Source organism: Pseudomonas extremaustralis (assembly GCF_900102035.1).
Classification (GTDB): domain Bacteria; phylum Pseudomonadota; class Gammaproteobacteria; order Pseudomonadales; family Pseudomonadaceae; genus Aquipseudomonas; species Aquipseudomonas extremaustralis.
In genome coordinates, this window is sequence record NZ_LT629689.1 from 2,270,393 (window position 1) to 2,384,993 (window position 114,601).

General features: G+C 63.3%; 103 protein-coding genes and 3 pseudogenes (2 of these 106 cut by a window edge). 52 read left to right on the forward strand and 54 right to left on the reverse strand.

What is annotated here, in order from left to right; genetic code table 11:
• Positions 1-1,301 carry the 3' portion of an aldehyde dehydrogenase family protein gene (locus tag BLR63_RS10340; RefSeq protein ID WP_010564225.1) on the forward strand. Its footprint begins 172 nt before the window's first position, so 1,301 of the gene's 1,473 nt are visible here — the last part of the coding sequence; the start codon falls outside the window, past its left edge; the stop codon is at positions 1,299-1,301.
• 191 nt (positions 1,302-1,492) lie between these two features.
• Here the strand turns inward: BLR63_RS10340 and BLR63_RS10345 are convergent, their stop codons facing one another.
• On the reverse strand, positions 1,493-2,560 hold the full coding sequence (locus BLR63_RS10345; protein WP_010564224.1) for an NAD(P)-dependent alcohol dehydrogenase: 1,068 nt from the start codon (positions 2,558-2,560) through the stop codon (positions 1,493-1,495).
• A 148-nt stretch (positions 2,561-2,708) separates the two neighbouring features.
• On the opposite strand from BLR63_RS10345, the gene BLR63_RS10350 reads away from it, so the two are divergent.
• On the forward strand, positions 2,709-3,527 hold the full coding sequence (locus BLR63_RS10350; protein WP_010564223.1) for an alpha/beta fold hydrolase: 819 nt from the start codon (positions 2,709-2,711) through the stop codon (positions 3,525-3,527).
• 45 nt (positions 3,528-3,572) lie between these two features.
• On the opposite strand, the gene BLR63_RS10355 is transcribed toward BLR63_RS10350, so the two are convergent.
• Both BLR63_RS10355 and BLR63_RS10360 read right to left on the reverse strand, forming a co-directional pair.
• On the reverse strand, positions 3,573-3,947 hold the full coding sequence (locus BLR63_RS10355) for a DoxX family protein (RefSeq protein ID WP_010564222.1): 375 nt from the start codon (positions 3,945-3,947) through the stop codon (positions 3,573-3,575).
• A gap of 76 nt (positions 3,948-4,023) precedes the next feature.
• A complete protein-coding gene (locus BLR63_RS10360; RefSeq protein WP_010564221.1) occupies positions 4,024-4,899 on the reverse strand; it encodes a LysR family transcriptional regulator in 876 nt (291 codons plus the stop codon).
• A gap of 111 nt (positions 4,900-5,010) precedes the next feature.
• Here BLR63_RS10360 and BLR63_RS10365 point away from each other — a divergent pair, with 111 nt between their 5' ends.
• Together BLR63_RS10365 and BLR63_RS10370 are read left to right on the forward strand one after the other, a co-directional pair.
• Complete coding sequence (locus BLR63_RS10365) at positions 5,011-6,252, forward strand: YbfB/YjiJ family MFS transporter (RefSeq protein ID WP_010564220.1); 1,242 nt, start codon at positions 5,011-5,013, stop codon at positions 6,250-6,252.
• Positions 6,239-7,237, forward strand: a complete 999-nt coding sequence (locus tag BLR63_RS10370) for an NAD(P)H-quinone oxidoreductase (RefSeq protein ID WP_042946621.1) — start codon at positions 6,239-6,241, stop codon at positions 7,235-7,237. Before BLR63_RS10365 ends, BLR63_RS10370 begins: the two co-directional genes overlap by 14 nt.
• Positions 7,238-7,368: 131 nt before the next feature.
• Here BLR63_RS10370 and BLR63_RS10375 read toward each other — a convergent pair whose 3' ends face one another.
• From BLR63_RS10375 to BLR63_RS10385, 3 genes are all read right to left on the reverse strand, one after another.
• On the reverse strand, positions 7,369-8,493 hold the full coding sequence (locus BLR63_RS10375) for an alkene reductase (RefSeq protein WP_010564218.1): 1,125 nt from the start codon (positions 8,491-8,493) through the stop codon (positions 7,369-7,371).
• 79 nt (positions 8,494-8,572) lie between these two features.
• Positions 8,573-9,250 (reverse strand): type 1 glutamine amidotransferase domain-containing protein, encoded by a 678-nt coding sequence (locus BLR63_RS10380; protein ID WP_010564217.1) that lies wholly within the window; start codon positions 9,248-9,250, stop codon positions 8,573-8,575.
• Entirely contained in the window at positions 9,247-9,876 is a 630-nt protein-coding gene (locus BLR63_RS10385) for a TetR/AcrR family transcriptional regulator (RefSeq protein WP_010564216.1), read from the reverse strand. The genes BLR63_RS10380 and BLR63_RS10385 overlap by 4 nt, the downstream gene beginning before the upstream one ends.
• Positions 9,877-10,047: 171 nt before the next feature.
• Between BLR63_RS10385 and BLR63_RS10390 the strand changes: the two genes are divergently transcribed.
• Complete coding sequence (locus BLR63_RS10390; RefSeq protein ID WP_010564215.1) at positions 10,048-10,992, forward strand: GlxA family transcriptional regulator; 945 nt, start codon at positions 10,048-10,050, stop codon at positions 10,990-10,992.
• Here BLR63_RS10390 and BLR63_RS10395 read toward each other — a convergent pair.
• The gene (locus BLR63_RS10395; RefSeq protein ID WP_042946620.1) at positions 10,989-11,495 is read right to left on the reverse strand and encodes a GNAT family N-acetyltransferase; all 507 of its coding nucleotides are present in this window, start codon (positions 11,493-11,495) and stop codon (positions 10,989-10,991) included. The genes BLR63_RS10390 and BLR63_RS10395 overlap by 4 nt on opposite strands.
• Positions 11,496-11,673: 178 nt before the next feature.
• Between BLR63_RS10395 and BLR63_RS10400 the strand changes: the two genes are divergently transcribed.
• Positions 11,674-12,543: an undecaprenyl-diphosphate phosphatase gene (locus BLR63_RS10400; protein WP_010564213.1), complete on the forward strand. Its 870-nt coding sequence runs from the start codon at positions 11,674-11,676 to the stop codon at positions 12,541-12,543.
• Positions 12,544-12,583: 40 nt separating this feature from the next.
• On the opposite strand, the gene yghU is transcribed toward BLR63_RS10400, so the two are convergent.
• Positions 12,584-13,411: a glutathione-dependent disulfide-bond oxidoreductase gene (yghU, locus tag BLR63_RS10405; RefSeq protein ID WP_010564212.1), complete on the reverse strand. Its 828-nt coding sequence runs from the start codon at positions 13,409-13,411 to the stop codon at positions 12,584-12,586.
• A gap of 76 nt (positions 13,412-13,487) precedes the next feature.
• Positions 13,488-14,387, reverse strand: a complete 900-nt coding sequence (locus tag BLR63_RS10410; RefSeq protein WP_010564211.1) for a LysR substrate-binding domain-containing protein — start codon at positions 14,385-14,387, stop codon at positions 13,488-13,490.
• Between the two features lie 175 nt (positions 14,388-14,562).
• On the opposite strand from BLR63_RS10410, the gene BLR63_RS10415 reads away from it, so the two are divergent.
• Positions 14,563-15,165, forward strand: a complete 603-nt coding sequence (locus BLR63_RS10415) for a glutathione S-transferase family protein (RefSeq protein WP_010564210.1) — start codon at positions 14,563-14,565, stop codon at positions 15,163-15,165.
• Between the two features lie 6 nt (positions 15,166-15,171).
• Here the strand turns inward: BLR63_RS10415 and BLR63_RS10420 are convergent, their stop codons facing one another.
• A complete protein-coding gene (locus tag BLR63_RS10420) occupies positions 15,172-15,939 on the reverse strand; it encodes an SDR family NAD(P)-dependent oxidoreductase (RefSeq protein ID WP_010564209.1) in 768 nt (255 codons plus the stop codon).
• 137 nt (positions 15,940-16,076) lie between these two features.
• Here BLR63_RS10420 and BLR63_RS10425 point away from each other — a divergent pair, with 137 nt between their 5' ends.
• Positions 16,077-17,225, forward strand: a complete 1,149-nt coding sequence (locus tag BLR63_RS10425; RefSeq protein WP_010564208.1) for an aldose epimerase family protein — start codon at positions 16,077-16,079, stop codon at positions 17,223-17,225.
• 57 nt (positions 17,226-17,282) lie between these two features.
• On the opposite strand, the gene araH is transcribed toward BLR63_RS10425, so the two are convergent.
• The 7 genes from araH to BLR63_RS10460 all read right to left on the reverse strand — a co-directional run bounded on the left by araH (position 17,283) and on the right by BLR63_RS10460 (position 25,730).
• Positions 17,283-18,251 (reverse strand): L-arabinose ABC transporter permease AraH, encoded by a 969-nt coding sequence (gene araH / locus BLR63_RS10430; protein ID WP_078834509.1) that lies wholly within the window; start codon positions 18,249-18,251, stop codon positions 17,283-17,285.
• A gap of 9 nt (positions 18,252-18,260) precedes the next feature.
• The gene (gene araG, locus BLR63_RS10435; protein WP_010568124.1) at positions 18,261-19,763 is read right to left on the reverse strand and encodes an L-arabinose ABC transporter ATP-binding protein AraG; all 1,503 of its coding nucleotides are present in this window, start codon (positions 19,761-19,763) and stop codon (positions 18,261-18,263) included.
• Positions 19,760-20,764, reverse strand: coding sequence for a substrate-binding domain-containing protein (locus tag BLR63_RS10440; RefSeq protein ID WP_010568123.1), 1,005 nt, complete (start codon positions 20,762-20,764; stop codon positions 19,760-19,762). Before BLR63_RS10440 ends, araG begins: the two co-directional genes overlap by 4 nt.
• A gap of 146 nt (positions 20,765-20,910) precedes the next feature.
• Positions 20,911-21,774, reverse strand: a complete 864-nt coding sequence (locus tag BLR63_RS10445) for an SMP-30/gluconolactonase/LRE family protein (RefSeq protein ID WP_010567325.1) — start codon at positions 21,772-21,774, stop codon at positions 20,911-20,913.
• A gap of 36 nt (positions 21,775-21,810) precedes the next feature.
• A complete protein-coding gene (locus BLR63_RS10450) occupies positions 21,811-23,391 on the reverse strand; it encodes an aldehyde dehydrogenase (NADP(+)) (RefSeq protein WP_010567326.1) in 1,581 nt (526 codons plus the stop codon).
• Between the two features lie 11 nt (positions 23,392-23,402).
• On the reverse strand, positions 23,403-24,392 hold the full coding sequence (araD1, locus tag BLR63_RS10455) for an AraD1 family protein (RefSeq protein WP_010567327.1): 990 nt from the start codon (positions 24,390-24,392) through the stop codon (positions 23,403-23,405).
• 15 nt (positions 24,393-24,407) lie between these two features.
• Positions 24,408-25,730 (reverse strand): MFS transporter, encoded by a 1,323-nt coding sequence (locus BLR63_RS10460; protein WP_010567328.1) that lies wholly within the window; start codon positions 25,728-25,730, stop codon positions 24,408-24,410.
• Between the two features lie 193 nt (positions 25,731-25,923).
• Between BLR63_RS10460 and BLR63_RS10465 the strand changes: the two genes are divergently transcribed.
• Complete coding sequence (locus BLR63_RS10465) at positions 25,924-27,660, forward strand: IlvD/Edd family dehydratase (protein ID WP_010567329.1); 1,737 nt, start codon at positions 25,924-25,926, stop codon at positions 27,658-27,660.
• A 47-nt stretch (positions 27,661-27,707) separates the two neighbouring features.
• Entirely contained in the window at positions 27,708-28,430 is a 723-nt protein-coding gene (locus tag BLR63_RS10470; protein ID WP_010567330.1) for a FadR/GntR family transcriptional regulator, read from the forward strand.
• 45 nt (positions 28,431-28,475) lie between these two features.
• On the opposite strand, the gene BLR63_RS10475 is transcribed toward BLR63_RS10470, so the two are convergent.
• Both BLR63_RS10475 and BLR63_RS10480 read right to left on the reverse strand, forming a co-directional pair.
• Positions 28,476-30,602 carry a TonB-dependent siderophore receptor gene (locus tag BLR63_RS10475; protein WP_010567331.1) on the reverse strand — a complete coding sequence of 709 codons (2,127 nt, stop codon included), beginning with the start codon at positions 30,600-30,602 and terminating at the stop codon, positions 28,476-28,478.
• A 196-nt stretch (positions 30,603-30,798) separates the two neighbouring features.
• A complete protein-coding gene (locus BLR63_RS10480) occupies positions 30,799-31,890 on the reverse strand; it encodes an NADH:flavin oxidoreductase/NADH oxidase (RefSeq protein ID WP_010567332.1) in 1,092 nt (363 codons plus the stop codon).
• 92 nt (positions 31,891-31,982) lie between these two features.
• Between BLR63_RS10480 and BLR63_RS10485 the strand changes: the two genes are divergently transcribed.
• Positions 31,983-32,282 (forward strand): ArsR/SmtB family transcription factor, encoded by a 300-nt coding sequence (locus BLR63_RS10485; RefSeq protein WP_042947557.1) that lies wholly within the window; start codon positions 31,983-31,985, stop codon positions 32,280-32,282.
• A gap of 16 nt (positions 32,283-32,298) precedes the next feature.
• Here BLR63_RS10485 and BLR63_RS10490 read toward each other — a convergent pair whose 3' ends face one another.
• Both BLR63_RS10490 and BLR63_RS10495 read right to left on the reverse strand, forming a co-directional pair.
• Positions 32,299-33,054, reverse strand: coding sequence for a Fic family protein (locus tag BLR63_RS10490; RefSeq protein ID WP_010567334.1), 756 nt, complete (start codon positions 33,052-33,054; stop codon positions 32,299-32,301).
• A complete protein-coding gene (locus tag BLR63_RS10495; RefSeq protein ID WP_010567335.1) occupies positions 33,051-33,314 on the reverse strand; it encodes a hypothetical protein in 264 nt (87 codons plus the stop codon). The genes BLR63_RS10490 and BLR63_RS10495 overlap by 4 nt, the downstream gene beginning before the upstream one ends.
• A gap of 590 nt (positions 33,315-33,904) precedes the next feature.
• On the opposite strand from BLR63_RS10495, the pseudogene BLR63_RS32320 reads away from it, so the two are divergent.
• The 9 genes and pseudogenes from BLR63_RS32320 to BLR63_RS10535 form a co-directional block, all read left to right on the forward strand.
• A pseudogene (locus tag BLR63_RS32320) lies at positions 33,905-34,783 on the forward strand (cache domain-containing protein); the annotation flags it as partial.
• 366 nt (positions 34,784-35,149) lie between these two features.
• A pseudogene (locus BLR63_RS32325) lies at positions 35,150-35,692 on the forward strand (methyl-accepting chemotaxis protein); the annotation flags it as partial.
• A 266-nt stretch (positions 35,693-35,958) separates the two neighbouring features.
• Complete coding sequence (locus tag BLR63_RS10505) at positions 35,959-36,549, forward strand: amino acid synthesis family protein (RefSeq protein ID WP_010567337.1); 591 nt, start codon at positions 35,959-35,961, stop codon at positions 36,547-36,549.
• Between the two features lie 46 nt (positions 36,550-36,595).
• On the forward strand, positions 36,596-37,429 hold the full coding sequence (locus BLR63_RS10510; RefSeq protein WP_010567338.1) for an alpha/beta fold hydrolase: 834 nt from the start codon (positions 36,596-36,598) through the stop codon (positions 37,427-37,429).
• Positions 37,426-38,907, forward strand: coding sequence for an aldehyde dehydrogenase (locus BLR63_RS10515; protein ID WP_010567339.1), 1,482 nt, complete (start codon positions 37,426-37,428; stop codon positions 38,905-38,907). Before BLR63_RS10510 ends, BLR63_RS10515 begins: the two co-directional genes overlap by 4 nt.
• 12 nt (positions 38,908-38,919) lie before the next feature.
• Positions 38,920-39,405, forward strand: coding sequence for a flavin reductase family protein (locus BLR63_RS10520; protein ID WP_010567340.1), 486 nt, complete (start codon positions 38,920-38,922; stop codon positions 39,403-39,405).
• A 13-nt stretch (positions 39,406-39,418) separates the two neighbouring features.
• A complete protein-coding gene (locus BLR63_RS10525) occupies positions 39,419-39,808 on the forward strand; it encodes a carboxymuconolactone decarboxylase family protein (RefSeq protein WP_010567341.1) in 390 nt (129 codons plus the stop codon).
• 23 nt (positions 39,809-39,831) lie between these two features.
• The gene (locus BLR63_RS10530; RefSeq protein ID WP_010567342.1) at positions 39,832-40,584 is read left to right on the forward strand and encodes a GntR family transcriptional regulator; all 753 of its coding nucleotides are present in this window, start codon (positions 39,832-39,834) and stop codon (positions 40,582-40,584) included.
• 2 nt (positions 40,585-40,586) lie between these two features.
• Positions 40,587-41,150, forward strand: a complete 564-nt coding sequence (locus tag BLR63_RS10535) for an NUDIX hydrolase (protein ID WP_010567343.1) — start codon at positions 40,587-40,589, stop codon at positions 41,148-41,150.
• 66 nt (positions 41,151-41,216) lie between these two features.
• Here the strand turns inward: BLR63_RS10535 and BLR63_RS10540 are convergent, their stop codons facing one another.
• On the reverse strand, positions 41,217-41,510 hold the full coding sequence (locus tag BLR63_RS10540) for a DUF1330 domain-containing protein (RefSeq protein ID WP_010567344.1): 294 nt from the start codon (positions 41,508-41,510) through the stop codon (positions 41,217-41,219).
• A gap of 69 nt (positions 41,511-41,579) precedes the next feature.
• Between BLR63_RS10540 and ribBA the strand changes: the two genes are divergently transcribed.
• The 5 genes from ribBA (at position 41,580) to BLR63_RS10565 (ending at position 46,844) form a co-directional block, all read left to right on the forward strand.
• Positions 41,580-42,689 carry a bifunctional 3,4-dihydroxy-2-butanone-4-phosphate synthase/GTP cyclohydrolase II gene (gene ribBA / locus BLR63_RS10545; RefSeq protein WP_010567345.1) on the forward strand — a complete coding sequence of 370 codons (1,110 nt, stop codon included), beginning with the start codon at positions 41,580-41,582 and terminating at the stop codon, positions 42,687-42,689.
• 227 nt (positions 42,690-42,916) lie between these two features.
• A complete protein-coding gene (locus BLR63_RS10550; protein ID WP_010567346.1) occupies positions 42,917-43,942 on the forward strand; it encodes an ABC transporter substrate-binding protein in 1,026 nt (341 codons plus the stop codon).
• Positions 43,939-44,856, forward strand: a complete 918-nt coding sequence (locus BLR63_RS10555) for an ABC transporter permease (protein WP_010567347.1) — start codon at positions 43,939-43,941, stop codon at positions 44,854-44,856. Before BLR63_RS10550 ends, BLR63_RS10555 begins: the two co-directional genes overlap by 4 nt.
• Before the next feature lie 6 nt (positions 44,857-44,862).
• Entirely contained in the window at positions 44,863-45,672 is an 810-nt protein-coding gene (locus tag BLR63_RS10560) for an ABC transporter permease (protein ID WP_010567348.1), read from the forward strand.
• A gap of 17 nt (positions 45,673-45,689) precedes the next feature.
• Entirely contained in the window at positions 45,690-46,844 is a 1,155-nt protein-coding gene (locus BLR63_RS10565; RefSeq protein ID WP_010567349.1) for an ABC transporter ATP-binding protein, read from the forward strand.
• 64 nt (positions 46,845-46,908) lie between these two features.
• On the opposite strand, the gene BLR63_RS10570 is transcribed toward BLR63_RS10565, so the two are convergent.
• Positions 46,909-47,496 carry an NUDIX domain-containing protein gene (locus BLR63_RS10570; RefSeq protein WP_010567350.1) on the reverse strand — a complete coding sequence of 196 codons (588 nt, stop codon included), beginning with the start codon at positions 47,494-47,496 and terminating at the stop codon, positions 46,909-46,911.
• A gap of 117 nt (positions 47,497-47,613) precedes the next feature.
• On the opposite strand from BLR63_RS10570, the gene BLR63_RS10575 reads away from it, so the two are divergent.
• On the forward strand, positions 47,614-48,765 hold the full coding sequence (locus BLR63_RS10575) for a GGDEF domain-containing protein (RefSeq protein ID WP_010567351.1): 1,152 nt from the start codon (positions 47,614-47,616) through the stop codon (positions 48,763-48,765).
• A gap of 122 nt (positions 48,766-48,887) precedes the next feature.
• Positions 48,888-49,814, forward strand: coding sequence for an alpha/beta hydrolase (locus BLR63_RS10580; protein WP_010567352.1), 927 nt, complete (start codon positions 48,888-48,890; stop codon positions 49,812-49,814).
• Between the two features lie 192 nt (positions 49,815-50,006).
• Here the strand turns inward: BLR63_RS10580 and BLR63_RS10585 are convergent, their stop codons facing one another.
• Both BLR63_RS10585 and BLR63_RS10590 read right to left on the reverse strand, forming a co-directional pair.
• On the reverse strand, positions 50,007-51,167 hold the full coding sequence (locus BLR63_RS10585) for an alpha-hydroxy acid oxidase (RefSeq protein WP_010567353.1): 1,161 nt from the start codon (positions 51,165-51,167) through the stop codon (positions 50,007-50,009).
• 72 nt (positions 51,168-51,239) lie between these two features.
• Entirely contained in the window at positions 51,240-51,449 is a 210-nt protein-coding gene (locus BLR63_RS10590) for a DUF3079 domain-containing protein (protein WP_010567354.1), read from the reverse strand.
• 178 nt (positions 51,450-51,627) lie between these two features.
• Here BLR63_RS10590 and BLR63_RS10595 point away from each other — a divergent pair, with 178 nt between their 5' ends.
• From BLR63_RS10595 to BLR63_RS31630, 5 genes are all read left to right on the forward strand, one after another.
• On the forward strand, positions 51,628-52,158 hold the full coding sequence (locus BLR63_RS10595; protein WP_010567355.1) for an iron transporter: 531 nt from the start codon (positions 51,628-51,630) through the stop codon (positions 52,156-52,158).
• Positions 52,158-52,481, forward strand: a complete 324-nt coding sequence (locus tag BLR63_RS10600; protein WP_010567356.1) for a cupredoxin domain-containing protein — start codon at positions 52,158-52,160, stop codon at positions 52,479-52,481. The genes BLR63_RS10595 and BLR63_RS10600 overlap by 1 nt, the downstream gene beginning before the upstream one ends.
• Before the next feature lie 15 nt (positions 52,482-52,496).
• The gene (locus BLR63_RS10605; protein ID WP_010567357.1) at positions 52,497-53,336 is read left to right on the forward strand and encodes an FTR1 family iron permease; all 840 of its coding nucleotides are present in this window, start codon (positions 52,497-52,499) and stop codon (positions 53,334-53,336) included.
• On the forward strand, positions 53,333-54,685 hold the full coding sequence (locus BLR63_RS10610) for a 4Fe-4S binding protein (RefSeq protein ID WP_010567358.1): 1,353 nt from the start codon (positions 53,333-53,335) through the stop codon (positions 54,683-54,685). The genes BLR63_RS10605 and BLR63_RS10610 overlap by 4 nt, the downstream gene beginning before the upstream one ends.
• Before the next feature lie 272 nt (positions 54,686-54,957).
• On the forward strand, positions 54,958-55,152 hold the full coding sequence (locus tag BLR63_RS31630; RefSeq protein ID WP_197676798.1) for a hypothetical protein: 195 nt from the start codon (positions 54,958-54,960) through the stop codon (positions 55,150-55,152).
• Between the two features lie 350 nt (positions 55,153-55,502).
• Here BLR63_RS31630 and BLR63_RS10620 read toward each other — a convergent pair whose 3' ends face one another.
• The 12 genes from BLR63_RS10620 to BLR63_RS10675 all read right to left on the reverse strand — a co-directional run bounded on the left by BLR63_RS10620 (position 55,503) and on the right by BLR63_RS10675 (position 71,600).
• Positions 55,503-57,122 (reverse strand): methyl-accepting chemotaxis protein, encoded by a 1,620-nt coding sequence (locus BLR63_RS10620; protein WP_010567359.1) that lies wholly within the window; start codon positions 57,120-57,122, stop codon positions 55,503-55,505.
• A 71-nt stretch (positions 57,123-57,193) separates the two neighbouring features.
• Entirely contained in the window at positions 57,194-57,889 is a 696-nt protein-coding gene (locus BLR63_RS10625; RefSeq protein ID WP_042947558.1) for an anaerobic ribonucleoside-triphosphate reductase activating protein, read from the reverse strand.
• Positions 57,886-58,041: an anaerobic ribonucleoside-triphosphate reductase gene (gene nrdD / locus BLR63_RS32120; protein WP_010567361.1), complete on the reverse strand. Its 156-nt coding sequence runs from the start codon at positions 58,039-58,041 to the stop codon at positions 57,886-57,888. Before nrdD ends, BLR63_RS10625 begins: the two co-directional genes overlap by 4 nt.
• A 31-nt stretch (positions 58,042-58,072) precedes the next feature.
• Positions 58,073-60,073, reverse strand: a complete 2,001-nt coding sequence (locus BLR63_RS10635; protein ID WP_010567362.1) for a ribonucleoside triphosphate reductase — start codon at positions 60,071-60,073, stop codon at positions 58,073-58,075.
• A 143-nt stretch (positions 60,074-60,216) separates the two neighbouring features.
• Positions 60,217-61,203, reverse strand: a complete 987-nt coding sequence (moaA, locus tag BLR63_RS10640) for a GTP 3',8-cyclase MoaA (RefSeq protein WP_010567363.1) — start codon at positions 61,201-61,203, stop codon at positions 60,217-60,219.
• Position 61,204: 1 nt separating this feature from the next.
• The gene (locus tag BLR63_RS10645) at positions 61,205-62,131 is read right to left on the reverse strand and encodes a peptidylprolyl isomerase (protein ID WP_010567364.1); all 927 of its coding nucleotides are present in this window, start codon (positions 62,129-62,131) and stop codon (positions 61,205-61,207) included.
• A gap of 10 nt (positions 62,132-62,141) precedes the next feature.
• Positions 62,142-62,822 (reverse strand): respiratory nitrate reductase subunit gamma, encoded by a 681-nt coding sequence (gene narI, locus BLR63_RS10650; protein ID WP_010567365.1) that lies wholly within the window; start codon positions 62,820-62,822, stop codon positions 62,142-62,144.
• A complete protein-coding gene (narJ, locus tag BLR63_RS10655; protein ID WP_010567366.1) occupies positions 62,815-63,570 on the reverse strand; it encodes a nitrate reductase molybdenum cofactor assembly chaperone in 756 nt (251 codons plus the stop codon). The genes narI and narJ overlap by 8 nt, the downstream gene beginning before the upstream one ends.
• A 2-nt stretch (positions 63,571-63,572) precedes the next feature.
• On the reverse strand, positions 63,573-65,111 hold the full coding sequence (narH, locus tag BLR63_RS10660) for a nitrate reductase subunit beta (RefSeq protein ID WP_010567367.1): 1,539 nt from the start codon (positions 65,109-65,111) through the stop codon (positions 63,573-63,575).
• Between the two features lies 1 nt (position 65,112).
• Positions 65,113-68,886 (reverse strand): nitrate reductase subunit alpha, encoded by a 3,774-nt coding sequence (locus BLR63_RS10665; protein WP_010567368.1) that lies wholly within the window; start codon positions 68,884-68,886, stop codon positions 65,113-65,115.
• Positions 68,887-68,943: 57 nt separating this feature from the next.
• Entirely contained in the window at positions 68,944-70,341 is a 1,398-nt protein-coding gene (locus BLR63_RS10670) for a NarK family nitrate/nitrite MFS transporter (protein ID WP_042947560.1), read from the reverse strand.
• A gap of 2 nt (positions 70,342-70,343) precedes the next feature.
• Entirely contained in the window at positions 70,344-71,600 is a 1,257-nt protein-coding gene (locus tag BLR63_RS10675) for an MFS transporter (RefSeq protein WP_086008203.1), read from the reverse strand.
• Between the two features lie 311 nt (positions 71,601-71,911).
• Between BLR63_RS10675 and BLR63_RS10680 the strand changes: the two genes are divergently transcribed.
• From BLR63_RS10680 to BLR63_RS10690, 3 genes are all read left to right on the forward strand, one after another.
• Positions 71,912-73,714: a HAMP domain-containing protein gene (locus tag BLR63_RS10680; RefSeq protein WP_010567371.1), complete on the forward strand. Its 1,803-nt coding sequence runs from the start codon at positions 71,912-71,914 to the stop codon at positions 73,712-73,714.
• A complete protein-coding gene (gene narL, locus BLR63_RS10685) occupies positions 73,711-74,358 on the forward strand; it encodes a two-component system response regulator NarL (RefSeq protein ID WP_010567372.1) in 648 nt (215 codons plus the stop codon). Before BLR63_RS10680 ends, narL begins: the two co-directional genes overlap by 4 nt.
• 825 nt (positions 74,359-75,183) lie before the next feature.
• Positions 75,184-75,864: a Crp/Fnr family transcriptional regulator gene (locus BLR63_RS10690; protein ID WP_010566680.1), complete on the forward strand. Its 681-nt coding sequence runs from the start codon at positions 75,184-75,186 to the stop codon at positions 75,862-75,864.
• A gap of 1 nt (position 75,865) precedes the next feature.
• Here the strand turns inward: BLR63_RS10690 and BLR63_RS10695 are convergent, their stop codons facing one another.
• The 9 genes from BLR63_RS10695 to BLR63_RS10735 all read right to left on the reverse strand — a co-directional run bounded on the left by BLR63_RS10695 (position 75,866) and on the right by BLR63_RS10735 (position 86,148).
• Complete coding sequence (locus BLR63_RS10695) at positions 75,866-76,381, reverse strand: nitrous oxide reductase accessory protein NosL (protein WP_010566679.1); 516 nt, start codon at positions 76,379-76,381, stop codon at positions 75,866-75,868.
• Between the two features lie 30 nt (positions 76,382-76,411).
• Positions 76,412-77,242 (reverse strand): ABC transporter permease, encoded by an 831-nt coding sequence (locus BLR63_RS10700; RefSeq protein WP_010566678.1) that lies wholly within the window; start codon positions 77,240-77,242, stop codon positions 76,412-76,414.
• Positions 77,239-78,162, reverse strand: coding sequence for an ABC transporter ATP-binding protein (locus BLR63_RS10705; RefSeq protein WP_010566677.1), 924 nt, complete (start codon positions 78,160-78,162; stop codon positions 77,239-77,241). Before BLR63_RS10705 ends, BLR63_RS10700 begins: the two co-directional genes overlap by 4 nt.
• Positions 78,162-79,427: a nitrous oxide reductase family maturation protein NosD gene (locus tag BLR63_RS10710; protein ID WP_373419583.1), complete on the reverse strand. Its 1,266-nt coding sequence runs from the start codon at positions 79,425-79,427 to the stop codon at positions 78,162-78,164. Before BLR63_RS10710 ends, BLR63_RS10705 begins: the two co-directional genes overlap by 1 nt.
• A gap of 58 nt (positions 79,428-79,485) precedes the next feature.
• On the reverse strand, positions 79,486-81,387 hold the full coding sequence (nosZ, locus tag BLR63_RS10715; RefSeq protein ID WP_010566675.1) for a TAT-dependent nitrous-oxide reductase: 1,902 nt from the start codon (positions 81,385-81,387) through the stop codon (positions 79,486-79,488).
• An 11-nt stretch (positions 81,388-81,398) separates the two neighbouring features.
• A complete protein-coding gene (nosR, locus tag BLR63_RS10720; RefSeq protein WP_010566674.1) occupies positions 81,399-83,528 on the reverse strand; it encodes a transcriptional regulator NosR in 2,130 nt (709 codons plus the stop codon).
• 174 nt (positions 83,529-83,702) lie between these two features.
• A complete protein-coding gene (locus BLR63_RS10725; RefSeq protein ID WP_010566673.1) occupies positions 83,703-84,449 on the reverse strand; it encodes a PAS domain-containing protein in 747 nt (248 codons plus the stop codon).
• Positions 84,450-85,109 (reverse strand): response regulator, encoded by a 660-nt coding sequence (locus BLR63_RS10730; RefSeq protein WP_042947310.1) that lies wholly within the window; start codon positions 85,107-85,109, stop codon positions 84,450-84,452.
• Positions 85,078-86,148, reverse strand: a complete 1,071-nt coding sequence (locus BLR63_RS10735; protein ID WP_231998158.1) for an ATP-binding protein — start codon at positions 86,146-86,148, stop codon at positions 85,078-85,080. The genes BLR63_RS10730 and BLR63_RS10735 overlap by 32 nt, the downstream gene beginning before the upstream one ends.
• A 224-nt stretch (positions 86,149-86,372) precedes the next feature.
• Between BLR63_RS10735 and BLR63_RS10740 the strand changes: the two genes are divergently transcribed.
• From BLR63_RS10740 to folD (BLR63_RS10780), 9 genes are all read left to right on the forward strand, one after another.
• Complete coding sequence (locus BLR63_RS10740; RefSeq protein ID WP_010566670.1) at positions 86,373-86,819, forward strand: dimethylamine monooxygenase subunit DmmA family protein; 447 nt, start codon at positions 86,373-86,375, stop codon at positions 86,817-86,819.
• Positions 86,816-87,745 carry a PDR/VanB family oxidoreductase gene (locus BLR63_RS10745; RefSeq protein WP_010566669.1) on the forward strand — a complete coding sequence of 310 codons (930 nt, stop codon included), beginning with the start codon at positions 86,816-86,818 and terminating at the stop codon, positions 87,743-87,745. Before BLR63_RS10740 ends, BLR63_RS10745 begins: the two co-directional genes overlap by 4 nt.
• Positions 87,746-87,756: 11 nt before the next feature.
• Positions 87,757-88,773: a heme-dependent oxidative N-demethylase family protein gene (locus BLR63_RS10750; RefSeq protein WP_010566668.1), complete on the forward strand. Its 1,017-nt coding sequence runs from the start codon at positions 87,757-87,759 to the stop codon at positions 88,771-88,773.
• A gap of 27 nt (positions 88,774-88,800) precedes the next feature.
• Positions 88,801-89,931 (forward strand): aminomethyltransferase family protein, encoded by a 1,131-nt coding sequence (locus BLR63_RS10755; RefSeq protein WP_010566667.1) that lies wholly within the window; start codon positions 88,801-88,803, stop codon positions 89,929-89,931.
• Positions 89,932-89,962: 31 nt separating this feature from the next.
• A complete protein-coding gene (gene purU, locus BLR63_RS10760) occupies positions 89,963-90,829 on the forward strand; it encodes a formyltetrahydrofolate deformylase (protein WP_010566666.1) in 867 nt (288 codons plus the stop codon).
• 20 nt (positions 90,830-90,849) lie between these two features.
• Positions 90,850-92,217, forward strand: coding sequence for an NAD(P)-binding domain-containing protein (locus tag BLR63_RS10765; protein WP_010566665.1), 1,368 nt, complete (start codon positions 90,850-90,852; stop codon positions 92,215-92,217).
• Between the two features lie 13 nt (positions 92,218-92,230).
• Positions 92,231-94,540, forward strand: a complete 2,310-nt coding sequence (locus BLR63_RS10770; protein WP_042947316.1) for a DUF1989 domain-containing protein — start codon at positions 92,231-92,233, stop codon at positions 94,538-94,540.
• Between the two features lie 92 nt (positions 94,541-94,632).
• A complete protein-coding gene (locus BLR63_RS10775) occupies positions 94,633-96,312 on the forward strand; it encodes an APC family permease (RefSeq protein ID WP_010566663.1) in 1,680 nt (559 codons plus the stop codon).
• Between the two features lie 63 nt (positions 96,313-96,375).
• Positions 96,376-97,320 carry a bifunctional methylenetetrahydrofolate dehydrogenase/methenyltetrahydrofolate cyclohydrolase FolD gene (folD, locus tag BLR63_RS10780; protein WP_081480387.1) on the forward strand — a complete coding sequence of 315 codons (945 nt, stop codon included), beginning with the start codon at positions 96,376-96,378 and terminating at the stop codon, positions 97,318-97,320.
• A gap of 66 nt (positions 97,321-97,386) precedes the next feature.
• On the opposite strand, the gene BLR63_RS10785 is transcribed toward folD (BLR63_RS10780), so the two are convergent.
• The 5 genes from BLR63_RS10785 to glnT form a co-directional block, all read right to left on the reverse strand.
• On the reverse strand, positions 97,387-98,712 hold the full coding sequence (locus BLR63_RS10785) for an ammonium transporter (protein WP_010566661.1): 1,326 nt from the start codon (positions 98,710-98,712) through the stop codon (positions 97,387-97,389).
• A 188-nt stretch (positions 98,713-98,900) separates the two neighbouring features.
• Complete coding sequence (locus BLR63_RS10790; protein ID WP_010566660.1) at positions 98,901-100,223, reverse strand: FMN-binding glutamate synthase family protein; 1,323 nt, start codon at positions 100,221-100,223, stop codon at positions 98,901-98,903.
• 15 nt (positions 100,224-100,238) lie between these two features.
• Positions 100,239-100,913 (reverse strand): GltB/FmdC/FwdC-like GXGXG domain-containing protein, encoded by a 675-nt coding sequence (locus BLR63_RS10795; RefSeq protein WP_010566659.1) that lies wholly within the window; start codon positions 100,911-100,913, stop codon positions 100,239-100,241.
• A gap of 11 nt (positions 100,914-100,924) precedes the next feature.
• A complete protein-coding gene (locus tag BLR63_RS10800) occupies positions 100,925-101,830 on the reverse strand; it encodes a class II glutamine amidotransferase (RefSeq protein ID WP_010566658.1) in 906 nt (301 codons plus the stop codon).
• A gap of 22 nt (positions 101,831-101,852) precedes the next feature.
• Entirely contained in the window at positions 101,853-103,187 is a 1,335-nt protein-coding gene (gene glnT, locus BLR63_RS10805) for a type III glutamate--ammonia ligase (RefSeq protein WP_010566657.1), read from the reverse strand.
• Between the two features lie 282 nt (positions 103,188-103,469).
• On the opposite strand from glnT, the gene BLR63_RS10810 reads away from it, so the two are divergent.
• The 7 genes from BLR63_RS10810 to BLR63_RS10840 all read left to right on the forward strand — a co-directional run bounded on the left by BLR63_RS10810 (position 103,470) and on the right by BLR63_RS10840 (position 111,143).
• A complete protein-coding gene (locus BLR63_RS10810; RefSeq protein WP_010566656.1) occupies positions 103,470-104,072 on the forward strand; it encodes a helix-turn-helix domain-containing protein in 603 nt (200 codons plus the stop codon).
• Positions 104,073-104,377: 305 nt separating this feature from the next.
• Positions 104,378-105,244: a formyltetrahydrofolate deformylase gene (gene purU, locus BLR63_RS10815; RefSeq protein ID WP_010566655.1), complete on the forward strand. Its 867-nt coding sequence runs from the start codon at positions 104,378-104,380 to the stop codon at positions 105,242-105,244.
• Positions 105,241-106,146 (forward strand): bifunctional methylenetetrahydrofolate dehydrogenase/methenyltetrahydrofolate cyclohydrolase FolD, encoded by a 906-nt coding sequence (gene folD / locus BLR63_RS10820; protein ID WP_010566654.1) that lies wholly within the window; start codon positions 105,241-105,243, stop codon positions 106,144-106,146. The genes purU (BLR63_RS10815) and folD (BLR63_RS10820) overlap by 4 nt, the downstream gene beginning before the upstream one ends.
• Positions 106,128-107,369: an FAD-dependent oxidoreductase gene (locus tag BLR63_RS10825; protein ID WP_010566653.1), complete on the forward strand. Its 1,242-nt coding sequence runs from the start codon at positions 106,128-106,130 to the stop codon at positions 107,367-107,369. The genes folD (BLR63_RS10820) and BLR63_RS10825 overlap by 19 nt, the downstream gene beginning before the upstream one ends.
• A 13-nt stretch (positions 107,370-107,382) precedes the next feature.
• Positions 107,383-107,682 (forward strand): sarcosine oxidase subunit delta, encoded by a 300-nt coding sequence (locus BLR63_RS10830; RefSeq protein WP_010566652.1) that lies wholly within the window; start codon positions 107,383-107,385, stop codon positions 107,680-107,682.
• Entirely contained in the window at positions 107,679-110,576 is a 2,898-nt protein-coding gene (locus BLR63_RS10835; protein WP_010566651.1) for a 2Fe-2S iron-sulfur cluster-binding protein, read from the forward strand. The genes BLR63_RS10830 and BLR63_RS10835 overlap by 4 nt, the downstream gene beginning before the upstream one ends.
• A 3-nt stretch (positions 110,577-110,579) precedes the next feature.
• A complete protein-coding gene (locus BLR63_RS10840; protein ID WP_010566650.1) occupies positions 110,580-111,143 on the forward strand; it encodes an aminomethyltransferase family protein in 564 nt (187 codons plus the stop codon).
• 154 nt (positions 111,144-111,297) lie between these two features.
• Here the strand turns inward: BLR63_RS10840 and BLR63_RS10845 are convergent, their stop codons facing one another.
• Positions 111,298-112,704 (reverse strand): purine-cytosine permease family protein, encoded by a 1,407-nt coding sequence (locus BLR63_RS10845; protein ID WP_010566649.1) that lies wholly within the window; start codon positions 112,702-112,704, stop codon positions 111,298-111,300.
• A 325-nt stretch (positions 112,705-113,029) separates the two neighbouring features.
• On the opposite strand from BLR63_RS10845, the gene BLR63_RS10850 reads away from it, so the two are divergent.
• Entirely contained in the window at positions 113,030-113,515 is a 486-nt protein-coding gene (locus tag BLR63_RS10850; RefSeq protein WP_010566648.1) for a flavin reductase family protein, read from the forward strand.
• Between the two features lie 47 nt (positions 113,516-113,562).
• Here BLR63_RS10850 and BLR63_RS32330 read toward each other — a convergent pair whose 3' ends face one another.
• Both BLR63_RS32330 and BLR63_RS32335 read right to left on the reverse strand, forming a co-directional pair.
• Positions 113,563-114,330: a methyl-accepting chemotaxis protein gene (locus BLR63_RS32330; RefSeq protein ID WP_374048343.1), complete on the reverse strand. Its 768-nt coding sequence runs from the start codon at positions 114,328-114,330 to the stop codon at positions 113,563-113,565.
• A gap of 138 nt (positions 114,331-114,468) precedes the next feature.
• Positions 114,469-114,601, reverse strand: a pseudogene (locus BLR63_RS32335) (cache domain-containing protein) (its annotated part continues 974 nt past the right edge of the window); the annotation flags it as partial.

Below are 114,601 nucleotides of genomic sequence, written 5' to 3' on the forward strand. Positions count from 1 at the left end.
GCCAGACCCGTGGCCAGGAACGCGGGCAATGGCTCGACGCCCTCGCTGACGAACTGGAACGCAGCCAGCCGGCGCTGGCCGAACTGGAAGTGCGCGACAACGGCAAGCCGCTGCCCGAAGCATTGTGGGACGTGGGCGATGCCATCGGCTGTTTCCGTTACTACGCCGGCCTGGCCAGGGAGCTGGACGCGCGCCAGGACCAGCCGCTGGCCTTGCCCGATGCGCGGTTTCGCTGCCGCATCCGCCATGAGCCGATCGGCGTGGCCGGGCAGATCATCCCCTGGAACTACCCGCTGCTGATGGCTGCGTGGAAGGTCGCCCCCGCCTTGGCCGCCGGTGCCACGGTGGTGTTGAAACCTTCGGAACTGACCCCCCTCACCGCCCTGGAGCTGGCGGGCGCCGCTGACCGTATCGGCTTGCCGCCCGGCGTGTTGAACGTAGTCACCGGCCTGGGCGCCGAGGCCGGCAGCCCGCTGACCGAGCACCCCGGCGTCGACAAACTGGCCTTTACCGGCAGCGTGCCCACCGGGGCGAAGATCATGTCGGCGGCGGCGCGGGACATCAAGAACATCAGCCTGGAACTGGGTGGCAAATCCGCATTTATCGTGTTCGACGACGCCGATGTCGAAGCCGCGGTGGAATGGATTCTGTTCGGGATTTTCTGGAACCAGGGCCAGGTGTGCAGCGCCACCTCGCGCCTGTTGGTGCAGGACGGCATCGCCCCGCGTCTGATCGAGCGGCTGGTGGATGAAACCCGCAAAATCACCCTCGGCCCGGGATTGGAACCCGGTGTGCTGCTCGGGCCGCTGGTCAGCCAGGGGCAATACGACAAGGTGCTCGGGTTTGTCGACCAGGGCCTGGCCAGCGGCGCCCGCCTGCTCACCGGCGGCAAACGCCCTGCCCACTTGGACAAGGGTTATTTCATGGAGCCTGCGATCTTCGACGAACCAGCGCACAACAGCATCCTCTGGCGCGAAGAAGTGTTCGGCCCGCTGCTGTGTGTGAAGCGTTTCAAGACTGAGGAACAGGCGCTGCAGATGGCCAATGCCAGCCGCTTCGGCCTGGCGGCGGCGGTGATGAGTGCCGACCCGCAACGCAGTACGCGGGTGGCCAACCAACTGCGGGCCGGGATTGTCTGGGTCAATTGCTCCCAACCCACTTTCGTCGAGGCCCCGTGGGGCGGCATGAAACACAGTGGCATCGGCCGCGAACTGGGGGAATGGGGCTTGCACAACTACCTGGAGGTCAAGCAGGTCACCGAGTACGTCAGCGAGGAGCCGTGGGGCTGGTATTTGAAATAGACGTTTTGACCGGGTTTTCACCGCCCCCGACGACGCGGCCGGGGGCGACGATTCCTTTCAACCCCCCCTCCTACAACTGCCGCCCATGGTAGGAGCGAGCTTGCTCGCGAAGAACCCAAGCGCGCCGCGTTTATCCAGGATGAACGCGTTATCGTTGGCGACTTTCGCGGGCAAGCCCGCTCCTACCAGGGTCAAGCGGCGTGGCTTTGTTTTTTCAGGCTGTCCATGTCGATCACGAACCGATACTTCACATCGCCCTTGAGCATGCGCTCATAGGCCTCGTTGATGCCCTGGATATCGATCATTTCGATGTCGGAGACGATCCCGTGCCTGGCGCAGAAATCCAGCATGTCCTGGGTTTCCTGGATACCGCCGATCAACGAACCGGCCAGGCTGCGGCGCTTGAAGATCAGGTTGAACACCGTCGGCGACGGGTGCGGGCTGTCGGGGGCGCCGACCAGGGTCATGGTGCCGTCGCGCTTGAGCAGGTTGAGGAACGCATCCAGGTTGTGCGGCGCGGCCACGGTGTTGAGGATGAAGTCCAGGCTGTTGGCGACCTTGGCCATTTCGTCCGGGTTCTTCGACACCACCACCCGGTCGGCGCCCAGGCGCAGGCCGTCTTCGCGTTTGTTCGGTGAGGTGGTGAACAACGTGACATGGGCACCCATGGCGTGGGCGATCTTCACCGCCATATGGCCCAGGCCTCCCAGGCCGACCACGCCGACCTGGGTACCGGGGCCGACCTTCCAGTGGTGCAGCGGCGAATAGGTGGTGATGCCCGCGCACAACAGCGGCGCCACGGCGGCCAGGTTACTGTCGTCGTGGGAGATGCGCAGTACGAACTTCTCCTTGACCACGATGTTGTCCGAATAGCCGCCGAAGGTATTTTCACCGCCGAACACCGGGCCGTTGTAGGTGCCGGTGAAGCCGTTCTCGCAGTATTGCTCCTCGCCTTCGGCGCAGGACGCGCAATGTTGGCAACTGTCGACCATGCACCCGACACCGGCCAGGTCGCCGACCTTGAACTTCGTCACATCGGCGCCCACCGCCGTCACGCGGCCGACAATCTCATGGCCCGGCACCGATGGGTACAGGGTGTTGTTCCACTCGTTGCGCACGGTGTGCAGGTCGGAGTGGCAGACGCCGCAGTAAAGAATGTCGATCTGGACATCTTCGGCCCCCGGCGCGCGGCGCTCGAAGGTGAAGGGCTTGAGTGAGTCCTTGGCGTTCTGGGCAGCGTAGCTGTAAGTCTTGGCCATTTCGTTCACCTGTGTGATCTGACGGTAGAGGTCAGTGGACCAGCATAGACCCGGAACCGTTCAACCGAGCACACCCGTACAAGCCCTTCGTCCGGTTTGCGGCAATAGTCAGCTGGAGCATTTCCGCCCCTCAACCAGGAGTTTTTGCATGAGCACATTTGTGGCAAAAGACGGTACCCAGCTCTATTTCAAGGACTGGGGCAGCGGCAAGCCCGTGCTGTTCAGCCATGGCTGGCCACTGGACGCCGACATGTGGGAATACCAGATGGAATACCTGAGCAGCCGCGGCTTTCGCACCATTGCGTTCGACCGCCGTGGTTTTGGCCGCTCGGACCAGCCGTGGACCGGCAACGACTACAACACCTTCGCCGACGACATCGCCCAGTTGATCGAACACCTGGACCTCAAGGACGTGACCCTGGTGGGCTTCTCCATGGGTGGCGGCGACGTGACCCGCTACATCGCCCGCCACGGCAGTGCCCGGGTGGCCGGCCTGGTGCTGCTGGGCGCGGTCACGCCGGCGTTCGGCCAGAAACCGGACTACCCGCAAGGCGTCCCGGCCGAAGTGTTCGAGGGTATCAAGGCCGGGCTGCTCAAGGATCGCGCGCAATTTATCGCGGACTTCAACACGCCCTTCTTCGGCATTAACAAAGGCCAGAAGGTCTCCCAGGGCGTGCTGACCCAGACCCTGCAAATCGCCTTGCTGGCGTCGCTCAAATCCACCGTGGATTGCGTCACCGCCTTTGCCGATACCGACTTCCGCCCGGACATGGCCAAGATCGACGTACCGACCCTGGTGATCCACGGCGACGGCGACCAGATCGTGCCGTTCGAGACCACCGGCAAAGTGGCCGCCGCGTCGATCAAGGGCGCCGAGCTGAAAGTCTACAAGGACGCGCCCCACGGCTTTGCGGTGACCCACACCCAACAGCTCAACGAAGACCTGTTGGCGTTCCTGACCCGCTGATACACCCTCTCCTTATTTGGCCGGGCTTGCCCGGCTTTTTTTATCTCAAGCCAGGCGCAAACGCCTCGGCCCCGCGATCAGAATGCTGGTGAAGATGATCAGCAACAGCCAGCCGAACTGGCCCTCGAACACGCTCCACTCAGGGTGTACCACCACCATCGCGATCAGCAGCACCGCCAGGATCGGCAGGCACGCCAGGCGCACCAGCAGCCCGGCGACGATCAGCAGCGGGCACAGCACTTCGGCGAAAATCGCCAGCAACAGCGTTACATGCGCCCCCAGGTGGAAAGGGTCTTCGATGAGCTTCAACTGCTCGCTGTAGTTGAGCACTTTAGGCAGACCATGCACCCCCAGCAGGAACAACGCGCCGCTGATCCGCAGGAACAACAGGCCCAGGTCCTGAGCTTTTGACTCGTTCATACGCACTCCCCCGTTCGTTAACCGACCGGCATTCTGTCGCCTGGGCCGTGCGTACGCTTGCAACCGTGTGCTGACCTCACTCCCCCGTCGCAGCGAACCCGGCGACGATTTCATCGATCACCGCACGCACCCGCGCGGTATGCCGCAGATCGGCGTGGGTCACCAGCCAGATATCGTAGGGCAGCGGGCGGGTCCGCTGGGGCCACAGGCGGACCAGCCCATCCCGTTCGCCGGTGTTCACCGGGATTTCGCCGATGCCGATCCCGGCGGCAATGGAGCGCCGCACCAGCAGGCTGGAGCTCAAGGCCGCGACGATACGCCCGCGCCCCAGAGGCTCCGAAACCAGCGTCATATCCTTGTGGGTTTGCAGGTAGGGTTGATAGACCACCAGGTCGTGGCCCTCGAACAGGCTGCCCGGTTCCGGCACGCCGTGTTGCTCGATATAGCCCTGGGAGGCAAACAGGCCCACCGGCCAACGGGCGAGGCGCCGGGCGATCAGGTCCGGGTTGTCTGGACGGGTGTTGCGCACGGCGATATCGGCTTCACGCTTGGCCAGGCTCAGGACCCGGGTGGAGGCGTCAAGTTGCACGTGTACGTCGGGGTGCTTGTGGTGCAGGCGGGCGATGGCGGGGATCAGGAAGTCGATGGCCAGGGAGTCGGTGGTGCTGACCCTGACGGTACCGGTCAGGCGGTCATCCAGGCCCTGGATCTGGCGCTCCAGGTCGAGCGCCGAGCGTTCCATTTTTTCCACCGACAGCAACGCGGCTTCGCCGACGGCGGTCAATACGTAACCCTCGGAGGTGCGCAGGAACAAGGTCGCGCTGAGGGATTTTTCCAGGGCATTGATCCGCCGGCCGACGGTGGCCTGGTCGACGCCCAGTACCCGTGCGGCACCGCGCAGCGTCGACTCGCGGCATACCGCCAGGAACACCCGCGCATCGTCCCAATTCATGCTGCCTCCCGATGATGCATATATGCATCGCTGTGACGTATATTCGCCGCATTATTGCATCGACAAACCTGGATATGCTGGACGCCAGCAAAAAAACCCAGGACCGCCATCATGCCTGACACTCACACCCCACCCCGCCGCTCAGTGTGGTTGCCGATCTTCGCCGGCCTGTGCGCCAGCCTGGTCGGCATCGGCCTGGCGCGCTTTGCGTATACGCCATTGCTGCCGACGCTGATCCAGGCCCGCTGGTTTGATGCCAATGACGTGGTGTACCTCGGCGCCGCCAACCTGGTGGGCTACCTGATCGGCGCACTGATCGGTCGCCCCATCGCCCGGCGCACCTCCCACCAGACCGCCCTGCGCAGCATGATGGTCGCCGTGACCCTGGCATTTTTCGCCTGTGGCTTCCCGTTGTCGGTGATGTGGTTCTTCGCCTGGCGCCTGCTGTCGGGGATCGCCGGTGGCGCGATCATGGTGCTGGTGGCGGCGACTGTGCTGCCCCATGTACCCGCTGAACGCCGGGGCCTGGCCAGCGGCGCGATCTTTTTGGGCATCGGCCTGGGCATTGCCGGCTCCGGCACGCTGGTGCCGCCGCTGCTGAGCCTTGGATTGCAGCAGACCTGGTTCGGTCTGGGCCTGTTGGCGCTGGTACTGACCGCCGCCAGTTGGTTCGCCTGGCCCGCCAGCACGTCCCACGAAACCGCAGCCCACGCGGGCAAACCGGCGCCAACGCCGGCCGGTGTGTACCTGTTGTTCGCCCAGTACGCCTTCATGGCAGCGGGCCTGGTGCCGGCCATGGTGTTCCTGGTGGATTACGTGGCGCGCGGATTGGGTGACGGGCCACAGGTGGGCGCGCTGATCTGGGTAATGTATGGCCTGGGCGCGATTGTCGGGCCGGTCACTTATGGGTTCCTGGCCGACAAGCTCGGCGCGCGCGTGAGTATTCGTGCGGTTCTGGTGGTGCAAGCGATCGCCGTTGGCGCGTTGCCCTTTGCCGGCTCGTTTACCACCCTCGCGATGCTGGCCGTGATCCTCGGTTCGTTTCCGCCTGGCATCGTGCCGCTGGCCCTGGCGCGCGTGCATGAATTGTTGCCCGAGCCCCATCGTCAGCACGTGGCCTGGAGCCGCGCGACGGTGTCCTTCGCGTCATTCCAGGCGCTGTCGGGTTTTGCCTACTCGGCCCTGTTCAACAGCAGCGGCGGCCAGCATGCGCTGTTGTTCATGCTCGCGGCCGGGGCCATAGTGGTCGCATTGTCGCTGGAGCTGGGCATGATCGTGCTGAACCGCCGCCCCTCACTACAGTCCCAACCCCTATGTTCACCGCTACAGGTACTCTCAAATGACGCTTCCTAAAGAAATGACCCTGATCGAAATCACCACCCCCGGTGGCCCCGAGGTGCTGCAACCGCGCCGCGCGGACGTACCGGTGGCCGGTCCCGGCGAGATCCTGATTCGCGTGCACGCTGCCGGGGTCAATCGCCCCGACGCCTTGCAACGTGCCGGCAAGTACCCGATGCGACCCGGCATGAACCCGCTCCCCGGTCTGGAAGTGGCCGGCGAAGTGGTGGCGCTGGGTGACGGCGTCACGGCGTACACCCTCGGCGACAAGGTCTGCGCCCTGACCAATGGTGGCGGCTATGCGCAATTTTGCAGCGTGCCGGCGAGCCAGGCGCTGCCGATCCCCGAGGGCATGGACTGGATTCAAGCCGCCGCGATACCGGAAACCTTCTTCACCGTGTGGGCCAACCTGTTCGGCCTGGGCGATGCGCACCACGGCCAGCGCGTGTTGATCCACGGCGGTACGAGTGGCATCGGCACCACCGCCTTGATGCTTTGCCACGAGTTCGGCATCCAAGCCTTCGCCACCGCCGGCAGTGCCGACAAATGCGCAGCCATCGCCAAGCTGGGCGCCGAGCCGATCAATTACCGCGAGCAGGACTTTGCCCAAGTCATCGCCGAACACACCGACGGCCAGGGCGTGAACGTGATCCTCGACATCATGGGAGCCTCGTACCTGAACAACAACCTCAAGGCCCTGGCCATGGACGGTCACCTGGTGATGCTCGGCTTCCTCGGCGGCGGCAAGGCCCACGACGTCGACCTGTTGACCATCCTCGCCAAGCGCGCGGTGATTACCGGCTCGCTGTTACGCCCGCGCAGCAAGGATGAAAAAGCCGCGATTGCCGAGCAACTGCGCGAATACGTGTGGCCGGTGCTGGCCGCCGGGCGCTGCCTGCCGATCATCGACAAAGTGTACGAATACACCGACGCCGCCCAGGCCCATGCGCGGATGGAAGGCGGGGACCACATCGGCAAGATCGTGTTGCGCGTGAACTGATCTGGAACTCACCACAAAACACCTGTGGGAGGGGGCTTGCTCCCGATAGCGATCCTCCAGATACAGATCATCTGACTGATACACCGCCATCGGGAGCAAGCCCCCTCCCACATCGATCGGTGGCGCCATGCTTATGCGGGGTAGGTGGGGTAATCGATGTACCCTGCCTCCGTTCCGCCATACAACCCTTCTGCCTTCAGCGGATTCAACGGCCAGCCATTGAAAATCCGCTGCGGCAGATCCGGGTTGGCAATGAACGGCCGCCCGAACGCAATCAGGTCCGCCAAGCCCGCTTGCACCAAGCCCGCGCCACGCTCAGCGGTGTAGCGGCCGGCATAGATGATGCGACCGCTGAAGGTGCTGCGCACGGCGGCGCGGAACGTGTCCGGCAACACCGGGGCGTTATCCCAGTCGGCTTCGGCGATGGAGACGTAGGCAATGCCCGATGCCTCCAACACCTTGATCGCTTCGATATAGGTGTGGTGCGGGTCTTCTTCCACCAAACCGATGTACACGCGGTCCTCATCGGTGCCGCTGAACAGCGGCGAAAAACGCACGCCCAAACGTTCCGGCCCCACCACCTTGCACACGGCCTCAACGATCTCCCGCAGAAAACGCAGGCGGTTGTGCAGCGAACCGCCGTATTCGTCGTCACGCTGGTTGGAATGGGCGGAGATGAACTGGTTGACCAGGTAACCGTTGGCCGAGTGGATCTCCACGCCGTCGAACCCTGCGTCCAAGGCATTGCGCGCCGCCTGTGCGTACTGCGCGACCAACCCCTCGATCTCAAGCACGCTCAGTGCGCGCGGCACCGGCGGTTGCATCAGTTCACCGACGCCCGGCCCGGTTTCGATAAAGGCTTTGGCCTGCACCGCCTGGATCGCCGACGGCGCCACCGGGGCTGCGCCGCCGGGCTGCAAGGCGTTATGGGACACGCGCCCCACATGCCACAGCTGGGCAAAGATCACCCCGCCTTCGGCATGCACGGCGTCAGTGACCTTGCGCCAGCCGTCGATCTGCGCCGCCGAATAGATCCCCGGCGTCCACGCGTAACCCTGGCCACGGGGTTCGATCTGCGTGCCTTCGCTGACCATGAAACCGGCACCGGCGCGCTGGCGGTAATACTCGGCCATCAGGTCGGTGGCGATATCGCCGGGTTGCGCGCTGCGCTGACGGGTCAGGGGCGGCAGGACCACCCGGTTGGTTAACGTGTGATGCCCCAGTTTGATCGGGGTACTTAATACATGAGCAGTCATCGGCAATATTCCAAATTCAGGACGAACTAAAGCCTTGGCGACTCTTGCGAGTCGCCAATCCATCGAGCGGTTGATTAATTTAAGCGGTGAGTTTCAGCAGGGCTTTTGCGACGTCGCTGGAACTTGCAGGATTCTGGCCGGTGACCAACAACCCATCTTCCAGGACAAAGGACTGCCAATCGGCGCCCTTCTCGTACTTGCCGCCCAGGGCCTTGAATTCATTTTCGATCAAGAACGGCACCACATCCGTCAGGCCCACCGCCGCTTCTTCGGCGTTGGAAAAGCCGGTAACGCGACACCCCTTGACCAGCGGTTCGCCATTGACCGCCTTGACGTGACGCAAGGCGCCCGGCGCATGGCAGACAAAACCGATGGGCTTGCCGGCGCGTTCGAACGACTCGATCAGCGCGATGGACACCGGCGATTCCGCCAGGTCCCACAGTGGCCCGTGACCGCCTGGGTAGAACACCGTGTCGAAATCGGCGGTGTTGACCGTGTCCAGCTTGACGGTAGTGGCCAGGGCCTGTTGCGCGGCCGGGTCGGCGGCGAAGCGGCGGGTCTGTTCGGTTTGTGCATCCGCCTGGTCGCTCACTGGGTCCAGCGGCGGCTGGCCACCGGCCGGGGACGCCAGCACCACGTCGGCGCCGGCATCCTTGAACACGTAATAGGGGGCGGCGAATTCTTCCAGCCAGAAGCCGGTCTTGCGACCGGTGTCGCCCAGTTGGTCGTGAGAGGTCAGTACCATTAATACTTTCATGTTCCAGTGCCTCGGTCGGTGTGAATGTCGGTGTGTTCAGGGCAGCCCAACACCTGTCGGGTCAGCCGCAACGCCTCGTCGAACGGCGTTGAGGTTCGGGTGATCTTGCCCATGACGCTGGCCCCCAGCCATAACGCGTATAGCTGGCGGGCCAGGTCCTGTGGGCTGTGTTGCAGCACCAGGGAACCGTCGGCAACGCCGCGCGCCATGGCTACGGCGAGCAGTTCGATGGTGCGTGAGGTGCCGCGTTGCAGCGCCAGGCGCATGGGTTCTGAAAGGTCAGACACCTCGGCGCCGAGTTTGACGGCAAGGCATTTGCCCGCATCGGTGCAGCCGGTCTGATTGTCGATCCAGCATTGCCAATACCGCATCAACTTGGCGGGCTGGGACACGCCCGGCTGGTCGAACAGTTGCTGCATGCCCTGCACATAGTTATCGAAGTAGGTGTCGAGCAAGACCACGCCAAACGCGTCTTTAGAGCTGAAGTAGTGATAGAACGAACCCTTGGGCACATCGGCGGCTTGAAGTATTTCGTTCAACCCCACCGCAGAAAATCCTTTACGGCCCACAATCGACTGCGCCGTGTCCAGAATCGTCTGCCGTGCACTTTTAGTTTCGCTGCTCATGCTTCACTCCGCCCGATTAGACCAGTCGTCTAGTTCGTGGCGTGAATGTTAGGAGTCGGGGCTGATGCCCACAATGTCATATCCGCAAGGATTCCGGACACGCCATGAAGTCGGTTGCCGTTTTCCCGGCAGCCACCGACAATCCCCTCCCCCACGCCCCGGAGACAGACGATGCACAGCGTTGCGCTGATGGTTTACCCGAACTTTCAATCCCTGAGCCTCAGCCTGGGCTCGGTGTTCGAGTGCGCGAACCTGCTGCGCGGTGAGCCGGCCTATGAGTTTCACCTGGTGTCGGAGAACGGCGGCGCGGTGATGACGTCCCAGGGCTTCTCGGTGAACACCACGCCGATCCGCGCCCAAGGCTATGACACGCTGATCGTCAGCGGCTACCTGGAATTTCGCCTGCCGGAAGCCAACCTGCTGGAGTTGGTCAAGGCGGCCTCGGCGCAATCGCGGCGGATCGCCTCGCTGTGCACCGGGATTTTCGTATTGGCCGAAGCGGGTCTACTGGCCGGCAAGCGCGCCACCACCCACTGGATTCATGCCCCGGCGTTTCGCAAGCGTTACCCGGATATTCCGCTGGAAGACGACAAGCTGTTCATCGTCGACGGCCAGATCTGGACCGGCGCCGGCATGAGCGCCGGGGTCGACCTGGCGCTGGCCATGGTGGAGAACGACCTGGGCAGCGACCTTGCCCGGCGCATCGCGCGCAAGCTGGTGATCGCCCAGCGCCGCGGCAGCGAGCAGTCGCAGCTGTCGGCCCTGCTGGAACTGGACCCCAAGTCCGACCGCGTGCAACTGGCCCTGGCCTATGCCCGCGAGAACCTGACCCACGACCTGTCGGTGGAAGCCCTGGCGGATGTGGCGCGGTTGAGTCCCCGCCAGTTCAGCCGGGTGTTTCGCGAAGAAACCGGGCAAACCCCGGCCAAGGCTATCGAGTCCCTGCGGGTGGAAGCCGCGCGGGCGATGATGGAAACCAGTCGCCATCCGGTGGAAGTGGTGGCCCGCGAAACCGGCTTCGGCGATCGCGAGCGCATGCGCCAGGCGTTTCTGCGTGCCTTCGGCCAGCCGCCCCAGGCCATGCAGCAGGCGTTTTTCGGCGACCGCAACGCTTAGTGCAGCGCCGCCCGGGTAATCAGGTAACTCACCAATTGCGGCTCGTCGTCCAACTCGATGGTGTTCACCGGGCGCGGCAGGTTATCCAGCACCGTGCGCCAGAACGCCTGGGACACTTCGTCCTGATCGTAAAACCGCACCAGCCAATTGGCCTCGCCGCTGCACAGCACCTGGGTGGCGATGGCGCTGCCGATGCCTTTGCGGCGGTAGCGCTTGAGGATGAATAGGTCGGCCAGTTCCAGGGCATCGATGCCCGGCAACTCACTGCCTTCGATCAGCAGGAACCCGGCGATATAGCCATCGACCAGCAGCAGGTTGGCGCTCCACTGCGGGTCGTGCCAGTAACGGTTCAGGTGCTCGTCATGGATGTAGAAGCGGCCATCGGTCTCGACATCTTCCTGCTCCCAGTCCGACGACTCATAGGCGTAGTACTGGTAGAGATTGCGGATCAGCTCGGCATGCTCCGGGCCGGTCTGGATCAGTTCGACGGTGGTTTCAGGCATGGAATTCTCAGTCAAAAAATGCAGGGCGCCATTGTTCACAAAAGTGCCGGACAAGCCAATGGACGGCCGAACCTTTCTACTTGCTGAACCGATTGCAGATAGCAATTGCCTTAGCCAAAACCTTGAAACATTTCGAATAAACTTCGCCGGTTCGCCTCTTTTCTCAAGGACACGCACCGTGACCAACGTCTGTACCGCCGGCCTGGATGTAGGCTTCGCTTCCCTGGACTACCTGCAGATCTTCATCCTGGGCGTGATCCAGGGCATTACCGAGCTGTTGCCGGTGTCGTCCACCGCCCACATGCGGGTGGTCCCCGCCCTGCTCGGCTGGCAGGACCCAGGCTCGGCGTTTTCGGCGGCGATGCAATTGGCCGCGCTGGCGGCGGTGGTCAGTTACTTCTGGCGCGATGTGCGCCAGGTGGTCAGCGGCAGCATCGGCGCGGTGCGCCAGGGCGACTACAACAACCAATGGTTCAAGCTGGCGGTGGCGATTGTGCTGGCGACCGTGCCGATCGGCATCGCCGGCCTGGCCTTGTCTTCGACCCTGAACGCCTGCAACTCGCCGTTGCGCGGGCTGATGGTGATTGGCATTTCCTGCGTGGTGATGGCGGTGCTGTTGGCGGCGGCCGAGTTGCGCGCCCGGCATACCCGGGACATGGGCCAGATGCGCCTGCGCGATGCCTTGATCGTCGGTGTTGCGCAGATCGGCGCCCTGATTCCAGGCGTGTCGCGCTCCGGCTCGACGCTGACGGCGGCGCTGTTCCTCAACTTCAAACGCGAAGAGGCCGCGCGCTTTTCCTTCCTGCTGGGCCTGCCGGCCATCGCCCTCGCCGGGCTGAAAGAGCTGTGGGTGCTGCTGCACGCGGACATGCCCGCCCATGCCTGGCCCCATCTGTTGTTTGGCCTGGTGGTGGCAAGCGTCTCGGCGTTCTTTGCGATCTGGGGCCTGATGAAGTTCCTGGAGCGTTTCTCCACCTGGCCGTTCGTGATCTACCGCGCGCTGCTGGGGGTGTTCCTGATCGTCGCCGTCAGCACCGGCTGGCTGTAGGAACGAGCTTGCTCGCTCCTACCGGTTTATAGGGGCGCGGTCAGTCCAGATCGCTGGCGTCATGCCGTTCGGGCAACTGATCGTCGCCGGAAACACGATTGACCCGCCGCCCACGCTGCACCGCCGGCCGTGCGTCAATCGCATCGGCCCAGCGCAGTACGTGTTTGTACTCATGCACCGACAGAAATTCTGCCGCGCCATACAAGCGGCCTTTGACCAGCCCGCCGTACCAGGGCCAGATGGCGATATCGGCAATGGTGTAGGCGTCGCCGGCGATGTATTCGCTCACGGCCAGGCGCTTGTCCAGCACATCGAGTTGACGCTTGGTTTCCATGGCGAAGCGGTTGATCGGGTATTCCATCTTGCTCGGCGCGTAGGCATAGAAATGCCCGAAGCCACCGCCCAGGTAAGGCGCGCTGCCCATCTGCCAGAACAGCCACGACAAGCACTCCGCGCGGGCCGCAGGCTCAGTGGGGAAGAACGCGCCGAACTTCTCGGCCAGGTACTGCAAGATCGCGCCGGACTCGAACACACGAATCGGCTGGGCGCCGCTGTGGTCCATCAACGCGGGAATCTTCGAGTTCGGGTTGACCGCGACGAAACCGCTGCCGAACTGGTCGCCATCGCCGATCTTGATCAGCCAGGCGTCGTATTCCGCCCCGGTATGCCCGAGAGCCAGCAGCTCTTCGAGCAGGATGGTGACCTTCTGCCCGTTGGGCGTGGCCAGGGAATACAGTTGCAGCGGGTGCTTGCCGACCGGCAGTTCCTTTTCATGGGTCGCGCCGGCAATCGGGCGGTTGATGCTGGCGAAGGTGCCACCGCTTTCGGTGTCCCAGGTCCAGATTTTCGGAGGTACGTAATCGGTCATGCTCAGTGCTCCAGGGGCGCTTGCGCTTAACGAAGCGCTCCAGACTAAACGAAAGGTTGATGGGGGCAAACCTCTTTCAAGTGGGTGCTTTCAACTGCCCAAGGTAGCGTTCGACTTCCCCGGACAACCATTGGGAAAACTCCCGTTGCTTGCCTTCCGAACGTTCCCGCGGTGGCCAGACCAGCCAATAGGGATAGGCATAGGGCGCGCTGACATCGCTCAACTGCACCAGCTCTCCCCGCTCGATGGCGTCGTGCACCAGGCTGCGGCGTTCCAGGGCGATGCCCTGCCCCAGACGAACCGCTTCCAGTACCAGGTTCGAATCGTTACTGCACAGGCCCTTGCGCTCACGCCCCATCTCGACGCCCGCGGCCTCGCACCAGGGCAGCCAGGACTCGGTGTTGTAGATGATCGGGCTGTCGACAATCTGCTGCGGCGTCTGCGGCAGGCGCCCACGATTGAAATGCGGGGCGGCGACCACCACCACGTCATCGTGAAACAACAGCTGCTGCTCGACCCCCTCCCAATCGCCCTTGCCCATGCGGATGCCGATATCCACCGACTCTTGATGCAGGTTGGAGACCGTCAGGCTCGCTTGCAGGCGAATGCTGATATGCGGGTAGAGCCGCTGGAAACCCGGTAGCCGCGGCAACAGCCAGGAACGACCGAACGAGGGCAATACCGCCACCACCAGCTCATCGATCTTGGGTTGTGCCTGGAGTAATCGCGTGGCCTCGGCGATATCCCCCAGGGCCTTGCGGATCTGCAATGCGTAGAGGCGCCCATCCTCGCTGACCCGCAAGCCACGGCCTTCCCGCACGAACAGGGTCAACCCGACAATCTCCTCCAATACCTTGATTTGCTGGCTGATCGCCGAGTGCGTGACGTGCAATTCCTTGGCCGCCAGGGTGACGCTTCCTAACCTGGAAGTGGCTTCGAAACTGCGCAGGCAGGTCAACGGAGGAAATGCACTCATGTAAGCTCAACTAACCTTTTCGAATAAAAATTATCAATATTGTCAGGGGATGACTCGCTATAAAGTAACCTCAATTTAACAATCCTGCCTCTGGACTATGCTTCGATCCCTGCAAGTCCTTCAAGCACCTACACCGAACTTTGAACATAACCCTGACGTAAAAAATGGAGGCTTCATGAAACTGGTCGGCATGCTGGACTCGCCCTATGTGCGCCGCGTCGCAATTTCCCTGGACCTGTATGGGGTGGATTTTGTGCATGAACCCTTGTCGGTGTTCAGATCGTTCACCGAGTTTTCCCGGATCAACCCGGTGGTCAAGGCGCCGACCCTGGTGCTGGACGATGGCACGGTGTTGATGGATTCCAGCCTGATCCTCGACTACCTGGAGGCCCTGGCCCCGGCCGACAAAAAGCTGCTGCCCCAACGCCCCACCGCTCGCGCCCGTGATTTGCAGATACTCGGGCTCGCCCTGGCCGCCTGCGAGAAAAGTGTGCAGATCGTCTACGAACACAACCTGCGGCCGGCAGAGAAGCAGCATGCGCCCTGGATCGAACGCGTGACCGGCCAGTTGCTGGCCGCCTATACGCTGCTCGACAAACACCTGGCCCCGGCCGACAGCGAAGCGCTGACCCAGGCGTCGTTGACGGCAGCGGTGGCCTGGTCCTTCAGCCAGTTCACCGTGGCATCGGTGGTGAAGGCCGCTGCGTTCCCCCACCTGCAACGCCACGCCGAGCGGCTGGAGCAGCACCCGGCGTTCAAGCGCTACCCCATCGAATGACGCGGCCTACACCCAACCGCCGTCCACGATAAAGTTCTGCGCCGAACACATCGCCGACACATCGGAGGCAAGAAACAACGCCATGTTGGCGATGTGTTCCGGCAACACACTCCCCGGCAGGCACTGGCTGCGGCTGATCAGTTCCTTGGCGGCGTCATCCACCCACAGGGCCAGTTGTTTTTCCGTCATCACCCAGCCCGGTACCAGGGTGTTGACACGGATACCGTTCGGCCCCAGCTCGCGTGCCAGGGCACGGGTCATGCCATGGGCGGCGGCCTTGCTGGCGGCGTACACCGGGTAGCCGGCGGAGGCCATCATCCAGCCGACCGAGCCGAGGTTGATGATCGAACCAAAGCCTGCGTTTTTCATCATCGGCACCACGGCCTTGGCGGCGAAGAAGGCGTGCTTGAGGTTGACGGCGATCAGCCTGTCGAATGTTTCCGAATCGATTTCCTCCAGGGTGTGACGCACGTCATTGGCGGCGTTGTTCACCAGCACGGTGATCGGCCCCAGTGAGTGTTCAAAACGCGCGATGGCTGCCTTGTAGGCGATCTCATCGGTGATGTCGCAACAGACAAACTCGACGGTATGCCCCTGGGAACTCAACAGCGCCGCCAGGCGTTCGCCCTGGCTTTGAGCGCGGTCCACAAACCCCACCTTGGCCCCCTGCGCAGCAAAGGCCCGCACCATGAATTCGCCAATCCCCGAGGCGCCGCCGGAAATCAACACAGCCTTGCCTTTGAGGTCGGGATAAACCGCGTGTTCAGTGCTCATAAAAGAATGCCTCGTCCAATTAGTCTTATTTTATTTTACGAAATCGGGGTTAACGGCTATAAATTCGCTGTCGCATCGACAACATATCGCAAATTAGTAGAACTATTCCAACCAAAACAACAAAAGGAAGTTCGACCATGAAGCACCCTCGACACCTGCTTTCCGGCCTGGCGCTCTCCATGCTGATCGCCAGCGGCGGCGCCCAGGCTGGCGGCTTGTCCAGCGAGCAAAAACCCTTCGGCAAAACCAACGACGGCACCGCCGTCGAACAGTACATCCTGCGCAACAGCCACGGCATGCAAGCCACGGTGATCACCTACGGCGGCGTGTTGCAGTCGCTGAAGGTGCCGGATAAACACGGCAAGCTCGACGACGTGGTCCTGGGGTTTGACGACGTGCAGGGCTATCAACGCGGCACGGCGTTTTTCGGCGCGACCATCGGGCGCTTCGGCAATCGCCTGGCTGGCGGCGCCTTTGAACTCGACGGCAAACGTTACCAGGTACCGCTCAACGATGGCCCCAACGCACTGCATGGCGGCGCCCAGGGTTTCGACAAGCGCGTGTGGAAAGCCGAACCGGTCAAGGACAAAGACTCGGTCGGGGTGAAGCTGAGCTATCTGTCCAAGGACGGTGAAATGGGCTTCCCCGGCAACCTGAACACCGAGGTCACCTACCGCCTGAACGACAACAACGAACTGCACATCGATTACACGGCCACCACCGACACACCCACGGTGCTCAACCTCACCAACCACAGCTACTTCAACCTGGCCGGCGCGGGGAACGGCGACATTCTCAAGCACGTCGCCAGCTTGCACGCCAGCCACTACACACCGGTGAATGCCACCTTGATCCCCACCGGCGAACTGGCTCCGGTCAAGGGCACGCCGATGGACTTCCTCAAGCCCACCGCCATCGGCCAGCACATCAAGGACGACCACCCGCAACTCAAATTCGCCGAGCCGAAACAGGGCGGGTTTGACTTCAACTGGGCACTGGACACCCAAGGCGACGTCAAGCAACTGGCCGCCGAAGTGCATGACCCTGCCTCGGGCCGACGCTTGCAGCTCTACACCAGCGAGCCGGGCGTGCAGTTCTATACCAGCAACTTCCTGGATGGTTCGGTGAAGGGCAAGGGCGGCAAAACCTATCGGCACTGGAGTGGTTTCACCTTGGAGACCCAGCACTTCCCGGATGCGCCTAACCAGCCGAACTTCGCCTCCACCCGCTTGAACCCAGGGCAGACCTATACCCAGCACACCATTTTCAAATTCTCCGCTGACTGACGGCTGTAGGGGCCGGCTTGTGGTGGTGAGGGGGCTTGCTGTGGCAAGCCCACTCAATCAGCGTTGTTTCATGCGGTCGATCACCACTGCCAGCAACAGGATCGAACCGCGGATCACATACTGGTAAAACGTGTCGATGTTCTTCAGGTTCATCGCGTTCTCGATGATCGCCAGGATCAATACTCCGGCAATCACATGGCGGATCATCCCTACCCCGCCGCTCAGCGACACCCCGCCCAGCACGCACGCCGAAATCACCGTCAGCTCGAAGCCCTGGCCGATCATCGGTTGGCCCGAGGTCATGCGCGAGGCGAGGATCACCCCGGCCAACGCGCCGATCAAGCCGTGCACGGCGAAGATCAGGATCTTGGTGCGGTCGACATTCACCCCGGCGAGCAATGCCGCTTCCGGGTTGCCGCCGATGGCCATGGTGTTGCGTCCGTAGGTGGTGTAGTTGAGCAGCCAGCCGAAAAATACAAAGCACACAATCGTGATCAGGATCGGCACCGGCACGCCCAGCAACTGGCCGTTACCAAAGATAAAGAACTGTTCCTGGGACACCCCCACCGCCTTGCCGTCGGCAAAGATGTACGCCAGGCCGCGTACGATCTGCATGGTCGCCAGGGTGGTGATCAGCGCGTTGACCCGCAGCTTGGCGATCACGATGCCGTTGATCAGCCCGACGATCAGGCCCATCAGCAGCGCCGCGCCGATGCCCAGCAGGACGCTGTCGGTGTCGCGCATTACGATCGCCGCCACCACCCCGGCGCAGGCGATCACCGAGCCCACCGACAAGTCGAAGTGCCCTGACGCCAGGCAGAACAACATGGTGCACGCGGCGATGCCCACGGTGGAAATCGCCAGGCCCAACCCGCGCATGTTCAGCGGCGAGAGGAAGTTGTCGATCAGTAAGGCGCACAGCAGAAAAATCCCCAGCGCCGCCAGCAGCATCGCCCAATTGTCCAGCAGCGCACGCGTATCGAGGGGTTTGCGGGCCGTCGCCAGCAGCTTGTGTTGAGTGGTCATGGTCATCTCTCAGTTCGCCAGGCCGCGCGGCAACGCCAGCTGCAGCAGGTTGGATTCAGTGGCGTGGGCGCGGGTCTGTTCGCCGCGCATCGCGCCTTCGCACAGCACCAGGATGCGGTCGGCAATGCCCATCACTTCCATCAGGTCGCTGGACACCACGATCACCGCAATGCCGCTGGCCGCCAGGTTATGGATGATCTGGTAGATCTCGGCCTTGGCGCCGATGTCGATGCCGCGCGTGGGTTCGTCGAGCAGCAACACTTTCATCGGCATCGATAGCCAACGGCCCAAGATGGCCTTCTGCTGATTGCCGCCGGACAGGTAGAGGATTTTCTGCTCGGCGTTCGGCGTCTTGACCTTCATCGCAGTGATTTGCCGCTCGGCGTTGCCCTTTTCCCAGCCGTCGCGCAGCAGCCAGCCGAAGCGCGAATGGGCGCCGCGCGCGCTGATGTTGATGTTCTCCGCGACGCTGGACAGCGGAATGATGCCCTCCTTCTTGCGGTCCTCCGGGCACAGCAGCACGCCGGCGGCGATGGCGTCGCGGGGCGAGCGCAGTTGCAGCGGCTGACCACACAGCTCCAGGCTGCCGGCGCTGGCGCGCTCCAAGCCGCTGAGCAGGCGAAACAGCTCCGTGCGCCCGGCCCCCACCAGCCCGAACAGGCCAAGAATCTCGCCCTTGCGCACCTCAAAACTGACCGGCTCGCGCAACCCCGGGCCGAGCAAACCGTCGACCTTGAGCGCCACGTCACCGTGCTCGCGCGGGCGGTAATCGTAGATGTCCTGGATATCGCGGCCGACCATGCACGTCACCAACTGGTCGTGGCTCAGCGTGCTCATGTCGTCAAACGTGCGCACGTAGCGCCCGTCCTTGAACACCGTGACCGCGTCGCAGATGCGGAACACTTCTTCCATGCGATGGGACACATAGAGCACCACTTTGCCCTCGTCGCGCAGGCGCGTGATGATCGCCATCAAGCGCTCGATCTCCCGCGCCGACAGGCTGCTGGTGGGTTCGTCGAAGGCGATTACATGGGCACCACGGGACAAGGCCTTGGCGATTTCCACCAGTTGCCGCTGGCCGAGGGACAGGCGTCCGAGTTTTTCATCCGGATCGATTTCATCGGCCAGGCCCTTGAGGCACGCCAGCGCCTGTTGGCGCAGCAGCCGGCGGTTGACCACGCCGAAACGCGTCGGCAAGTGCCCGAGGAACAGGTTCTCGGCGACGCTCATTTCCGGCACCAGGTGCAGCTCCTGGTGGATCACCGCGACGCCGCTGGCGATGCTGTCGGCGGCGCATTTGAACGCCATGGTCTGTGCGCCGATCTGCACGCTGCCGCTGCTCGGAATGTAGGCGCCGCCGAGGATCTTCAGCAGCGTCGACTTACCCGCGCCGTTCTCGCCCATCAACGCGTGCACCTGCCCCGGCTGGGCGCTGAAGCTGATGCCGTCCAGCGCCTTGACCCCGGGGAAGGTTTTGCCGATGCCGTCAAAACGCAGTGCCGCTGCACTCATTTCCACAACCCGATCTTGGTCAGTTCTTCCTGGAAGTTGGCGCGGGTGATCAGCGTCACTTCGTCCATGGCCGTGTACTTCGGCGGCTCCTTACCGGTGGTGACCCACTCGTACATCATCAGCGCAGTGTTGTAGCCCTCGATGTGCGGGCTGGGCAGCATCGAGCCGAAGAAGCCGCTGTTGGCCTTCTTCAATTCGCCGATGGCGTCGGTGCCATTGATGCCGATGCCGATCACGTTGGCGGCGGCAAACCCGGCGCTTTCGGTGGCGCGCACGCCGCCGAGCACGGTGTTGTCGTTCATGCCGCCGATGATCAGGTTTTTCGCGCCACTGGGCAGCTTGACCAGGGCCGAGTTGGTGGCGTCCATGCTGCCCGGCACGTCGAGGGTTTTGAGCGCGGCGGTGAGGATGTGGTCCTTGGGAATCCCGGCTTCTTCGAGGGATTTGATCGAACCGTCGGTGCGTTTCTTGCCGGTGTCGAGTTCGTTGAAGGTGTTGATCACCGCGTAGGTGTCCTTCCAGTCCCAGCCACGTTTTTTCGCCTCGGCGGCCATCGCCGCGCCCTGCTTCTGACCGACTTCGAAGGCGGCCATGCCCAGGTACGGCACGTCTTCCATGAAGTTGCCCTTGGCATCGACGAAGCGATCATCCACGGCCATGACCTTCAGGCCATTGACCTTGGCCTTGGCGACAATCGCCGGGCCGAGGGACACATCCGGCGGGCAGATCACAAAGCCCTTGGCACCGTTGGCGGCCAGGCTGTCGATGGCCGACAGCGTCTTCTCGCCATCGGGCACGGCGATCTTGATCACGGTGAAACCATGTTCCTTGCCGGCTTTTTCGGCGAAGGCCCATTCGGTCTGGAACCAGGGTTCTTCGGCTTGCTTGACCAGGAAACCGATTTTCACGGCTTCGGCGGCCAGCGACAGCCCACTCAAGCCGATGGCCGAGACCGCCACGGCGGCGCAGCACAAGGAACGGATAGCACGACGACGATTCATACGGTTGACTCCTTATTGTTGTTGTTTTTTGTAGGAGCGAGCTTGCTCGCGAAAAACCTGAGGGCGCCGCGTGCATTCAGGAGGCGCGCGTCATCGTTAACGTTTTTCGCGAGCAAGCTCGCTCCTACAGTGAAGCGGTGCAGCGTTTAGCCGGCGAAGCGGTGACAGGGTTTGCCTGGCACATCGACCTCGATGGCCAATACCGCGCCGTCCAGCGGGTGATCCAAAGGGCTGGCGGCGCTGGTGATGTACAGCGTGGTGAGGTTGGGGCCACCGAACACGCAACTGGTGGGGCGGCTGATGGGCAATTCGAGGATGCGGTCCACCGCACCGTCGGGTGTCAAGCGCAGCAGGCAACTGCCGTCCCAGCGCGCGTTCCAGATGTAGCCTTCGACGTCCATCGCCGAGCCGTCCGGCCCGCCGCGCGTGTGCGGGCCGAACCACGCCTGGGCCGGTGCCAACTGGCCGTCCGCCTGGATTGCATGGCGGTACAGCGTGCCGTCCAGGCTGTCGCCGAAGTGCACGTGCGCGCCGTCATCACTCCACAGCAAGGTATTGGGAATGCCCAGGCCGTGGAGCAACGGCGTGACCTGGCCATCGGTATCGATGCGAAACAGGCCGCCGGAGCGCCGGGTGATGGGCAAGTCTTCGCCCTGCGCGCCGATGTTGTTCTGCATGGTGCCCAGCCACAGCCGGCCATTGGCATCGCAGCGCGCTTCATTGCCACGGTTGCCCGGTTGCGGGTCGGCCACGCACAGCAGGGTCAAGGCTTCGGTGACCAGGTCCAGCCGATACACGCCGCTGCTCAAGGTCACCAGCGCATCGCCGCGCTCACAGGGGATGAACGCCGAGACGGGCTCGGGCAACTGCCACACCCGCAGCCGCCCGCCCATCAGGCGCAGCGCCTGTTTGCCGGCGATGTTGACCCAATACAACGCCTGGGTATCCACGTCCCAGAACGGCCCCTCTCCCAGTTGCGCACGATGCGCGGTGACGGCGTGAAACGGCATGTTGCCTCCTGGATTGTTGTTGTTCTCAGGTGTGCGTTACAGCGAATCGCGTGACGGTGTGCCATCCACCAGGCGCTGGATACGCAACGGGTTGGCGTTCTTCAACGCGTCCGGCAGCAGGCTGTCGGGGTAATTCTGGAAGCACACCGGGCGCAGGAAGCGGTCGATGGCCAGACTGCCCACCGAGGTGCCACGGGCATCGGACGTCGCCGGGTACGGCCCGCCATGCACCATCGCATCGCAGACTTCCACACCGGTCGGATAGCCGTTGAGCAGGATGCGCCCGACTTTCTGTTCCAGCAGCGGCGTGAGTTCGGCGAACTGTTGCAGGTCGGCCGGCTCGCCGATGATCGTCGCCGTGAGTTGGCCGTGCAGGCCGTGCAAGGCAGCGCTGAGCTGGGCTTGATCGGCGACTTCGACAAACACGGTGGTGGGGCCGAACACTTCCTCTTGCAGCACTTCGTCGCCGTCGATCAGCAGGCGCACATCGGCCTTGAACAGTTGCGGCCGCGCCTGATTGCCCGCCTGGGCGTCGCCGGCCCGATGCTGGATGCCAGCGTGCGCGCGCAGTTTGTCCAGGCCTTTGGCGTAGCTGCTCAAGGTGCCGGCGTTGAGCATGGTTTGCGCCGCTTGCTCGCTGATCAGGCGGGCCACCTGCTGGGTGAACGCGGTAAAGGCCGGTGAGGCGATGCCGATCACCAGGCCGGGGTTGGTGCAGAACTGACCGCAGCCTTGCACCACCGAAGCGGTCAGGTCGCGGGCCACGCTGTCGGCGCGGGTTTGCAGGGCCTCGGGCAAGACGATCACCGGGTTGATGCTCGACATCTCGGCAAACACCGGGATCGGCTGCGGGCGCGCCGCCGCCATATCGCACAAGGCGCGACCGCCCTTGAGCGAGCCGGTAAAGCCCACCGCCTGGATCGCCGGGTGCTTGACCAGCGCCTCACCAACGCCGCCGCCAAAGATCATATTGAACACGCCCGCCGGCATTTCAGTGGCCTCGGCCGCGCGGATGATCGCATCGGCGACGCGCTCGGCCGTGGCCATGTGTCCGCTGTGGGCCTTGAACACCACCGGGCAGCCGGCCGCCAACGCGGCAGCGGTATCACCGCCCGCGGTGGAAAACGCCAGGGGGAAGTTGCTCGCGCCAAACACTGCCACAGGCCCCAGGCCGATGCGGTATTGGCGCAGGTCCGGACGCGGCAGCGGTTGGCGATCCGGCAGCGCCTTGTCGATACGCGCGCCGTAGAAATCGCCGCGACGCAGTACGTTGGCGAACAAGCGCATCTGGCCGCTGGTGCGCCCGCGCTCGCCCTTGATGCGTGCGGCGGGCAGCGCGGTTTCGCGGCACACCAGGTCGATGAAGTGATCGCTCAGGGCATCCAGCTCGTCGGCAATCGCGTCGAGGAATTGCGCCCGGCGCGCCGCACTCAAGGCGCGGTAGGCCGGGTAAGCGGCGGCGGCAGCCTGGGCGGCGGCGTCGACTTCCTGCGCGGTCGCCTGATAGAACGCCTGGGGCAAGGCTTCGCCGGTCGCCGCGTCAATGCTCTGCAACGTGATGCTGCCAGTGGCGCTGCGCTGGCCGCCGATGTAGTTGTGGCCGAGGAACTGGGTCATGTGGATCTCCGTTAAAGGGTGATGACGTCGCCGGGTTCGAAAGCCGCGTCGGCACTGCCGACCCGATTGACCAGCGGCGCGCCGAACTCGGCCTGGCTGATCTCGAACACATCCCCCGGTTGGGTACGTATACCGTCGGCGAATGACAGGGTGGCGGTGCCGAAGAAATGGATGTGCACATCACCCGGCTTGAGGAACTGGCTGTATTTGAAGTGGTGGTATTCGAGGTTTTCCAGGCTGTGGCACATATTGGCCTCGCCACTCAAGAATTCGTTCCGCCAGATCTCCTCGCCATTGCGCAGGATACGGCTGGTGCCGGCCAGATGCTGGGGCAATTCGCCCACGCGCAACTCCGGGCCGTAGCTGCAACTGCGCAGTTTGGAATGGGCCAGGTACAGGTAGTTCTTGCGTTCCATCACGTGGTCGGAAAACTCGTTGCCCACCGCAAAGCCCAGGCGATAGGGCTTGCGGTCGTGGCCGATCACATACAGGCCGCCGATTTCCGGCTCTTCGCCGGCGTCTTCGGCAAAGGGCGGCACCGGGAACGCCGCGCCGGGGCGCACGACGATGCTGCCGTCGCCCTTGTAGAACCATTCCGGTTGCACCCCTGCCTCGCCCGCCGCGGGCTTACCGCCCTCCACGCCCCACTTGAAGATGCGCATGGTGTCGGTCAGGGCGCTGTCGTCGCCGGCCTGGTGCATCTTGTCCCGCGCCGAGGCGCTGCCCAGGTGGGTCAGGCCGGTGCCGCTGATCAGCATATGGGCCGGGTCGGGATGGTCCAGCGGCGGCAGGATCCTCAGGTCAGCCAGCAGGGCCGCGTAGTCATGGCTGTCGCCCAGGCCCAGGCTGTCGACCTGCTGCGCCAGGCCGACGCCCGCTTCGATGGCGGCCAGCGCAAGTTCGCGCACGCTGCGGGCGCTCTGCACCTCACGCAGCGTGGAGCCTTCCACCACACCCACCCGGCGCTCGCCGTTGCCCAACTCGAACTGAACTAAACGCATGAAACTTCTCCTCGATTAAGTACGGGTGGCGCCACGGGCGCTGGCAGCGAATTGGTCGGCGGGCAGCACATGCTTGCGTTCCAGCACGCGGTAGACCACGCCGGTCAAGACCAGCCCGAACACCATCACCGCTGCCAGGAAGTACAAGCCCGAAGCCAGGTTGCCGGTGTATTCCTTGAGCGCGCCGATCACGAACGGGCCGATATAGCCGCCGAGATTGCCCACCGAATTGATCAGGGCAATGCCCGCCGCCGCGCTGGCGCCAGCGAAAAACCGCCCCGGCAAGGTCCAGAACACCGCCGTGCAGGAAAACAGCGCGAACGCCGCCAGGCACAGCGCCGCCATTTGCAACACCGGCAGACTCAGCCAGGCACTGCAGAACAGGCCGATGGCGCCCAGCACATAGAGCACGGCGAGGTGGCCGTAGCGGTCATTCAAACGGTCGGAACTGCGCGGGATGATCAGCAGGCCGATGATGCCGAAGATATACGGCACCGCCGAGATAAAGCCGGTGGTCAGGTCGCTGCCGCCGAACTGCTTGATCAGAGTCGGCAGCCACAGGCCCAGGCCATAGATGCTCAGGGTCACCGGCAGGTAGAACAGCGCCAGCAGCAACACGCGCTTGTCCTTGAGGGCGTGCAACGGGTTGCCGTGGCGGGTCTGGCCGTAGGCTTGCAGGTCCTTGGCCAGTTCGCCGGTAAGCCAGGCTTTTTCGTCCTCGCTCATCCACTTGACCTGTTTGGGGCCGTCCGGCAGGTAGCGCAGCACCGGCCAGGTGAGCAGGATCGCCGGGGTGCCGATCACGATGAACAGCCATTGCCAGCCGTGCAGGCCAAGGATGCCGTCCATGCCCAGCAGCCCACCGGACACGGGACCGGTGATCATCATCGCAATCGGCTGGGACAGGATGAACAGCCCGAGGATCTTGCCGCGATGGCGCACCGGGAACCATTGGGTGATGTAGTACAGCACGCCGGGGAAGAACCCCGCCTCCGCCGCGCCGAGCAGAAAGCGCATCACATAGAAGCTGTGGGGCCCCTGCACAAAAGCCATGCCGATGGTGATGGTGCCCCAGGTGATCATGATCCGCGCAAACCAGCGCCGCGCACCAAAGCGATCGAGCATCAGGTTGCTGGGGATCTCGAACAGGAAGTAGCCGATAAAGAACAAGCCTGCGCCCAAGCCGTAGGCCGCATCACCGATGCCGACGTCGGCGCCCATGTGCAGCTTGGCGAAGCCCACGGCGGAACGGTCCACGTAGGCGATCAGGTACAGCAGGATCAGAAAGGGAATCAGTTTCAGCGTGATGCGCCGAATAAGCCGCAGTTCCTGGCTCATGGGGGTCGATCTCCGATTGTTGTTTTTATAGAAGCTCGGGGGACGCCTCTCGCGAACATCCGCCAGGGCCATACCTCAGTTAAGCCAGACTATATAGTAGGACTATTTGCAAAACAACTCTTCCAAAGCAGCGATTTTGCGCTTATGTTTAACCACGCATAGAACATATAGTCATACAATAAGAGAAACCATCATGCCTGATAAAAAGCCCGGCCTACGCTCCGCCCAGTGGTTCGGTACTGCCGACAAAAACGGCTTCATGTACCGCAGCTGGATGAAGAACCAGGGCATCGCCGACCATCAGTTCCATGGCAAACCGATCATCGGTATCTGCAACACCTGGTCGGAATTGACCCCGTGCAACGCGCATTTCCGCCAGATCGCCGAGCACGTCAAGCGCGGCGTGATCGAAGCCGGCGGCTTTCCGGTGGAATTCCCGGTGTTTTCCAACGGCGAATCCAACCTGCGCCCCACCGCCATGCTGACCCGCAACCTGGCGAGCATGGATGTGGAAGAAGCCATTCGCGGCAACCCGATTGACGGCGTGGTGCTGCTCACCGGCTGCGACAAGACCACCCCCGCGCTGCTGATGGGCGCCGCCAGTTGCGACGTGCCGGCCATCGTGGTCACCGGCGGGCCGATGCTCAACGGCAAGCACAAGGGCCAGGACATCGGTTCGGGCACCGTGGTGTGGCAGCTCAGCGAACAGGTCAAGGCTGGCACCATCACCCTGGATGATTTCCTTGCGGCCGAGGGCGGCATGTCGCGTTCGGCGGGCACCTGCAACACCATGGGCACCGCCTCGACCATGGCCTGCATGGCCGAAGCACTGGGCACCTCCCTGCCCCACAACGCGGCGATCCCGGCGGTGGATGCGCGGCGCTATGTGCTGGCGCATATGTCCGGCATGCGCGCAGTGGAGATGGTGCGCGAAGACTTGAAGCTGTCGAAGATCCTCACCAAGGAGGCGTTTGAAAATGCAATCCGCGTGAATGCGGCCATCGGCGGTTCGACCAACGCAGTGATTCACTTGAAAGCCATCGCCGGACGCATCGGCGTGGAGTTGGACCTGGACGACTGGACCCGCATCGGGCGCGGCATGCCGACCATCGTCGACCTGCAACCGTCCGGGCGCTTCCTGATGGAAGAGTTCTACTACGCCGGCGGCCTGCCCGCGGTGCTGCGCCGTCTCGGCGAAGCCAACCTGATCCCGCACCCGAATGCCCTGACCGTCAACGGCAAGTCCCTGGGCGAGAACACCAAGGACTCGCCGATCTATGGCCAGGACGAAGTGATCCGCACCCTCGACAACCCGATCCGCGCCGATGGCGGTATCTGCGTACTGCGCGGCAACCTGGCGCCTTTGGGCGCGGTGCTCAAGCCGTCGGCCGCCAGCGCGGAGCTGATGCAGCACCGTGGACGTGCAGTGGTGTTCGACAACTTCGACATCTATAAGGCACGCATCAACGACCCCGAACTGGACGTGGACGCCAACTCGATCCTGGTCATGAAAAACTGCGGGCCCAAGGGTTATCCGGGCATGGCCGAAGTCGGCAACATGGGCCTGCCGGCCAAGCTGCTGGCCCAGGGCGTGACCGACATGGTGCGCATCTCCGACGCACGCATGAGCGGCACGGCGTACGGCACGGTGGTCTTGCATGTGGCACCGGAAGCGGCCGCCGGCGGGCCGTTGGCTGCGGTGCAGGAAGGTGACTGGATCGAACTCGATTGCGCCAACGGACGCCTGCACCTGGACATCTCCGATGCCGAGCTGGCGGCGCGCATGGCTGACCTGAAGCCGCCGCAGAACCTGATCGTCGGCGGTTACCGCCAGCTGTATATCGACCATGTGCTGCAGGCCGACCAGGGCTGCGACTTCGATTTCCTGGTTGGTTGCCGAGGCGCGGAAGTCCCCCGTCATTCCCACTAATTGGGATGCTATGATGCCGCCTATTTAGCCAGAGCATCCCTGTCGTTATGGATCACCAGCCGTCCAAGCCGCGCAAGAGCATGCATGCCCAGATCGTCCAGGACTTGGGCATGCACATCGTTTCCGGTCGCTTCAAGCCCGAAGAACGACTGCCCATGGAAGCCACGCTGTGCGAGGAGTACAAGGTCAGCCGCTCGGTTCTGCGCGAGGCGACCCGGGTGCTCAGCGCCAAGGGCCTGGTGTATTCCAAGCCACGGGTCGGCGCAGTGGTGCGGCCTCGGGCGAAGTGGCACCTGCTCGACCCGGACGTGCTGTCCTGGTTGATGCAGTCCACGCCCCATAGTGAGTTCTTCAATACCCTGGCCGGTGTTCGGCGCATCCTCGAACCGGAAATCGCCGCCATGGCCGCGACCACGGCCACCGCCGAAGACATCGCCACCATCGAAAAAGCCTACCTCGGCATGGAAACCGCGCAGACCCACGAACAGCTGCTGCAGGCCGACCTGGACTTCCACCGCGCCATCGCCGACGCCACGCGCAACGACCTGCTCGCCTACATGTGCAACATGCTGTCGCTGCCACTGCGCGAGTCAATCAACATCACCAACCGCCGCCCGGATATCCAGGGCCTGAGCCTGCCCCGGCACAAGGCGATCCTCACCGCCATCCAGAACCGCGACGCCCTCGGCGCCCGGCATGCATCGCTGGTGCAACTGGACGACACGCGGGTGGCGCTGGATACGGTGATGAATGTACTGACGCCGCTTTAATAATGTGGGAGCAAGCCCCTCCCACATTTGAAGCGGTGTACGCCGTTACAGGGTGTAGGCGATGCCGACTTGCACGGTGCGCGGCTCGCCTGGGTAGGCATACACGTTACCGAACGCACCTTCTTCATAGTCGCGATTGAACAGGTTCTTCACATCCAGGTTCAGCCGCACCTTGTCGTTGACCTTGTAGTAGCCGAGCAGATCCACCACGGTGTAGGCGCCCATTGAAAACGGCGTGTTGGAGGTCTGGCCAACCCGTTCGGCGACGTACTTGCCTCCCGCGCCGAGCCCCAGGCCCTTGAGGGCGCCGTCCTGGAACTCATAGACGTTGAGCAGGCTGAAGCTGTTGCGCGGAATGTTGGCCAAACGGGAACCGACACGAATGGTGTTGTCCTTGGTGACCTCGGCATCCACATAGGCATAACCGCCAATCACCCGCCACTCGGGGGTGATATTACCCGCCACGTTCAGGTCGAACCCACGGCTGCGCACCTGGCCTGCGGCGACGCTGAAGGTCGAGTCCAGCGGATCGGTGGTCAGCACGTTTTTCTTCTCGATCTGGTAGATCGCCGCATCGACACTCAGCTGTCGCTCCAGGGCTTCCCACTTGATACCCATCTCGTAGGACTTGCCTTTCTCCGGCTCAAAACCACCGCCCTCGCGGGCCGCGCCGGTGTTGGGCTTGAACGAACGCGCAGCGTCGGCGTAGACCGCGACGGTCTCGGTGAGGTCGTAGATCACGCCAACACGCGGGGTGACAGCGTTGTCGGCGGCGTTCCAGGGCTTCACGCCGGTGACGTAGCTTTCATAGTCATGCTCGAAGCGCTCGAAACGAGCCCCGGCGAGCACTTTCAGGCGCTCGGTCAGGGCCACCTGGTCCTGGACGAACGCGGCGTAGGTCTTGAGGTTTTCCTTGTCGTGGGTCGGCGTGCGCGTCAGGGCCGGGCGTGGCTGACCGTAGACAGGGTCGAAGATGTCGATGGGGTAGCTGCCCGCCAAGCCGCTGGAACGCTGGATGATCGACTTGTAGTCGTAGTCTTCGAATTCGACGCCCGTCAGCAAGGTGTGATCGAAACCGCCGGTGGAGAAGTGCCCGGTGAGGTTGAGCTGGGTGTCCTTGTCGGTCCACTCCAGCTTGCGGTAGTTGAAGTTGCGGCTGAGGGTGCGCCCATCGGCGGCCAGGCTGTTGGCTTCGATGGCATTGCCTTGCAAGGTGCCGTCCAGCCATTGGAAGCCACCGCCCAGGGTCCAATTGTCGTTGAGCAGGTGCTCGAAACGCAGTTGGGCCATGTTGTTGTCGTTGTGCAGTTTGCCGATGTCTTTTTCGCCCCAGAACGTGTCACGCGACGGCGTGCCTTTTTGATTGGCATAACGCGTCAGGCCGCGGTCCAGCGGGTGGTTGTTGCGCATGAAATCACCCTCGAAGATCACCTTGGTGTCATCGGTGGCTTGCCAGGTGACCACCGGAGTCACGCCATAACGCTCGGTTTCGACATGGTCGCGGAAGGTGTCGCCGCCCTCGCCCACCACATTCAGGCGATAAGCCAGTCGACCTTGTTCGTCCAGCGGGCCGGAGGCATCGAGGGTGGCGCGCTGCATGCCCTGGTCATCCAGTTGGCTGCCCAGGGTCACTTTCGGTTCGGCCAGCGGTTGCTTGGAGACCACGTTGAAGGTGCCGCCGGGATCGCCACGGCCATAAAGCATGGTGGCTGGCCCGCGCAGCACTTCCAGGCGTTCGATGCTGTTGGCGTCGGGCATGTTCGGATAGCCACGGTTGATCGGGAACCCGTTGCGATAGAACTCGCCGGTGGTAAAGCCGCGCACGGTGAAGGTGGTCAGCCCCTGCCCGCCGAAGTTGTTGGCGCGGCCGACGCCGCCGGCATAGTCGAGGGCATCCTGCAGGCGAGTGGCGCCGATATCCTCGACCACGTCCTTGGATACGACACTGATGGACTGCGGTGTTTCATGAATCGAGGTGTCGGTGCGCGTCGCACTGGCCGAACGTGTGGCGTGGTACCCCTGCACCGGCCCCTGGGCGGTCTCATAGTCCGCTGCGCCGGTGATGTTGGTCGCTTGCAGTTCGACGCGGGTTGTTTCGGTGGAGGCAACCTCGGCCCAGGTGAAAGGGGAAAACGCCTGAAGCACACAGATTGAAATCAGGGTACGCCGCATGGATGTTGAACCTAATGAATGAGCCAAATGAAATGGCAGATCTGCCAAGAACTCCGGCGCGGATGGTATACCAAATCATTATTGTTTGACACACGTTCTCATTCACTGTTTTTTAGGTATCCACTGTGTATCCGAGTCAAATCCGCGGCGAAAAAAAGCCACTCGATTGAGTGGCTCATCCCATCAGAAGCGCGCCTCAGCGATAGCGTTCCAACCAATGTGCGTAAGGCGCGGGCAAGGTCCAGGAGGCCTTCTCGATGCCCAGCTCCTTGGCGGCAAAGTACGCCCAATGCGGATCGGCCAAGTGCGCACGGCCCACCGAGACCAAATCCAACTGGCCGGCCTGCAACGCGCCTTCGGCCAGTTGCGGTGTACCAAAGCCCCAGGCCGACGTGACCGGGATACCGGCTTCGCGACGCACGCGCTCAGCGACAGGACCCAGAAACGCCGGGCCCCACGGGATGTTGGTGTCCGGGATGGTAAAGCCGACGCTGACGCTCAGCAGGTCGAGGCCGCCGGCCTTGAAACGACGAGCCAGTTCGATGGACTCGGTGAGGGTCTGCTCGTCACGGCCGTCGTATTCGATCACGCCGAAACGCGCGGTCAGCGGCAGGTTTTCCGGCCAGACTTCACGCACGGCGGCCAGGGTTTCCAGAAGGAAGCGGCTGCGGTTGTCGAAGCTGCCACCGTAGGCATCGGTGCGCTGGTTGGAATGCTCGGAGAAAAAGCTCTGGGCCAGGTAGCCGTGGGCGAAGTGCAGTTCGATCCACTCAAAGCCGGCGTCACGGGCACGGCGGGCGGCATCGACAAAATCCTGCTTGACGCGAGCGATGTCATCCAGGGTCATGGCGCGCGGCACCTGGGGCAGATTGGCCCCGAATGCGATCGCCGACGGTGCGATGGTTTCCCACGCACGGGCGTCGGAGGCAGGCATATGATCGTCGCCTTCCCATGGACGATTGGCGCTGGCCTTGCGCCCGGCATGGGCGATCTGGATGCCCGGCACCGAACCGGCCGCCTTGATGGCCTTGACCATCGGCACGAACGCTTGGGCATGGGCATCGCTCCAGATACCGGCGCAACCTGGAGTGATACGGCCTTCAGGCGCGACGGCGGTGGCTTCGACCACCACCAGACCGGCACCACCACGGGCCATGCCGGCCAGGTGCACGTGGTGCCAGTCGTTGACGATGCCGTCTTCGGCCATGTATTGGCACATTGGCGGGACGGCGATGCGATTGCGCAGGGTGACGTCTTTGAGCTTGAACGGTTCGAACAATGCAGACATGAGAGCGCTCCGGGGAGTGGGTGGCTGATTCGATAGTTCGATGGTAATCGAACTATAGTCTTCTACGATACCCCCCTGTTATGATTCGTTCCATGCGAGCCCTCAAACACCCCCCTGTTCAAGACCTGACCCTCGAGCGTCTGCTGTATGCCTTGAGCGATCCAGTGCGCCTGGAAATCGTACGCTGCCTGGCCAATGTGCCCGAGGCCACCTGCGGCGAACTGGACGGCGGGCGGCCCAAGTCGAGCATGTCCCATCACTTTCGCGTATTGCGCGACGCCGGCCTGGTGCAAACCCGCAATGTCGGCACCACCCATATGAACTCGCTGCGTGGCGATGTGCTTGAGGCGCGCTTTCCGGGGTTGTTGGCGAGCATTCTGGCTCAGCGGTAAACCCCGGATCGCGGCCCTATTTTTCGGATGTAGGGAGACGGGGCAATTGGGCTCTGTAGGCGTTATAAATCTGTTGAACCTCAGGGTTGTCCAGATTTTCGTAGGTGATTCCTTCCTTATCGAGCCCATCCAATCCCTTGATGCCACCTATCATTCCTGGCCATTCATCGCGATGTGCAATATCGACCACGAAAGGTTTCAAGTAATCATTCAGATGCCCTTTGAACGGTTCTCTGATTTCCGCACTGAGTGTTCGAAGATAATCATCCTTGTTCGTCCTTGACCACTCGATAGCGAACTTGGCTCGATAACACAGCTCCATGAAAACAAGCAGAATCGTGCGCCCATTACCGTCAAGAAAAGGATGCGCAAACGCCAACTGCCCCATCACATCGCCAGGACGATCTCTAAAGCGTTTCTTATTCGAAGCCAGATTGAGTGCATAGTCGACGCAAAGCTTGATCGACGCCGGATGCTCGAACGGAGTATGACGGGGATCGTCCTGAGAGCCTTTGAACACGGCAAGATGGGGCACAAGTTCGGCTCTGTCTTTCCCTGCCCAGGGATAAAAGCCAGAGAACAGGATCTCGTGCACTTTGAGTATGGACGAGTAAACAATCGGTTTTTTCTTGGCCAAATAGCCGAGCGCATCTTCCATGCTCAGTTCAAACGACAGATGCTCGGACTCTTTTACTTCGACGGGATCTTTAAGCTGAAGTGCGTTTTGAAGATACCCAGCGGTTTCAAAATCACCGAAGGGATCGAAACTCATACGCTAAGTGGCTTCTTGGAGCGCCGCTTCTCCTGAAGGTAACTCCCCTGAAGCGCCAGGGTTTCCGACTTGCTCAGAACGCCCTTCCTCTTGAGATTGACCAACAACTGCTCAACACCATCCAGCTCGACCCTGTCACCAGCCAGACTGGTAATCGCAGCGGCCATTCGGCTTATGTCGTCACGCTCAGCGGTGACATGATGAGCTTTAGCCATCCGGCGCACATGGCTGGCAATACTGACATCGGCTGTATTAGTCATCTGAAATCCCTCAATTAGCCCTCAGAGCATAGCATGGCGCCCCGCCTCCCTCTCAACCGCAGCGAGGGCTGCCTTAAACGTTTCAGGCGTCATGACGAACCTTTCACGGCAAACCACCATCCGAGTTCAGGCTCTGTCGCTTACCGCTCCTCGCGACGTCTGCGTTTGAAAGCCCCTATCCCCAAGAAATCCCGCCTGGTCATCCAGACCATGGGCTACGTGGGCTGGTCGTTGTTTCGGCTGTTGCCGGGGGGTTGGTTTGCAGCGTGATGCGCTGGGTGGCGAGCGCATCGGTTAAATATCCTTTTGCACCTCAAGTGCTGGCCCCCACGGTCGATATACAAAGGTGAGCATGCCCCCTCATAACAACGCATGCGACGCTCGACGCTACCGTTTTCTCCTTGCCAAAACTATAAATACCCGCGGGTGAAGTCATGAATATCAAGCAGAAGCTGACCTGGGCATTTGCGGCCATCGCGTGCCTACCGGTCATCCTCGTCGCCATTCTGGTGGTGCTGAACGTCCGCGAGGGGGCCCAGAGCAACTTCCTCGACAGTAGCGGTCGCGAGATCCGCCAGATCGACAATGGCATGAAGCAGTTCTTCGACGGCATCAGCCAGAACGTCGAATACGTCGCCAAGGACCCGCGCGTTGTCGCCGCCAAGGACGTCAAGAACTATTCCGGCGCCGATGCCGCGCAAATCCCCCTCACCCCGACCAATAAAGAGCTGCTGGCGATTTTCGACCAGTTCGCCAAAAGCCATCCCAGCACCGCCTACCTGTCCCTGGGCCTCGCCGACGGCGGCTATGCCAGCTGGCCCGACGACGCCAAGCTGAACAACTACGATCCGCGCGTACGCCCCTGGTACAAAGCCGCCATCGCCGCCCCCGGTACCACCGTGCGTACCGGCGCCTATTACTGGGCCCCGGATGACGTGGTGCTGATCGGCACCGTGCACACCGTCGCCGATGCCACCGGCAACATCCTCGGCGTAGTCGGCCTGGACGTGTCGCTCAAACAGCTCACCGAACTGGTGCGCAACATCAAGCTCGGCGACAGCGGCTACCTGATGTTGGTGGAAGGCAACGGTAACGTGCTGGTGGACCCCAGCGACGCCAAGCATAACTTCAAACCCCTCGCCGACCTGGGCGCCAACTATGCCGAACTGGCCAAGCGCAGCGACGGCGTGACCCAAATCGAGATCGACGGCGTGCCGTACATGGCCAACGTGGTCAGTTCCAAAGACCTGGGCTGGCGCTTCATCGGCCTGATCAAACGCGACGAAGTGATGGCCGACGCCACGCGCCTCACCTGGTTGATCGCCGCCATCGCAGCGGCATTGGCCGTGGTGTTCGCGATTGTCGGTGCCAGCTTCGCCAGCATGATCGTGCGCCCCATCCGCGGCGTCGCCAACGGCCTGCAAGAAATCGCCGAAGGCGAAGGTGACCTGACCCGCCAACTCAGCGTGCAGGGCAAGGATGAAACCGCCAGCCTGGCCGGCTGGTTCAACCAGTTCCTGGGCATGATCGCCCAACTGGTGCAACGCATCGGTAGCGCCTCCTCCGACCTGCAGACCGCGGCCGCCGACACCAGCGAAGTCGCCCACAACCTGCACCAGGCTGCCGGTCGCCAGCGCGAAGCGGTGGAACTGGTGAGCACTGCATTCAACGAAATGGTGGCCACCGCCAATGAAGTCGCACGCTCCTGCGGCGCCGCCGCGTCGAGTGCCGATGAGGGCTACCGCGATGTGCACGACGGCCAGCAACATATCGGCGAAGCCACCGGCAGCGTGCTCAAGCTCAGCGACGACCTGCAAAAGTCGACCCAGACCATGCAGCAGTTGGAGCAGGACAGCAAAAACATCAACACCATCCTCGACACCATCCGTTCGATCGCCGAGCAGACCAACCTGCTGGCCCTCAACGCAGCGATCGAAGCCGCGCGCGCCGGTGACCAGGGCCGTGGCTTTGCCGTGGTCGCCGATGAAGTCCGCGCCCTGGCCCGTCGCACCGCCGACTCCACCGGCGAGATCGACAGCCTGCTCGGCAACCTCGCCCGCCGCACCCAGGAAGTCACCCTGCAGATGCAAGGCAGCCTGCAGGTCTCGCACACCAGCGTCGAACGCATCCAACAGGCCCGCGACAGTTTCAACAAAATCCAGGGCTCGGTGGACTCGATTCGCGACCAGAACACCCAGATCGCCACGGCCGCCGAGGAGCAGCACCAAGTGGCCGAAGAGATCAACCGCCACATCGCGCAGATCCATGCCGATGCGCAACTGGTCGAAGGGTTTGCCCAGTCTGCACAGACTGGCTCAGGCCGCTTGACCGATATTTCCGGGCAACTCAAAGGCCTGGTAGGCCGCTTCAAGTTCTAATCCCCCCCCCGCAAGGCGGCGAGCCCCTCGCCGCCTCTGCTGCTGACGCCCCCCCTGCACCTTGAACCCGTTCGCGCCTGTGGTCGCCTGACGAAATCGGCATCGCGCGCGCCTGCACACTCCCACTGACCTTCATGTCGCTGTCCGCATCCGAGGATGAGGCTGGCGCACAACCGTCGATCATTCGAACTCGCTGACGTCTATTGCGATTCTCGTATTATGGTATACCATCATACGCAGACCCCTCACATCAGACGGAGCAGCCCATGAGTTTCGAAATCCGCAAGATCGTCAGTTATGTCGAAGAAACCTTTATCGAAGGCGGCAAAGCCTCGGACAAGCCCGTAACCATGGTCGGCTTGGCCGTGGTCCTGAAAAACCCGTGGCTGGGTCGCGGTTTCGTCGAAGACCTGAAGCCTGAAATCCGCGCCAACTGTTCCGACCTCGGTGCGCTGATGGTCGAGCGCCTCGTGGGCATCATCGGCGGCGCCGAGAAAATCGAAGCCTACGGCAAGGCCGCCGTGGTGGGCGCCGATGGCGAGATCGAACACGCCAGCGCGATCATCCACACCCTGCGCTTCGGCAACCACTACCGTGAAGCGGTCAAGGCCAAGAGCTACCTGAGCTTCACCAACAAGCGCGGCGGCCCGGGCACGTCGATCCAGATCCCGATGATGCACAAGGACGACGAAGGCCTGCGTTCGCACTACATCACCCTGGAAATGCAGATCGAAGACGCGCCGCGCGCCGACGAAATCGTCGTGGTCCTGGGCTGCGCCGATGGCGGCCGCCTGCACCCACGGATCGGCAATCGTTACATCGACCTGGAAGAACTGGCCGCCGAAAAGGCCCAGTAATCCCGGCGGGTAACGCCTCTAACAAAAAGGTATGCAGGAGCGCTCCATGATTCGGCTCACCGCTGAACGCACCCCGGCTGGCACCAGTTATCTGGCGACCGGCCAAGGCCAGCCTGTGGTTTTGATCCACGGCGTGGGCCTGAATAAAGAAATGTGGGGCGGGCAAGTCGTTGGCCTGGCCACGAACTACCGCGTGATCACCTATGACATGCTCGGCCATGGCGCCAGCCCGCGCCCGGCCGCCGGCACGCCGCTGCTTGGCTATGCCGACCAGTTGCTGGAACTGCTCGACCACCTGCAACTGCCCCAGGCCACGGTGATCGGGTTTTCCATGGGCGGCCTGGTCGCTCGCGCGTTTGCCCTGCATTACCCCGAACGCCTGCGTAGCCTGGTGGTGCTCAACAGTGTGTTCGACCGCAGCCCTGAACAGCGTGCCGGGGTGATCGCACGCACCGCCCAGGCCGCCGAACATGGCCCGGACGCGAACGCCGAAGCGGCCCTGTCGCGCTGGTTCAGCCGCGAGTATCAGGCGGCCAACCCGGCGCAGATCGCCGCGCTGCGCCAGACCCTGGCCGGCAACGATCCCCAGGGCTACCTGACCACCTATGAATTGTTCGCGACCCAAGACATGTACCGCGCCGACGACCTGGGCAGCATCCAGGCGCCGACGCTGGTCGCCACCGGCGAGCTCGATCCAGGCTCGACACCGCAGATGGCCCGGCAATTGGCCGAGCGTATTCCCGGCGCGACCGTCGCCATCTTGCCCGAGCAACGGCATATGATGCCGGTCGAATCGCCGCGCCTGGTCAACCAGCTGCTGCTGGACTTTCTCGACACGGCACACTCCCAACAGCACCCGATAAAGGGGATCGTGGCATGACACTTGAACGCTTCCAGATGTGCATCGGCGGAGAATGGGTCGATGCCCTGTCCGGCAAGACCTTCGACAGCCTGAACCCGGCCCTCGCCGAGCCTTGGGCGCAACTGCCCGACGCCGACGCAGCCGACGTGGAGCGCGCCGTGCAGGCCGCGCAAAGCGCCTTCGACAGCCCGGCCTGGCGCGGCCTGACCGCCACCGCGCGAGGCAAACTGCTGCGCCGCCTGGGCGATCTGATCGCCGAGAACAAAGAACACCTGGCCCAGCTGGAAAGCCGCGACAACGGCAAGCTGATCCGCGAAACCCGTGGCCAGGTCAGCTACCTGCCGGAGTTCTTCCACTACACCGCCGGCCTGGCCGACAAACTCGAAGGCGGCACCCTGCCGCTGGACAAGCCCGACCTGTTCGCCTACACGGTGCACGAAGCCATGGGCGTGGTCGCCGCGATCATTCCGTGGAACAGCCCGCTGTACCTGACCGCGATCAAACTCGCGCCGGCCCTGGCGGCGGGCAATACCATCGTGATCAAACCGTCGGAACACGCCTCGGCGACCATCCTGGAACTCGCGCGCCTGGCCCTCGAAGCCGGGATTCCGCCGGGCGTTGTCAACGTGGTCACCGGCTACGGCCCGAGCACCGGCGCCGCCCTCACCCGCCACCCGCTGGTGCGCAAGATCGCCTTTACCGGCGGTGCGGCCACGGCGCGGCATGTGGTGCGCAGCAGCGCGGAGAACTTCGCCAAACTGTCCCTGGAACTGGGTGGCAAGTCGCCGAACATCATTTTTGCCGACGCCGACCTCGACAGCGCCATCAACGGCGCGATCGCCGGTATCTACGCGGCGTCCGGCCAGAGTTGCGTCTCCGGTTCGCGCCTGCTGGTGCAGGATGAAATCTACGACGAATTCGTCGCGCGCCTGGTGGAACGCGCCCAGCGCATCCACATCGGCAACCCCCAGGACGACGCCAGCGAAATGGGCCCCATGGCCACCGCGCAGCAACTGGCCGTGGTCGAAGGGCTGGTGGCCGATGCCATCGCCGAAGGCGCACGCCTGCGCACCGGCGGCAAGCGCCCGCAGAACCTCGGCGAAGGCTGGTTCTATGAGCCGACACTGTTCGAGTGCGACCGCAACTCGATGAAGATCATGCAGGAAGAAGTATTCGGCCCGGTGGCCTCGGTCATCCGCTTCAAGGACGAAGCCGAAGCACTGGCCATCGCCAACGACTCGCAGTTCGGCCTCGCCGCCGGCATCTGGACCCGTGACCTGGGCCGCGCCCATCGCCTGGCGCGGGATGTGCGCTCGGGGATCATCTGGGTCAATACCTACCGTGCGGTGTCGGCCATGGCGCCCATCGGCGGCTTCAAGAACAGTGGCTACGGGCGCGAAAGCGGCATCGATTCGGTGCTGGCCTACACCGAACTGAAGACGGTGTGGATCAACCTCTCCCAGGCGCCCATGCCTGACCCATTTGTGATGCGTTAAGAGACCACGACCATGATCGAACCCGGCATATATAAAGACGTCATGAGCTCCTTCCCCTCCGGCGTCACGGTGGTCACCACCCTCGACCCGGACGGCGGCATCGTCGGTATCACCGCCAGTGCGTTCAGCGCGCTGTCGATCGACCCGGCGCTGGTGCTGTTCTGCCCCAACTACGCGTCGGACACCTACCCGATCCTGCGCGACAGCAAGCGCTTTGCGATTCACCTGCTATCCGCCGACCAGACCGCCGAAGCCTATGCCTTCGCCAGCAAAGGCAAGGAAAAAGCCAAGGGCATCGAGTGGCACCTGAGCGAACTGGGCAATCCGCTGCTGGCCAAGGCCACGGCGATCATCGAGTGCGAGCTGTGGCGCGAATACGACGGCGGCGATCACGCAATCATCGTCGGCGCGGTGAAGAACCTGATCCTGCCCGAGCAACCGGTCACGCCGATGATCTATCACAAAGGCAAGCTGGGCCCGCTGCCCACCCTGGCCTGAGGAGCAGTGTGCAATGAACAACGGAAAGTATGAGCAGGGGCTGAAGATCCGCACTCAGGTGCTGGGCGAAGCCTACGTGCAGCGCTCGATCGAGAACGCCGACGACTTCACCCGGCCGCTGCAGGAACTGGTCACCGAGTACTGCTGGGGCCATGTGTGGGGCCGGGAGGGTTTGTCGCTTAAAGAACGCAGCATGATAAACTTGGCAATGATTTCGGCCCTCAATCGGCCCCACGAGCTCAAGCTGCATGTACGCGGCGCCTTGCGTAACGGGCTGAGTCGTGAACAAATACGCGAAATTCTGCTTCAGGTCGGCATCTATTGCGGGGTTCCCGCCGCCGTGGACAGCTTCCGGCTGGCCCGGGAGGCCTTCGCCGAAGCCGATGCCGAGGCCTCCCGTTAACCGCCCCATTCAGAGCAGCCCCCATGAAACGCCTGCCCCTCGACGACAGCTTCAAGGTCAATCACAACCCAGTCACCCTGCGCGAAATCGTGCTGGAGAAACTGCGCAGCGCCATCATGAACTTCCAGCTGCTGCCCGGTGACCGCCTGGTGGAGCGCGACCTGTGCGACCGCCTCGGCGTCAGCCGCACCTCGGTACGCGAAGCCTTGCGTCACCTGGAGTCCGAAGGCCTGGTGGAATTCGCCGATGCCAAGGGCCCGCAAGTGGCGATCATCACCCTGGCCGACGCCGTCGACATCTATGAACTGCGCTGCGTGCTCGAAGGCCTGATCGTGCAGCTGTTCACCCTGCGCGCCAAGGCCAAGGACATCAAGGCCCTGGAGAAAGCCCTGGAGGAAAACCGCAAGGCCCTCAAGGACGGCGAACTGCAACAGGTCATCGATTCGGTGCAGGGCTTCTACGACGTGTTGCTCGAAGGTTCGGGCAACCACGTGGCCGCCACCCAGTTGCGTCAGTTGCAGGCGCGCATCAGCTACTTGCGCGCTACGTCGGTGTCCCAGGAAAACCGTCGCGGCACCAGCAATCAGGAAATGGAACGCATGGTCCAGGCGATCAAGAGCGGCGACCCCCTCGCCGCCCACCAGGCCTGCGTCGATCACGTGCGCGCCGCGGCGGCCGTGGCCCTGGATTACCTCAAGCGCAAACAGGAAGAGACCGGCAAGATCCCCGAGATCACCCTGCCCATCGCCCTCAAAGAACCGCGCATAGGCCACTGACCGTGTCCAGCCCACGCTTTTGCCCGCAATGCGGCGGCAGTGACCTCGGTTACCAGCGGCCAGCGGGCGATACCCATGAGCGCCTGATGTGCCGCGGTTGCGGCTACATCCACTACGTCAATCCCAAGATCATCGCCGGCTGCATCATCGAGCAGGACGGCAAGTACCTGCTGTGCCAACGGGCCATCCCTCCGCGCCCCGGCACCTGGACGTTGCCCGCCGGCTTCATGGAAGGCGGCGAGACCACCGAGCAGGCCGCGTTGCGCGAAGTCTGGGAAGAAAGCGGCGTACGCGCCGAGATCCTCTCGCCCTACTCGATCTTCAGCGTGCCGAGGATCAGCGAGGTGTACATCATCTTCCGCGCCATCGCGCTGGAAATTACCGGCCAGTTCGGGCCGGAAACCCTCGACTACAAATTCTTCGCGCCCGAGGACATTCCCTGGGACAGCATCTACTACCCGGCGATCCGCCAGATCCTCGAACGCTATATCGCGGAACGCCAGGCCGGGGTGTACGGGATTTACATCGGCAATGACGACAGCGGCAAGGTGCATTTCATCCGCTGATCGTCAGGCCAAAGCGAGTCGAATGTGGGAGGCAGCAAGCCCCCACATTTGGACCGCGCCCGCCTGTCAGGGCGCCAGCCCTTCCACAATGATGATCTGCGCCTCCCCCACCCCCTCGCGATGCGCCTTCGCCGCCTGATATTCGGCGGATTGGTAACACGCCACCGCCTGCTCATAGCTGTCGAACTCAATCACCACATTGCGCTGCCTTGCCGGCCCGCCTTCCATCGCTTCGCTGCGTCCGCCCCTGGCCAGGAACCGCGCACCGAACTTCGCAAACGCCGCGGGCGCGCGCTGGGTGTATTGCGTGTACTGCTCTGCATCGGACACATCCACATGGGCAATCCAGTAGGCCTTCATCACGACATCCTCTTGCTTGGTTTTTGTGGTATACCATAATACATACAACCAACAAAACGAGCATTTCACATGGCCTTCAACAGCATCGCAGACATCATCGAAGACTACCGCCAAGGCAAGATGGTGCTGCTGGTCGACGACGAAGACCGGGAAAACGAGGGCGATCTGTTGCTGCCCGCCGCTTGCTGCACCGCCGAGACTATCAGCTTCATGGCCCGCGAAGCCCGTGGCCTGATCTGCCTGACCCTCACCGACGAACACTGCCAGCGCCTGGGCCTGGAGCAGATGGTGCCGAGCAATGGCAGCGCGTTCAGCACCGCGTTCACCGTGTCCATCGAAGCCGCCAGCGGCGTGACCACCGGCATCTCCGCCGCCGACCGCGCACGCACGGTGGCGGCCGCCGTGGACGTCAATGCCGGCCCGGCCGACATCGTGCAGCCGGGGCATATCTTCCCGCTGCGCGCCAAGGACGGCGGTGTATTGACCCGCGCCGGCCATACCGAAGCCGGCTGCGACCTGGCGCGCCTGGCCGGACATACGCCGGCCTCGGTGATCGTCGAAGTGATGAACGACGACGGCACCATGGCCCGCCGCCCCGACCTGGAAATCTTCGCGCGCAAGCACGGCATCAAGATCGGCACCATCGCCGACCTGATTCACTACCGCCTCAGCACCGAGCGCACCGTGGTGCGCATTGGCGAACGCGACCTGCCCACGGTGCATGGCACGTTCCGCCTGATCACCTTTGAAGACCGCATCGACGGCGGCGTGCACATGGCGATGGTCATGGGCCACTTACGCCGCGACGAGCCGACACTGGTGCGCGTGCATGTAATCGACCCACTGCGCGACCTGGTCGGTGCCGAGTACAGCGGCCCGTCCAACTGGACGTTGTGGGCGGCCCTGCAGCGCGTGGCGGCCGAAGGCAGCGGCGTGGTGGTGGTACTGGCCAACCATGAATCGTCCCAGGCATTGCTCGAGCGCGTGCCGCAGTTGACCCAGACGCAGCGCCCGTTCAACCGCTCGCAATCGCGGATTTATTCGGAGGTGGGAACCGGGGCGCAGATATTGCAGGACTTGGGCGTCGGCAAGCTGCGTCACCTCGGCCCGCCCCTGAAATACGCCGGGCTGACCGGCTACGACCTGGAGGTGGTCGAGAGCATTCCCTTTACCGAATGACAGATAACCGGTAAGGCAAAATGCTTGCACAAAGTTTGGAATACCATAATATGATATTCCATAGACCGAACGCTTTCGCCAAGTGCGCCCGCCAGGGACAGCACCAATAACAGCCCTTGGCACGGTCGTCTTTTGAGGCCCCCGATAGGGGTCTCGATGAACCTACTGCTCCCGATAGGCGGGCATTACCAAGCCCGCTCAAAAACACAACAAATGAGGGCGTGAAAATGGTGTTGAACAAACGTGTAACTGCGGTTCTGTTCGCAGGTTTACTGGCCACGGCCACTCACGCGGCCCTGGCGGCCGAAAGCGTGAACTTCGTGAGCTGGGGCGGTAGCACCCAGGACGCGCAGAAACAGGCATGGGCCGATCCTTTCAGCAAGGCCAGCGGCATCACCGTTGTACAGGATGGCCCGACCGACTACGGCAAACTCAAAGCCATGGTCGAAAGCGGCAACGTGCAGTGGGACGTGGTGGATGTCGAGGCCGACTTCGCCTTGCGCGCCGCCGCCGAAGGCCTGCTCGAACCGCTGGACTTCTCGGTGATCCAGCGCGACAAGATCGACCCGCGCTTCGTCTCCGACCATGGCGTCGGTTCGTTCTTCTTCTCCTTCGTACTCGGCTACAACGAAGGCAAGCTCGGCGCCGCCAAGCCCCAGGACTGGACCGCGCTGTTCGACACCAAGACCTACCCCGGCAAACGCGCCCTCTACAAATGGCCAAGCCCTGGCGTACTCGAACTGGCCCTGCTCGCCGATGGCGTGCCCGCCGACAAGCTCTACCCCCTGGACCTGGACCGCGCCTTCAAGAAACTCGACACCATCAAGAAAGACATCGTCTGGTGGGGCGGCGGTGCGCAGTCGCAGCAACTGCTGGCCTCAGGCGAAGTCAGCATGGGCCAGTTCTGGAACGGCCGTATCCACGCCCTGCAGGAAGACGGCGCGCCAGTGGGCGTGAGCTGGAAGCAGAACCTGGTCATGGCCGACATCCTCGTCGTGCCTAAAGGCAGCAAAAACAAAGCCGCCGCGATGAAATTCCTGGCCAGTGCCAGCAGCGCCAAGGGCCAGGCCGATTTCTCCAACCTGACCGCTTATGCACCGGTGAACATCGACAGCGTGCAGCGCCTGGATTCGGTCCTTGCGCCCAACCTGCCGACGGCGTATGCCAAGGACCAGATCACCCTCGATTTCGCCTACTGGGCCAAGAACGGTCCGGCCATTGCGACACGGTGGAATGAATGGCTAGTCAAATGAAAATGACGGCAACCACGCCGACCGGGAGCGCCCTCGGCGCTGCCGGCGCGGTATCCCGCAACGCCGGGGCGCCGTCCCTGGCCCAGCGCTGGCGGGGGGCGGGCAACCTGATCCCGGCCCTGCTGTTCCTCGGCCTGTTCTTCCTCGCACCGCTGATCGGCCTGTTGCTGCGCGGCGTGCTGGAACCGGTGCCGGGCCTGGGCAACTATGAGCAATTGTTCGCCAACTCGGCCTACGCCCGCGTGCTGCTCAATACCTTTTCGGTAGCGGGCCTGGTGACCCTGTTCAGCCTGTTGCTGGGCTTCCCGCTGGCCTGGGCGATTACCCTGGTGCCACGGGGCTGGGGCCGCTGGATACTGAATATCGTGCTGCTGTCGATGTGGACCAGCCTGCTGGCCCGCACCTATTCCTGGCTGGTCTTGCTGCAAGCCTCCGGGGTGATCAACAAAGCGCTGATGGCCATGGGCATCATCGATCAACCGCTGGAGATGGTGCATAACCTCACCGGCGTGGTGATCGGCATGAGCTACATCATGATCCCGTTCATCGTGCTGCCGTTGCAGGCGACCATGCAGGCCATCGACCCGATGATCCTGCAGGCCGGGTCTATCTGCGGCGCAAGCCCCTGGACCAACTTCTTCCGGGTATTCCTGCCACTGTGCCGGCCGGGGTTGTTTTCCGGCGGTTTGATGGTGTTCGTGATGTCCCTCGGTTACTACGTCACCCCGGCGCTGCTCGGCGGTGCGCAGAACATGATGCTGCCCGAGTTCATCATTCAGCAGGTGCAATCGTTCCTCAATTGGGGCCTGGCCAGTGCCGGTGCCGCGTTGCTGATCTTCATCACGCTGGTGCTGTTCTACTTCTACCTGAAGCTTCAGCCGGAATCCCCGGTTGGCGCCAGTAACGCGAGGTAAGCCGTCATGCTGCTGACTCCGAATGCCATGAGCCGCAGGATGCGCCTGGGCCTCTATACCACCACCGGCTTGATTGGTTTGTTCCTGCTGCTGCCGATCGTGTTTATCGTGTTGCTATCGTTCGGTTCGTCCCAATGGCTGGTGTTCCCGCCACCGGGCTGGACGCTGAAATGGTACGGCCAGTTCTTCTCCAACGCCGACTGGATGAACGCGGCGATGGCCAGCCTCAAGGTCGCGGTGCTGACCACCGTGTTTGCCGTGGCGCTGGGCCTGCCCACCGCGTTTGCCCTGGTGCGTGGGCGTTTCCCTGGCCGCGAGTTGCTCTACGGTCTGTTCACCCTGCCGATGATCGTGCCGTTGGTGATCATCGCCGTGGCGGTCTACGCGCTGTTCCTCAAGCTCGGCTATACCGGCACGATGTTCGCGTTTGTGGTCAGCCATGTGATCGTCGCGCTGCCGTTCACCATCATCTCGATCATCAACTCGCTGAAGCTGTTCGATCAGTCGATTGAAGACGCGGCGGTGATCTGCGGCGCCTCGCGCCTGCAGGCGGTGTTCAAGGTGACCTTCCCGGCGATCCGCCCGGGGATGGTGGCCGGTGCGCTGTTCGCCTTTCTCGTCTCGTGGGACGAAGTGGTGCTCAGCGTGATGATGGCCAGCCCGACCCTGCAAACCCTTCCCGTGAAAATGTGGACCACCCTGCGCCAGGACCTGACGCCTGTGATCGCCGTCGCCTCGACGCTGCTGATCGGCCTGTCGGTACTGGTCATGGTGATTGCCGCCGCCGTTCGCCGGCGCACAGAAACCCGCGCTTGAGCGCCGAGGAGCAAGACATGAGTGCAGTGATCCAAGATGCCGTGCAGAACCCTGGCCAGACCCTGGTCAGCCTGCGCAACCTGAACAAGTTCTACGGCGAATTCGCTGCCGTGGACAATATCTCGCTGGACATCAAGGACGGCGAGTTCCTCACCTTCCTCGGCTCCAGCGGCTCGGGCAAAAGCACCACCCTGTCGATGCTCGCCGGCTTCGAGACACCCAGCAGCGGCGAGATCCTGGTGGGCGGCCAGTCGCTGGTCAACGTACCGCCGCACAAGCGCGACATCGGCATGGTGTTCCAGCGCTACTCGCTGTTCCCGCACCTGTCGGTCCGCGACAACATCGCCTTTCCCCTGGCGATCCGCAAACTGGCCAGCGCCGAACGCGAGAAGCGTGTCGACGCCATGCTCAAGCTGGTGCAGCTGGAACAATTCGCCCATCGCCGCCCGTCGCAACTGTCCGGCGGCCAGCAACAGCGCGTCGCCATCGCCAGGGCGTTGGTGTATGAGCCACGCATCCTGCTGATGGACGAACCCCTCGGCGCCCTCGACAAGAAACTGCGTGAAGACTTGCAGGACGAACTGCGCCAACTGCATCGGCGCCTGGGCATCACCATCGTCTATGTGACCCACGACCAGGAAGAAGCCATGCGCCTGTCCCAGCGCATCGCGATTTTCAGCCACGGCAAGATCGTCGGCCTGGGCAGCGGTTTCGACCTGTACCAGAACCCGCCGAACGCGTTTGTCGCCTCGTTCCTGGGCAACTCCAACTTCCTCAAGCTCAAGGCCCAGGGCAATGCAGCGGCGGCGTTCGAGGGGCAATCGCTGTCGATCCGCCTGACCAGTGGGCTGCGCAGCGAGCAGGATGTGCTGCTGATGGTCCGCCCGGAAAAAGCCCTGGCGCTGAGCGTCGAACAAGCCGCCGAACAGCCATTGGCGGCCGGTTGGAATGAAGTGTCGGCGATTGTCGGCGAAGTGCTGTTCCTCGGCGAAAGCCAGACCTGCAGCGTGAAAACCCTGGGCGGCACCTCGATGACGGTCAAGGCGCTGTCCGCCGCCGGCATGCCGCTCAAGACCGGCGACCCGGTGCGCGTGCGCTGGGCCACGGCGGATGCCTGCGTGTACACCGAATGGGCCGAAAGCGACCTGAACAAAGCCGCCGGTGCCCACTAAACCAAACAAAAAGCTGAACTACAGATGGAGCCGTAGGTGAGAGAGGGATGTGTACACGCCCTCCTCACCACCCCTCTTTCAACATCCGCAACTCCAGATGCTGCAACAACATGATGGTCTTGCCATCCACAATCTCCCCGCTCTGCACCATCGCCAGCGCCTGTTCGAAGCCCAGTTCCAGCACTTCGATATCCTCGCCCTCCTCCTCCAGCCCGCCACCGGCGCCAACCCGGTCACCCGGCTGGTATTCACCGAGAAAGAAGTGAATGCGCTCGGTCACCGACCCCGGGCTCATGAACGCCGCGTAGACTTTCTCCACCTGCCCCACGCGATAGCCGGTCTCTTCCTCGGCTTCCAGGCGGATGCGCTCCTCGGGGCTGGCGTTGTCCAGCAAGCCCGCCGCGGTCTCGATCAGGTAGCCGGGGTAATCGTTGACGAAGGTGGGCATGCGGAACTGACGGATCAGCAGCACGGTGCGCTGCTCACGGTTGTACAACAGGATGGTCGCGCCGTTGCCCCGGTCGTACACTTCGCGGGTCTGGGCTTGCCAGCGACCGTCGCGGCGGCGCAGCTCGAAGCTGTATTTTTTCAGCAGGTACCAATTGTCCGAGAGCGTTTCTTCAGCGGTGATGCGAATGGGGCTGTTGTCCATGGTCGGGCCTTTGCGCAAAGAAGCGCGAGCATGTCGCGCTGCCAAGGCCAGCGTCAAGCGCGCGACATGCGGCTACAATCGCGCTCCACAACAAGCTCTCTGTCCAGGTCCGAGCCAATGATGCTGCACATCCCGACGCTACTGATAGTGGCCGTGTTCGTGTTCTGCCTGATGGGCCTGCTCACGGTGCATGCCTGGAGCCGTGGCCGCGAGCCGACCCTGGGTTACCTGGGCATCATGTTGCTGTTCGCGTCCCTGGGCACCGGGTTGATCGTGGTGCGTGGCGCGGGCATGGATTTCGTCGCGCTGATCATCGGCAATCTGGTCCTGCTGCTCAGTGCCGCGATGAACTGGACCGCCATGCGCGCCTTCGTGCATCGCGGCCCCAACATGCCGGGGATCTTTGCCGGGTGCGGACTGTGGCTGGTGATGTGCCTGGTGCCGCAGTTCTACAACTCGCTGTCGGCGCGGGTCATGTTGTATTCGCTGCTGGCGGCCGCTTATGGCGTGTTGTCGGCCCTGGAGTTATGGCGCAAGCGCGCCAGCCTTGAAGTGGCCTACGCCCCCGCCCTGGTACTGACCCTGTGGCACACGGGCTTTTACGCGATTCGTGCGTTCCTCGACCCCGGCCTGCCGCTCAAGAGTGCGCAGACATCCGCCGGTGACGGCGTGCCGTTTTTCTCATTCATGCTGTTCGAGTCCATGCTGTATGCCATCGGCATCGCCTACGTCACCCTGGCAATGGTCAAGGAGCGCGCCGAACTGCGCTTCAAGGCCGCCGCGTTCAGTGACGCGCTGACCGGTGCCGGCAACCGCCGCGCCTTTATGCAAAAAGGCGAACAACTGCTGGCGGACAGTGCCCGTCGCCAGCAGACCGTGGCCCTGCTGCTGTGCGACCTGGACAACTTCAAGCGCCTGAATGACAGCTTCGGCCACCCCATGGGCGACCAAGCGCTGATCGCGTTCAGCCAAGTGACCCGGGCCACGTTGCGCAAGGGTGATTTGTTCGCGCGGATCGGCGGCGAGGAGTTCGCCTGCCTGCTGGCCGACAGCGACGAAGCCGTGGCCTTCGAAGTGGCCGAGCGCATTCGCCAGGCCTTTGCCCACCTGGACCTGCTGGCGCCGGGGTTCCTCAGCGTGAGCATCGGTATCGTCAGCACCGACCGGGCGGGCTACGACCTGTCGCACTTGCTGTCCCAGGCCGACCAGGCGCTGTATCTGGCCAAGGCCCAGGGACGTAACCGGGTGCAGAGGATGGCGACCGCCTGAGTGGGCAATGCTTGGATATTGAAATACGTTGCAAGCAATCGTCGTGCACGGCCGTCGAATTAATGCCTGCCGGCCTGAAGCATCTGGTACAACCCCCGCTTCACTTTTGCCCAGGAACCTTCATGTCTTCTCGTTTTCTGTCTCGCCTGAGACTGCGCTGGCTTCCACTGCTGTGCATGGCACTGTTGATCGTCGGCCTGCCCGTGGGTTGCGCCGTGCTGCAACACACGGAGCGCGAGCTGGTTTTCCGCATAGAACCGGGCATCGCCGGTTGGTACAGCGGCTTGCCCAAGACCGTGCAGGAGTTCGAACTCACGCCCGCCCGTTTCAAATCGGGGCAGAACATTCATGGCTGGTGGTACCCGGCGGCCAGGCCGGACGCGCCGGCCATCCTCTACCTGCACGGCGTGCGCTGGAACCTCACCGGGCAGTTGTTTCGTATCGAGCAATTGCACGCCCTGGGCTACTCGGTGTTCGCCATCGACTACCGTGGGTTCGGCCAGAGCCAGGGCGAGTTGCCATCGGAAACCAGCGTCTACGAAGACGCGCGCATCGCCTGGGAACGCTTCCAACAGCTGCAACCTGACCCGGACAAACGCCTGATCTACGGCCACTCCCTGGGCGGTGCGGTGGCCATCGACCTGGCCGTGGAGCTGGGCAGGCAAACGCCGCTGCCGGTGCGTGGGCTGGTGATCGAATCCACCTTCACCTCCCTGGCGGATGTGGCCACGGCGGTGGCCAACACCTCGCTACCGGTGCGCTGGTTGCTGTCGCAGAAGTTCGACTCCATCGACAAGATCGCCGACATCCACATGCCATTGCTGTTGGTGCATGGCCTCGACGACAACTACGTGCCGCCGCGTTTCAGCGAGCAATTATTCGACGCCGCCCAGGAGCCCAAGCAGCTGCTCCTGGTGCCCGGCGCCAGCCATAACAACAGCATGAGCCTGGCCGGACGCAATTATGGCCAGGCGCTGGACACCCTGATGCAAACCAAGATGCCAGCACCGATGGTGGCACGCTCCACAGGGCGCAACGGCGACTCCTGAAAACGCTTTTCGGCACTGGGTCCGCGCTTGGCTGTCAAGCGCAAACCCTGCCCATACTGGCCCGCGCGGGCAATTGATCAAATATTGACCTCTGGTTAAATCGCCATACCCGCCGGGGCCTCACAAAGTTATCCACAGAGATACCCACGGTTTTCGTGGACAACTCTTTTTATTTTTTTACGATTTTTTTGCTCAAAAAACGTTTTCGGGAAATGTACCGGGCAACAGAATCTCGCGATTCACATCGCGTATATCGTTATACCCACACAGCGCCATCGACACGTCCAACTCACGGGCAATGATGTCAAGCGCCTTGGTCACACCCGCCTCGCCCAACGCCCCCAGGCCATACAAATGCGGCCGGCCGATCAGGGTGCCTTTGGCGCCCAGCGCCATGGCCTTGAGCACGTCCTGGCCGGAACGGATACCGCCGTCGAGCCACACTTCGATGCGTTCGCCCACCGCGTCGACAATCGCCGGCAGTTGACTGATGCTCGACGGCGCACCATCGAGCTGACGTCCGCCGTGGTTGCTCACCACCAACGCATCGGCACCGGAATCGGCGGCCAAGCGTGCGTCCTCCACATCGAGGATGCCCTTGATGATCAACTTGCCGCCCCAGCACTTCTTGATCCACTCCACATCGTCCCAGCTCAGGCGCGGGTCGAATTGCTGGGCAGTCCACGCCGACAGCGAACTCATGTCCGCCACGCCCTTCACATGCCCGACGATATTGCCGAAGCCGTGGCGCCGGGTGCCGAGCATGCCCATCGCCCAGCGCGGCTTGGTTGCCATATTGAGGATATTCGCCAGGGTCAGCTTGGGCGGCGCCGACAGGCCGTTGATCAGATCCTTGTGCCGTTGGCCGAGGATCTGCAAGTCCAGGGTCAACACCAACGCATCCACACCGGCGGCCTTGGCGCGCTCGATCAATCGCTCGATGAAGCCGCGGTCACGCATCACATACAGCTGGAACCAGAACGGCTGGCCGACATGCTCGGCGATGTCTTCCAGGGAACAGATGCTCATGGTCGACAAGGTGTAGCGCAGGCCGAATGCGGCGGCGGCGCGGGCGGTGAGAATCTCGCCATCGGCGTGTTGCATGCCGGCCAGGCCGGTGGGTGCCAGGGCCACCGGCATGGCCATGTCCTGGCCGATCATGGTGGCGCGGATCGAGCGCTCATCGATATTGCGCGCCACCCGCTGGCGGAATTTGATCCGGGCAAAATCGCTTTCGTTGGCCCGGTAGGTGCTCTCAGTCCAGGAACCGGAATCGGCGTAATCGTAGAACATCCGTGGCACACGTTTTTGCGCCAGCTTGCGTAAATCTTCGATGGTTGTGATCAACGGCATCTAGGTCACCTCTCCCTGAACTGAGCGCAGAGAGTAACCGGCCATGGGCTGGGCAGCCAGCCCGCGCTTGGCTCAAACCGTTGAAGGCTCATCCTTGCCGGCGGGCTCGGCAAGAAGCCCCCAGTCGCCGTGCTCGTACCAGTCGTCACCGATCATTTCGGCTGGATGCATGGTGCGGTCGGCCCCATTGCCGCAGGCCAGGTCGGTCGCGGCACAGTAGCGATCGCAGCCCCAGCAGATGCGCTCGGGGTGCTTGGGGTGCAGCGGAAAAGGCTTGGCCATGGGACGTTCCCTCCCTTCAAACGATAGCCACAGCCTAGGCGTGCCTGGCGCGCCCGGCCTTGACCGGCGTCAAGTCTGTCAATCATGAAACTTTCTCAAAACTTGACAAGAATCATTATTATTCACTCCCAACCTTCCTAGACTCGTGCTCTCTCCCCTCACCCGTCAGGAAGCTCCCATGCGTACCCCTTCTTTACTGCCTTTTCTGCTGCTGTTGTCCACCTGCGCGGCCTTTGCCAAGGAGTACCCCATCGGCGAACCGCAAAGCTGCCCGGGGCTGGAAATCGGTGCCGTGTATTTGCAGCCGATCGAGATGGCGCCCGCCGGCATGATGCGCGCCACGGCCGATTCCGACGTGCACCTGGAAGCCGACGTACGCGCCACGGCAGATAACGCCCAAGGCTTTCAGGAAGGCAGTTTCGTGCCCTATCTGAACCTGTCGTTCGTGCTGAAAAAGCAAGGCAGCGACACGCCGATCAGCGGTGATTTCCACGCCATGGTCGCCAACGACGGGCCGCACTACGGCGACAACGTCAAGCTGCAAGGCCCGGGCAAATACACCCTGACCTTCAGCGTATTGCCGCCCAGCGGCCACGCGTCCCTGGGTCGCCATACCGATAAGGAAACCGGGGTAGCGCCGTGGTTCGAACGTTGCGAGGTGCACTACGAATTCGTCTATGCCGGCATCGGCAAGAAAGGCGGCTACTGATGCGCCGTGCCCTGTCGCTGAGCGGCCTGCTGCTCAGTGGCGCGGCCCTGGCGGCGCCGTTGCCCACCTATGAACTGAGCCTGCAGGAAGGCCACTTCATCCCGCCGCAACTCACGGTCAAGGCCGGCGAGCGCTTCAAGATCGTGCTCCGCAACGTCGGCCAAGGCCCGGCCGAATTCGAGAGCACACCGCTGCGCGTGGAGAAAGTGTTGTCCCCCGGCGTGACCACCTTTGTGGTGATCCACCCGCTCACACCGGGACGCTATCCGTTCTTTGACGAATTCAATCCACAGTTGCCCGAAGGCAGCATCCTCGCCGAATAGGCTCGGGAGCCGTTGATGAATCAATCGATGTTTATTGTCTGGCGCGAGAGCGTCGAGGCGCTGTTGGTGATCGGCATTCTGCAAGTGTGGATCAGCCGCCAGGCCGAGCACTCGCGCCTGGGGCGTTTTCTGTGGGCCGGGGTGGTCCTGGGGTTGCTCTGCTCTGCCGGTCTGGCCGGCTTGATGCTATGGGCCGGCGAGGCCATGACCGGTCCCCAGGGCGAATGGCTGCAAGCGGCGCTGACATTATTGGCCAGCGGCCTGATGGTGCAGATGGTGTTCTGGATGCATCGCCACGCGGCCACCCTCAAACACACCCTGGTGCGCGAAGCCGATGAACGCCTGGCGCGCCAGGGCGGTTGGGGCGTGTTGCTACTGACGCTGTTGGCGGTGAGCCGCGAAGGCAGTGAAACCGTGGTGTTTCTATACGGTGCCGGCGCGCGTCTACAGGGCCCGGCGCTGAGCCTGTTCGCCATCGGCGGCGTGCTGGGCCTGGTGTTGGCGGGACTCACCGTGCTGCTGTTGCGCAGTACACGGCGCTTTATTTCCTGGTCGTTGTTTTTCACCCTCAGCGAAGCGTTGTTGCTGCTGCTCGGCGGGGCTTTGCTGGTGGCGGCGGTGGACCGTATCAGCGGGCAGTTGCTGGCGATGGACATGCCCGAGTGGGTCTATTCCAGCTTTGGTGAAAGCCGCTGGGACAGCAGCGCCCTGCTCAGCGACAGTCACGGCCTGGGCGCGCTGCTGGCTGACTTTGTCGGCTACCGCGCCACGCCGAGCCTCATCACCGTGGCGGTACTGCTCGGCTACTGGCTCCTGGTCGGCAACGGCCTGCGCCGGTCACGGCAAGCGCCATGAGCCGACTCGCGCAACTGGGCGATGGCATGCGCCGCCACGCGCGACTGATCCGCGCCGTGCAATGGGCGGTGGTGCTGGTCTATGCGGTGCTGCTGGTGTTGCCGGTGCTGCTGCCGTTGCCGGACAGCCAGGCGCGCGTGGTGAACAACCTGACGCTGCTCGCGCAATTTATCTTCTGGGGCCTGTGGTGGCCGTTCGTGTTGCTGTCGATGGTGCTGTTCGGGCGCCTGTGGTGCGGCGTGCTCTGCCCGGAAGGTTCCCTGAGCGAATGGGCCAGCCGCTACGGCCCAGGCCTGGGCATTCCGCGCTGGCTGCGCTGGGGCGGTTGGCCGACGCTGGGCTTTTGCCTGACCACGCTCTACGGCCAGTTGATCAGTGTGTACGACTATGCCCAGGCCGCCCTGCTGATCCTCGGCGGCTCGACCGTGGCCGCGGTGATCGTCGGCCTGCTGTTCGTGCGTGGCAAGCGTGTGTGGTGTCGTTACCTGTGCCCGGTCAGCGGTGTCTTCGCCCTGCTCGCCCGTCTGGCGCCGGTGCATTTCGCGGTGGATGAACAACGTTGGAAAGCCAACGACGCGCCCCGCCTGCCATTGCCCAACTGCGCGCCGCTGCTGGATATCCGCCGCCTGCAAGGGGCCAGCGACTGCCACGCCTGCGGTCGCTGCAGCGGGCAACGCGGCGCGGTGCGGTTGATCGCCCGCTCGTGCAATCAGGAAATTCTCCAGGCACCCCGTCAACCCGGTTCGGCGTGGGACGCACGCCTGTTGCTGTTTGGTGTGATCGGCCTGGCGATGGGGGCGTTTCAATGGACCGTCAGTCCATGGTTTATCGCGCTCAAACAAACCCTGGCGATGTGGCTGGTCGACCATGACTGGCTGTGGCCGCTGCAAGCCAACGCACCGTGGTGGTTGCTAACCCATTATCCGCAGCTCAATGACAGCTTCAGTTGGTTGGATGGGGTGTGCATTGTGTTGTATCTGGGGGGGAGTTCGTTGGTGTTGGGGGGTGGCTGCTGGCTGCTGCTGCGATTGGCTACGTGGGTGGCGGGGGATCGTGCACTGTTTCGGCCGTTGGCGCTGACGCTGACGCCCTTGGGTGGTGCGGGGTTGTTCCTCGGGTTGTCGGCGACCACGGTGAAGTTGTTGCGGTATGAGGGGTTGGGGTTGGCTTGGGTGCAATCGGCGCGGGCGGGGTTGTTGATGGCGGCGGTTGGGTGGTGTTTGTGGTTGGGGTGGCGGCAGCTTCGGGGGGTTGGACGCTGGTCGCGTTGCCTTGCGGGGTTGTGCGTGTTGCTGAGTACGGGGTTGGTAGGGTTTGGGTGGTGGTTGCAGTTTTGGGGGTGGGGTTGATTGTCGTTTTTTCGGTGATTGCGGCTGAGTGCATCGCCGTTATGTTGGTAACGGCGACTGTTGAGTACATATCCGTTATTTAGGTCACGGCGGCTTAGGGTTCCGCTCTTACAGCGGGTCACTTTGGAAAAGCCCCAAAGTAACCAAAGGGCTCTTGCCCCACCACTCGGCACCTCGCCTAGGCTCGGTGTGCCCTCACTCCGGCTTGAATCCGTGGGCCGCCGTCATGGGCCATCCCTGGCCCAGGACGGCTAACCCGGCGTCCTGCCGGGTTGCCCACGGATTCAAGCCTGCGTTCGGCCAGCGTGGTTAACGGGGCGCCTAAGATCAAGATCAAGATCAAAAGCCAGAGCCAGAGCCAGAGCCAGAGCCAGAGCCAGAGCCAGAGCCAGAGCCAGAGCCAGAGCCAGAGCCAGAGCCAGAGCCAGAGCCAGAGCCAGAGCCAGAGCATAATGAGGTCTATCTGATCCATGGAGATCGGAATGTGGGAGGGGGCTTGCTCCCGATAGCGGTGGATCAGTCATGCATGTAGTGGCTGCTGCCCTCCATCGGGGGCAAGCCCCCTCCCACATTTCTGACCGAGTTCGGCTTCCAATGTCAGGTCGGCTATAAGGCCGCCTCGCTTTGCTTTGGCTTTTGATCTGGGGCACACCGAGCCTAGGCGAGGTGCCGAGTGGTGGGGCAAAGACCTTTTGGTTACTTTTGGGGCGTTTGCCAAAGGTGACCCGCTGTAAGAGCGGAACCCTAAGCCGCCGTGACCTAAATAACGGATATGTACTCCACAACCGCCGTTACCCAACTAACAAACACACACCGCCTAAACCTTAAACCGCGCCACCGTCTGATGCAGCTCCCCTGCCATCCCCGCCAGGTCATGCCCCGCCGTCTCCGTATGCAAGGCCCCCTGCAACACCTGCTGCGACAGGTTGCGAATCCCCACCAGGTTGCGATCCACTTCCCGCGCCACGAGTGCCTGTTCTTCGGTCGCACTGGCAATCATCAAATTGCGCTCGTTGATCTGCGAAATCGACCGGGTGATTTCATCCAGCGCCTCCCCCGAGCGTTGCGCCACGCCCAGGGTCGCCTGCACCCGATCACTGCTGGTGTGCATGGCGGCCACGGCGTGTTCGCTGTCCTGGCGGATGTTGCCGATCATCTGCTCGATTTCCTGGGTCGAGGTCTGGGTACGATGGGCCAGTGCGCGCACTTCATCGGCGACCACCGCAAAACCACGCCCGGCATCGCCGGCCCGGGCCGCTTCGATGGCGGCGTTGAGGGCCAGCAGGTTGGTCTGGTCGGCGATGCTGCGGATCACGTCCAGCACGCCGCTGATGTCTTGCACCCGGCCAGCGAGTTGCTGGATACGTTCCGAGGTTTCCACCACACCGGTGGCCAGGGTGTTGATCGAGGCCACGGTTTCCTGGACCTGCGCGCGTCCGCGCTGGGCGGTCTGTTCCGACAGGCGTGACGCTTCGCTGGTGCTCACTGCGTTACGCGCCACTTCGTCGACGGCGGCGGTCATTTCATTCACCGCCGTGGCGGCCTGTTCGATTTCCTGGCCCTGCGACTGCAAACTGCTGCTGGTCTGGCTGCTGACCGCGCTCAACTCTTCCGACGAACTGGCCACGCCGTCCACCGAGGCGGCGATCTGCCGGACCATCTGGTTGAGGTTCTGCCGCATCTGGTGCAGGTTGCGCATCACGCTGCCCTCGGCACTGTTGCCCAGTGGCACGTCGATGGTCAGGTCGCCCTGGGCGATGTGGCTGAGCACCCGCGCCACCTCGTCCGGCTCGCCACCCAACGGACGGGTGACGCTGCGGGTGACGATCACGGCGGCCGCCACGACCAGGGCCACACACAGCAGGAGCAAGCCGATCATCGTGCGGCGCGCCTGGTCGTAGAGGGTTTGCGCGGCCTGCTCGCGCTCGACGAACAGTCGGCCTTGCATGGCCATCAACGCATCGAGGCTCTTGAACACCTCAAGTTCGGCCGGCACCACCTGTTGTTTGAGCTGGGCCAGGCCCTGCTCGCGGGCGCCCTGTTTGATCAGTGCCTGCACTTGGGTGAAGGCAGCGACGTAGGTTTCCCGATGGGTTTTCAAGCGGGCGTATGCCGCCTTGCCTTCGGCGGTATCGAACAGCGGCTCCAGGGTGGCGAACGCCTGGGTAATGCGCTGCCGGGTGGTGCCGATGGCTTCCTGGGTCTGCTGGCTGTCCGGGTCGATCAGCAGGTCCCGGGTGTTGCGCCCGTTATCGCGCACGCCCGTGGCGATCACCATGATCGGTGCGATTTTCGGCCAGTCCTGCTGCACGATCTGTTCGGACTGTTGTTTGAGGGTTGCCAGGTCGTGCAAGGCGTAAAACACCAAGCCGACCAGAGCCAGCGGCGCAATCGCGAAGCCGATGACAATGCGTTGTGCCGTGGTTAACTGCGTCATGCTAAACATTCCTTGATGAATACCTGCCCGCAACGGGCAGCATCTTTAAAAATCCTGTGGAGGGCGATCGGTCACCCTCGCAATACAAAAGCCGGGAACAACTCGTGCATACGGCCCCATAACTCCGGCAACGCCATCTGTGCCGGCGCGATCGGCAAGTGCTCATCGAGCATGCTCGCCGTACGGACCATCTGCACAGCAAAGCGCTTGACACCATTGGCTTGCAAACGCTGGGCCAGGCGCAACAGGCGCGGCGGGTCGATCAAGTGCCAGTGCACCGTGGTGCGGCACTCGTAATCCACGCCACTGGCCAGCAAGGCATCCAGACTGCGCCAATGGGCGACGCCGCTGCCTTTGACCTGAGTGATCATTGGATAGTCCTCGGCCAGGGCCTTCACATCGAAGCCCACCCAGTCGGCATGGCGCAGCGCATTGGCAAAACCTGCCGGCTTGATCCCGGCACTGTGCAGGCCCACGCGAAAGCCCATGGCGCGCACTTCGTCCATCGCCGCCGGCAAGCCTTCCTGCAAGGTCGGCTCACCGCCGCTGAACACCACCGCGTCCAGCAAGTCCTGGCGGCGCTGCAAAAACAGCAAGACCCGGCGCCAATCGATCTCCGCGCTACCGCGCGGCGTGATCAGGTCCGGGTTATGGCAGTAACGACAGCGCCACGCGCAGCCCTGGCAGAACAGCACGCAGGCAAGCATGCCGGGGTAGTCGAGGGTGGTCAGGGGCACCATACCCCCGACCCGTAGCGCTCGAGTCATTGGCGCCCGGCCGCGGCGGCCGCTTCGGTAAAGTGCACACGCTCCTTGTGCTCGGACTGTTTGCCGGGATTGAACGCGGACACCGGCCGGTGGTAACCCATCACCCGGGTCCAGACTTCGCAGCGCTGACGTTGTGGCTGGGACGTTTGCATGGTGAATCTCCTTGCGGGTTGAAAAACAGATTCAAGACTGAGCGGCAAGCGCGAGGACTTCATCGCACTTGGGACAGAACTCGTGTTCGCCGGCGAGGTAGCCGTGGACCGGGCAGATCGAGAACGTCGGGGTCACCGTCAGATACGGCAGGCGGAAACGCCCCAACGCTTTGCGCACAAGCTGCTTGCAGGCCTGGGTCGAGGAAATCCGCTCGGCCATGTACAGGTGCAACACGGTGCCGCCGGTGTATTTGCATTGCAGTTCGTCTTGCAGCTCCAGGGCTTCGAAGGGGTCTTCGGTAAAGCCCACCGGCAGTTGCGACGAGTTGGTGTAGTACGGCGCGTCTAAGCTGCCGGCTTGCAGAATGTCCGGGTAGCGCTTGCGATCTTCCTTGGCGAAGCGGTAGGTGGTGCCTTCGGCCGGTGTGGCTTCGAGGTTGTAGAGGTGACCGGTTTCTTCCTGGAAGCGCAGCAAGGTGGCGCGTACATGGTCGAGCAGGCGCAGGGCGAACGCGCGCCCTTCTTCGGTGTGCATGCCCTGGGTGTCATCGGTGAAATTGCGCAGCATCTCGTGCATGCCGTTGAGGCCGATGGTGGAGAAGTGGTTGCGCAAGGTGCCCAGGTAGCGCTTGGTGTAGGGATAGAGACCGGCGTCCATGTGGTGCTGGATCACCTTGCGCTTGACCTCCAGGCTTTCCATGGCCATGTCCATCAGGCTGTCCAGGCGTTGCAGCAAGCCCGAGGTGTCGCCCTTGAACAGGTAACCCAGGCGCGCGCAGTTGATCGTCACCACTCCCAGGCTGCCGGTCTGCTCCGCCGAACCGAACAATCCGCCACCGCGCTTGAGCAGCTCACGCACGTCCAGTTGCAGGCGACAGCACATGGAGCGCACCTGGTTGGGCTGCATATCGGAATTGAGGAAGTTCTGGAAATACGGCAAGCCATAGCGCGCGGTCATCTCGAACAGGCGGTCGGCGTTCTCGCTGTCCCAAGGGAAATCGTGGGTGATGTTGTAGGTCGGAATCGGAAAAGTGAACACCCGGCCCTTGGCGTCCCCGGCCTGCATCACTTCGATGTAGGCACGGTTGATCAGCTCCATTTCCGCTTGCAGGTCGCCGTAGGCAAACGGCATTTCCTCGCCGCCGATCACCGGGATTTGCTCGCGCAGATCCTCCGGGCAAACCCAATCGAAGGTCAGGTTGGTGAACGGCGTCTGGGTGCCCCAGCGCGACGGCACATTGAGGTTGTAGATGAACTCCTGCACCGCCTGGCGCACCTCGGGGTAGCTCAGTTGGTCCTTGCGCACGTAGGGGGCGAGATAGGTGTCGAACGAGCTGAACGCTTGGGCGCCGGCCCATTCGTTTTGCAGGGTGCCGAGAAAATTGACCATCTGCCCCAGGGCACTGCTCAAGTGCTTGGGCGGCCCGGCTTCGACACGCCCCGGCACACCATTGAGGCCTTCGTGCAACAGCGAGCGCAGGGACCAACCGGCGCAGTAACCGGCGAGCATGTCGAGATCGTGGATATGCAGATCGGCCTCACGGTGGGCGCGGCCGATCTGCTCGCTGTAGACCTCGTCGAGCCAGTAATTGGCGGTGACCTTGCCCGACACGTTCAGCACCAGCCCGCCCAGGGAGTAGCCCTGGTTGGCGTTGGCCTGCACGCGCCAGTCTTCGCGGTCGAGGTATTCGTTCATCGAAGTGGCGACTTCCACCAGGGTCTTGCGGTCGCGGCGCAGGCGCCCGTGTTGTTCGCGGTAGACGATGTAGGCGCGCATCGACAGGAAGTAACCGGCATCCATCAGCACACGTTCGACACTGTCCTGGATCTGTTCGACGTCCAGCCGCTCGATGCCCCTCAGGCGGGCCAGCACCGCACTCAATAGCAGGTCGACGTCAGCCTCCTGGTACTCGCCGGTGGCGGTGCCGGCAGCGATCAGGGCCTGGCGGATTTTGTCGGCGTCGAAGGGCACCAGGGTGCCGTCGCGTTTGTGCAGGCGGGTGCTGACCAGCGGGCTGAGCATGCTTTGCATTGGAAGGCTCCAGACACTACATATAGATTCAATAAATACTTTAAACACAACATGCAGTGATGTTACGGCCAGGGGCGTTGGCTACCATTGATCAAGATCAAGTCTGAATGAAGGTCAAAAGGTGGGCGCACGCCCCTCCCCCATCAGCCTCCGCTCATGTTCATGAACCGCACCACCTGCACCTCCCCGTCCCCGCTGAAATCATGCCGTAACGGCTTGCCTTGCAACCCGCGACGCAACGCCGCAACCAACGGCCCGTCGTCCAACGGATAGCGCCGCAGCAGCGCGCGAAAGTCCACCGCGTTGTCCTGCCCCAAGCACAGCAGCAACTGCCCTTCGACGGTCATGCGCACGCGGTTGCAGCTGCCGCAGAAGTTGTGGGAGTTGGGCGAGATAAAGCCGATGCGTGTCTGCGGATGCCGCGCCAGGCGCACATAGCGTGCCGGGCCGCCGCTGTTTTCGGTGCTGTCGAGCAAGGCATGGTGACGGCCGATCACGCTGCGCACTTCATCACTGGCACAGAATGTCTCGCCCCGTGAACGCCCCACGTCCCCCAGGGGCATTTCCTCGATGAAGCTGATGTCGATGCCCTGGTCGATGGCGTACTGCACCAGCGCCGGCACCTCGTCGAAGTTGCGCCCTTTCATCACCACGCAATTGAGCTTGACCCGCTCGAACCCCGCGTCCCGCGCCGCTTCGATACCGTCCAGCACCTGGCGCAGATCACCGTTGCGGGTGATCGCGCGAAAGCGCTCTGCATCCAGGCTGTCGAGGCTGATGTTCATGCGCTTGACCCCGGCCTCCACCAGCGGCCGCGCGAGGCGTGCCAACTGCGAGCCGTTGCTGGTCATCACCAGTTCGCGCAAGCCCGGCAGCGCCGCGATGGTGCGGCACAGCCCGACAATGCCCGGGCGGATCAACGGCTCGCCGCCAGTCAGGCGGATCTTGCGCACGCCCTGGCCGACGAACAGCGCGGCCAGGCGTTGCAGCTCCTCCAGGGTCAGCACCTGCTGGCGCGGCAGGAACGTCATGTTTTTCGCCATGCAATACACACAGCGAAAATCACAACGGTCGGTCACCGACAAGCGCAGGTAATCGATCGAACGGCCCACCCCATCCACCAGGCTCACGTCACTGCACCAACGGCGAGTCGGCGCCCTGCAGCGCAATGCCGCGAATGTCCGCCGCGCCGATCAGGGTTTGCAGGTACTGCACCAATGCCTTTTGCCACACGCCTTGCTGCAACTGGGTGCGGATCGCCACCGCCACCGCTTCATACGGCAGCGGCTGGCCTTCGATACGCTGATCGACACTGATCACATGCCAGCCGTAGCGACTTTCCAGCGGCTTGGCGGCCAGGCCCGGCGCCAGGGTGAACAACTGCCGCTCCAGCTCCGGCACGGTCTGGCCCTTGCTCACCTGGCCCAACGAACCGCCCTGGGCCTTGGACGGGCACGCCGAATACTTGAGCGCCAACTCGGCGAATTGGCCGGGCTGCGCTTTCAGGTCCAGCAGCAGGACTTGCGCCTGACTGTGGGCCAGATGCCGCGCCTCGGCGTCGTCCGGCGCGCATTCGAGCAGAATGTGCCGCACCGCCAGCAACGGCGCGCTGTGAAAGCGCCCGCGATTGTTGTCGAAGTAGCGCACACAGGTGGCCTCGTCGCACTCGGGCACCGTGACCTCACGCTCCAGCAGCAAGCGCGTGGCGGCTTCTTCTTCGTTCTCACCGGCGGCGATCTCCACCGCCAGGCCCAGCTCGGCGATCCGTTGCTGCAACAGCTCGCGGATCACCAGCGCGCGGGCGGCCGAATACACCGCTTCCTCGCGACTGTCGGCCGGGTGATATTGCAACTCCATGGCCATGGCCTGCGGCCTGACAGGCACGCCGTTGACGCTGATGATCGGCCATTCCTGCTCACTGCTGGCGATCAACTCCGGCGCCTTGAGTTCCTCGAACGAAGCCTGGGCCACCACCTCGGCCACCAGCGGTTCTTTGACCGACGAGCCGCAACCACCGCTGCCGCCTTTACCGCCACCACATCCGCATCCTGTTGTCATGACGTTCTCCTCAATACTTCTGCCGCACGATTTGATAACGACGCCCCAGGTACCAGATCGGCGCGCTGACCATATGCACCAAGCGGGTAAACGGGAACAGCACGAACAGGGTCAAGCCCAGCGCCACGTGCGCCTTGTAGATCAGCGACACCGGCTCGATCGACGCCGCCGCATCCAGCGGCCGCAACAGCACCACGTTCTGCGCCCAGTCGGCGAGCATCACCATCACCGAGCCGTCCATATGCCCGGTTGACGCGACGATGGTCAGCAAGCCGAGCACCAGCTGCGCGAGCAGCACCAGCAGGATCAGGATGTCCGACGGGCTCGATGTGGCCCGTACACGCGGGTCGCCCAGGCGGCGCTTGACCAGCATCAGCAGGCCCACCAGGCACAGCAGGCCGAAGACGCCACCGGAGACCATCGCCAGCAACTGCTTGTGTTCAGTGCTGATCACATGGTGATAGACCGACGCCGGGGTCAGCAGGCCGACAAAGTGCCCGGCCAGCACGAACAGCACGCCGATGTGGAAGAAGTTGCTCGCCACGCGCATGCCACGGTTGTTGAGCATCTGGCTGGAGCCGGCCTTCCAGGTGTACTGCGACAGGTCGAACCGTGCCCAACTGCCCAACAGGCAGATCGCCAGGGCGACATAGGGGTACACCCCGAATACCAGCAAATTCCACTTAGACATTACCCACCTCCCCGGCTGGCACTGCGGCCCGCCCTTCTTGCTGAAAATCCACCCAGTGCAACGGCACCGCGCTTTCTTCGCGGGCTTTGCCTGGTGCGCTGGGCATCGAACTGCAACGGTCCTGTTGTTCGGCCTGCATAAAGTCCACCGCTTCCTCTTCCCAGATCTTGTCCAGGGCTTCGAGGGAGTCGTCACGGGGCTCGGCGGCGACCTGGGCACGCAACTCGGCCACGGCCTGGTGCGGCTCGGCACCGGCGATCTGCAACAACGCCCGGAAGCAACTGGCGTAGGCGCTCTCGCGCTCGTCCAGGCGCGCGGCGAGCAACGCCAGCAAATGCGCCACATCCGCCAGGCCCTCACGGGCCTCGATGTCTTCGCGGGTCGAGAGGAACTCCAGGTACAGCGGGATATAGTCCGGCAGCTCCTTGACGTCGATGGCAAACCCGGCCGCTTCGTACTGGGCCATCATGTCGACCATGGCCTGGCCACGGTCGCGGGACTCGCCGTGGACGTGTTCGAACAACAGCAACGACAGCGAACGCCCCCGACCGAACAGCGCGCCGTAGTGTTCCTGGCCGTCCATCAGGTCATTGGCGCAAATCAGTTCCAGCAATTCGAACAACGCGCCGCGCTGCTTGGGACTGATTTCCCGCGACTCGATGATCGCCTGTTCCAGTTCGTCGCGGCCGCTCACCAGGGTGTCGGTGGGGTAGTCCAGCAGCAACGAAATCACTTTAAGAATGCGCATGCTCAGTCCTCCCAGATCTGTACGGTTTTCAACACGTCGCGGCGGTTGGCCTTCTTGGCGCCGAACAGGTTGGTGTCGGAGCTGCCGCTACACCCGCTGCCAAAGCTGAAACCACAGCCGGAGCGTTCGGCGAACGCATCGCTCATGGCGTCTTCACGGTGCGCACTCGGCACCACGAAGCGGTCTTCGTAGTTGGCGATCGCCAGGTAGCGGTACATCTCTTCCACCTGTTCCACGCTCAGGCCGACGTCTTCGAGCACTTGCAGGTCCTGCACGCCGTCGACTTGCTGGGAGCGTTTGTAGGCACGCATCGCCAACAGGCGTTTGAGCGCACGCTTGACCGGTTTTTCATCGCCAGCGGTGAGCATATTGGCCAGGTACCGCAGCGGAATGCGCAGGCTGTCGACATCCGGGATCACCCCGTTCATGCCCACGGTACCGGCAGCGGCGGCGTTCTGGATCGGCGACAGTGGCGGCACGTACCAGACCATCGGCAAGGTGCGGTATTCCGGGTGCAGCGGCAGCGCGAGTTTCCAATCGACGGCCATTTTGTACACCGGCGAGCGTTGCGCCGAGTCGATCACCGACTGCGGCACGCCATCGGCCAGGGCCTGGCGGATCACTGCCGGGTCATTCGGGTCGAGGAAGATTTCCAGTTGCTTCTCGTACAGATCCTGCTCGTTGGCGGTGCTCGCCACTTCGCTGATGCGGTCGGCGTCGTAGAGCAGCACGCCGAGGTAGCGAATCCGACCGACGCAGGTTTCGGCACACACGGTGGGCATGCCGGCTTCGATGCGCGGGTAGCAGAAGATGCACTTCTCGGATTTGCCGCTCTTCCAGTTGAAGTAGATCTTCTTGTACGGGCAGCCACTGATGCACATGCGCCAGCCACGGCATTTTTCCTGGTCGATCAGCACGATGCCGTCTTCTTCACGCTTGTAGATCGCACCGCTCGGGCACGACGCCGCGCACGCCGGGTTGAGGCAGTGCTCGCACAGGCGCGGCAGGTACATCATGAAAGTGTTTTCGTACTCGCCATAAATGTCGGCCTGGATCTGGTCGAAGTTCTTGTCCTTGCGGCGCTTGGCGAACTCGGTGCCGAGGATTTCCTCCCAGTTGGGGCCCCACTCGATTTTCTGCATGCGCTTGCCGGACACCAGCGAACGCGGACGCGCGGTCGGTTGGTGCTCGCCCAACGGCGCGGTGTGCAGGTGCTGGTAGTCGAAGTCGAACGGTTCGTAGTAGTCGTCCAGGCTTGGCAGGTCGGGGTTGGCGAAGATGTTCGCCAACACGCGGAACTTGCCGCCGATGCGCGGGTTGATCGAGCCGTTGGCGTTGCGCACCCAGCCGCCCTTCCACTTGTCCTGGTTTTCCCATTCTTTCGGGTAACCGATGCCGGGCTTGGACTCGACGTTGTTGAACCAGGCGTATTCCATGCCTTCACGGCTGGTCCATACGTTTTTGCAGGTGATGGAACAGGTGTGGCAGCCGATGCATTTGTCCAGGTTCAGGACCATGCCGATCTGTGAGCGAATCTTCATCTCAGTTCTCCTCGATATCAGTCGGCAATGGGCGCGGCAGATCATCGCCGGTGGAACCATCGAGCCAGTCGACCTTGGCCATTTTGCGCACCACGACAAACTCGTCGCGGTTGCAACCGACCGTGCCGTAGTAGTTGAAACCGTAGGCCTGCTGGGCATAGCCGCCGATCATGTGGGTCGGCTTGAGCACCACGCGGGTCACCGAGTTGTGGTGGCCGCCGCGGGTCTTGGTGGTTTCCGAACCCGGCACGTTCACGATGCGTTCCTGGGCGTGGTACATCATCACCATGCCTTCCTTGACGCGCTGGCTGACCACCGCACGGGCGGTCAGGGCGCCGTTGACGTTGAAGCATTCGATCCAGTCGTTGTCCTCGATCCCGGCGCGCTTGGCGTCGATTTCCGAGAGCCACACAATCGGGCCGCCACGGCTGAGGGTGAGCATCAGCAGGTTGTCGCTGTAGGTGCTGTGGATGCCCCACTTCTGGTGCGGGGTGATCCAGTTCAGCACGATCTCGGTTTCGCCGTTGCTGCGCTTGCCCTTCACGCCTTCGATGGTCTTGGTGTTGACCGGTGGCCGGTAGCTCATCAACTGCTCGCCGAACGCCTGCATCCACGGGTGATCCTGGTAGAACTGCTGGCGGCCGGTGATGGTGCGCCATGGGATGTTTTCGTGGACGTTGGTGTAGCCGGCGTTGTAGCTCACGTGTTCGTCTTCCAGGCCTGACCAGGTCGGGCTGGAGATGATCTTGCGCGGCTGCGCCTGGATATCGCGGAAGCGGATCGCTTCATGGGCCTTGGAGATCGCCAGGTGGCTGTGGTCGATGCCAGTGAATTCCGACAGCGCGGCCCAGGCTTTCAAGGCCACCTTGCCGTTGGTTTCCGGGGCCAGGGACAGGATCACCTCGGCAGCGTCGATGGCCGTGTCGATTTTCGGCCGACCATGGCTGATCCCCGCATCGTTTTCGTGATGGTTGAGCTCGCCGAGGAACTCGACTTCTTCATCGGTGTTCCAGTTGATGCCCTTGCCGCCGTTGCCGAGTTTTTCCAGCATCGGGCCCAGGGACGAGAACTGCTTGTAGATGTTCGGGTAGTCGCGCTCCACCACCGCCATGTTTGGCGCGTTCTTGCCGGGCACCGGCGCCACACCGGCACTTTTCCAGTCGGTGCCGCCGAACGGCTGGGCCAGTTCGCCGACGCTGTCGTGCATCAACGGTACGGTGACCAGGTCTTGCTCCACGCCCAGGTGGCCGACCGACATGGCCGAGAACGCCTTGGCGATGCCTTTGTAGATTTCCCAGTCGGAACGCGATTCCCACGCCGGGTCGATGGCCGCCGACAGGGGGTGGATGAACGGGTGCATGTCCGAGGTGTTCATGTCGTCTTTTTCGTACCAGGTGGCGGTCGGCAGGACGATGTCGGAATACACGCAGGTGGAGGACATGCGGAAGTCCAGGGTGGTCACCAGGTCGAGCTTGCCGATGGCGCCGTCCTCGACCCATTCGGCCTCGGTGGGCTTGCATTCGGTGCTGTGGCCGATGTCTTCGTTCATCACGCCGTTCTTGGTGCCCAACAGGTACTTGAGCATGTACTCATGGCCCTTGCCCGACGAACCGAGCAGGTTGGAGCGCCAGATGAACATGTTGCGCGGGAAGTTCACCGGGCTGTCCGGTTGTTCGCAGGCAAAGCGCAGGCTGCCGTCCTGCCAGGACTTGACCACGTAGTCTTTGGGCGTCATGCCGGCGGCGGCGGCGTCACGGCAGATGTGCAGCGGGTTGGTGTTCAATTGCGGCGCGCTGGGCAACCAGCCGGCGCGTTCGGCGCGGATGTTGTAGTCCAGGGCGTGTTCGGGGAACTGCGACTTGTCGGCCAGTGGCGAGAGCACATCGTGCATGCTCATTTTTTCGTGGCGCCATTGCGAACTGTGGCCATAGAAGAAGCTGGTGCCGTTCATCTGGCGCGGTGGGCGGTTCCAGTCCAGGCCGAACGCCAGGGGCAGCCAGCCGCATTGCGGGCGCAGTTTTTCCTGGCCAACGTAGTGGGCCCAGCCGCCGCCGGTCTGGCCGACGCAACCGCAGAGCATGAGCATGTTGATCAGCCCACGGTAGTTCATGTCCATGTGGTACCAGTGGTTCATCGCCGCGCCGACGATGATCATCGAGCGACCCTTGGTCTTGTCGGCGTTGTCGGCGAACTCACGGGCGATCTGGATGGCTTTCTCGCGGCTGACGCCGGTGATCGCTTCCTGCCACGCCGGGGTGCCCGGCACGCTGGCGTCGTCGTAGTCCTTGGCCACGTTGTTGCCGCCCAGGCCACGGTCGATAGCCAGGTTGGCCGCCGACAGGTCGAACACGCTGGCGACCTTGGCCACGCTGCCGTCGGCCAGGGTCACGTTGTGCACCGGCACGCGGCGGAATTGCACGGCATCGCCGGCCACATGCTGGAAGTGCTCGTGGGCTTCGCCGGCAAAGTACGGGAACGCCACTTCAGCGACGTCGCCGCCGATCAGACTGAGTTTCAGGTCGATGGCGCGGCCTTCACCGCCTTCTTTGGCGAGGATGTTCCACTTGCCCTTCTCACCCCAGCGATAGCCGATGGAGCCTTGGGGCGAGACCAGTTCGCCGCTCTCATCGAGGGCGATGGTTTTCCATTCCGGGTTGTTGTCCTGGCCGAGGTTGCCGGTGAGGTCCGAGGCGCGCAGGAAGCGGTCGGGTTGGAAGCCGGCGCCGGGGGCGAAACCGGTCATCGGCTTGAGCATCACCAGCACCGGCAAGTCGGTGAAGCGCTTGGCGTAGTCGGTGAAGTAGGCGCTCGGTTTGTCCAGGTGAAATTCTTTGAAGATCACATGGTTGAACGCCTGGGCCAGCGCGGCGTCGGTGCCCTGCTTGGGGTTGAGCCACAGGTCGGTGAGCTTGGCCACTTCCGAATAGTCGGGGGTGATCGCCACGGTCTTGGTGCCCTTGTAGCGCACCTCGGTGAAGAAGTGCGCGTCCGGGGTGCGGGTCTGCGGGACGTTGGAACCCCAGGCGATGATGTAGTTGGAGTTGTACCAGTCGGCCGACTCCGGCACGTCGGTCTGCTCGCCCCACACCATCGGCGAGGCCGGTGGCAGGTCGCAGTACCAGTCGTAGAAGCTCAGGCACACGCCGCCGATCAGCGACAGGTAACGCGAACCCGCCGCATAGCTGACCATGGACATGGCCGGGATCGGCGAGAAGCCGACGATGCGGTCCGGGCCGTATTGCTTGATGGTGTAGACGTTGGAGGCGGCGATGATCTCGTTCACCTCCTCCCAGTTCGAGCGAATGAACCCCCCCATGCCGCGCTTGCTCTTATAGGAGTCGGCCTTGACCTTGTCCTCGACAATGCTCGCCCAGGCTTCCACCGGTGCGAGGGTCTGGCGTGCTTCACGCCACAGTTTGAGCAGCGGCTTGCGGATCTTCGGGTACTTGAGCCGGTTGGCGCTGTAGATGTACCAGCTGTAGCTCGCACCGCGCGGGCAGCCGCGCGGTTCGTGGTTGGGCAGGTCGTTGCGGGTGCGCGGGTAGTCGGTCTGCTGGGTTTCCCAGGTGATCAGGCCGTTCTTCACGTAGATCTTCCACGAACACGAGCCGGTGCAGTTCACACCGTGGGTGGAACGCACGATCTTGTCGTACTGCCAGCGCGAACGGTAGACGTTTTCCCAGTCGCGGGACTCTTTGCGGGTCTCGCCGTGTCCATCGGAAAATTCGTTTTGTTTGCGGTTGAAGAACCGCAGTTGATCCAGCAAATGACTCATGGTGCTTTCCTCATCAGGCGTGCCGTGGGGTGCGTTGCCCCGCGAATTCAGGTCGGACTAGCAGGGGGTGGCGCAACCTTTGCGGGCGTACCACCACCAGGTCACGACGATGCAGCTCAGGTAGAAACCGACAAACATGTAGAAGGCCATCGCCGGGCTGCCGGTGGCGGCCATGGAAGTGCCGAAGGACTTGGGAATGAAGAACGCACCAAAGGCGCCCATGGCCGAACTGAAGCCCAGCACGGCGGCGGACTCCTTGCCGGCGTCCTTGAGCGCCTGCTCGCGCTCGGCGGCGGATTTACCCGCGCTGGCTTTCTCGTGCTGGGTGCGGAAGATCACCGGGATCATGCGGAAGGTGGAGCCGTTGCCCACGCCGGTGGTGATGAACAGCAGCATGAACAGGCCCAGGAAGCCGTAGAAGTTGCCGCCCTGGTCGTTCGACGGCAGAAAGTGCAGCACGCCGAACACCATCACGATCATCAGCACGAAGTTCCACAGCGTCACCCGCGCGCCGCCCAGTTTGTCTGCCAGCCAGCCGCCCAAAGGGCGTACCAGCGCGCCGACCAGCGGGCCGAGGAAGGCGAATTTCAGCGCCACCACGTCGGGGAACGAGGTCTTGATCAGCAACGGGAACGCCGCCGAAAAGCCGATGAACGAACCGAAGGTCGCCAGGTACAACCAGCACATCAGCCAGTTGTGCTTGCGCTTGAAGATCACCGCCTGCTCGCTGAACGACGCGCGGGCGCTGGACAGGTCATTCATGCCGAACCAGGCGGCCACGGTGACGATAAGAATGAACGGCACCCAGATGAACCCGGCGTTCTGCAGCCACAGCTGGCTGCCATCGGGCAGGGTTTGCGCGTGCCCGCCGACCAGGCCGAACACCCCGAAGGTGATCACCAGCGGCACACAGAACTGCATCACCGACACGCCCAGGTTGCCGAGCCCGGCGTTCAGGCCCAGGGCCGTGCCCTGTTGCGCCTTGGGGTAGAAGAAGCTGATGTTGGACATGCTGGAGGCGAAGTTGCCGCCGCCGAAGCCGCACAACAACGCGATTAACACAAACACGCTGTACGGGGTGTTGGGGTCTTGCACCGCGAAGCCCATCCACAGCGACGGTAGCAGCAGCGATGCGGTGCTCAGGGCGGTCCAGCGACGGCCGCCGAAGATCGGCACCATGAACGAGTAGAACACCCGCAAGGTCGCACCGGACAGGCCGGGCAACGCCGCCAGCCAGAACAGCTGGTCGGTGGTGAACGTAAAGCCGATGGCGTTGAGGCGCACGATCACCGTGCTCCACACCATCCACACGGCGAAGGCCAGGAGCAGCGCGGGAATCGAGATCCACAGGTTGCGGGTGGCGGTCTTTTTGCCGCTGGCGCCCCAGAACGCTGGATCTTCAGGGCGCCAGTCGTGAATCACCGGGCCCGAATCGGGCTTTTGCGCGATGGACATGTTCATGCTCCTTGGAGACGTTGGGCGGTGTTGCCCAGCAGCGGTTGTTTGCGGATTTCGCTGAGGTACATCCAGGTCAGGGACACCCAGACCACGCCGTACATCAACATGAAGCAGGACGAGCGCACGCCGGTGAGGTCCACCAGGGCGCCAAACAGGATCGGCAGCACAAAGCCCCCGAGGCCGCCGGCCAGGCCGACGATGCCGGACACCGCGCCCATGTTCCGGGGGTAGTCATTGGCGATGTACTTGAACACCGAGGCCTTGCCGAACGCGAAGGCGATGCCCATCACGAACAGCAGCACGGTGAACAGAGTGGCGTTGAGGCCGATGTGGAAATCCAGCGGACCGTTGACGGTCATCACTTGCAGTTGGGTCTGCGGGTAGCTGAGCAGGAACAGGCAGATCCAGCTCACCCACAACACCCACCAGGTCACGCTCTGGGCGCCCCAGCGGTCGGACAGCCAACCGCCGACCGCACGCAGCACGCCGCCGGGCAGGGAGAAACAGGCGGCCAGCAGCGCCGCGCTTTGCAGGCTGAAACCGTATTCCTGCACGTAGTACTTGGTCATCCACAACGCCAGGCCCACATAGCCGCCGAACACAATCGAGTAGTACTGGCAGTAGCGCCACACGGCCGGGTCTTTCAGGCAGCGCAGTTGCTCGCGCAAGGTGGCGCCGCCGGCACTGCGGTGGGCCTTGTTTTCGCTAGTGAGGAACCAGAACAGCAGCGCGGTGATAAACAGGATCGCGCCGAACACCTTGGGCACCAGGTGCCAGGTGCCGAGGGCGATCAGCGCCGGGGCGAGGAACTTGGTGACAGCCGCCCCGGCGTTACCGGCGCCGAACACGCCCATGGCAAAGCCCTGGTTGTCCTTGTCGAACCATTTGGCGACGTAGGCGATGCCCACCGAAAACGAACCGCCGGCCAGACCGACGAACAGGCCCAGCACCAGGAACTGCCAATACGCGGTGGCGTAGGTGATCAGGTACAGCGGCAGCACGCAGGCGAGCATCAGCAGGAAGAACACGATGCGCCCGCCGAAGCGGTCGGTCAGCAAGCCCAGTGGCAGGCGCACCAGGGAACCGGTCAAGACCGGCGTGGCGGCCAGCAGGCCGAACTGGGTTTCGTTGAGTTGCAGCAGCTCTTTGATGGGCACGCCGAGCACGGCGAACATCATCCACACCATAAAGCAGACGGTGAAGGCCAGCGTGCTCATGCCCAGCACCAGGCCTTGTCGTATACGGGGTTGAGTCACGATATGCGCTCCCAGAGGTGATTTCATGAGCGCAGGTTAGGGGCGACACCCCCGTGGAACTTGACGCAGATCAACGTCGGCCTGGGGGGTAAAAGGCTATGCTGACCCCACATACCTCTAAGGAGGTAGCCCCCATAACAAGACAAAGTCTTTATTTATCAATGGATTGATCTATGTTGCCGGCGTTTTCCCGTGGGAGGGTTGGCCGGCAATTCTTTAGAGGTAGTGCGCCGGGGATCGCGGTTTTACAGCTCGTTTTTCCTTTGCAGGTGCCGCCATGCCGATGTTCTCCCCCCTTCAGATCTGCCGTGATGTTTAGCTGGCTGCGCAGTTCCCTGCCCGCGCGCGCCGGCCTGGCGGTGATCCTGATCGCTGTCCTGGCCCTGGCCAGTTCCTTGAGTGCCGGGCTGATCGCCTGGTTCAGCCAGGGCGACGCCGCCGCGATCAACACCGCCGGCTCCGTGCGCATGGAGACCTACCACCTCAGTTGGCGACTCGCCGCCGCCGCGCCGACGGCGGAAATCGACGCCATCATCCAGAGCCTGCAAGGGCGCCTCGACAGCGAGTCGCTCAAGGCGGTGCTGGAAGACGGCCCGCGCAGCGCCTTGCAACTGAGCTACCAACAGATCCAGCAACGCTGGAACGACGAGTTGCGCCCGGCGCTGGCACGCGGTGATACGGCGCTGTTCCAGGCCAGCGCGCCGGCGTTCGTCGAACAAATGAATCAATTCGTCAGCCTGTTGCAGCAACAGAGCGAACGCAAACAAGGCTGGCAACAAGGCATCCAGGGCCTGGCGCTGTTCAGCACGCTGATCATCCTGCTGGTCGGCCTGTATGAGCTGCAGTACGGCGTGGTCAACCCCTTGCAGGAACTGGTGCAGGCTACCCGGCGCTTTCGCGATGGCGATTTCAAGACCCGGGTCAACCACCGTTCCGAGGATGAGCTGGGGCAACTGGCCCTGAGCTTCAACACCATGGCCGAGACCATCGAGGCCTCCCACCGCACCCTGGAAAGCCAGGTGCGCCTCAAGACCCTCAACCTGCAACAAGCCAACGCCGCCCTCGAACTGCTGTACCAGAGCAGCCGCAGCCTGGCCACGCGCCTGGCCAATGCCGAAGGCCTGGACGAACTGATCCGACGCTTCCAGAAACGCCTGCCGGGGCTGCGCCTGTCGTTGTGCCTGCAAGGGCATTTCCTGGCGCCGGCCCAGCAGATGCTCTCCTTGAACGGGGGTGACAGCCGCAATATCTGCGCCCTCGGCGAGTGCGCCTCCTGCGATAAACACAAGGTGGCGCCGTCGCAGATATTCAGCATCAGCAACCAGGGCTCGGAACTCGGCGAGCTCAAGGCCCACTTCGACGACGGCCATCCGCCCCAGGACTGGGAGAAGCAATTGATCCAGGCCCTGGCCAACCTGATCGGCACGTCGCTGTCGCTCAAACGCCAGCGCGAACAGGATCACCGTTTGCTGCTGCTCGACGAGCGCACCATCATCGCCCGCGAACTGCACGACTCCCTGGCGCAGGCGCTGTCCTACATGAAGCTGCAAGTGAGCCGCATGCAAACCCTGATCCGCCGTGGCGAACCGGTGGAAACCCTGGCCACCGTCACCGTCGAACTGCGCGACGGCCTGAACAATGCGTACCGGCAACTGCGCGAATTGCTCACCACCTTCCGCCTGCAAATCCACGATGCCGGGCTGGTGCAGGAGCTGTCGGACACCGCCGAAGAGTTTTCCCGGCGCGGCGAATTCCAGGTGCACCTGCACGTCGACGCGCTGGCCTTTCAGTTGTCGGCCAGCGAGCAGATCCACTTGCTGCAAATCACCCGCGAAGCGCTGTCCAACTGCCTGCGCCATGCCCATGCGCAAAACGCCTGGCTGCAACTGCGCCAGGAGGGTGAAACCGTGAGCCTGTGCATCGAGGACGACGGTCGGGGTTTCTGCGGTGAGGTCAACCAGCGTGAACACCACGGCCTGACCATCATGGACGAGCGCGCACGCAGCCTGCACGGCCAACTCGACATCAGCCCTCGCGAGCCCCAGGGCACACGGGTGCAACTGCGCTTTCACCCGGAATTCCTCGGGCAACCCCTACAAGGCAACCCTGCATGAACACACTCACCCGCCATCGCATTCTGCTGGTCGACGATCACCCGATGATGCGCCACGGCATGCGCCAGATACTCGAACTCGAAGACGACCTGCAGGTGGTCGGCGAAGCCGGCAACGGCCAGGAAGCCCTCGACCAGATCGAGAGCTTGCAACCGGACCTGGTGCTGCTGGACAACAACATGCCGCACATGAACGGCGTGGAAACCTTGCGCCGCCTGCGCGCCATGCACTATGCGGGCAAGGTGCTGCTGTTTACCGTGTCCGACGCCGAAGACGACGTGCGCGACGCACTGCGCCTGGATGCCAATGGCTATCTGCTCAAGGACATGGAGCCGGAAATGGTGGTGGAGTACATCCGCGATGCGTTGCAGGGGGCGCTGGTGATCAGCCCCGGACTGACCCGGGTACTGGCCCAGGCGCTGCGCTCGCCGCAACCCCATGCCGCAGTGGAATTGACCGAGCGCGAACGCCAGGTGCTGCGCACGATTGCCAGCGGGCATAGCAACAAGGTGATCGGGCACAAACTGGGGATCACCGAAGGCACGGTAAAAGTGCATGTGAAGAATCTGCTGCACAAGTTGGGATTGCGCTCGCGAGTGGAAGCGGCGGTTTGGGCGATGGAGCATTTGCGGCAGGTGGGATGAAGGAACCACAGGTAGGAGCAAGCCTCCTTCCCCACACACAAATCCCATTGTGGGGGCTTGCTCCCGATAGCGGTGCATCGGTCAAGCATGTATTGGCTGACCCACCGTCATCGGGAGCAAGCCCCCTCCCACATTTTTAACCGGGTTCCGGCTATATGACCGCTTTGCCTGGGCTTTTGATCCGGGCTGGACTGGCTGATACACACAGATCCCTTTGTGGGAGGGGGCTTGCTCCCGATAGCGGTGCATCAGTCAAGCATGTATTGGCTGACCCACCGTCATCGGGAGCAAGCCCCCTCCCACATTTTTAACCGGGTTCCGGCTATATGACCGCTTTGCCTGGGCTTTTGATCTGGGCTGGACTGGCTGATACACACAGATCCCTTTGTGGGAGGGGGCTTGCTCCCGATAGCGGTGCTTCGGTCAAGCATGTATTGGCTGACCCACCGTCATCGGGAGCAAGCCCCCTCCCACATTTTTAACCGGGTTCCGGCTATATGACCGCTTTGCCTGGGCTTTTGATCTGGGCTGGACTGGCTGATACACACAGATCCCTTTGTGGGAGGGGGCTTGCTCCCGATAGCGGTGCATCGGTCAAGCATGTATTGGCTGACCCACCGTCATCGGGAGCAAGCCCCCTCCCACATTTTTAACCGGGTTCCGGCTATATGACCGCTTTGCCTGGGTTTTTGATCTGGGCTGGACTGGCTGATACACACAGATCCCTTTGTGGGAGGCAGCTTGCTCCCACATCAGAGGTACCCCCACGGAGGCATATGAACCGCGCTGCAAGCGGCCTACCATGCCCGGTCAGCGGAGGCCCTTATGCTCACCCATCCCCACATCGTCCTAACCCTGCGCAGGCACCATCTGTTCAGCCAATTGCCCGAAAAAACTTTCCAGGATGTCTGCACCCTGGCCAGTCTCAAGCGCCTGCCCAACCACGCCCCGCTCATGCACCAGGGCGATGCCGCCGATCGGTTTTTCCTGCTGGTCAGCGGTCAGATCAAGCTGCACCGTGTCACCGGCGAAGGCCAGGAGCATCTGGTGGAGGTCATCCAGCCCGGCCAGACCTTCGCCGAAGCCCTGCTGTTCACCCAGGCCAAGGCGTACCCGGTCAGCGCCACTGCGCTCAAGGACAGTGTCCTGGTCAGTATCGAAGGCCAGCACTACCGCCGCGCCCTGGAGGATCAGCCAAAAATCTGCCTGGCGATCCTGGCGAGCATGAGCATCCACTTGCATCAACGCCTCAAGGATATCGACACCCTGAGCCTGGCCAACGCCAGTCGCCGGGTGATCAATTTCCTCTTCCAGGAGCGCGATACCGTCAGCGGCGAGGTGGTGCTGCAGGTGCCCAAGCGCCTGGTGGCGTCGAAGCTGGGGATCCAGCCGGAGACGTTTTCAAGAATCCTGCACCGGCTGGTGGAAGGCGGGTTGATCGAGGTGCAGCGGCGTACCATTCGGATCCTGTGCGAGAAAGGCTTGATGGGTTATCAAGCCGGTTGACTCAGTGCCCGCTATGGGCCATTCCCGCGGGCTGCTGCAATAACGCCAGATCGATCTGCTCGAACCGCAGCACCCGCCCACCGCTGTCGGCCGCGACCTTCTGTGCTTTCGCCTCATCGGCAAACGAGGCCAGCACTACGCCCATCGCGCCCTTGAGCCCGGTGCCGATCACGTAAAAGGCGCTGCGGGCGTCGATCAGGTGCGCGTCGTTGGGCGAGTCCCACGGGCTGCGGCCCATGTCATGCACGTACAGCTTGGCGTCGTCATGGTGGTTTTCCGGTTGCAGCCACCAGCCGAGCATTTCGGCGGTGGAACAGAATTTCTTCACCCCGCTCCGCTCCACCACTTGGCCCTTGGGCCCGGGAAATTCGCTGATCACCATGCCGCAGACGTGGCACTCATCGTTGCGATGAAACGCCACCGGCGATTCGCTGAAGCCCGACTCCGGCACCTTGTCGCAGGCGGTCACCAACAAGCCGACCAACAAGGCCGCGATTACCCGTGTCTTGAAACCCATATCACTCACTCCAACCGTCATAAAAAATCCTCACGCCGCGCGGCGCCGAAACAGTGCGTAGGCCAGCGCCAACGGCACGCCCACCCATGCCAGCAAACACGCCCACAAGGCCAGCGGCGCTACGCCCAGGTCCGAGCCCAGGGCCATGACCCCCATCGACTGTGTGCCGCTGGCGAAACCGGACAGGTTGATCAACCGGTACACGTCGGTAGGGTTGAGCAGCAGCAACCAGGGCAATCCCTGGGGGCTGAACTGGCCCTTGCCGACCACCAGCAAAGCCAGCAGCGCCAGGTCGAAAACCAGCACAAAGAAGAACCACACACCCAGCGCCAGGCCGGCGGCGGTGGACTTTTCCGCGCACAGGCTGCTCAGGCCATAGGCCAGCCCGAGAAACACCCAGCCCAGCAAGGTCGACGTCAGCATGAAACGGCCAAAGGCCCAGAGCAGCAGGCCCAATTGCACGTCATCGACCAGCAGCGCAATGGCAAGCATCGCGCAGCCAAAGCCGAGTACCGTGGCCAACGCCAGGATCAGCCCATGGCCGACGAACTTGCCGAGCAGGATCTGCCCACGCCCCAGGGGATAGGTGAGCAGCAGCAACAAGGTGCCGCTTTCGTCTTCGCCGACGATTGCGTCATAGGCCAGCAGCAGCGCGATCAGCGGCATCAGGAAGGTCGCCAGGCTGGCCAGGCTGGCGATGGTCGCCGCAATCGAGGTGAAGCCCAGTTGCCCGGCGGCAGCGGCGCCCAGCCAGGCAATGCCGATGGCCAGCACCGCGAACAACAGGCTGATCGCCAACAGCCAACGGTTGCGCAGGCCGTCGCAGAACTCCTTGCGCGCCATGTTCCAGATCGGGCTCATAACGCCGCCTCCGCTGCCGTGACCAGCGCGCGGTCCATGTAGTGGCGGTAGAGGTCTTCCAGGGACGGCGCCAGGATTTCCACGTCGCTGGGGTTGTCCTCGGCCAACAGTTGCCGCAGCAGATGCACCTTGCTGCCGTTATGCGCCGCCACTTGCAGCCCTTCGACGCCCCAGCGCCGGGTCACATGGCCGGCGGCGCTCCAGCGTTGTTGCAATAGCTCGGCGCGCTGCAGGCCGCTGCTGCGGATCAGCGTCGGCAAGCCGGCCTCGGCGCGCAGTTGCGCCAGGCTGCCCAAGGCCAGCAGGCGGCCTTGGGTGAGGATCGCCGCGCGGTTGATATGCGCCTCGACGCCTGGCAGCACATGGGAACACAGGATGATGCTGGTGCCGCCGGCGCGCAGGCGGTCGAGCAGGCGATACAGGTCCTGGGTGGCGAACGGGTCAAGGCCAACAGTGGGTTCGTCGAGCAGCAACAGGCGTGGCTCGCCAAGCAGGGCCTGGGCCAGACCAAGGCGCTGACGCATGCCCTTGGAATAGGTCTTGACCCGCCGCCCCGCTGCCGCACTCAGGCCGACGTCATCCAGCAGGCTATCGACCTGATGCATGGGCGCCCCCTTGAGCCGGGCAAAGTGGCGCAGGGTTTCACCGCCGCTCAACTGCGGGTAGAACGTGACGTTTTCCGGCAGGTAACCGAGCCAGCGGCGCACATGGGGATCACTCGGCGCGCGCTCGAACACGCGCACCTGGCCGCTACTGGCGCGCAGCAGGCCGAGCACCAGTTTCATCGCCGTGGTCTTGCCCGCGCCGTTATGCCCGAACAAGCCCAACACTTCCCCGGCGGCCAGGCTCAGGTTCAGGTCGTGCAGCACCGTGGTACGCCCATAGCGCTGGCTGACGCCTTCGATCTCGACGACATTCATCATGCAGGTTCCTTCTGGGTGGGGGCTTGCATCAGCGGGTGGCTGTCCATCACGCCCGGCGACTTCATCACCGGAAACGCGCGTTGCACCCAACGCAGCAACTCGATGCCGGGGCTGTTCATCAACAACCGCACCTGGGGGTACAGCCACAGCAGGCGGTCGACGTTGTCGTTGGGCTCGTAGGCCACATCGCCGAGGCCGTCGCCGTCGCGGTCCCAGCCGAGGTAGTCGCTCCAGTAGTTGCCGCGGCCGTCCGCCGACCATTCCTGCAAGCGGCTGGCGACGTATTTGACCTGGCGCTGGTTATCGACGAAGGCGTTACCGGCGATGCGGTTGTCTTCGGAGCCGGCGGTGAGGTGAATGCCCACCGCGCTGCGCGCGAAGCGGTTGTGTTCGATGCGGTTGAACAGCGAGTTGTAGATGAACAGCGCCTTGCCTTCGCCGCCGGCGATCATGGTGTCGCCGGTGGAACCGTCGCGCACATCGGTGACGACGTTGTCTTGCAAGGTCGAATAGGTGATGTAGTTCATCAGGATGCCGTAGTTCTGGTCCTGTTCGGAGCGATTGCCGATCACCGTCAGTTTGCGGCTTTGCATCAGGGCGTAGCCGGTGCGGGTGCGGCGGGTGATGTTGCCCAGGACCTGGTTGTCGTTGGCGAACATGTAGTGGATGCCGTAGCGCAGGTCTTCCAGGGTGTTGCCTTGCAGCAGGTTGCCGTTGGAGGTGTCGATGTAGATCCCGTCGCGGGTCTCGCGCACCTGGTTATCGATGACGCGCGCGCCGTGCACCGCGTACAGGTGGATGCCGTTGCCCCGGTCCTGGGAGCGGATCGACGGATCGCCCTGGATGCGGTTGTCGATCAGGCTCACGTCCTCGGTGCCGTCGACCCAGATACCAAAACCCGGACCTTGCAGACGGTTGCCGCGCAACTGCGCGCGCGCGGCGTTGGGCTGGATGAAGATGCCGGCATTCATGGCCGTGAGGTCGCGCCCCCAATCGAGGAACGTGCAGCCTTGGACGCTGACATCCGGCGCGCCGATCAGCAGGCCGTTGCCCTGCCCTTCGGCCTGGAAAACCGCACCGGGGGCGCAGGTCAGGTCAAGGGCTTGGTCGATGCGGAAGGTGCCGCGGTATTCGCCGGCGGGGAGGCGCCAATGGTTGGCGCCGTCGGCTTGCAGGGGCAAGTCGGTGATGGGGCGCACGGCAGCGTTCACCCCGGACGAGAGCAGTGCGAGCCCTATCAAGGTGATGAGTGATCGAGCCACAGTGATGTCCTTGTGAGCGAAATGAGGGTAGGCGCGAGCCAGCTCGCGCCTACAGGAGTCAGGCGCGCTCGACCTTCATCCGCCCGACCATCTCCATGTGCAGGGCATGGCAGAACCAGCTGCAGTAGTACCAATGCAGCCCCGGCTTGTCGGCAATGAACGTGATCGACGAAGTCTGCTGTGGGCTGATCTCCATGCTCACGCCGTGGTTGACCATGACAAAGCCGTGGGTCACGTCTTCGATCATGTCGATGTTGGTGATGGTCACGGTGACCTCATCGCCCTGCTTGACGGTGAACTCCCCCAGGCCATAGGCGGGGGCCATGGAGGTCATGTACACGCGGACCTTCTTGCCATCGCGGATCACCTTGTTATCGGTTTCCAGCTTGATGCCGTCCTTGGCGGCGATGGCCACCGTTTCGGCGAAGAACGGGTCGTTACGCTCCCAGATTTTCTTGGTCGTGATCTGGTCGCGGCGCGCCATCACACAGTCGTGGGGTTCGGCAAAGGTCGGGCCGTCGTGGACCAGTTTCATCTCGTCGCCGGAGATGTCGATCAACTGGTCGTTCTCCGGGTGCAGCGGGCCGGTGGGCAGGAAGCGGTCCTTGGAGAACTTGCACAAGACCACCAGCCACTGGCCGTCGGCGTCGCGGGTTTCGGTCAGCGACGCATGGTTGTGGCCCGGCTGGTACTGCACATCGAGCTTCTGCTTGATGTAGTTGACCTTCTCGCCGCCATAGGCGCGGATGGCTTCGGCGATGTTCCACTTGACCACCTGGCTGTCGATGAACAGCGTGGTGTAGGCAAAGCCGCGCCCGTCGTAGGTGGTGTGCAACGGCCCCAGGCCCAGTTCCGGTTCACCGACCACCACGCCGCGCGGGTCGGCGATCTTGCCGCTGAACAGGTCGTCGAGCTTGTCGATGGCGATGATGGTGCAAGTCGGCGACAGCTTGCCGTTGGCGATGAAGTACTTGCCATCCGGCGAGGTGTTGCAGCCGTGGGGGTTCTTCGGCACCGGGATGTAGCGGGTGAATTCGCTGTCCTGGCCGTCCTCGGATTTGCGCCCGTCCACCACCGGCACCTTGACCCCGTCCACACTGATGAACTTGCCAGCCTTGATCGCCGCTTCGATGCGCGGGATGTTGAACACCACCACCCAGTCGCGCTCGTTGCGCATCATGCCGGCCAGGTCAGTGGCCTTTTCCGAGTTGTAGCAGGTGGCCGCCGCGTACTTGCCGGTGTAGTCCATGTCGGCGTTGTCGAGGTTGCCGTCGACGATGACCTGGAAGGCCATCTCCATTTTCTCGGCGTCGATGGCATTGAACATGGTGAAGCTGGTGCGGTCCTTCAGGTCGAAGCTGTGGCCGTCATTGGGGTGCGGGATGATGAACTCGGCGTTGCAGAACACGTACTTGGTGTAGGGCACTTTTTGCAGGCGCAGGCCGTGGATGGCCTGGACGTTCGGTACGGTGAGGATCTTGTCGCACTTCATGATGTCCAGGCGGATGCGCGCCACCCGGCTGTTGGCTTTGTCATTGATGAACAGGTACTTGCCGTCGTAACGGCCATCGGTGGTGGACAAGTGCGGGTGATGGCAGTCGCCGTTGGCGTACTTGGCGCCTTCGCCGAGGATGCGCTTGCTCTCGTTGGTCAGGCCCCAGCCGGTGGCCGAGTCGACGTTGAACACCGGGATGCGCATCAGCTCACGCATCGACGGAATGCCCAGCACCCGCACTTCGCCCTGGTGGCCGCCGCTCCAGAAGCCGTAGTAATCGTCGAGTTGGCCGGGTTCCACCTGGATTTTCGATTTGGCTTCCTTGGCCGCCGCCGCGAAGGACTCACGGGTAAACACCGCGCCGCCGAGGGCCGACGCACCGGCCAGCACGGCGCCGGTCACCGCACCGGTACCAAGGAAACTGCGCCGGGTCAGGCCGTCGTGTTTGTCGTCTGTATCGTTCATGGGTTGCTCCTTCAAGTGTTGGAATCTATCTGCACTACGGGAATCTGTGCGGGCGCCGCCTTGTTGCGCTTCTTGCGCTTGTTGATCAGCGGCGGGCACTTGTTTTCGTTGTGCCAGGTCATCTGGCAGTCGAGGCAGTAGTGGCATTCGTTGGCGTTGATATGGCCGTCCGGGTGGATCGCCTGGATCTCGCATTCCTTCGCGCACAACTGGCACGGGTTGCCGCATTCCTGGCGGCGCTTGAGCCAGTCGAACAGGCGGAACTTGCTGGGGATCGCCAACGCGGCGCCGAGGGGGCACAGGTAGCGGCAATAGACTTTGCGGGTGAACAGGTTGATCACCAGCAACGCCACGGCGTAGAGCACGAACCACCACTGGCGGTCGAACTTGAGGGTGATGGCGGTCTTGAACGGTTCCACTTCGGCGAAGCGTTCGGCGGTGGCCATCGACTCCAGGGACAGGCCGAACAGCACCAGCAGGATCAGGTATTTGATCGCCCACAGCCGCTCATGCACCGCGAAGGGCAATTCGAACTGACGGATCTTCAGGCGCCGCGCCGCTTCGTTGAGCAGCTCCTGCAACGCGCCGAACGGGCACAGCCAGCCGCAGAACACCCCACGCCCCCACAGCAGGATGCTGGCGGCGGTGAACACCCAGAGCATGAAGATCAGCGGGTCGGTGAGGAACAGCTCCCAGCGGAAGTCCTGGACCAGCGCATGCACGAAGGTCAGCACATTGACCACCGACAACTGCCCCAGCGCATACCAACCGATGAACCCCACGGTAAACACCAGGTAGCCACGGCGCAGCCAGTGCAACAGACGCGGGCGCCGCGCCAGGCTGTCCTGCAGGAACAGGATTGCGGTGAGCAGCAGCAGCGCGACGCCGAGCACCAGCACCTGGACTTGCTTCTGGTACCAGATGCTCAGCCACAGCGGACGGCTGGCCTCATCCAGCGCGGCTTGTTCGGCGGCGGTGGGCAGTGGCCGCTCCAGGTACTGTTCCGGCAGTTGGTAGGGCAATTCGAAACTGCTGAACGTGCCGCTGACCGGACCGGTCTGGCGCCGCACCAGCAGTTCCAGGGTCCAGGCCGAGCCGGGGTCGAAGCCGGCCTGGGCACGCACGATGAATATCGACATCTCGTCGAAGGCCGGCATGCCCTCGGCATAGGCATCGTCGATGCGCCGGTGGTCGAGGTCGCGAAAGCTGATCACGTTGCCGAACTGGCGCAACTGCACCCGGTCGAAAATCCCGCCGCGCACATAGCCCGAGCCCTTGAACGAAAACAGCCCACGGCCGAGCACGGCAATCGCCTGTTCGCCGGGTTTGAGCGCCTGCATCAAGTTGCGGTAGTGGGCATCGCCCAACAGGTTGCGACCGATACTCGGCGGGTTGATGTCGGCCACATAGAGATCGATGAAGGTTTCATCGGGCGCCGCGCCGGCTTCGGCGGCGGTGTCCTTGAAGGCGGCGTCGACCTGGCCACGGGTCAAGAGCAAGCGACGGATCGCGCCGTTGCCGGTCAACTGCGCCCAGGTGGCGGGGGCAAACACATCGCTGCGGATCAACGCGACTTTCTGCGCGGTGGCGGCCTTGTCGTCGATCAACTTGAGCGACACCGCCACCTCACGGGCCGCGCGCATCACCCCTTCGTTGACCACCATGGCCGTCACGGTCGCGCCGGCAATCGCATCCACCGTCACCGCCTTGGGGTCGCTGGAACGCCCGACCACCACACGCTGGCGCACATCGACACCCGCGTAGTGCGCGGTGAATTCGTGGAGTTTGACCTCGGGAATGCCGATCAGCAGGATCGGCTCGTGATGCTCCAGTACGTAGGCATCGCGGATCACACCGGCGGTGTCGAGGATCACCAGGGTGTTGATCGGCTTGCCCGAATAGGCCGGGATCGCCAGCACGTCCAGGCTCTGGAACACATAGCCGATGGGCTTGCCGGCTGCGCTGACCGTACGCACCTTGAACCGCCCCTCGGGGGCCGACACCCCATCGTGCTGGGGGAAGGTCTTGTCGATGCGTTGCTGTTCGATGTCACCGTAAGGCCGGGCCTGGGCGCTGGCGAAGAACATCAGCAACGCTGACATGACCAACCAGCGGAGTGTCAGGTGCGAGGAGCGAGCCATGGGATCCCTTCGTTGATAACGCTGAAGACGGGACCGATGGTAGGTGCGCTGATAGCCAGTTGCCCTTGATTGAAATCAAGTCGCTTACCGCGCGGGTAGATTGGCGGTGCGACGTCTGACCACACCGGTAGAAGCCGGCTTGCCAGCGAAAAACCCGTTGACGCCGCGTTCTCCCTACGGGGTTTTGCGCTCGAAAATCGCGCCCTCGATGCCCAGCACTTCGCAGGTGTCGGCGTAGATCCCCACGCCCTTCTCCCACACGTGCTTGATCGACTGGTCGGCGCAGCGGATCTGGTAATTGAGTTCGAACGGTTCCTGGCGCGACAGCGCGTATTGCACCTCGCGCCACACATAGTCGGCGTCTTCGGCCAGGATCAGGCTGTTGTAGGTGAACTCATGGTTGTCCACCAGGCGCTCGGCGGGGTAGCCGGTCAATTGCAGGCAGCCGGCGCTGACGAATTCCATGGTCCAGTCGCGGTTGTTGCGGCCGCGATAGATCAGCCCCGGCATGCTGTCGAGCAGACTCATGCTGCTGCGCTGGCTGGCCTGCAAGGCGATTTCGCGGCGTTTGTGCGCGGTGATATCCCCGGCCACCAGGTAGAAGCCCTGCGGACCGCGCTTGAGGCTGACCTCGAACCAGCGCAGCTCGCCGCATGGGTGCACGAAACGCAGGCGCTGGTTGAACGAGGTTTCGGGGCGCCGGCGCAGTTCATGCAAGGCCTGGCGCCACAGCGGGCGGTCCTCCTGGTGCACATAGTCGACGAGGTTGCGCTCGGCGCCCGGCGGTCCCATCAACTCGGCCCAGGCCAGGTTGAAGTGGGCAATCTGGCCGTTGTCGCGCAGGTGCAACAAGGCGGCGGGAAAACAATCCATCAGGTGCGCGGGCGGTGTCTGTGCCCAGGCTTCGGGGCTTTCCCTCATCTAATGACGCTCCTCGTGTTTGAGCAACGCGCCGCTGTGCACCCAGGCCGCCAGTTCCAGGCGCGAATGCAGGCCAAGTTTCTGCAACAGGCTGCGCACATAGATTTTCACCGTGCCGTCGCTGATCCCCAGTTCCCTGCCGATCTGTTTATTGCTCATGCCGGCGGCGATCAGCGCCAGGGTCTGGCCTTCGCGCTCGGTGAGGTGGTCGCCGCCGGGTGCCTCGCCCGGTTGCGTGGGCTCGGCCTGGTCGGCGAGCAAGGCGATCAGCGTCGAGTCCAGCACGATCGCGCCCTTGTGGCAGTTGCGCATATACGCCAGCAGCGCGTCGGGTTCGGTTTCCTTGAGCACGTAACCGCTGGCGCCCAGGCGCAAGGCAGTGAGCAATTCGGCGCGGTCCATCGAGGCCGTGAGCACCACCACCTGGCAGTCCAGGCGCAACTGGCGCAGTTCGTCCAGCACCTGCAGACCGCTGAGGCCCGGCATGTGCAGGTCCAGCAGCACCTGCTGGGGCGTCAGGCTCACGGCCAGGTTGATGCCTTCTCGGCCACTGGCCGCCTGCCCCACCACTTCGAAGTCGTCGCTGGCGTCGAACAACTGCGCCAGGCCTTTGCGAAACAGCGGGTGATCATCGATCAGTAATAAGGTCGTGCAGTCCATCGAGACTCCCTTGTGGCAGGTCGTGGTGGCGGCGCAGGCCGAGGTGCACGCGCACCCCGTGCGGGCGGATCGCTTCTATGCTCAGGCGCGCACCGATGCTGGCGGCGCGCTCGCGGATAATCGCCAGACCGAAATGGTTGTGCTCTTCGCACGCCGGGCTCAGGCCGATGCCATCGTCCTCCACCGACACCGAGGCCTCGCCGTCCTGGGTCTGGCGCAGTTCGATGCGCACATGCCGGGCGTGGGAGTGACGCACCGCGTTGGCCAGAGCCTCGCGCACGATCTGCAGGATCTGCAATTCGGTTTCCGGGCTCAGGGCGTCGTCGGCCAGGCGGTTGTCCAACTCGAACACGATGATGCAACGCCGCGAAAACTCGGCGACGGAATCGGCCAGGGCCTGGCGCAGCGAGCGACCGTCCATGGTCAGGCGCGCGCTGGTAATCAGCTCGCGTACCTGACGCTGCAACTGGCTCAGGCCGGCGCAGAGGTCTTGCAGGGCCGGCGCGCCCACTTGTGACTGCAACCCGTGGGCCTGGAACGCCAGGTAACCCAACTGTTGCGCCACCGAATCGTGCAGCTCGCGGGCCAGGGCGCCGTGGCGCGACGTCGCCTGTCGACGCTGCTGCTCACGCTGGTCGCTGCGCAGGCGCACGGCAACCCCCACGGCGTAAGCCGCTTCCTCCAGCAACTGGCGCCAACTGGCACCGGCGCGCCTCGGCGTATCGAGCAGCAGCGCGCCCTTTTCGCCCTCGGGCAAGGCGCACACCAATCGGTGCACCCCCCGTTGCCGGCACGGGCCGCAAGCCTGGGGCGTGTCCGTCGCGCTCGCGTCGCGCCAGGGGCAGCGCGCCACGTCCTGGCAGCCCTCGATCAAACCGCGCCGCGTCGGGCCCAGGTCTTCGCCGCCAAGGATCAGATTGAGCCGGGCAGCGGGCAACAGTGCGTCGAAACGGTCCAGAAAACCCGACAAGGCACCGTCAGCGTGCAGGGGCAAGCCGGCCAGCAGCCTGCGCACACTACGCGCCTGTTCGGGGCGCACAGGCCCCAACCAGAGCGGCCACCCCTTCGGTCGTGTTAGCACTCTTCGATAACTCCCCGTCTCGTTGCTGAGCGTTGCCGGAAGACCAGCAACTTCCATGCCCCGAACGGGGGGGCGGCAAGGCTTATCTCCAAAGGCATAGCCCTTTTTCCAGATTGAGAAGATTTTCCCCGTAGGAAACTATCTCTCCCAACAGGAAACAAAACGCACTTTGGAGAGCCCGCATGACGCACACCCACAACCGCCCCATCGTGGTGATGCAATCAGCAACCGTCCCCACGGAGGTTGTCGCCGAACTGGACAACCCGTTGCTGCTGAGCGGCGAACAACCCGACTTTGCCCGGCGCTTGCAACAGGCATTGGCCAGCGCCACGGTGGGCTGTCGCCTCTATCTGCTGGGGGATGAAGCGTTTGTCTGGCGCATTCACGCCGAGGCCCGCGCCGCCGGCCTGGAAGACGACGAGATCAACGTGACCTGCACGACGCCGGGCTTGCGCCAGGTGTATTGCGCCCATTGCGGGCTGACCCAGACCGCCGGCCCGGAGCCGCTGTTGAACTGCATCGGCTGCAACGTCGGGCTGGAAGTGCGCACGCATTTTTCCCGGCGCCTGGGGGCTTACCTCGGCGTGTGCGGCAATCCCGACCAGCCTTACGCGGGGTTCCAGCCATGAGCGCCGCCCTCGAGGTCCGGGTCAGCGCGGCCAGAATGCTCACGCCGGTGGTGCGCGAGTTCACCCTCAGCGCCTGCAACGGCGCCCTGCCCGCTTTCTCGCCTGGCAGCCACGTCCAGGTGCATCTGCCGCTGGCCGAGGGCACGGTGCGCAATGCCTATTCGCTGACCGGCGACCCGGCGGACACCCGCGACTACCGCATCGCCGTGCGCCTGCAGGACTCATCCCGTGGCGGTTCGCAATACCTGCATCAGCAGGTGCAGGTCGGCGACACCTTGCGGATTTCGCCGCCGGCCAATCTGTTTGCGCCCCATGGCACCGCACGCCTGCACATCCTGATCGCCGCCGGCATCGGCATCACGCCGTTCATGGCCTATATCGCCGCGCTGGAACAGCAGCAGGCCGATTTCGAACTGCATTACCTGTTCCGACCGGGCCTGAGCGATGCCTACCTCGATGAACTGCAACAGCGCCTCGGCCCGCGCCTGCATGTCTACGCGCAACGCCCGGAGCTGAACCGCATCCTCGCCAACCGACCGCTGGGCAGCCACGTCTACACCTGTGGCCCGCAAGCCTTGCTCGAAGCGGTCGAGCACCACGCCACACGCCTCGGCTGGCCGCGCAAGCGCGTGCATTCGGAAGCCTTCAAAGGCGCGCAACCGGGCCAACCGTTTGACCTGCACCTGGTGCGCAGTGACCGGCACCTCCACGTCGAGGCCGAGCAGAGCCTGCTCGAAGCCCTGGAACACGCGGGCCTGCAAGTGCCCAACCTGTGCCGTGGCGGGGTCTGCGGCCAGTGCATGACGCGCCACCACGGCGGCGCCATCGAACACCGCGACAGCTTCCTCAGCCCGGCCGAGCAGGCCGAATTTCTGATGCCCTGCGTCTCGCGCGGCACCGGCCCCTGCGTTTCGCTGGACCTATAGGAGTGAGTGCCATGCCCCTGCAATCGAGCCCTGTGCTGAGCTATCGCGACGACTTCAGCTTTCGCAACAGCCCGGCGGCGATCCGGCGTTTTCCCTTCCCGTTTATCGAGGACAACTATCGCTACTCGGTGAACATCGAACCGGCCACCTCCCGTGATCCGGGTTCCGTGTATGAGCATGCCTTCGACATCGACGAGCACTACCGCTCGGAAATGGCCGAACGCGCGCTGATCCTGGACAACGACCCGCGCCGCTACCTGGTGATGCCGCACATGCAAGCGGCGGCCTGGGATGCGCTGCAAATGCTCATGGAAAACCTCGCCGCCGACTACCCGCAGTGGTTCAGCCTGGACCGCGACGGCGACCGCTGGCACTGGCGCAATCACCTGATGCCGATCGACCAGCACTTTATCTTCGGCGATGCCACCAGCCTGCCCTGCGCACCGCTGGAATACATCGGCCGCCAGGTGCAGGGAGATTTCGCCCTGCTCGACCAACGCGACGACGACCTGTACATGGACGCCGGCCTGGTCACCAGCCCGGCCGACTGGTCCCTGGCGTTCGACGCCGGCATGAGTTTCAAGCAGTGGCACGCACCGGTGCCCATGGCCCACCAGATGGGCGTGTTCGACCGTGCGCTGAAGTACCTGCTCAACCTGCAGGCCGGCCAGCCGGTACGGCGCCTGAATTGGACCCTGACCATCAACCCGCGCCTGGATTCGTCGCCGGAAACCTTCCACCAATGGGGCGCCGATCGCGGGCGGATCACCGCGCAGAACGTCGGCCAACAGGTGCACCTGCGGGTCGAGCTGCAAGTGATGGCGCGCCTGCCGCGCAGCAACGCGGTGATGTTCAGCATTCGTACCTACCTGATCAGCCTGAACGAACTGGTCACCCACCCCGGCTGGGGCTGCCGCCTGCACCGCGTGCTGCGCGACCTGCCCGACGCCATCGCCGACTACAAGGGCATGACCCGCTATCGACAGACCCTGGTGGAGTGGCTGAGCCAATTCGATCCACTTGCCTGACCTTCTTTTCCCGACAAGGAGCATCACATGACCCACTCCTGGCGTATTTCTGCATTGGCCGAGCGGCACCGCGCCCTCGGCTCGAACCTCGAAGACTGGAACGGCATGGGCACCGCCTGGACCTACAGCAGCCCGCTGGCCGACCACCACGAAGCGATCCGCACCCGCGCCGGCCTGATGGACGTGTCAGGCCTGAAAAAAGTCCACTACGTCGGCCCGCACGCCGAAAGCCTGTTGCAGTGGGCTACCACCCGCGACATCGCCAAGCTGTATCCGGGCAAATCGGTGTATGCGTCGATGCTCGACGAGGACGGCAAATTCGTCGATGACTGCATCGTCTACCGCACCGGGCCCAACGCGTTCATGGTGGTGCATGGCGCCGGCACCGGGCATGAAATGCTCGTGCGCTCGGCCCAGGGCCGCCAAGTAGCGGTGCTGTTCGACGACGATATGCACGACCTGTCGCTGCAAGGCCCGCTGGCGGTGGATTTTCTCGCCGAGCACGTGGCCGGCATCCGCCAGCTGCCGTACTTCCATCACCTGCAAACGCGCCTGTTCGAGCGCCCGGTGATGATCTCCCGCACCGGCTACACCGGCGAGCGCGGCTACGAGATTTTCTGCAAGGCCGCCGACGCCCCGTTCCTGTGGGACAGCATCCTCGAACAGGGCGCGAGCCTGGGGATTATCCCCTGCGCCTTCACCGCCCTGGACTGGCTGCGGGTGGAAAGCTCGCTGATGTTTTTTCCCTATGACAACTCGCAGATGTACCCCTTCGCCGACCAGAAGGCCGGCGACACCCTGTGGGAAATGGGCCTGGATTTCACGGTTTCACCCGGCAAACAAGCGTTCCGTGGCGCCGAAGAACACCTGCGCCTGCGTGGCCAGGAGCGCTTCAAGATCACCGGCGTGCTGCTCGACGGCGTGCGCCCGGCCGAGGCGGGCGACACCGTGTGGCAGGGCAATCAGCAAGTCGGGGTGATCACCTGCGGCATGTATTCGCGCCTGAGCAAACGCTCGATGGCCCTGGCGCGCATGAACGTCGCCTGTTCCGTCCCCGGCATTGCGTTGCAGGTGCGCGGCAGCCTCGAAGTCAGCGCCACCACCCACGCCCTGCCCTTCGACGACCCGGAAAAAACCAAGCGCACGGCCAAGGGCTGAGCCTTTCTTCCCTCTTACTCAGGAGCCATCGATGGACGCCTCCAGCGAACATTACATTCTCAAGATCACCTGCCCGGCCGCGTCCGGGATCGTCGCCGCGATCAGCGCCTGCCTGGCCCGCCAGCAGTGCTACATCAGCGAGCTGGCGCAATTCGACGACGAGTTCACCGGGCAATTTTTCATGCGCGCGGTGTTCCGCTTCAACAAGGGCATCGACGGCGAGATCAGCGACGTGCGCAAAGGCCTGGGCGAACTCGCCGGCGGCTTCGACATGCACTGGCAGTTGTTCAGCTCGCGCCAGCCGACCCGCGTGCTGCTGATGGTCAGCAAGTTCGACCATTGCCTCACCGACCTGCTCTACCGTCACCGCAAAGGCGAGATGGACATGACCATCACCGCCGTGGTCTCCAACCACCTGGACCTGCGGGCGATGGCCGAGCGTGAAGGCATCCGCTTCATCTACCTGCCGATCACCAAGGACACCAAGGCCAGCCAGGAAGCCGAACTGATGCGCATCGTCGAAGACACCCAGACCGACCTGGTGGTGCTCGCGCGCTACATGCAGATCCTGTCCGACGGCCTGTGCCAGCAACTCTCGGGGCGGGCGATCAACATTCACCACTCGTTCCTGCCCGGTTTCAAGGGCGCCAAGCCCTATCACCAGGCCTATGACCGTGGCGTGAAGCTGATCGGCGCCACCGCCCACTACGTCACCAGCGACCTCGATGAGGGCCCGATCATCGAGCAGGAAATCCAGCGCGTCGACCATACCCACCTGCCCGATTCCCTGGTCGCCATCGGCCGCGACACCGAAACCGTGGCGCTTTCCAAAGCCCTGAAATACCACCTGGAACACCGGGTGTTCATCAACCACGACAAGACAGTGATCTTTCGCTGAAACCCTCAGGAAGCACGCTCATGACTCTACGTGTAGCAATCATCGGCGCCGGCCCATGTGGCCTGGCCCAACTTCGCGCCTTCCAGTCGGCCCGCGACAAGGGCGCCGACATTCCCGAACTGGTGTGCTTCGAAAAGCAGCAGGACTGGGGCGGTATGTGGAACTACACCTGGCGCACCGGCCTGGACGAAAACGGCGAGCCGGTGCACGGCAGCATGTACCGCTACCTGTGGTCCAACGGCCCCAAGGAATGCCTGGAATTCGCCGACTACACCTTTGAAGAACATTTCGGTCGGCCTATCGCCTCATACCCGCCCCGCGAGGTGCTGTGGGACTACATCAAGGGCCGCGTGGAAAAGGCCGGCGTGCGCGATTACATCCGCTTCAACAATGTGGTGCGCCAGGTCACCTTCGACGAACAGACCCAACGCTTCACCGTGTATGCCCACGACTACACCCACGACACCTTGACCTGTGAAGAATTCGACTACGTGATCAACGCCTGCGGCCACTTCTCCACGCCCAAGGTTCCGTACTTCGAGGGCTTCGAGCAGTTCGCCGGCCGTATCCTGCATGCCCACGACTTTCGCGAGGCGCTGGAATTCAAGGACAAGGACCTGTTGATCGTCGGCAGCAGCTATTCGGCCGAGGACATCGGCTCGCAATGCTACAAATACGGCGCGCGCAGCATCACCAGCTGCTACCGCACCGCGCCCATGGCCTACACCTGGCCGGACAACTGGGAAGAAAAACCGCTGCTGCAGCGCCTGGAAAACAACCGCGCGTTCTTTGCCGACGGCAGCAGCAAGCACGTCGACGCGGTGATCCTGTGCACCGGCTACAAGCACCACTTTCCGTTCCTGCCGGATGAACTGTGCCTCAGGACCGACAACCGCCTGTGGCCGATGAACCTCTACAAAGGCGTGTTCTGGGAACCCAACCCGCGGCTGATCTACCTCGGCATGCAGGACCAGTGGTACTCGTTCAACATGTTCGACGCCCAGGCCTGGTATGCCCGCGATGTGATCCTCGGGCGTATCCAGTTGCCCAGCCAGGCCGAGATGATCGCCGACAGCCAGCAATGGCAGGCACGGGAACTGACCCTGGAAACCAATCAGGAGATGTTCGAGTTCCAGGGCGCCTACATCCAGCACCTGGTGGACGCCACCGACTACCCGAACTTCGACATCGCCGCCGTCAACCAGACCTTCCTGCACTGGAAGCATGACAAGGCGGAAAACATCATGGGCTATCGCGACAAGTCCTACCGCTCGCTGATGACCGGCACCCAGTCGCCACCGCACCACACCCCGTGGTTGCAGGCCCTGGACGATTCGATGGCGGCGTACCTGGGCGAGCCGGTGACGCCCATCAAGTCGGTCGGCTGAGCGGGTGGCCATGATGAATGCTCCGCGTGTTTCCCACCCGCGAGAACCCGGGCTGTTCGCCCGGGCGCCGAACCTGGAACGCTACCGCGTGGCCGCCGGCGGTGTGACCCTGGTCGACCTGCAGCCCGGCGACGGCCTGCAGGTGATCGACCTCGAAGGCCGGCAGACCTGCGAACTGCTGGCCCTCGACGCCAGCGGCCGCAGCGCCCTGGCGAGCTGGGGGCTGAGTGGCTCGAGCGCCTGCCGCGTGCCCTCGCGCATCGGCCAGGCGCTCGCGCGGCGCGGCATCGCCCCGCATGCGTTGCCCCTGGCCGCCACGCTGTGGGACGACGACAGCCCGCCCGGCCACACCCGGCAGTTTGTCGCCCATGACCGCCTGCTGGTAATCGTCGCCGCCCCGGCCGGGCCCACCGCCGTCGACCGCCAATACCGGCCCAGCGAACTGCGCCTGCTGGTGACACGGGCCAATCCGTCGGCGTTGCTGGTGCCGGCCCTGCCCGAGCCGTTGGGCGAGGTGCTGGACGAGTTCACCCTGCGCGCCGGCACGGCCCATAGCTACACCGTCGCCAAGGGCCAGTACGTGCAGGTACTGGACGTCGCCGGGCGCCAGTGCTCGGACTTCGTCGCCCTCGACCGTCGTGCCCTGGATCGCGGCGTGGAGCTGGACCTGGACCAGACCGTGACGCGCACCCTCAACGGCAGTGCCTACCCGGCGCCGGGGCTGTTTTCGAAGTTTTTCGACCGCCAGATGCAACCGATGCTGGAGGTGGTGCAGGACACCGTCGGACGCCACGACGCCTTCGCCCTGGCGTGCGCGGCGCGCTACTACGAATCCCATGGCTATTTCGGGCACGACAACTGCAGCGACAACCTCAACCGCGTACTCGCCCCCTACGGCGTGCAGGCGCGCAACGGCTGGCCGGCGATCAATTTCTTCTTCAACACCGGCATCGATGCGCACCAGCAGATGACCCTGGATGAGCCGTGGTCGCGGCCCGGCGACTATGTGCTGCTGCGGGCCATGACCGAATTGGTGTGCGGCAGTACCTCGTGCCCGGATGACATCGACCCGGCCAATGGCTGGAACCCGACCGATATCCATGTCCGTATCTACAGCGAGAAGGAGCGTTTTTCTATCGCCATGAGCACTCGAACCACGGCCGATGCCGACCCGATACTGACCCGTGAGACCGGGTTCCACTCACGCACCAGCGCCCTCACCGGCAGCTTCATCGACTACCGCAACTGGTGGCTGCCGCTGCGCTACGACGGTTATGGCGCCACCGAGGAGTACCTCGGCTGCCGCGAACGCGTGGCGGTGATGGACCTGACCGCCCTGCGCAAATTCGAGATCATCGGCCCCGACGCCGAAGCCCTGTTGCAATACTGCCTGACCCGCGACGTGCGGCGCCTGGCGGTGGGCCAAGTGGTCTACTCGGCGATGTGCCACGAGCACGGCGGCATGCTCGACGACGGCACCCTGCTGCGCCTGGGCCCGGACAACTTCCGCTGGATCTGCGGCGAAGACTACGCCGGCGTGTGGCTGCGCGAGCAGGCGCAAAAACTAGGGATGAAGGTGTGGGTCAAGTCCGCCAGCGAGCAGATTCACAACCTGGCGGTGCAAGGGCCGCGCAGCCGCGAGCTGCTTCAGCAGATGGTCTGGACGCCGCCCACCCAACCGGGCGTGGACAGCCTCGGCTGGTTCCGTTTCCTGGTCGGGCGGCTGGACAGCTTCGAGGGCTGCCCGCTGATGATTTCGCGCACCGGCTACACCGGCGAACTGGGCTTCGAGGTGTGGTGCCAGCCCGAAGACGCCGAACGGGTGTGGGACCGCATCTGGCAACTCGGCCAACCCTTGGGCCTGGTGCCCCTGGGCCTGGAAGCCCTGGACCTGCTGCGCATCGAAGCCGGGCTGATTTTTGCCGGCTACGAGTTCAGCGACCAGACCGACCCGTTCGAGGCCGGCATCGGCTTTTGCGTGCCACTCAAGAGCAAGACCGATGATTTTATCGGGCGCGATGCCCTGTTGCGGCGCAGCGCCCATCCCAGCCACAAGCTGGTCGGCCTGCAACTGAGCGGCAACGAGGCTGTGCACCATGGCGACCCGGTGTACCACGGCCGGGCCCAGGTCGGGGTCATCACCAGTGCCTGCCGCTCACCGTTACTGGCCAGCAATATCGCGCTGTGCCGGCTCGACGTGAGCTGCGCCGAGCCCGGCACCCTGCTTGAGATTGGCAAAGTCGATGGCCTGCAGAAGCGCATCAGCGCCACGGTCAGCGCAGCGATTTTCTATGACCCGGACAAGAGCCGCGTGCGTAGCTGATCGACGTCTTGCTCACTTTTGACTGCCCACACCCGCACCTGTTGGAGCTAGTCCTACGGGTACCGTTCTAACTCAGACATGGGAATACGAAGATGGAAGCGACGACGTTCGAGGCTGTACCGCAGGCTGCCAGCTCAGTGGGCAGCCTGCACCGCAAGATCGATTGGCGCGGTGCATTCTGGGTCGCCAGTGGCGTGCCCGCGCTGGTGCTGTTCTCCATCGGCGCGATTGCCGCCACGGTGGGCAAACCGGCCTGGATCGTATGGATCGTGTCGATCCTGTTCGGGTTTATCCAGGCCTTCACCTACGCCGAGATCGCCGGGCTGTTCCCGCACAAGTCCGGCGGCGCCTCGGTGTACGGTGCGGTGGCCTGGGTGCGCTACAGCAAGTTGATCGCGCCGGTGTCGGTGTGGTGCAACTGGCTGGCCTGGTCGCCGGTGCTGTCCATCGGTTCGGGGCTGGCGGCGGGGTATATCCTCACCGCGCTGTTTCCCGCCGATGCGTTGATCAACACCTGGCAACTGACCCTGCTCGACCTGGGTTGGGTCAAGACCGGCCTGTCGTTGCGCATCAACGCCACCTTCGCCATCGGCATGTTGATCCTGCTCACGGTGTTTGCCGTGCAGCATGGCGGCATCCTGCGTTCGGCGCGGCTGACCCTGGTGCTGGGCGTCACCTCGCTGATTCCGCTGTTGCTGGTGGGCGTGGTGCCGCTGTTCACCGGGGACGCGGCCCAGGCCAACTTCCTGCCGCTGTACCCCCTGGCCCATGACGCGGCCGGGCAAGTCATCGACGGCCCGTGGAATATTTCCGGCTGGTCGTTGATGGCCGGCGGGCTGTTCATGGCCGCGTGGTCCACCTACGGCTTCGAAACGGCGGTGTGCTACACCCGTGAGTTCAAGGACCCCAAGCGTGACACCTTCAAGGCGATCTTCTACGCAGGCCTGCTGTGCATCCTGGTGTTCACCCTGGTGCCCCTGGCGTTTCAAGGCAGCCTCGGACTCGGCCAACTGGTGACCCCGGCGGTGCTCGACGCCAGCGGCGCGGTGGTGACACCGGCGGTGTACAGCGGCCTGCTGTCGCCGGCGATCTACAGCGGCATGGGCGTTGGCCAGGCGATGGCCGACAGCATCGGCGGCGGCAAGGTGGTGGCCAATATCGTGCTGATCATGCTGGTGCTCGCCACATTGCTGGCGATCATGACCTCAATGTCCGGCTCGTCGCGCACCTTGTATCAGGCCTCGGTGGACGGCTGGCTGCCCAAATACCTGGGGCGCACCAACGAACACGGCGCACCCACGGCGGCGATGTGGACCGACCTGTCGTTCAACCTGCTGCTGTTGCTGATGTCGGACTATGTGTTCGTGCTGGCGGCCTCCAACGTCAGCTACATCATCTTCAACTTCCTCAACCTCAACGCCGGCTGGATCCATCGCCTCGACCGCCCCGACTGGGTACGCCCGTACAAAGCCCCCACCGTGCTGCTCGCGGCCGGCGGCGTGCTGAGCTTCGTCAACCTGGCCTGCATGGGCCTGGGTGCGGATATCTGGGGCGCGGGCACGCTGGTCACCGGCTTGCTCCTGGCGCTGCTGATCCTGCCGGTGTTCTGTTACCGCCATTACGTGCAGGACAAAGGCCGCTTCCCCGCCGCCATGCTCAGCGACCTGCATATCCAGGACGATGACGGCCAACGCCGCGCCGGCTGGCTGCCCTACGCCACGCTGATCGCCGGCGTGCTGGTGGTGTATGCCTGCCATCAACTGGTAGCCTGATTGCCCTGGGCTGCCTACCGCTGAGGGATTTATCCCTCAGCTCCCCTATTTCTCCAGACAACGGTGACGCTTTTGACCAGCACACGCCCCACCCTTGCCCGCGATATCGACGGCAAGGCCATCTCCGCCCAGGTTCTCGACGAGGTTCGCGAAGAAGTCCTGCAGCTTGCCACCCAACACATTTATCCGGCCCTGGCCGTGGTGCTGGTGGGCGACGACCCGGCCAGCGAAGTGTATGTACGCAACAAACTGCTGCGGGCCAAGGAAGTCGGGATCCGCTCCCTTGAATATCGGCTGCCGGCGGACACCAGCCAGGCGCAAGTGCTCGACCTGCTGGCCGAGTTGAACGCCGACGCGTCGGTCAACGGCGTGCTGGTGCAGTTGCCGCTGCCGGCGCACATCGACGAGGCGGCGGTGATCCATGGGATTGACCCGATCAAGGACGTGGACGGTTTCCACCGCGAGAACGTCGGCGGCCTGGTGCAAGGCCTCGAGGTCCTCACGCCGTGCACGCCGAGCGGCTGCATGCGCCTGCTGCATGAAACCTGCGGCGACTTGAGTGGCTTGCACGCGGTGGTGATCGGTCGCTCGAACATCGTCGGCAAACCGATGGCGACCCTGCTGTTGCAGGCCAACTGCTCGGTCAGCGTGGTGCACTCGCGCAGTGTCGATGCACCGGCGTTGTGCCGTTTGGCCGACATCGTCGTCGCCGCCGTGGGCCGCCCGCAGTTGATCGATGCCAGCTGGCTCAAACCTGGCGCGGTGGTGATCGACGTGGGGATCAACCGCATCAATACCGAGACCGGTACGCGGTTGGTGGGCGACGTGGACTACGCCAGCGCCCGCACCGTGGCCAGCGCGATTACGCCGGTGCCAGGGGGGGTGGGACCGATGACCATTGCCTACCTGCTGAAAAACACCCTGGTGGCCAGCCAGTTGCAACGCAGCAAGGCAAATGTGGGAGGGGGCTTGCTCCCGATGGCGGATGAACAGCCAGCTTATCTGTAGCTGACCCACCGCTATCGGGAGCAAGCCCCCTCCCACATTTTGAGCTGCGTTTACTCAGGGGGAAGATCAGTGGTTGTAGGCGCGCTCGTTGTGCTCGGCCAAGTCCAGGCCCATCTCTTCCACGGACTCATGGGCACGCAGGCCGACCAGGGCGTTGACCACTTTGAGGATGATCCAGCTGACCACGAAGCAGTACACCGTGGTCAGCAACACCCCTTTGATCTGGGCGACGACTTGGCCACCCATGGTCACGCCTTCCACCAGGCCGCCCATGGACGGTACGCAGAACACACCGGTGAGCACCGCGCCGATCATGCCGCCGATGCCGTGCAGGCCGAATACGTCGAGGCTGTCGTCGTAGCCGAAGCGACGCTTCAACACCGTTACGCTCAAGTAGCAGAACACCCCGCACAGCAGGCCGATGGCCAACGCGCCGCCGACGCCCACATAGGCGCACGCCGGGGTGATGCCCACCAGACCGGCCAACGCACCGCTGGCCAGGCCCAGGGCGCTGGGTTTGCCGACCTTGAACCACTCGGTGAACATCCAGCCGAGAATCCCCGCACAGGCGCCCAGTTGGGTGTTGAGCATGACAATCCCCGAGGTGCCGTTGAGGCCGCCGCCGGAGCCGATATTGAAGCCGAACCAGCCGACCCAGAGCATCGCCGCGCCGGCCATGGTCAGGCTCAGGTTATGGGCGGGCATCGGCGTGTTCTGGTAGCCCTTGCGCTTGCCGAGGATCAGGCACGCGGCGAGTGCGGCCACACCCGCGTTGATGTGCACGGCGGTGCCGCCGGCAAAATCGAGCACGCCCCAGTTATGCATCAAGGCCCCCGAACCGCCCCAGACCATATGCGCCACCGGGGCGTACACCAGGGTGAACCAGACGGCCATGAACAACAGCGCCGCCGAGAACTTCATGCGCTCGGCAAAGGCGCCGGCGATCAGCGCCGGGGTGATGATCGCGAAGGTCATCTGGAAGGTCACGAACACGCCTTCAGGAATATCCCCCACCAGGCTCGCGGGGGTCATGCCCGCCAGGAACGCGCGGCTCAAGCCACCGACAAAACTGTTGAAAGTCACCTGCCCTTCGACCATGCCCGTGGTGTCCACCACCATGCTGTAGCCGTAGATCACCCACAGCACGCCTACCAGACCGGCGACGCCAAAACACTGGGTGAACAGCGAGAGCATGTTTTTCGCCCGGACCAGCCCGCCGTAGAACAGCGCGAGCCCCGGCAGGCACATGAACAGCACCAGCACGGCGGCGGTGACCATCCAGGCGGTGCTGCCGGTGTTCAACGTGGGTGCATCGGCGGCCTGGGCCAAGGGTGCGAAGGCACTGGCGGCCAATAAGCCGAAGAGGGATTTGCCGAGAAGACGATTGATCATGTTCAAAGCTCCTGCAAAAGATAGGGGAGATGCTTGTAGGAGCGAGGGGGACGCCTAGTTCTTGCTCGCGAAAAACGTCCAGGCAACGCGGACATCCAGGATGACCGCGTTATCGTTAACGACCTTCGCGAGCAAGCTCGCTCCTACAGGGGTGGAACGTCGTAGCAGCCGGTAAGCCGGCTCGTAACTCAGTAACCCGAACCCGGTATCCAACTGGTCCCCGCCAACGGCACCCGGGCCATGGCGGCCGACTCCACCGTCAGCGCCACCAGGTCCTCGGGATCGAGGTTGTGCAGGTGCGACTTGCCGCACGCACGGGCCATGGTCTGGGCCTCCAGTACCATCACCCGCAGGTAGTTGGCCAAGCGCCGTCCGCCTTCCACCGGGTCCAGACGTTTCGACAGTTCCGGGTCCTGGGTGGTGATCCCGGCCGGGTCGCGGCCGTTCTGCCAGTCGTCGTAGAAACCGGCGGCCGAGCCGATCTTTTTCAGTTCCGCGTCCAGCCGTGGGTGGTTATCGCCCAGGGCAATCAGCGCCGCCGTGCCGATGGCCACCGCATCCGCACCCATCGCCATGGCCTTGGCCACATCGGCGCCGTTGCGAATCCCGCCCGACACAATCAACTGGACCTTGCGGTGCATGCCCATCTCTTGCAAAGCCTGTACCGCTTGGGGGATGGCCGACAAAATCGGGATGCCCACGTGTTCGATGAACACTTCCTGGGTCGCTGCGGTACCGCCTTGCATGCCGTCGAGCACGATCACATCGGCGCCGGCCTTGACCGCCAGCTTCACGTCGTAATACGGGCGGCTGGCGCCGATTTTCACGTAGATCGGTTTTTCCCAATCGGTGATTTCGCGCAGCTCGGCAATCTTGATCGCCAGGTCGTCCGGGCCGGTCCAGTCCGGGTGGCGGCAGGCGCTGCGCTGATCCACGCCGATCGGCAAGGTGCGCATGCCGGCCACGCGTTCGGTGACCTTCATGCCCAGCAACATGCCGCCACCGCCGGGCTTGGCGCCCTGGCCGAGGACGATCTCGATGGCGTCGGCCTTGCGCAGATCATCGGGGTTCATGCCGTAGCGCGACGGCAGGTACTGATACACCAAGTGTTGGGACTGGCCGCGCTCTTCCGGGGTCATGCCTCCGTCACCGGTGGTGGTGCTGGTGCCGGCGATGGTCGCGCCACGGCCCAGGGCTTCCTTGGCGTTGGCCGATAACGCACCGAAACTCATGCCGGCGATGGTCACCGGGATCTTCAAGTGGATCGGCTTCTTGGCGAAGCGGTTGCCGAGGATTACGTCGGTGCCGCACTTCTCCCGATAGCCTTCCAACGGGTAACGCGACACGCTGGCGCCGAGCAGCAGTAAGTCATCGAAGTGCGGCAGCTTGCGCTTGGTGCCGCCGCCGCGAATGTCGTAGATGCCGGTTTCGGCGGCACGCTGGATTTCCTGGATGGTCAGGCGGTCGAAGGTGGCGGACTCGCGCAACACTGGAGGGGTTTTTTCACTCATGTTGTAGCTCCTGGTTCAGTACGCGGACGCGTTATCGACTTTGAAGTTGTACAGCTGGCGGGCCGAGCCGTAGCGTTTGAAATCCGCCGCCTGGTGAGCGAAACCGGCGCGATCGAGCAGCTCTTGCAGCTCTTGCAGGTGTTCGCTGCGCATCTCTTTTTCGATGCAATCGGAGCCCAGGGACTCCACCTTGCCCTTCACGTAGATGTGGGTTTCGTACAGCGAATCCCCCAGCGCATCGCCGGCATCGCCGCAGACGACCAAACGCCCGGCCTGGCCCATGAAGCAGCTCATGTGGCCGATGCTGCCGCCGACCACGATGTCGATGCCTTTCATGGAAATCCCGCAACGCGCACCGGCGTCGCCTTCGATCACCAGCAGACCGCCATGGGCCGTGGCCCCCGCCGCCTGGGATGCGCTGCCTTTGACGCGCACCGAACCGGACATCATGTTCTCGGCGCAGCCCACGCCGACGTTGCCGTGCACGGTGATCGACGCCTGTTGGTTCATGCCCGCGCAGTAGTAGCCGGCGTGGCCCTCGATATCGATGGACACCGCCTGATTCACCCCCACCGCAAGGTTGTGCTTGCCGTTGGAGTGGGTGACGCGCCACTCGTCGTCGATGGCCTGGGCGTGCAGCGCCTGGTTAAGGTCACGCACGGTGGCGGTGGAAAGGTCGATGGTTTTCATGTGTGCGCTCCTTAAGCTGACTGGCGTTCCCAGATGTACAAAGTGGCCGGTGCCGGCTCCCAGATCCGTGCGTTCTCGATGCCCGGCAGGCTCGACAGCGCCTGATACTCGGAGGCCATGGCGACGTAGTCGTCGGTCTCGGCGAGGATCGCCGGCTTGCACGCGATCGGGTCGCGGATCACCGCAAAACCGTTGCGCGTGCCGATGGCGAAGGTGAAGAAGCCGTCGAGGTCTTCCAGGGCGTGGTCCAGGGCGTCCTTGAGCGAATCGCCCTGTTGCAGGCGCCAGGTCAGGTAGCCGGCGGCGACTTCGGTGTCGTTGTCGGTTTCGAAATGGATGCCTTCGCGCTTGAGTTCCTGGCGCAGGCGGAAGTGGTTCGACAGCGAACCGTTGTGCACCAGGCACAGGTCGGCGCCGGTAGAAAACGGGTGACTGCCTTCCATGGTCACTGCGCTTTCGGTGGCCATGCGGGTGTGGCCGATGATGTGGCTGCCCTGCATGCCCGCCAGGCCGAAGCGCTGGGAAATTTCCTGGGGCAAGCCCATGCCCTTGAGGATCTCGATGCTCTGCCCGGCGCTCATGATGCGCACGCTTGGCGCCAGTTCAGCCAGGGCGGCACGCACCGTGGCTTCGTCGGCGTGGATCTTCAGCACTGCGGCGCTGGCGTTCTGGAACCAGTCCAGCGAACAGCCCAGGCGCCCTTCCAGTTCGCCCATCAGGGCTTTCCAATCGAAGGCCTCGGTGGTGGCTTGCAGGGTCAGCTTGACCCAGCCGTCGGCGACTTCGTCACCGTAGATGGCAAAACCGGCACTGTCGGGGCCACGGTCGGTCATGGCCTGCAACATCGGCTCGAACAATTGGCCGAGCTGGGGTTCCAGTCGCGGGTTTTTCAGGTACAGACCTACGATTCCACACATATCAAGTCTCCGTCACACGGTGTCAGAAAAATTCGGTATAGCGCTGGATTTCCCAGTCGCTCACATGGCGGCTGTATTCCACCCATTCCATGCGTTTGAGCTTGATGAACTCGCCCACGATCTGCGGGCCCAGCACCTCGGCGAACAGCGGGTCGGCTTCCAGCGCGTCGCAGGCTTCCTTGAGGGATTGGGGCAAGGTCTTGATGCCGCGCTCGGCGATCTGCTCCAGGCTCAGGCTGTAGAGGTTTTCGTTGCAGACGTGGTCGATTTCCAGCTGGCGATCGATGCCGTCCAGGCCGGCGGCGATGATCGCGGCACTGACCAGATAGGGGTTGCAGCCGGCGTCCGGCAGGCGGAATTCCAGGCGACCGTAAGGCACGCGCACCATGGCCGAACGGTTGTTGGCGCCAAACGCAATAAAAGCCGGGGCCCAGGTAGCGCCGGACAGCGAGTTGCCGACTACCAGACGCTTGTAGGAGTTGACCGTGGGCGCGGCGAACGCACACAACGCCGGGCCATGGGCGAGCAGGCCGGCGGCGAAGTGATAGGCCATTTTCGACAGGCCCATGCCGCTCGGGTCGCTGGCGTCGTGGAACAGGTTCTTGTTCTCGGCGCTGCTGATCGACAGGTGAAAGTGCATGCCATTGCCGGCGCGTTTCGGGTCGGGCTTGGGCATGAAGGAACAGATCATTCCCAGGTCGTTGGCGATCTCGCCGGCGGCCATGCGGAAGAAGGTGAAACGGTCGGCCGAGGTCAGGGCGTCGCTGTAGGTGTAGTTGATCTCGAACTGGCCGTTGGCGTCTTCGTGGTCGATTTGATAGACCTCGAAATCCACCGCCTGCAGGGCTTCGGTCAGGTGCTCCAGGAACACCCGCGAGCGCGACAGGCCCTTGTAGTCGTAGCAAGGCTTGTCGAGGTTGTCGCTGGGATCGACCAGTTGCAGCTTGCCCTGCTCGTCGCGACGCATCAGGTTGAATTCGGGTTCCAGGCCGGTGTTCAGCGTCCAGCCCTTGTCTTGCAGGCGCTGCACTTGCTGCTGCAAGACGTAGCGGCTGTCATAGGGATGGGGCTTGCCATCGACATGGCCCACGCACACCACCCGCCCGTAGCCTGGCTGCCAGGGCACCGGGGTCAGCGTGGACAGGTCGCCCCGCGCCATGAAGTCCGGGCCGTGGGGTTCCATGCCCATGCCGCTGATGGCAAAGCCGGCGAACCCGGCGCCCTCTTCGGCCACCGTCTTGAGCCCGCAAATCGGCACCGACTTGGTCTTGGCCGCACCGTGTATATCCACAAACTGCGCAAGCACGTACTTGATGCCGTACTTGTCGATGATGCGCTGGGTTTCTGCTGGCAACATTGGGTGTCACTCCTCGCGAAAGGCAAAACCGTGTGGGTGGGCCTGGACTGTCTTTTTATTCCTAAAAAGAAAGTTAGTTTCCCTACAGGAATGCAATACCCTTGCCAGATCTGCGAGCGAGTGATTGAAGTGCCGGTGAAAGCGCTTTTGTGCTGTATATATGGGAAAATTCTTTTCCCCGTGGGAATACGTACCAGGGCGCGGCCGCCAAGGGTCGCCGTTTGCACTTTCCTAGTGCGAAACTAATATTACTGAACGGAAAGTGTGCAGGATCAGATGACTATGTCCACCGAAACCGCCCCCCGCCTCAAACTCGAGCAATACCTGGGTTTGCAGATCAAACGCCAGCGCCAGGCCCAGGACCTGAAGCTGTCCGACGTGGCGAAGATTGCCGATATCAGCCAGGGCATGTTGAGCAAGATCGAAAACGCCCAGGTCTCCACCAGCCTCGATACCCTCAGCCGCCTGTGTGACGTGCTCGGGTTGCCGTTATCGAAATTGTTCGCCGAATACGATCAACAGGACGGCAGTGCCTTGCTGGTCAAGGCCGACCAAGGCATGGAAGTGGTGCGCCGAGGAACGGAAAAGGGGCACACCTACCATTTGCTCAACCATACGCGCGGGCCGAAGAAGAGCTTCGAGGCGTACATGGTCAGCATGGACGACGCCAGCGAAGAGTTCCCGACCTTCGCCCACCCTGGCACCGAGTTCCTGCACTTGCTGGAAGGAGAGCTGATTTATCGGCATGGGAACCAGCTGTATCGGATGGAAGCCGGCGACAGCCTGACGTTCGAGGGCGAGATTCCCCATGGTCCTGAGCAACTGGTGCGGGTGCCGATTCGCCTGTTGTCGATCATGAACTACGGTAACGACAAGGAATCATGAAGATCGACCTGTGGGAGGGGGCTTGCTCCCGATAGCGGTGTACCAGTCGCCATTGGTTTTGACTGGTAGATCGCTATCGGGAGCAAGCCCCCTCCCACATTTTTGATTGTGTTGGGCCCGTGAAAATTTCCCCTCAGTTAAAAAACTTTCCCAAAACCCCTAGACGCCCCGCCCCCATTCCCCTATAAAGCCACTTCAGGAATATTTTATTCCTCACAAGAAAATGCGCTCACGGAACGAGCCTGCTGTCCTCTGACGTTTTTTCGCTATGCGATGAGCTGCCGCCATCATCCCGAGGACGTGTCATGCAACACGAAAAAAACCATTTCATCATCAAGGTCACTTGTCCCGCGGTGTCCGGCATTGTCGCTGCCGTCACCACGTACCTGGCGGACAACGCGTGCTACATCGGGGAGATGGCGCAGTTCGATGATGATTTCAGCGGTCGCTTCTTCATGCGCGCCGTGTTTCGTTTCAACGACGGGCACGCCGGCGACCTGGAACAGATCCGCGCCGGTTTCGCCGATGTCGCCCAGGCGTTCGACATGCAGTGGGAGCTTTATGACACCCGCGAGCCGATGCGCGTGATGCTGATGGTGAGCAAGTTCGACCATTGCCTCACCGACCTGCTCTACCGCTACCACAAGGGCGAGATGGACATGACCATCACCGCCATCGTCTCCAATCACCTCGACCTGCGGCCCATGGCCGAGCGCGAGGGCATCCGCTTCATCTACCTGCCCGTGGCCAAGGACAACAAGGCTGCGCAGGAAGCCGAGCTGATGAAGATCGTCGACGACACCCGCACCGAACTGGTGGTGCTGGCGCGCTATATGCAGATCCTCTCCGACGACCTGTGCCGGCAACTGTCGGGACGCGCGATCAATATCCACCATTCGTTCCTGCCCGGTTTCAAAGGCGCCAAGCCCTATCACCAGGCCTATCAACGCGGCGTCAAGCTGATCGGCGCGACGGCGCACTATGTGACCAGCGACCTGGATGAGGGCCCGATCATCGAACAGGAAGTGCAGCGCGTGGACCACGTGTACAAGCCGGACGACCTGGTCGCCATCGGCCGTGACACCGAAACCGTGGCCCTGTCCAAGGCGGTCAAATACCACCTGGAACACCGGGTCTTCCTCAACCAGGACAGAACGGTGGTGTTCCGGTGAGCGCGCCTAAACTGATCGACGGCAAAGCCGCCGCCGCACGGGTACTGCTGCAAGTGCGCGAGGACGTGGCGCGCCTGCACGAGCAAGCCATTGAACCGGCCCTGGCGGTGATCCTGGTAGGCAACGACGCCGCCAGCCAGGTGTATGTGCGCAACAAGATCCTGCGCGCCGAAGAGGTGGGCATCCGCTCCCTGGAGCATCGGCTGCCCAGCGACACCAGCACCGAACAACTGTTGATCCTCATCGCCCAGTTGAATGCCGACCCTGCGATCCACGGCATTCTCCTGCAACTGCCGCTGCCCAGGCAGATGGACGAACTGCGCGCCCTGGAGGCCATCGCGCCGCAGAAGGACGTGGACGGTTTCCACAGCCAGAACGTCGGCGGCCTCAGCCAGGGGCGCGCGGTGCTCACGCCCTGCACCCCCAGCGGTTGCCTGTACCTGCTGGAGCAAACCTGTGGCGACCTGCGCGGCAAACACGCGGTGGTGATCGGTCGCTCGAACATCGTCGGCAAACCCATGGCCGCCCTGCTGCTGCAGGCCGACTGCTCGGTGACCGTACTGCATTCGCGCAGCCACAACGCCGAGGCGCTGTGCCGCCAGGCCGACATCGTGATCGCCGCCGTGGGCCGCCCGCGCTTGATCGACGCCAGCTGGCTCAAACCCGGCGCGGTGGTGATCGACGTCGGCATCAACCGTATCGATGACAACGGCCGCAGCCGCCTGGTGGGCGATGTCGACTTCGACGCCGCCCTGCCCCACGTCGCCGCCATCACCCCGGTCCCCGGCGGCGTCGGCCCGATGACCATTGCCTTCCTGATGAAAAACACCGTGACCGCCGCCCTTGCGCAACATCACGCCCTACGCAGCCAATCGGAGGCCGTATGCCATTCAATCTATTGAAATACGGGCTGAGTTCGGAGTACCCGGTGGAGGTGGACCTGCCGCCGCCCAAAGAACTCAAGTCGAGTTACGACGTGGTGATCATCGGCGCCGGCGGCCACGGCCTGGCGACTGCCTACTACCTGGCCAAGTACCACGGCATCACTAACATTGCCGTGCTGGAAAAGTCCTATCTGGGCGGCGGCAACACGGCGCGCAACACGGCGGTGATCCGCTCCAACTACCTGACCAGCGACGGGGTACGCTTCTACGCCGAGTCGGTGAAGATGTTCCAGGCGCTGTCCAACGAATTCGATTTCAACATCATGTATTCCGAGCGCGGCCAACTGACCCTGGCCCACACCGACGCCACCGTGCGCTCGTTCCGCCAGCGCGCCGAGGTCAACAAGCACTTCGGCGGGCGTACCGAGATGATCGACCGCCAGCAGATCCGCGAACTGGTGCCCAGCCTCAACCTCGACCCCGGCCACCTGCCGGTGCTCGCCGGGCTCTGGCACATCGACGGCGCCACCGCGCGCCACGATGCCGTGGCCTGGGGCTACGCCAAACAGGCGGCCAAGCGCGGCGTGGAAATCCATCAGCTCACCGAAGTGCAGGACCTGATCATCGAAAACGGCGCCATCACCGCCGTGAAAACCAATCGCGGCACCATCAAGTGCGGCTGCGCGGTGCAGGCAATTGCCGGGCACAGTTCGCTGCTGATGGCCAAGGCCGGCATCCGCTCGCCGATCCAGACCTTCCCGTTGCAGGCCATGGTCACCCAGCCGTTCAAGCCGTTCCTCGATCCGCTGGTGAGTTCCTCGGCCCTGCACTGCTACGTGCAGCAAACCAGCCGGGGCGAAGTGGTGTTCGGCGGCGGTTCCGACCCCTACCCGCTGTTCAACACGCGCTCGACCCTGGACCTCAAGGAAAGCCTGCTGGCCCATGCCATCGAGATGTTCCCGTTCCTGGCCAACGCCAAGTTGATGCGCCAGTGGGCCGGGATCACCGACATGACCCCGGACTACAGCCCGATCATGGGCCTGTCGCCAGTGAAGAATTATTACCTCGACGCCGGTTGGGGCACCTGGGGCTTCAAGGCCACGCCGATCTGCGGCAAGACCATGGCCGAGCTGGTCGCCAGCGGCGGCAAGGTGCCGGCGCTGATCAAACCTTTCGGCCTCGAACGTTTCTCGACCTTTCAGCAAGTCAATGAGATGGGCGCCACGGCGGCCAGTCACTGATGGAGAGCGGACTATGAAAATCATGATTTGCCCGCTCAACGGGCCGCGCAATATCAGCGAGTTCACCTACGGCGGCGAGCTCAAGCCCATGCCCGATCCGGTCAACTGCAGCGACGCCGAATGGGCCGACTATGTGTTCAACACCGACAATCTCGCCGGCGTCGTGCGCGAATGGTGGATGCACACGCCGTCCAGCTACTGGTTCCTCGCCGAGCGCCACACCGTTACCGACGAGATCCTGCGCACCTTCGATCCCAAGGAACTGTTCACCCACCGCGTCGACTTCAACGCCACCCAGGAGATCGCCGGATGAACCGCCTCCCCGCCCCCATGGGCCTGCTGATCCACCGCGATCAACCGCTCGAGTTCAGTTTCGATGGCCAGCCCTACCAGGGCTTGCAGGGCGACAGCATCGCCAGTGCCTTGCTCGCCAATGGGCGCTTTCTGATGTCGCGCTCGTTCAAATACCACCGCCCACGCGGGCCGCTGAGCATGGCCGGCCAGGACGCCAACAGCCTGGTGCAGTTACCCCAGGAACCCAACGTGCTGGCCGATGCCCACGCGCTGACCCACGGCCTGGCGGTGACCGCGCAGAACGTCAACGGCACGCTGGACCACGACCGCGACGCCTATATGGGCAAGTTCTCCAAATTCATGCCGGTGGGCTTCTATTACCGCTCGTTCTACAAGCCCAAGGGCATGTGGAAAGTCTGGGAGCCGATCATCCGCAAAAAGGCCGGCCTGGGCGTGCTCGACCTGAAGTTCCAGCCCGAGTACTACGACAAGGCCTACCTGTTCACCGACCTCGCCGTCATCGGTGCCGGCCCCGCCGGTTTGCAGGCGGCGCTGACCGCCGCCAACGCCGGGGCCAAGGTGCTGCTGATCGAACAACAGCCGGTCCTCGGCGGCTCGCTGACCTACGCGCGCTTCGACATCGCCGGGACCCGCGCCGATACCTTGCGCCGTGAATTGCTCGACGCGGTGCAGCACCACACGAATATCCAGGTGCTGACCGAGGCGACGTGCAACGCCTGGTTCACCGACAACTACCTGCCGGTAATCCAGGGCAAGCGCATGTACAAGGTGCGCGCGCAGCAGTGCCTGGTGTGCAGCGGCTCGTTCGACCAACCGGTGATCTTTCGCAACAACGACCTGCCGGGGGTGATGCTGACCAGTGCCGCGCAACGCCTGATGAAACTCTATGCGGTCAAGCCCGGCAAACGCGCAGTGGTGCTCACCGGCAACGACGACGGTTACCTCGCCGCCCTCGACCTGCATGACCAGGGCGTGGACGTCGCCGCCGTCATCGACCTGCGCCATGCCTGCGCCGACAAGGCGCTGCCCGGCGCGCTGGCCCAGCGCAAGATCCGTTGCCTGACCAACAGCACCGTGTTCGAGGCCCTGCACGAAAAAGGTATGCGCCATGTAAAGGCGGTCGATGTGCGCCAGATCACCGGCCAAGGCCAAGTCAGCGACAGCGGGCAGGTGATCGACTGCGACCTGCTGTGCATGTCGGCTGGCTATATGCCGGTGTACCAACTGCTGTGCCAGGCCGGCGGCAAACTGGCCTATGAGGACCCGCGTGCGGAATTCAGCCTCAGCGGCCTGCCGCAGAACCTCAGCGTGGCCGGTTCGGTCCATGGTCGGCACCAGTTGGACAATGTGCTGGCGGACGCGAACAACGCTGCCCACGACATCGCCCTCGCCCTTGGCTTGAGCCCGGCCGTCGTGCGTACCGCGCTGCGCGCCGAAGCCCAGGTCAACTTCAACTGGCCGATCTTTCCACACCCCAAGGGCAAGGATTTCGTCGACTTCGACGAAGACCTGCAAGTGGCGGATATCGTCAACGCCACCCGCATCGGCTACCGCGATGTGCAGTTGGTCAAACGCTACTCCACCGTGGGCATGGGCCCGTCCCAGGGCCGCCACTCGGCGTTGCCGACCGCACGCCTGGTGGCCTGGGCGACCCAGCGCAACATCAGCGAAACCGGGGTCACCACCGCACGGCCGCCGTTCGTGGCGGAGAAACTCGCCCACGTCGCCGGGCGTGCCTTCGACCCTTACCGGCAGACGCCGATGCATGCGCGGCATGTGCAGGCCGGGGCGAAGATGATGCCCGCCGGCATCTGGCAACGCCCGGCCTATTACGGCAAGGCCGAGGACCGCGATGCATGTATGCAGGCCGAAGCCCTGCATGTGCGCAACAAGGTCGGGCTGATCGATGTGTCGACCCTCGGCGGCCTGGACGTGCGCGGCCCGGATGCCGCCGAACTGCTCAACCGGATGTACACCTTCGCGTTTCTCAAGCAGCCGGTGGGTCGTTCGCGTTATGCGCTGATGACCAATGAACACGGGGTGGTGATCGACGACGGCGTGTGCGCGCGGCTGGCCGACAAACACTTCTACGTCACCGCCACCACCAGCGGCGTCGACCGTATCTACCAACAAATGCTCAAGTGGAACGCGCAATGGCGCCTGGATGTGGACGTGACCAACGTCACCGCCGCGATCTGTGCGGTGAACGTGGCCGGGCCGGATTCGCGCAAGGTGCTGGAACAGCTGTGCAGCGACCTCGACCTGAGCGCCGAGGGCTTCCCGTACCTGGGTGTGCGCCAGGGCACGGTGGCAGGGATCAAGGCGCGCTTGCTGCGGGTCGGTTTCGTCGGCGAGCTGGGGTATGAAATCCACGTGGCCGCCCGGCATGGCCTGGCGTTGTGGGATGCGTTGATGGCCGCCGGTAAAGCCTTCGACATTCGCCCCTTCGGCGTCGAAACCCAGCGCCTGCTGCGCCTGGAAAAAGGCCACGTGATCATCAGCCAGGACACCGACGGCATGACCCACCCGGCGGAAATCGACATGGGCTGGGCGGTCAGCCGCAACAAACCGTTCTTCGTCGGCCGCCGCTCGGTGGACATCCTCGAAGCCCAACCGCTCAAACGCAAACTGGTCGGCTTCACGTTGCCAAAGGGCAGCGTGCAACCGCTGGAAGGCCACTTGGTGCTCAACGGCCCGGACATCAGCGGCAACGTCACCTCGTGCGAATACTCCACCAGCCTGGGCCGGATCATCGGCCTGGCCTATGCGGGGATCGACCAGAGCACACCGGGGCAACGCATTCCGATTCGCGTCGAGGGCGGCATCGTCGTCCAGGCCGAGGTGGTGCAGTTGCCGTTCTTCGATCCCGCCAACCAACGCCAGGAGGGTTAAGCCATGACCAGTCTGAAAACCCACGATTTGCTCACGCCGGCCTGCCGCCTGATCGACCTGCCCCGGGTCGGCTTTCGCGGCACGCAAAGCGCCGATTACCTCAGCGCCCGTGGCTTTACCCTGCCCGACGCGCCCAACCGAGCGACTGCGCAAGCGGACGGCGGCTGGGTGGCGCGCCTGTCACAGAACGAATACCTGCTACTGGGCAGCCCGGCGGATCAAGGCCAGCGCATCGCCGATGAAGAAGCACGCTGGGAACTCGACCACCGCGCCAACTACCTGCTGCCGCGCCAGGACAGCCACGCCTGCGTACTGCTCAGCGGCGCGGTGATTGCACGGGTGATGGCCAAGCTGTGCGGCGTCGATCTCAGTTTTCCGGCGTTCAAGCCGGGGGCGGTAGCGCAGACATCGGTGGCACGCCTCAACGCCATCGTCATCCACTCGGGCAGCGTGGATGCGCCGGCGTTCCACATCCTCTGGGACCGCGCCTCGAAGGAATACTTCGAGGGCGCGTTGCGGGATGCGTTGGAGGAGTTTGGTGGGGTGGGGCTTGCCGATCACGCGTAAAACCAGGATCAACGTGGCGCTCTCAGGTTTTTCGCGAGCAAGCTCGCTCCTACAGATAGCGCGGTCGCTGTAGGAGCGGAGCTTGCCCGCGAGGAGCGTTAACGATGACGCGCAAAACCAGGATCAGCGCAGCGCTCTCGCCAGAAAAACCTGTTCAGTCGGTATAGCCCAACCGCCCCGCCCTGACTGCCTGTGTGCGCTGACGCGTCGCCAGGCAGTAATACAGCGGGCACGTCACCACCAACCCCACCAGCCAGGACAAATCCGCGCCGTCCACCAGGTTGGCCCACGGCCCCACATACAGGGAGGTATTGGCGAACGGCAACTGCACGATGATGCCGATGAAGTACGCCACGATCGCATGCCCGTTGAAACGCCCATACACCCCGCCATCCGCCTGGAAAATCGAGGCAATGTCATACACCCCGCGCTTGATGACATAGAAGTCGATCAAGTTGATCGACGCCCACGGCACCAGCACCAGCAACAGCGCAAGCACCAGCCCGATGAACTGCGAGATGAAGTCCGCGGACGCGCCCAGCGCCACCACGCAGCAACCGAAAAGAACCACACCCGACAACCCCACGCGCACCTTGATGCTCGGCGTCCACTGGCTGGCGAAGGTTTGGATCGAGGTGATGATCGACAACACCGCGCCGTACAGATTCAGAGCGTTATGGCTGATGATATTGAGCAGGAACAGCACCATCAGGATCGGCCCCAGCCAGCCGGTGGCTTGCTTGACCGCGAGCATGGCTTCGGTGCCTTCGGGGGTGGCCAGTGCCGCGACCAGGCCAAACGCGAAGGACAAAATCGTGCCCAGCGTCGCCCCCAGGTAGGTGGCGATGAATGGCCGGGCGATGCCGATGTCCGCCGGCAAGTAGCGCGAATAATCACTGGTGTAGGGCGAAAAGCTGATCTGCCAGATCACCCCCAGGGACACGGTGGCCAACCAGCCCGCCGCGTTGAAACCGCCACGGCTGAGGAAGTCCGCCGGCAGGTCGTGGGCGAAGATGTAGACAAAACCAGCAAGCAACGCGCTGCCCATCACCCAGGTGCCGATGCGGTTCAAGGTATGGATGAAGCGGTAACCGATCACGCCGATGGCCGTGGCACTCAGCGCGCCGATCAGGATGCTCGCCGGCACCGGGACCGACGGCACGATGCCGACGATGGACTTGCCGGCCAGGACGATATTGGAAATGAAAAAGCCGATGTAGATCAGCGCTGCGAAGAACACGATCAGCAGCGCGCCATAGCGGCCGAACTGGCCCCTGCTCTGGACCATCTGCGGAATGCCCATGCGCGGGCCCTGGGCCGAAGCGAGGGCTATCACGATGCCGCCGAGCGAGTGCCCGAGGACAATCGCCAACAACCCCCACGCCAGGTTGAGATGGAACACCTGGGCCACCATGGCGCCGGTGACGATGGGCAGCGGTGCGATGTTGGTGCTGAACCATAAGGTGAACAGGTCGCGGGCCTTTCCATGGCGCTCTGCGAGGGGGACGTAATCGACCGTGTGATGTTCGATCAGGGGGTCTTGCCGGGACATCTGGGGCATGGAAATGAACTCGAGTTTGTCTGATCTTATAGTTGTTTGACGCCACACCGGGGGCGCTCTACGACGGCCCCTCAGATGAACACCATATTATGGTATTCCAACATTTTCACAAGACTGATCCGTAATCCTGGCGCTCATCTGATCCGGTATTGTGCCACATGGCACATTGCCATTTCTCCGCATAATCCCCGTATTTATTGATTGAAAGACCCTGGATTGACGTTCATCGGGCCACTGAAAAAGCAGTTGCAAGGTTTGTATTACGGTATACCATCAGACCTACAAACCTATAAAAACCACGCTACCGCCCCAAGAGGACCGCCCCATGATCGACGCCGCTATCTACAAACAAGTGATGGGTTCGTTTCCGTCCGGGGTCACTGTGATCACCACCCTCGATGACGACGGGCAAATCGTCGGGCTGACCGCCAGCGCCTTCAGTTCATTGTCGATGGACCCGGCGCTGGTGCTGTTCTGCCCCAACTACAGTTCGGACTCGTACCCGGTGCTGATCAAGAACAAACGCTTTGCCATCCACGTCCTGTCCGGTGGGCAGCAAACCGAAGCCTATGCCTTCGCGCGCAAAGGCAAGGACAAGGCCCAAGGCATCGAATGGACGTTGAGCGAGTTGGGCAACCCGATCCTGGCCAATGCCACGGCGGTGATCGAGTGCGAGTTGTGGCGCGAATACGAAGGCGGCGACCACGCGATCATGGTCGGCTCGGTGAAGAACCTGATCGTGCCCCAGCAGAACGCCGGGCCACTGGTGTATTGCCACGGCAAGATGGGCGCATTGCCCATGCCGGCCTAGGCCACACAGCCAATCATGTGGGAGGGGGCAAGCCCCCTCCCACAAGGTCAGGTGCGGAAGCGGCTGACCAGTTGATTCAACGTCTGCGACAACGCCGTCAATTGCTGCGCATCCCCGCGCGTGGCGTCGGCCAGGCTCGCCACCAACTGCGCATCCCCGTGAATCTGGCTGATATGCCGGTTGATGTCTTCGGCCACCTGGTGCTGTTCTTCGGCGGCGGTGGCGATTTGCGTGTTCATGTCGCGGATCACGTCCACCGACTCACGGATCAAGCCGAAGCTTGCGCGGGCGTCATTGATTGACACCACCGTTTCCTGGGACACCTCCAGGCTGGCATGCATCTGCTTGCCCATCTGGTGCGTGCGCCGCGCCAGGTTGCCGAGCAGCCCGTCGATTTCGCCGGTGGAATCCGACGTGCGCTTGGCCAGGGCGCGCACCTCGTCCGCCACCACGGCAAAGCCACGGCCCTGCTCACCGGCACGGGCGGCTTCGATGGCGGCGTTCAGCGCCAGCAGGTTGGTCTGCTCGGCGATGGAGCGGATGGTGCCGAGGATCGACTGGATGTCATTGCTGTCCTTTTCCAGTTGCTCCATGGCCTCGGCGGAATGGCCGATTTCTTCGCTCAAGCGCCCCACACTGCTCACCGCCGCGTCGATCTGCTGCTGACCGGTGCGGGCCTGGCGCTGGCCATTGTCAGCCGAGTCGGCGGCCTGGCTGCAGGAGCGCGCGACTTCGTTGGAGGTGGCGACCATTTCATGGAACGCCGTGGAGACCATGTCCACCGCTTCGCGCTGGCGCTCGGCGACGTCGGCCATTTCCACCGAGACTTCGGTGGCACTGGCGGAGCTGCTGTGGATCTGCCCGGCCGCCTCGCCGATGCGCTGGATCAGGGTGCGAATCGCTTCGAGGAACTGGTTGAACCAGCCGGCCAGTTGCGCCGTCTCATCGCGGCCTTTCACCTCCAGGCGTGCGGTCAGGTCGCCCTCGCCCTGGGCGATGCCTTCCAGGCCGCTGGCCACGCCGCGGATCGGTTTGACGATCAGCCCGGCAAACCCGGCGCCCGCCACCGCAAACAACACGCCACAC

Bases quoted from the DNA above. Each gene is read 5' to 3' on its own strand.
- BLR63_RS10540 (WP_010567344.1), bottom strand. From the start codon at position 41,510: ATGAAGGCCTACTGGATTGCCCATGTGGATGTGTCCGATGCAGAGCAG.
- narJ (WP_010567366.1), bottom strand. From the start codon at position 63,570: ATGCGCATTCTTAAAGTGATTTCGTTGCTGCTGGACTACCCCACCGAC.
- BLR63_RS32330 (WP_374048343.1), bottom strand. From the start codon at position 114,330: ATGGCCGACGTCGCCGAGCGCCAGCGCGAAGCGGTGGACATGGTCTCC.
- BLR63_RS10590 (WP_010567354.1), bottom strand. From the start codon at position 51,449: ATGGCCAAGCCTTTTCCGCTGCACCCCAAGCACCCCGAGCGCATCTGC.
- BLR63_RS10580 (WP_010567352.1), top strand. From the start codon at position 48,888: ATGTCTTCTCGTTTTCTGTCTCGCCTGAGACTGCGCTGGCTTCCACTG.
- BLR63_RS10705 (WP_010566677.1), bottom strand. From the start codon at position 78,162: ATGAATGTCGTCGAGATCGAAGGCGTCAGCCAGCGCTATGGGCGTACC.
- glnT (WP_010566657.1), bottom strand. From the start codon at position 103,187: ATGTTGCCAGCAGAAACCCAGCGCATCATCGACAAGTACGGCATCAAG.
- BLR63_RS10360 (WP_010564221.1), bottom strand. From the start codon at position 4,899: ATGAATTGGGACGATGCGCGGGTGTTCCTGGCGGTATGCCGCGAGTCG.
- BLR63_RS10510 (WP_010567338.1), top strand. From the start codon at position 36,596: ATGATTCGGCTCACCGCTGAACGCACCCCGGCTGGCACCAGTTATCTG.
- BLR63_RS10665 (WP_010567368.1), bottom strand. From the start codon at position 68,886: ATGAGTCATTTGCTGGATCAACTGCGGTTCTTCAACCGCAAACAAAAC.
- BLR63_RS10725 (WP_010566673.1), bottom strand. From the start codon at position 84,449: ATGAGGGAAAGCCCCGAAGCCTGGGCACAGACACCGCCCGCGCACCTG.
- BLR63_RS10830 (WP_010566652.1), top strand. From the start codon at position 107,383: ATGAAAATCATGATTTGCCCGCTCAACGGGCCGCGCAATATCAGCGAG.
- BLR63_RS10460 (WP_010567328.1), bottom strand. From the start codon at position 25,730: ATGAGCCAGGAACTGCGGCTTATTCGGCGCATCACGCTGAAACTGATT.
- BLR63_RS10420 (WP_010564209.1), bottom strand. From the start codon at position 15,939: ATGAGCACTGAACACGCGGTTTATCCCGACCTCAAAGGCAAGGCTGTG.
- BLR63_RS10765 (WP_010566665.1), top strand. From the start codon at position 90,850: ATGACTCTACGTGTAGCAATCATCGGCGCCGGCCCATGTGGCCTGGCC.
- narI (WP_010567365.1), bottom strand. From the start codon at position 62,822: ATGTCTAAGTGGAATTTGCTGGTATTCGGGGTGTACCCCTATGTCGCC.
- BLR63_RS10440 (WP_010568123.1), bottom strand. From the start codon at position 20,764: ATGAATCGTCGTCGTGCTATCCGTTCCTTGTGCTGCGCCGCCGTGGCG.
- BLR63_RS10385 (WP_010564216.1), bottom strand. From the start codon at position 9,876: ATGAGCAGCGAAACTAAAAGTGCACGGCAGACGATTCTGGACACGGCG.
- purU (WP_010566666.1), top strand. From the start codon at position 89,963: ATGGACGCCTCCAGCGAACATTACATTCTCAAGATCACCTGCCCGGCC.
- araG (WP_010568124.1), bottom strand. From the start codon at position 19,763: ATGAGTGCAGCGGCACTGCGTTTTGACGGCATCGGCAAAACCTTCCCC.
- BLR63_RS10355 (WP_010564222.1), bottom strand. From the start codon at position 3,947: ATGAACGAGTCAAAAGCTCAGGACCTGGGCCTGTTGTTCCTGCGGATC.
- araH (WP_078834509.1), bottom strand. From the start codon at position 18,251: ATGACCACTCAACACAAGCTGCTGGCGACGGCCCGCAAACCCCTCGAT.
- BLR63_RS10380 (WP_010564217.1), bottom strand. From the start codon at position 9,250: ATGAAAGTATTAATGGTACTGACCTCTCACGACCAACTGGGCGACACC.
- BLR63_RS10810 (WP_010566656.1), top strand. From the start codon at position 103,470: ATGTCCACCGAAACCGCCCCCCGCCTCAAACTCGAGCAATACCTGGGT.
- BLR63_RS10745 (WP_010566669.1), top strand. From the start codon at position 86,816: ATGAGCGCCGCCCTCGAGGTCCGGGTCAGCGCGGCCAGAATGCTCACG.
- yghU (WP_010564212.1), bottom strand. From the start codon at position 13,411: ATGACCGATTACGTACCTCCGAAAATCTGGACCTGGGACACCGAAAGC.
- BLR63_RS10350 (WP_010564223.1), top strand. From the start codon at position 2,709: ATGAGCACATTTGTGGCAAAAGACGGTACCCAGCTCTATTTCAAGGAC.
- BLR63_RS10450 (WP_010567326.1), bottom strand. From the start codon at position 23,391: ATGACCCAGTTCCTCGGCCACAACTACATCGGCGGCCAGCGCAGCGCC.
- BLR63_RS10680 (WP_010567371.1), top strand. From the start codon at position 71,912: ATGTTTAGCTGGCTGCGCAGTTCCCTGCCCGCGCGCGCCGGCCTGGCG.
- BLR63_RS10555 (WP_010567347.1), top strand. From the start codon at position 43,939: ATGAAAATGACGGCAACCACGCCGACCGGGAGCGCCCTCGGCGCTGCC.
- BLR63_RS10365 (WP_010564220.1), top strand. From the start codon at position 5,011: ATGCCTGACACTCACACCCCACCCCGCCGCTCAGTGTGGTTGCCGATC.
- BLR63_RS10570 (WP_010567350.1), bottom strand. From the start codon at position 47,496: ATGGACAACAGCCCCATTCGCATCACCGCTGAAGAAACGCTCTCGGAC.
- BLR63_RS10475 (WP_010567331.1), bottom strand. From the start codon at position 30,602: ATGCGGCGTACCCTGATTTCAATCTGTGTGCTTCAGGCGTTTTCCCCT.
- BLR63_RS10695 (WP_010566679.1), bottom strand. From the start codon at position 76,381: ATGGGTTTCAAGACACGGGTAATCGCGGCCTTGTTGGTCGGCTTGTTG.
- BLR63_RS10840 (WP_010566650.1), top strand. From the start codon at position 110,580: ATGACCAGTCTGAAAACCCACGATTTGCTCACGCCGGCCTGCCGCCTG.
- BLR63_RS10375 (WP_010564218.1), bottom strand. From the start codon at position 8,493: ATGACTGCTCATGTATTAAGTACCCCGATCAAACTGGGGCATCACACG.
- narL (WP_010567372.1), top strand. From the start codon at position 73,711: ATGAACACACTCACCCGCCATCGCATTCTGCTGGTCGACGATCACCCG.
- BLR63_RS10620 (WP_010567359.1), bottom strand. From the start codon at position 57,122: ATGACGCAGTTAACCACGGCACAACGCATTGTCATCGGCTTCGCGATT.
- BLR63_RS10480 (WP_010567332.1), bottom strand. From the start codon at position 31,890: ATGTCTGCATTGTTCGAACCGTTCAAGCTCAAAGACGTCACCCTGCGC.
- BLR63_RS10515 (WP_010567339.1), top strand. From the start codon at position 37,426: ATGACACTTGAACGCTTCCAGATGTGCATCGGCGGAGAATGGGTCGAT.
- BLR63_RS10835 (WP_010566651.1), top strand. From the start codon at position 107,679: ATGAACCGCCTCCCCGCCCCCATGGGCCTGCTGATCCACCGCGATCAA.
- BLR63_RS10825 (WP_010566653.1), top strand. From the start codon at position 106,128: ATGCCATTCAATCTATTGAAATACGGGCTGAGTTCGGAGTACCCGGTG.
- BLR63_RS10670 (WP_042947560.1), bottom strand. From the start codon at position 70,341: ATGTCCATCGCGCAAAAGCCCGATTCGGGCCCGGTGATTCACGACTGG.
- BLR63_RS10730 (WP_042947310.1), bottom strand. From the start codon at position 85,109: ATGGACTGCACGACCTTATTACTGATCGATGATCACCCGCTGTTTCGC.
- BLR63_RS10560 (WP_010567348.1), top strand. From the start codon at position 44,863: ATGCTGCTGACTCCGAATGCCATGAGCCGCAGGATGCGCCTGGGCCTC.
- narH (WP_010567367.1), bottom strand. From the start codon at position 65,111: ATGAAGATTCGCTCACAGATCGGCATGGTCCTGAACCTGGACAAATGC.
- BLR63_RS10370 (WP_042946621.1), top strand. From the start codon at position 6,239: ATGACGCTTCCTAAAGAAATGACCCTGATCGAAATCACCACCCCCGGT.
- BLR63_RS10445 (WP_010567325.1), bottom strand. From the start codon at position 21,774: ATGCCGTTTCACGCCGTCACCGCGCATCGTGCGCAACTGGGAGAGGGG.
- BLR63_RS10600 (WP_010567356.1), top strand. From the start codon at position 52,158: ATGCGCCGTGCCCTGTCGCTGAGCGGCCTGCTGCTCAGTGGCGCGGCC.
- BLR63_RS10740 (WP_010566670.1), top strand. From the start codon at position 86,373: ATGACGCACACCCACAACCGCCCCATCGTGGTGATGCAATCAGCAACC.
- BLR63_RS10490 (WP_010567334.1), bottom strand. From the start codon at position 33,054: ATGAGTTTCGATCCCTTCGGTGATTTTGAAACCGCTGGGTATCTTCAA.
- ribBA (WP_010567345.1), top strand. From the start codon at position 41,580: ATGGCCTTCAACAGCATCGCAGACATCATCGAAGACTACCGCCAAGGC.
- BLR63_RS10785 (WP_010566661.1), bottom strand. From the start codon at position 98,712: ATGATCAATCGTCTTCTCGGCAAATCCCTCTTCGGCTTATTGGCCGCC.
- nrdD (WP_010567361.1), bottom strand. From the start codon at position 58,041: ATGCAAACGTCCCAGCCACAACGTCAGCGCTGCGAAGTCTGGACCCGG.
- araD1 (WP_010567327.1), bottom strand. From the start codon at position 24,392: ATGCGTTTAGTTCAGTTCGAGTTGGGCAACGGCGAGCGCCGGGTGGGT.
- BLR63_RS10395 (WP_042946620.1), bottom strand. From the start codon at position 11,495: ATGCCTGAAACCACCGTCGAACTGATCCAGACCGGCCCGGAGCATGCC.
- BLR63_RS10585 (WP_010567353.1), bottom strand. From the start codon at position 51,167: ATGCCGTTGATCACAACCATCGAAGATTTACGCAAGCTGGCGCAAAAA.
- BLR63_RS10525 (WP_010567341.1), top strand. From the start codon at position 39,419: ATGAACAACGGAAAGTATGAGCAGGGGCTGAAGATCCGCACTCAGGTG.
- nosZ (WP_010566675.1), bottom strand. From the start codon at position 81,387: ATGAACGATACAGACGACAAACACGACGGCCTGACCCGGCGCAGTTTC.
- BLR63_RS10790 (WP_010566660.1), bottom strand. From the start codon at position 100,223: ATGAGTGAAAAAACCCCTCCAGTGTTGCGCGAGTCCGCCACCTTCGAC.
- BLR63_RS10565 (WP_010567349.1), top strand. From the start codon at position 45,690: ATGAGTGCAGTGATCCAAGATGCCGTGCAGAACCCTGGCCAGACCCTG.
- BLR63_RS10575 (WP_010567351.1), top strand. From the start codon at position 47,614: ATGATGCTGCACATCCCGACGCTACTGATAGTGGCCGTGTTCGTGTTC.
- BLR63_RS10645 (WP_010567364.1), bottom strand. From the start codon at position 62,131: ATGACAACAGGATGCGGATGTGGTGGCGGTAAAGGCGGCAGCGGTGGT.
- BLR63_RS10505 (WP_010567337.1), top strand. From the start codon at position 35,959: ATGAGTTTCGAAATCCGCAAGATCGTCAGTTATGTCGAAGAAACCTTT.
- BLR63_RS10690 (WP_010566680.1), top strand. From the start codon at position 75,184: ATGCTCACCCATCCCCACATCGTCCTAACCCTGCGCAGGCACCATCTG.
- BLR63_RS10610 (WP_010567358.1), top strand. From the start codon at position 53,333: ATGAGCCGACTCGCGCAACTGGGCGATGGCATGCGCCGCCACGCGCGA.
- BLR63_RS10470 (WP_010567330.1), top strand. From the start codon at position 27,708: ATGGATCACCAGCCGTCCAAGCCGCGCAAGAGCATGCATGCCCAGATC.
- BLR63_RS10850 (WP_010566648.1), top strand. From the start codon at position 113,030: ATGATCGACGCCGCTATCTACAAACAAGTGATGGGTTCGTTTCCGTCC.
- BLR63_RS10635 (WP_010567362.1), bottom strand. From the start codon at position 60,073: ATGCAAAGCATGCTCAGCCCGCTGGTCAGCACCCGCCTGCACAAACGC.
- BLR63_RS10595 (WP_010567355.1), top strand. From the start codon at position 51,628: ATGCGTACCCCTTCTTTACTGCCTTTTCTGCTGCTGTTGTCCACCTGC.
- BLR63_RS10465 (WP_010567329.1), top strand. From the start codon at position 25,924: ATGCCTGATAAAAAGCCCGGCCTACGCTCCGCCCAGTGGTTCGGTACT.
- BLR63_RS10410 (WP_010564211.1), bottom strand. From the start codon at position 14,387: ATGAGTGCATTTCCTCCGTTGACCTGCCTGCGCAGTTTCGAAGCCACT.
- BLR63_RS10495 (WP_010567335.1), bottom strand. From the start codon at position 33,314: ATGACTAATACAGCCGATGTCAGTATTGCCAGCCATGTGCGCCGGATG.
- BLR63_RS10415 (WP_010564210.1), top strand. From the start codon at position 14,563: ATGAAACTGGTCGGCATGCTGGACTCGCCCTATGTGCGCCGCGTCGCA.
- BLR63_RS10625 (WP_042947558.1), bottom strand. From the start codon at position 57,889: ATGACTCGAGCGCTACGGGTCGGGGGTATGGTGCCCCTGACCACCCTC.
- BLR63_RS10485 (WP_042947557.1), top strand. From the start codon at position 31,983: ATGCGAGCCCTCAAACACCCCCCTGTTCAAGACCTGACCCTCGAGCGT.
- BLR63_RS10520 (WP_010567340.1), top strand. From the start codon at position 38,920: ATGATCGAACCCGGCATATATAAAGACGTCATGAGCTCCTTCCCCTCC.
- BLR63_RS10605 (WP_010567357.1), top strand. From the start codon at position 52,497: ATGAATCAATCGATGTTTATTGTCTGGCGCGAGAGCGTCGAGGCGCTG.
- BLR63_RS10795 (WP_010566659.1), bottom strand. From the start codon at position 100,913: ATGAAAACCATCGACCTTTCCACCGCCACCGTGCGTGACCTTAACCAG.
- BLR63_RS10750 (WP_010566668.1), top strand. From the start codon at position 87,757: ATGCCCCTGCAATCGAGCCCTGTGCTGAGCTATCGCGACGACTTCAGC.
- BLR63_RS10755 (WP_010566667.1), top strand. From the start codon at position 88,801: ATGACCCACTCCTGGCGTATTTCTGCATTGGCCGAGCGGCACCGCGCC.
- BLR63_RS10550 (WP_010567346.1), top strand. From the start codon at position 42,917: ATGGTGTTGAACAAACGTGTAACTGCGGTTCTGTTCGCAGGTTTACTG.
- BLR63_RS10530 (WP_010567342.1), top strand. From the start codon at position 39,832: ATGAAACGCCTGCCCCTCGACGACAGCTTCAAGGTCAATCACAACCCA.
- BLR63_RS10345 (WP_010564224.1), bottom strand. From the start codon at position 2,560: ATGGCCAAGACTTACAGCTACGCTGCCCAGAACGCCAAGGACTCACTC.
- BLR63_RS10800 (WP_010566658.1), bottom strand. From the start codon at position 101,830: ATGTGTGGAATCGTAGGTCTGTACCTGAAAAACCCGCGACTGGAACCC.
- BLR63_RS10700 (WP_010566678.1), bottom strand. From the start codon at position 77,242: ATGAGCCCGATCTGGAACATGGCGCGCAAGGAGTTCTGCGACGGCCTG.
- BLR63_RS10775 (WP_010566663.1), top strand. From the start codon at position 94,633: ATGGAAGCGACGACGTTCGAGGCTGTACCGCAGGCTGCCAGCTCAGTG.
- purU (WP_010566655.1), top strand. From the start codon at position 104,378: ATGCAACACGAAAAAAACCATTTCATCATCAAGGTCACTTGTCCCGCG.
- BLR63_RS10770 (WP_042947316.1), top strand. From the start codon at position 92,231: ATGAATGCTCCGCGTGTTTCCCACCCGCGAGAACCCGGGCTGTTCGCC.
- nosR (WP_010566674.1), bottom strand. From the start codon at position 83,528: ATGGCTCGCTCCTCGCACCTGACACTCCGCTGGTTGGTCATGTCAGCG.
- BLR63_RS10390 (WP_010564215.1), top strand. From the start codon at position 10,048: ATGCACAGCGTTGCGCTGATGGTTTACCCGAACTTTCAATCCCTGAGC.
- BLR63_RS10845 (WP_010566649.1), bottom strand. From the start codon at position 112,704: ATGCCCCAGATGTCCCGGCAAGACCCCCTGATCGAACATCACACGGTC.
- BLR63_RS10425 (WP_010564208.1), top strand. From the start codon at position 16,077: ATGAAGCACCCTCGACACCTGCTTTCCGGCCTGGCGCTCTCCATGCTG.